107 protein-coding genes, 3 tRNA genes and 2 rRNA genes (1 of these 112 running past the window's edge) are annotated in these 115,343 nt (G+C 55.2%); 34 read left to right on the top strand and 78 right to left on the bottom strand.

Going from position 1 to position 115,343, the window contains the following annotated elements; translation table 11 throughout:
* Positions 1-132: the 3' end of a DUF3251 domain-containing protein gene (locus LJA86_RS00560; protein ID WP_045909789.1), read on the top strand. Its footprint begins 408 nt before the window's first position; the window shows 132 of its 540 coding nt (coding positions 409-540); its start codon lies beyond the left edge, outside the window; the stop codon is at positions 130-132.
* 270 nt (positions 133-402) lie between these two features.
* Positions 403-1,287, top strand: coding sequence for a nucleoside-specific channel-forming protein Tsx (locus tag LJA86_RS00555; RefSeq protein ID WP_031275068.1), 885 nt, complete (start codon positions 403-405; stop codon positions 1,285-1,287).
* Between the two features lie 110 nt (positions 1,288-1,397).
* Here the strand turns inward: LJA86_RS00555 and LJA86_RS00550 are convergent, their stop codons facing one another.
* The 7 genes from LJA86_RS00550 to queA form a co-directional block, all read right to left on the bottom strand.
* On the bottom strand, positions 1,398-2,078 hold the full coding sequence (locus tag LJA86_RS00550; protein WP_032646151.1) for a helix-turn-helix transcriptional regulator: 681 nt from the start codon (positions 2,076-2,078) through the stop codon (positions 1,398-1,400).
* Between the two features lie 14 nt (positions 2,079-2,092).
* A complete protein-coding gene (locus LJA86_RS00545) occupies positions 2,093-2,458 on the bottom strand; it encodes a VOC family protein (RefSeq protein ID WP_008503341.1) in 366 nt (121 codons plus the stop codon).
* Positions 2,459-2,600: 142 nt separating this feature from the next.
* Positions 2,601-3,572 (bottom strand): protein translocase subunit SecF, encoded by a 972-nt coding sequence (gene secF, locus LJA86_RS00540; protein WP_048225871.1) that lies wholly within the window; start codon positions 3,570-3,572, stop codon positions 2,601-2,603.
* 10 nt (positions 3,573-3,582) lie between these two features.
* The gene (gene secD, locus LJA86_RS00535) at positions 3,583-5,430 is read right to left on the bottom strand and encodes a protein translocase subunit SecD (RefSeq protein ID WP_072052285.1); all 1,848 of its coding nucleotides are present in this window, start codon (positions 5,428-5,430) and stop codon (positions 3,583-3,585) included.
* A gap of 27 nt (positions 5,431-5,457) precedes the next feature.
* A complete protein-coding gene (yajC, locus tag LJA86_RS00530) occupies positions 5,458-5,790 on the bottom strand; it encodes a preprotein translocase subunit YajC (RefSeq protein ID WP_003859109.1) in 333 nt (110 codons plus the stop codon).
* Between the two features lie 22 nt (positions 5,791-5,812).
* Entirely contained in the window at positions 5,813-6,940 is a 1,128-nt protein-coding gene (gene tgt, locus LJA86_RS00525; RefSeq protein WP_003859110.1) for a tRNA guanosine(34) transglycosylase Tgt, read from the bottom strand.
* Between the two features lie 53 nt (positions 6,941-6,993).
* Positions 6,994-8,064, bottom strand: a complete 1,071-nt coding sequence (gene queA / locus LJA86_RS00520; protein ID WP_048030078.1) for a tRNA preQ1(34) S-adenosylmethionine ribosyltransferase-isomerase QueA — start codon at positions 8,062-8,064, stop codon at positions 6,994-6,996.
* Positions 8,065-8,156: 92 nt separating this feature from the next.
* Between queA and acpH the strand changes: the two genes are divergently transcribed.
* Both acpH and LJA86_RS00510 read left to right on the top strand, forming a co-directional pair.
* Positions 8,157-8,738 (top strand): ACP phosphodiesterase, encoded by a 582-nt coding sequence (gene acpH / locus LJA86_RS00515; RefSeq protein ID WP_229225317.1) that lies wholly within the window; start codon positions 8,157-8,159, stop codon positions 8,736-8,738.
* 127 nt (positions 8,739-8,865) lie between these two features.
* Positions 8,866-9,468 carry a peroxiredoxin gene (locus LJA86_RS00510; RefSeq protein WP_008503347.1) on the top strand — a complete coding sequence of 201 codons (603 nt, stop codon included), beginning with the start codon at positions 8,866-8,868 and terminating at the stop codon, positions 9,466-9,468.
* Positions 9,469-9,510: 42 nt separating this feature from the next.
* Here LJA86_RS00510 and LJA86_RS00505 read toward each other — a convergent pair whose 3' ends face one another.
* The 7 genes from LJA86_RS00505 to phoB all read right to left on the bottom strand — a co-directional run bounded on the left by LJA86_RS00505 (position 9,511) and on the right by phoB (position 20,764).
* Positions 9,511-10,896, bottom strand: a complete 1,386-nt coding sequence (locus LJA86_RS00505) for a DUF3999 domain-containing protein (RefSeq protein WP_229225316.1) — start codon at positions 10,894-10,896, stop codon at positions 9,511-9,513.
* Positions 10,893-13,508, bottom strand: coding sequence for a DUF2339 domain-containing protein (locus tag LJA86_RS00500; RefSeq protein ID WP_229225315.1), 2,616 nt, complete (start codon positions 13,506-13,508; stop codon positions 10,893-10,895). The genes LJA86_RS00505 and LJA86_RS00500 overlap by 4 nt, the downstream gene beginning before the upstream one ends.
* Before the next feature lie 86 nt (positions 13,509-13,594).
* Entirely contained in the window at positions 13,595-15,412 is a 1,818-nt protein-coding gene (malZ, locus tag LJA86_RS00495) for a maltodextrin glucosidase (RefSeq protein WP_229225314.1), read from the bottom strand.
* Positions 15,413-15,574: 162 nt separating this feature from the next.
* On the bottom strand, positions 15,575-16,948 hold the full coding sequence (gene proY / locus LJA86_RS00490) for a proline-specific permease ProY (RefSeq protein ID WP_008503261.1): 1,374 nt from the start codon (positions 16,946-16,948) through the stop codon (positions 15,575-15,577).
* An 80-nt stretch (positions 16,949-17,028) separates the two neighbouring features.
* A complete protein-coding gene (brnQ, locus tag LJA86_RS00485; protein WP_045909798.1) occupies positions 17,029-18,348 on the bottom strand; it encodes a branched-chain amino acid transporter carrier protein BrnQ in 1,320 nt (439 codons plus the stop codon).
* Positions 18,349-18,757: 409 nt separating this feature from the next.
* Entirely contained in the window at positions 18,758-20,053 is a 1,296-nt protein-coding gene (phoR, locus tag LJA86_RS00480) for a phosphate regulon sensor histidine kinase PhoR (RefSeq protein WP_045909799.1), read from the bottom strand.
* Positions 20,054-20,074: 21 nt separating this feature from the next.
* The gene (phoB, locus tag LJA86_RS00475; protein WP_008503265.1) at positions 20,075-20,764 is read right to left on the bottom strand and encodes a phosphate response regulator transcription factor PhoB; all 690 of its coding nucleotides are present in this window, start codon (positions 20,762-20,764) and stop codon (positions 20,075-20,077) included.
* A gap of 187 nt (positions 20,765-20,951) precedes the next feature.
* On the opposite strand from phoB, the gene sbcD reads away from it, so the two are divergent.
* Together sbcD and sbcC are read left to right on the top strand one after the other, a co-directional pair.
* Positions 20,952-22,157 carry an exonuclease subunit SbcD gene (sbcD, locus tag LJA86_RS00470; protein WP_047745440.1) on the top strand — a complete coding sequence of 402 codons (1,206 nt, stop codon included), beginning with the start codon at positions 20,952-20,954 and terminating at the stop codon, positions 22,155-22,157.
* Positions 22,154-25,285 (top strand): exonuclease subunit SbcC, encoded by a 3,132-nt coding sequence (gene sbcC / locus LJA86_RS00465; protein WP_229225313.1) that lies wholly within the window; start codon positions 22,154-22,156, stop codon positions 25,283-25,285. Before sbcD ends, sbcC begins: the two co-directional genes overlap by 4 nt.
* Positions 25,286-25,395: 110 nt before the next feature.
* Here sbcC and mak read toward each other — a convergent pair whose 3' ends face one another.
* On the bottom strand, positions 25,396-26,301 hold the full coding sequence (mak, locus tag LJA86_RS00460) for a fructokinase (RefSeq protein WP_048225853.1): 906 nt from the start codon (positions 26,299-26,301) through the stop codon (positions 25,396-25,398).
* Positions 26,302-26,424: 123 nt separating this feature from the next.
* Between mak and rdgC the strand changes: the two genes are divergently transcribed.
* Positions 26,425-27,339 (top strand): recombination-associated protein RdgC, encoded by a 915-nt coding sequence (gene rdgC / locus LJA86_RS00455; protein ID WP_229225312.1) that lies wholly within the window; start codon positions 26,425-26,427, stop codon positions 27,337-27,339.
* 48 nt (positions 27,340-27,387) lie between these two features.
* Here the strand turns inward: rdgC and ppnP are convergent, their stop codons facing one another.
* From ppnP to LJA86_RS00430, 5 genes are all read right to left on the bottom strand, one after another.
* Positions 27,388-27,675, bottom strand: a complete 288-nt coding sequence (gene ppnP, locus LJA86_RS00450; RefSeq protein WP_008503270.1) for a pyrimidine/purine nucleoside phosphorylase — start codon at positions 27,673-27,675, stop codon at positions 27,388-27,390.
* 70 nt (positions 27,676-27,745) lie between these two features.
* Positions 27,746-28,423, bottom strand: a complete 678-nt coding sequence (locus LJA86_RS00445; RefSeq protein WP_045909804.1) for an AroM family protein — start codon at positions 28,421-28,423, stop codon at positions 27,746-27,748.
* Between the two features lie 237 nt (positions 28,424-28,660).
* The gene (gene yaiA, locus LJA86_RS00440) at positions 28,661-28,852 is read right to left on the bottom strand and encodes a protein YaiA (RefSeq protein WP_032661588.1); all 192 of its coding nucleotides are present in this window, start codon (positions 28,850-28,852) and stop codon (positions 28,661-28,663) included.
* A 44-nt stretch (positions 28,853-28,896) separates the two neighbouring features.
* Positions 28,897-29,421 (bottom strand): shikimate kinase AroL, encoded by a 525-nt coding sequence (aroL, locus tag LJA86_RS00435; RefSeq protein ID WP_229225309.1) that lies wholly within the window; start codon positions 29,419-29,421, stop codon positions 28,897-28,899.
* A 144-nt stretch (positions 29,422-29,565) separates the two neighbouring features.
* Complete coding sequence (locus LJA86_RS00430; RefSeq protein WP_010428006.1) at positions 29,566-30,024, bottom strand: YaiI/YqxD family protein; 459 nt, start codon at positions 30,022-30,024, stop codon at positions 29,566-29,568.
* 97 nt (positions 30,025-30,121) lie between these two features.
* Here LJA86_RS00430 and proC point away from each other — a divergent pair, with 97 nt between their 5' ends.
* On the top strand, positions 30,122-30,931 hold the full coding sequence (gene proC, locus LJA86_RS00425) for a pyrroline-5-carboxylate reductase (RefSeq protein ID WP_032656527.1): 810 nt from the start codon (positions 30,122-30,124) through the stop codon (positions 30,929-30,931).
* A gap of 16 nt (positions 30,932-30,947) precedes the next feature.
* On the opposite strand, the gene adrA is transcribed toward proC, so the two are convergent.
* The 6 genes from adrA to LJA86_RS00395 form a co-directional block, all read right to left on the bottom strand.
* Positions 30,948-32,051 (bottom strand): diguanylate cyclase AdrA, encoded by a 1,104-nt coding sequence (gene adrA / locus LJA86_RS00420; protein WP_045909806.1) that lies wholly within the window; start codon positions 32,049-32,051, stop codon positions 30,948-30,950.
* Between the two features lie 102 nt (positions 32,052-32,153).
* Positions 32,154-32,474 carry a phosphate starvation-inducible protein PsiF gene (gene psiF / locus LJA86_RS00415; protein ID WP_008503278.1) on the bottom strand — a complete coding sequence of 107 codons (321 nt, stop codon included), beginning with the start codon at positions 32,472-32,474 and terminating at the stop codon, positions 32,154-32,156.
* 90 nt (positions 32,475-32,564) lie between these two features.
* Positions 32,565-33,980 (bottom strand): alkaline phosphatase, encoded by a 1,416-nt coding sequence (phoA, locus tag LJA86_RS00410; RefSeq protein WP_229225307.1) that lies wholly within the window; start codon positions 33,978-33,980, stop codon positions 32,565-32,567.
* A 99-nt stretch (positions 33,981-34,079) separates the two neighbouring features.
* Complete coding sequence (gene iraP / locus LJA86_RS00405) at positions 34,080-34,340, bottom strand: anti-adapter protein IraP (protein ID WP_023293178.1); 261 nt, start codon at positions 34,338-34,340, stop codon at positions 34,080-34,082.
* Positions 34,341-34,549: 209 nt separating this feature from the next.
* Entirely contained in the window at positions 34,550-35,764 is a 1,215-nt protein-coding gene (locus LJA86_RS00400) for a multidrug efflux MFS transporter (RefSeq protein ID WP_048030063.1), read from the bottom strand.
* A gap of 168 nt (positions 35,765-35,932) precedes the next feature.
* Positions 35,933-36,616 (bottom strand): extensin family protein, encoded by a 684-nt coding sequence (locus LJA86_RS00395; protein ID WP_229225305.1) that lies wholly within the window; start codon positions 36,614-36,616, stop codon positions 35,933-35,935.
* A 103-nt stretch (positions 36,617-36,719) separates the two neighbouring features.
* Here LJA86_RS00395 and ddlA point away from each other — a divergent pair, with 103 nt between their 5' ends.
* Entirely contained in the window at positions 36,720-37,820 is a 1,101-nt protein-coding gene (gene ddlA, locus LJA86_RS00390; protein ID WP_229225303.1) for a D-alanine--D-alanine ligase, read from the top strand.
* Here ddlA and LJA86_RS00385 read toward each other — a convergent pair.
* Complete coding sequence (locus tag LJA86_RS00385; protein WP_032656524.1) at positions 37,817-38,053, bottom strand: DUF2754 domain-containing protein; 237 nt, start codon at positions 38,051-38,053, stop codon at positions 37,817-37,819. The two genes, ddlA and LJA86_RS00385, sit on opposite strands and share 4 nt — an antisense overlap.
* Positions 38,054-38,300: 247 nt before the next feature.
* Here LJA86_RS00385 and LJA86_RS00380 point away from each other — a divergent pair, with 247 nt between their 5' ends.
* Complete coding sequence (locus LJA86_RS00380) at positions 38,301-38,600, top strand: DUF2755 family protein (RefSeq protein WP_008503287.1); 300 nt, start codon at positions 38,301-38,303, stop codon at positions 38,598-38,600.
* On the opposite strand, the gene LJA86_RS00375 is transcribed toward LJA86_RS00380, so the two are convergent.
* The 3 genes from LJA86_RS00375 to LJA86_RS00365 form a co-directional block, all read right to left on the bottom strand.
* On the bottom strand, positions 38,597-39,694 hold the full coding sequence (locus tag LJA86_RS00375; RefSeq protein ID WP_032674238.1) for a DUF1615 domain-containing protein: 1,098 nt from the start codon (positions 39,692-39,694) through the stop codon (positions 38,597-38,599). The two genes, LJA86_RS00380 and LJA86_RS00375, sit on opposite strands and share 4 nt — an antisense overlap.
* 14 nt (positions 39,695-39,708) lie before the next feature.
* Positions 39,709-40,929 carry a peptide antibiotic transporter SbmA gene (gene sbmA, locus LJA86_RS00370; RefSeq protein WP_025912609.1) on the bottom strand — a complete coding sequence of 407 codons (1,221 nt, stop codon included), beginning with the start codon at positions 40,927-40,929 and terminating at the stop codon, positions 39,709-39,711.
* Positions 40,930-41,043: 114 nt separating this feature from the next.
* The gene (locus LJA86_RS00365) at positions 41,044-41,577 is read right to left on the bottom strand and encodes an isochorismatase family protein (RefSeq protein ID WP_069720216.1); all 534 of its coding nucleotides are present in this window, start codon (positions 41,575-41,577) and stop codon (positions 41,044-41,046) included.
* Positions 41,578-41,781: 204 nt separating this feature from the next.
* Here LJA86_RS00365 and ampH point away from each other — a divergent pair, with 204 nt between their 5' ends.
* A complete protein-coding gene (gene ampH / locus LJA86_RS00360; RefSeq protein ID WP_032638396.1) occupies positions 41,782-42,942 on the top strand; it encodes a D-alanyl-D-alanine-carboxypeptidase/endopeptidase AmpH in 1,161 nt (386 codons plus the stop codon).
* A 2-nt stretch (positions 42,943-42,944) separates the two neighbouring features.
* Here the strand turns inward: ampH and LJA86_RS00355 are convergent, their stop codons facing one another.
* Both LJA86_RS00355 and LJA86_RS00350 read right to left on the bottom strand, forming a co-directional pair.
* Positions 42,945-43,568 (bottom strand): helix-turn-helix domain-containing protein, encoded by a 624-nt coding sequence (locus tag LJA86_RS00355; RefSeq protein WP_045909814.1) that lies wholly within the window; start codon positions 43,566-43,568, stop codon positions 42,945-42,947.
* A 96-nt stretch (positions 43,569-43,664) separates the two neighbouring features.
* On the bottom strand, positions 43,665-46,439 hold the full coding sequence (locus LJA86_RS00350) for an autotransporter outer membrane beta-barrel domain-containing protein (RefSeq protein ID WP_229225302.1): 2,775 nt from the start codon (positions 46,437-46,439) through the stop codon (positions 43,665-43,667).
* A gap of 452 nt (positions 46,440-46,891) precedes the next feature.
* On the opposite strand from LJA86_RS00350, the gene hemB reads away from it, so the two are divergent.
* Entirely contained in the window at positions 46,892-47,866 is a 975-nt protein-coding gene (gene hemB / locus LJA86_RS00345) for a porphobilinogen synthase (RefSeq protein WP_045909816.1), read from the top strand.
* Positions 47,867-47,993: 127 nt separating this feature from the next.
* The gene (locus LJA86_RS00340; protein ID WP_229225301.1) at positions 47,994-49,694 is read left to right on the top strand and encodes a lysophospholipid acyltransferase family protein; all 1,701 of its coding nucleotides are present in this window, start codon (positions 47,994-47,996) and stop codon (positions 49,692-49,694) included.
* A 105-nt stretch (positions 49,695-49,799) separates the two neighbouring features.
* Here the strand turns inward: LJA86_RS00340 and tauD are convergent, their stop codons facing one another.
* The 6 genes from tauD to mmuP all read right to left on the bottom strand — a co-directional run bounded on the left by tauD (position 49,800) and on the right by mmuP (position 55,742).
* Entirely contained in the window at positions 49,800-50,648 is an 849-nt protein-coding gene (tauD, locus tag LJA86_RS00335; protein ID WP_045909818.1) for a taurine dioxygenase, read from the bottom strand.
* Positions 50,645-51,472 (bottom strand): taurine ABC transporter permease TauC, encoded by an 828-nt coding sequence (gene tauC / locus LJA86_RS00330; RefSeq protein ID WP_048225831.1) that lies wholly within the window; start codon positions 51,470-51,472, stop codon positions 50,645-50,647. The genes tauD and tauC overlap by 4 nt, the downstream gene beginning before the upstream one ends.
* On the bottom strand, positions 51,469-52,236 hold the full coding sequence (tauB, locus tag LJA86_RS00325; RefSeq protein WP_045909819.1) for a taurine ABC transporter ATP-binding subunit: 768 nt from the start codon (positions 52,234-52,236) through the stop codon (positions 51,469-51,471). Before tauB ends, tauC begins: the two co-directional genes overlap by 4 nt.
* 10 nt (positions 52,237-52,246) lie before the next feature.
* A complete protein-coding gene (gene tauA / locus LJA86_RS00320; protein ID WP_001018397.1) occupies positions 52,247-53,209 on the bottom strand; it encodes a taurine ABC transporter substrate-binding protein in 963 nt (320 codons plus the stop codon).
* A 213-nt stretch (positions 53,210-53,422) separates the two neighbouring features.
* Complete coding sequence (mmuM, locus tag LJA86_RS00315; protein WP_229225300.1) at positions 53,423-54,355, bottom strand: homocysteine S-methyltransferase; 933 nt, start codon at positions 54,353-54,355, stop codon at positions 53,423-53,425.
* Positions 54,342-55,742, bottom strand: coding sequence for an S-methylmethionine permease (mmuP, locus tag LJA86_RS00310; protein WP_008503244.1), 1,401 nt, complete (start codon positions 55,740-55,742; stop codon positions 54,342-54,344). The genes mmuM and mmuP overlap by 14 nt, the downstream gene beginning before the upstream one ends.
* A gap of 363 nt (positions 55,743-56,105) precedes the next feature.
* Here mmuP and LJA86_RS00305 point away from each other — a divergent pair, with 363 nt between their 5' ends.
* Entirely contained in the window at positions 56,106-57,215 is a 1,110-nt protein-coding gene (locus LJA86_RS00305; protein WP_229225299.1) for an AI-2E family transporter, read from the top strand.
* 119 nt (positions 57,216-57,334) lie between these two features.
* Positions 57,335-59,119, top strand: coding sequence for a diguanylate cyclase (locus tag LJA86_RS00300; RefSeq protein ID WP_063620906.1), 1,785 nt, complete (start codon positions 57,335-57,337; stop codon positions 59,117-59,119).
* A gap of 31 nt (positions 59,120-59,150) precedes the next feature.
* Here the strand turns inward: LJA86_RS00300 and LJA86_RS00295 are convergent, their stop codons facing one another.
* Together LJA86_RS00295 and LJA86_RS00290 are read right to left on the bottom strand one after the other, a co-directional pair.
* Positions 59,151-59,660, bottom strand: a complete 510-nt coding sequence (locus tag LJA86_RS00295; protein WP_025912602.1) for a hypothetical protein — start codon at positions 59,658-59,660, stop codon at positions 59,151-59,153.
* A 16-nt stretch (positions 59,661-59,676) separates the two neighbouring features.
* On the bottom strand, positions 59,677-60,576 hold the full coding sequence (locus tag LJA86_RS00290) for a LysR family transcriptional regulator (RefSeq protein WP_048225822.1): 900 nt from the start codon (positions 60,574-60,576) through the stop codon (positions 59,677-59,679).
* A 109-nt stretch (positions 60,577-60,685) separates the two neighbouring features.
* On the opposite strand from LJA86_RS00290, the gene LJA86_RS00285 reads away from it, so the two are divergent.
* The 9 genes from LJA86_RS00285 (at position 60,686) to LJA86_RS00245 (ending at position 69,057) form a co-directional block, all read left to right on the top strand.
* Positions 60,686-61,891: a major royal jelly family protein gene (locus LJA86_RS00285; RefSeq protein ID WP_229225297.1), complete on the top strand. Its 1,206-nt coding sequence runs from the start codon at positions 60,686-60,688 to the stop codon at positions 61,889-61,891.
* Positions 61,892-62,108: 217 nt separating this feature from the next.
* Entirely contained in the window at positions 62,109-62,720 is a 612-nt protein-coding gene (locus LJA86_RS00280; RefSeq protein WP_229225289.1) for a flavin reductase family protein, read from the top strand.
* A 162-nt stretch (positions 62,721-62,882) separates the two neighbouring features.
* Positions 62,883-63,956: a catalase family peroxidase gene (locus LJA86_RS00275; RefSeq protein ID WP_229225287.1), complete on the top strand. Its 1,074-nt coding sequence runs from the start codon at positions 62,883-62,885 to the stop codon at positions 63,954-63,956.
* Positions 63,953-64,540 (top strand): cytochrome b, encoded by a 588-nt coding sequence (locus LJA86_RS00270; RefSeq protein WP_229225286.1) that lies wholly within the window; start codon positions 63,953-63,955, stop codon positions 64,538-64,540. The genes LJA86_RS00275 and LJA86_RS00270 overlap by 4 nt, the downstream gene beginning before the upstream one ends.
* A gap of 36 nt (positions 64,541-64,576) precedes the next feature.
* On the top strand, positions 64,577-64,813 hold the full coding sequence (locus tag LJA86_RS00265) for a hypothetical protein (protein ID WP_229225285.1): 237 nt from the start codon (positions 64,577-64,579) through the stop codon (positions 64,811-64,813).
* Between the two features lie 127 nt (positions 64,814-64,940).
* The gene (locus LJA86_RS00260) at positions 64,941-65,435 is read left to right on the top strand and encodes a molybdopterin-dependent oxidoreductase (protein ID WP_048030045.1); all 495 of its coding nucleotides are present in this window, start codon (positions 64,941-64,943) and stop codon (positions 65,433-65,435) included.
* A gap of 17 nt (positions 65,436-65,452) precedes the next feature.
* Complete coding sequence (locus tag LJA86_RS00255) at positions 65,453-67,384, top strand: putative bifunctional diguanylate cyclase/phosphodiesterase (protein WP_196364962.1); 1,932 nt, start codon at positions 65,453-65,455, stop codon at positions 67,382-67,384.
* A 63-nt stretch (positions 67,385-67,447) separates the two neighbouring features.
* Positions 67,448-68,125: a type A chloramphenicol O-acetyltransferase gene (gene catA, locus LJA86_RS00250; protein ID WP_229225284.1), complete on the top strand. Its 678-nt coding sequence runs from the start codon at positions 67,448-67,450 to the stop codon at positions 68,123-68,125.
* A gap of 113 nt (positions 68,126-68,238) precedes the next feature.
* Complete coding sequence (locus LJA86_RS00245) at positions 68,239-69,057, top strand: DUF4225 domain-containing protein (protein WP_229225283.1); 819 nt, start codon at positions 68,239-68,241, stop codon at positions 69,055-69,057.
* A 5-nt stretch (positions 69,058-69,062) separates the two neighbouring features.
* On the opposite strand, the gene LJA86_RS00240 is transcribed toward LJA86_RS00245, so the two are convergent.
* Complete coding sequence (locus LJA86_RS00240) at positions 69,063-69,419, bottom strand: hypothetical protein (RefSeq protein ID WP_229225282.1); 357 nt, start codon at positions 69,417-69,419, stop codon at positions 69,063-69,065.
* A gap of 333 nt (positions 69,420-69,752) precedes the next feature.
* On the opposite strand from LJA86_RS00240, the gene LJA86_RS00235 reads away from it, so the two are divergent.
* On the top strand, positions 69,753-70,319 hold the full coding sequence (locus LJA86_RS00235) for a hypothetical protein (protein WP_229225281.1): 567 nt from the start codon (positions 69,753-69,755) through the stop codon (positions 70,317-70,319).
* 654 nt (positions 70,320-70,973) lie between these two features.
* Here LJA86_RS00235 and LJA86_RS00230 read toward each other — a convergent pair.
* The 7 genes from LJA86_RS00230 to proB form a co-directional block, all read right to left on the bottom strand.
* Positions 70,974-72,803, bottom strand: coding sequence for an ATP-binding protein (locus LJA86_RS00230; protein ID WP_229225280.1), 1,830 nt, complete (start codon positions 72,801-72,803; stop codon positions 70,974-70,976).
* Positions 72,787-73,260, bottom strand: a complete 474-nt coding sequence (locus LJA86_RS00225) for an ABC-three component system middle component 2 (RefSeq protein WP_021241709.1) — start codon at positions 73,258-73,260, stop codon at positions 72,787-72,789. Before LJA86_RS00225 ends, LJA86_RS00230 begins: the two co-directional genes overlap by 17 nt.
* The gene (locus LJA86_RS00220; protein WP_131380719.1) at positions 73,248-74,252 is read right to left on the bottom strand and encodes an ABC-three component system protein; all 1,005 of its coding nucleotides are present in this window, start codon (positions 74,250-74,252) and stop codon (positions 73,248-73,250) included. Before LJA86_RS00220 ends, LJA86_RS00225 begins: the two co-directional genes overlap by 13 nt.
* A gap of 22 nt (positions 74,253-74,274) precedes the next feature.
* On the bottom strand, positions 74,275-75,441 hold the full coding sequence (locus tag LJA86_RS00215) for a tyrosine-type recombinase/integrase (protein ID WP_229225279.1): 1,167 nt from the start codon (positions 75,439-75,441) through the stop codon (positions 74,275-74,277).
* 163 nt (positions 75,442-75,604) lie between these two features.
* Positions 75,605-75,680 (bottom strand) — tRNA-Thr (locus LJA86_RS00210).
* Positions 75,681-75,791: 111 nt separating this feature from the next.
* Positions 75,792-77,045, bottom strand: a complete 1,254-nt coding sequence (gene proA, locus LJA86_RS00205; RefSeq protein WP_032646979.1) for a glutamate-5-semialdehyde dehydrogenase — start codon at positions 77,043-77,045, stop codon at positions 75,792-75,794.
* A gap of 11 nt (positions 77,046-77,056) precedes the next feature.
* Positions 77,057-78,160, bottom strand: a complete 1,104-nt coding sequence (proB, locus tag LJA86_RS00200; RefSeq protein ID WP_008501877.1) for a glutamate 5-kinase — start codon at positions 78,158-78,160, stop codon at positions 77,057-77,059.
* Positions 78,161-78,464: 304 nt separating this feature from the next.
* Here proB and phoE point away from each other — a divergent pair, with 304 nt between their 5' ends.
* Complete coding sequence (gene phoE / locus LJA86_RS00195) at positions 78,465-79,517, top strand: phosphoporin PhoE (protein WP_008501878.1); 1,053 nt, start codon at positions 78,465-78,467, stop codon at positions 79,515-79,517.
* 136 nt (positions 79,518-79,653) lie between these two features.
* Here the strand turns inward: phoE and crl are convergent, their stop codons facing one another.
* From crl to gpt, 3 genes are all read right to left on the bottom strand, one after another.
* Complete coding sequence (gene crl, locus LJA86_RS00190; protein WP_045909842.1) at positions 79,654-80,055, bottom strand: sigma factor-binding protein Crl; 402 nt, start codon at positions 80,053-80,055, stop codon at positions 79,654-79,656.
* A 57-nt stretch (positions 80,056-80,112) separates the two neighbouring features.
* Positions 80,113-81,357 carry an esterase FrsA gene (gene frsA, locus LJA86_RS00185; protein ID WP_045909843.1) on the bottom strand — a complete coding sequence of 415 codons (1,245 nt, stop codon included), beginning with the start codon at positions 81,355-81,357 and terminating at the stop codon, positions 80,113-80,115.
* Between the two features lie 104 nt (positions 81,358-81,461).
* A complete protein-coding gene (gpt, locus tag LJA86_RS00180; RefSeq protein WP_003863205.1) occupies positions 81,462-81,920 on the bottom strand; it encodes a xanthine phosphoribosyltransferase in 459 nt (152 codons plus the stop codon).
* A 260-nt stretch (positions 81,921-82,180) separates the two neighbouring features.
* On the opposite strand from gpt, the gene pepD reads away from it, so the two are divergent.
* Positions 82,181-83,638, top strand: a complete 1,458-nt coding sequence (gene pepD, locus LJA86_RS00175) for a cytosol nonspecific dipeptidase (RefSeq protein ID WP_032646976.1) — start codon at positions 82,181-82,183, stop codon at positions 83,636-83,638.
* A gap of 76 nt (positions 83,639-83,714) precedes the next feature.
* On the opposite strand, the gene dinB is transcribed toward pepD, so the two are convergent.
* From dinB to LJA86_RS00135, 8 genes are all read right to left on the bottom strand, one after another.
* On the bottom strand, positions 83,715-84,773 hold the full coding sequence (gene dinB, locus LJA86_RS00170) for a DNA polymerase IV (RefSeq protein WP_048029970.1): 1,059 nt from the start codon (positions 84,771-84,773) through the stop codon (positions 83,715-83,717).
* Positions 84,774-84,881: 108 nt separating this feature from the next.
* Positions 84,882-85,085: a (Na+)-NQR maturation NqrM gene (gene nqrM / locus LJA86_RS00165; RefSeq protein WP_023615899.1), complete on the bottom strand. Its 204-nt coding sequence runs from the start codon at positions 85,083-85,085 to the stop codon at positions 84,882-84,884.
* A complete protein-coding gene (nqrF, locus tag LJA86_RS00160) occupies positions 85,085-86,308 on the bottom strand; it encodes an NADH:ubiquinone reductase (Na(+)-transporting) subunit F (RefSeq protein ID WP_196345832.1) in 1,224 nt (407 codons plus the stop codon). The genes nqrM and nqrF overlap by 1 nt, the downstream gene beginning before the upstream one ends.
* 10 nt (positions 86,309-86,318) lie before the next feature.
* A complete protein-coding gene (gene nqrE / locus LJA86_RS00155; protein WP_048029966.1) occupies positions 86,319-86,915 on the bottom strand; it encodes an NADH:ubiquinone reductase (Na(+)-transporting) subunit E in 597 nt (198 codons plus the stop codon).
* Positions 86,916-86,921: 6 nt separating this feature from the next.
* Positions 86,922-87,560, bottom strand: coding sequence for an NADH:ubiquinone reductase (Na(+)-transporting) subunit D (locus tag LJA86_RS00150; RefSeq protein WP_196345831.1), 639 nt, complete (start codon positions 87,558-87,560; stop codon positions 86,922-86,924).
* On the bottom strand, positions 87,553-88,347 hold the full coding sequence (locus LJA86_RS00145) for a Na(+)-translocating NADH-quinone reductase subunit C (protein WP_045909847.1): 795 nt from the start codon (positions 88,345-88,347) through the stop codon (positions 87,553-87,555). The genes LJA86_RS00150 and LJA86_RS00145 overlap by 8 nt, the downstream gene beginning before the upstream one ends.
* Complete coding sequence (locus LJA86_RS00140; protein ID WP_229225278.1) at positions 88,340-89,575, bottom strand: NADH:ubiquinone reductase (Na(+)-transporting) subunit B; 1,236 nt, start codon at positions 89,573-89,575, stop codon at positions 88,340-88,342. The genes LJA86_RS00145 and LJA86_RS00140 overlap by 8 nt, the downstream gene beginning before the upstream one ends.
* Before the next feature lie 3 nt (positions 89,576-89,578).
* Positions 89,579-90,922, bottom strand: coding sequence for a Na(+)-translocating NADH-quinone reductase subunit A (locus LJA86_RS00135; RefSeq protein ID WP_229225277.1), 1,344 nt, complete (start codon positions 90,920-90,922; stop codon positions 89,579-89,581).
* Between the two features lie 298 nt (positions 90,923-91,220).
* Between LJA86_RS00135 and dpaA the strand changes: the two genes are divergently transcribed.
* Entirely contained in the window at positions 91,221-91,961 is a 741-nt protein-coding gene (gene dpaA / locus LJA86_RS00130; RefSeq protein ID WP_167214374.1) for a peptidoglycan meso-diaminopimelic acid protein amidase, read from the top strand.
* On the opposite strand, the gene LJA86_RS00125 is transcribed toward dpaA, so the two are convergent.
* On the bottom strand, positions 91,932-92,699 hold the full coding sequence (locus LJA86_RS00125; RefSeq protein WP_008500262.1) for a class II glutamine amidotransferase: 768 nt from the start codon (positions 92,697-92,699) through the stop codon (positions 91,932-91,934). The two genes, dpaA and LJA86_RS00125, sit on opposite strands and share 30 nt — an antisense overlap.
* A gap of 57 nt (positions 92,700-92,756) precedes the next feature.
* Complete coding sequence (gene lpcA, locus LJA86_RS00120; RefSeq protein WP_021242877.1) at positions 92,757-93,335, bottom strand: D-sedoheptulose 7-phosphate isomerase; 579 nt, start codon at positions 93,333-93,335, stop codon at positions 92,757-92,759.
* Positions 93,336-93,574: 239 nt separating this feature from the next.
* Between lpcA and fadE the strand changes: the two genes are divergently transcribed.
* Both fadE and LJA86_RS00110 read left to right on the top strand, forming a co-directional pair.
* Positions 93,575-96,019, top strand: coding sequence for an acyl-CoA dehydrogenase FadE (gene fadE, locus LJA86_RS00115; RefSeq protein WP_045909851.1), 2,445 nt, complete (start codon positions 93,575-93,577; stop codon positions 96,017-96,019).
* Positions 96,020-96,127: 108 nt separating this feature from the next.
* The gene (locus tag LJA86_RS00110; RefSeq protein ID WP_196364971.1) at positions 96,128-96,898 is read left to right on the top strand and encodes an amidohydrolase; all 771 of its coding nucleotides are present in this window, start codon (positions 96,128-96,130) and stop codon (positions 96,896-96,898) included.
* Between the two features lie 57 nt (positions 96,899-96,955).
* Here LJA86_RS00110 and LJA86_RS00105 read toward each other — a convergent pair whose 3' ends face one another.
* The 9 genes from LJA86_RS00105 to dnaQ all read right to left on the bottom strand — a co-directional run bounded on the left by LJA86_RS00105 (position 96,956) and on the right by dnaQ (position 106,050).
* Positions 96,956-98,557, bottom strand: coding sequence for a gamma-glutamyltransferase family protein (locus tag LJA86_RS00105; protein ID WP_063620866.1), 1,602 nt, complete (start codon positions 98,555-98,557; stop codon positions 96,956-96,958).
* A gap of 9 nt (positions 98,558-98,566) precedes the next feature.
* Positions 98,567-99,442, bottom strand: coding sequence for an ABC transporter permease (locus LJA86_RS00100; protein ID WP_048225758.1), 876 nt, complete (start codon positions 99,440-99,442; stop codon positions 98,567-98,569).
* Between the two features lie 2 nt (positions 99,443-99,444).
* Positions 99,445-100,386: an ABC transporter permease gene (locus LJA86_RS00095; protein WP_008500268.1), complete on the bottom strand. Its 942-nt coding sequence runs from the start codon at positions 100,384-100,386 to the stop codon at positions 99,445-99,447.
* A gap of 18 nt (positions 100,387-100,404) precedes the next feature.
* On the bottom strand, positions 100,405-101,919 hold the full coding sequence (locus LJA86_RS00090; RefSeq protein ID WP_074167081.1) for an ABC transporter substrate-binding protein: 1,515 nt from the start codon (positions 101,917-101,919) through the stop codon (positions 100,405-100,407).
* Positions 101,920-101,921: 2 nt separating this feature from the next.
* A complete protein-coding gene (locus LJA86_RS00085; RefSeq protein WP_196364972.1) occupies positions 101,922-103,004 on the bottom strand; it encodes an ABC transporter ATP-binding protein in 1,083 nt (360 codons plus the stop codon).
* Entirely contained in the window at positions 103,001-104,014 is a 1,014-nt protein-coding gene (locus LJA86_RS00080) for an ABC transporter ATP-binding protein (RefSeq protein WP_111967260.1), read from the bottom strand. Before LJA86_RS00080 ends, LJA86_RS00085 begins: the two co-directional genes overlap by 4 nt.
* Complete coding sequence (locus LJA86_RS00075; RefSeq protein ID WP_045909857.1) at positions 104,011-104,730, bottom strand: FadR/GntR family transcriptional regulator; 720 nt, start codon at positions 104,728-104,730, stop codon at positions 104,011-104,013. The genes LJA86_RS00080 and LJA86_RS00075 overlap by 4 nt, the downstream gene beginning before the upstream one ends.
* Before the next feature lie 379 nt (positions 104,731-105,109).
* Positions 105,110-105,186 (bottom strand) — tRNA-Asp (locus tag LJA86_RS00070).
* Positions 105,187-105,318: 132 nt separating this feature from the next.
* Positions 105,319-106,050, bottom strand: coding sequence for a DNA polymerase III subunit epsilon (dnaQ, locus tag LJA86_RS00065; protein WP_048029949.1), 732 nt, complete (start codon positions 106,048-106,050; stop codon positions 105,319-105,321).
* Between the two features lie 64 nt (positions 106,051-106,114).
* Between dnaQ and rnhA the strand changes: the two genes are divergently transcribed.
* A complete protein-coding gene (gene rnhA / locus LJA86_RS00060) occupies positions 106,115-106,582 on the top strand; it encodes a ribonuclease HI (protein WP_008500276.1) in 468 nt (155 codons plus the stop codon).
* On the opposite strand, the gene LJA86_RS00055 is transcribed toward rnhA, so the two are convergent.
* Positions 106,583-107,299 carry a class I SAM-dependent methyltransferase gene (locus LJA86_RS00055; RefSeq protein WP_045909859.1) on the bottom strand — a complete coding sequence of 239 codons (717 nt, stop codon included), beginning with the start codon at positions 107,297-107,299 and terminating at the stop codon, positions 106,583-106,585.
* A 32-nt stretch (positions 107,300-107,331) separates the two neighbouring features.
* Here LJA86_RS00055 and gloB point away from each other — a divergent pair, with 32 nt between their 5' ends.
* The gene (gene gloB / locus LJA86_RS00050) at positions 107,332-108,090 is read left to right on the top strand and encodes a hydroxyacylglutathione hydrolase (RefSeq protein ID WP_196364973.1); all 759 of its coding nucleotides are present in this window, start codon (positions 107,332-107,334) and stop codon (positions 108,088-108,090) included.
* A 68-nt stretch (positions 108,091-108,158) separates the two neighbouring features.
* Positions 108,159-109,523 (top strand): murein transglycosylase D, encoded by a 1,365-nt coding sequence (mltD, locus tag LJA86_RS00045; RefSeq protein ID WP_045909861.1) that lies wholly within the window; start codon positions 108,159-108,161, stop codon positions 109,521-109,523.
* Between the two features lie 52 nt (positions 109,524-109,575).
* Here the strand turns inward: mltD and LJA86_RS00040 are convergent, their stop codons facing one another.
* The 3 genes from LJA86_RS00040 to LJA86_RS00030 form a co-directional block, all read right to left on the bottom strand.
* Positions 109,576-110,349, bottom strand: coding sequence for a class I SAM-dependent methyltransferase (locus LJA86_RS00040; protein ID WP_111967258.1), 774 nt, complete (start codon positions 110,347-110,349; stop codon positions 109,576-109,578).
* Between the two features lie 76 nt (positions 110,350-110,425).
* Complete coding sequence (locus LJA86_RS00035; RefSeq protein WP_025912579.1) at positions 110,426-111,226, bottom strand: endonuclease/exonuclease/phosphatase family protein; 801 nt, start codon at positions 111,224-111,226, stop codon at positions 110,426-110,428.
* Positions 111,227-111,362: 136 nt separating this feature from the next.
* Positions 111,363-112,538 (bottom strand): MFS transporter, encoded by a 1,176-nt coding sequence (locus LJA86_RS00030; RefSeq protein ID WP_126534496.1) that lies wholly within the window; start codon positions 112,536-112,538, stop codon positions 111,363-111,365.
* A 104-nt stretch (positions 112,539-112,642) separates the two neighbouring features.
* On the opposite strand from LJA86_RS00030, the gene yafC reads away from it, so the two are divergent.
* Positions 112,643-113,548, top strand: coding sequence for a DNA-binding transcriptional regulator YafC (gene yafC / locus LJA86_RS00025; RefSeq protein ID WP_196364974.1), 906 nt, complete (start codon positions 112,643-112,645; stop codon positions 113,546-113,548).
* Positions 113,549-113,577: 29 nt separating this feature from the next.
* Here yafC and dkgB read toward each other — a convergent pair whose 3' ends face one another.
* From dkgB to LJA86_RS00005, 4 genes are all read right to left on the bottom strand, one after another.
* Positions 113,578-114,381, bottom strand: coding sequence for a 2,5-didehydrogluconate reductase DkgB (gene dkgB / locus LJA86_RS00020; protein ID WP_024909445.1), 804 nt, complete (start codon positions 114,379-114,381; stop codon positions 113,578-113,580).
* A 160-nt stretch (positions 114,382-114,541) separates the two neighbouring features.
* Positions 114,542-114,618: transfer RNA gene (locus LJA86_RS00015), tRNA-Asp, on the bottom strand.
* A gap of 56 nt (positions 114,619-114,674) precedes the next feature.
* A 5S ribosomal RNA gene (gene rrf, locus LJA86_RS00010) occupies positions 114,675-114,790 on the bottom strand.
* 70 nt (positions 114,791-114,860) lie between these two features.
* Positions 114,861-115,343: ribosomal RNA gene (locus LJA86_RS00005) — 23S ribosomal RNA — on the bottom strand; the annotation flags it as partial.

Here is a 115,343-nt window from a genome sequence, read left to right as displayed (position 1 = left end):
AATCAACTCTTCACCGCCCCGGCCAGTGTTTTAGCACCAAGCGATGTGGATATCCCGCTTCAGTTAAGCGGTCTTACGCCGGAACAGTTAGGCTTTATCCGCATTCACGACATTCAACCCGCCGCGCACTAATCCCCTCCTTTTTAGCGGAGTGAAATGTCACTCCGCTAACATTTACATTTCGTATGGATTGGCAACATAAATGATTGCCGCTACAATCCCGGCCGTTTAAAGTACGCAAACGTGAACGCAATCGATTACGCGTGTGAGAGATATGTGAAACAACACATATTTTTGTGAGCAGGGATTCCTATAATAGGCACCGCAGAAACACGAAATATTTAGAAACGCAATTCGCGCATTTTTCACTCCCGGAAGGGAATTTCAATCAGTGGCATGATTATGAAAAAAACATTACTCGCAGCTGGTGCCGTGCTGGCACTGTCCTCTTCTTTCACTGTTAACGCAGCGGAAAACGACAAACCACAATACCTCTCCGACTGGTGGCACCAGAGCGTTAACGTGGTGGGCAGCTACCACACGCGTTTCGGACCACAGATTCGTAACGATACCTACCTGGAATATGAAGCCTTCGCCAAGAAAGACTGGTTTGATTTCTACGGTTACGTCGATCTGCCAGTGTTCTTTGGTGGTAACACCGATGCGAAAGGTATCTGGAACAACGGTTCTCCGCTGTTCATGGAAATCGAACCACGCTTCTCTATCGACAAGCTGACCGGTACCGATCTGAGCTTTGGGCCGTTCAAAGAGTGGTACTTCGCGAACAACTACATTTACGACATGGGTCGCAACGATTCTCAGGAACAAAGCACCTGGTATATGGGTCTGGGTACGGACATCGACACTGGCCTGCCAATGAGCCTGTCTCTGAACGTGTACGCTAAGTATCAGTGGCAGAACTACGGTGCCGCGAACGAAAACGAGTGGGATGGCTACCGTTTCAAAGTGAAATACTTTGTGCCAATTACCCAACTGTGGGGTGGCAACCTGAGCTATATCGGCTTCACCAACTTTGACTGGGGCTCAGACCTAGGTGACAACGACTTCCGCGACCTGAACGGTAAGAAAGCGCGTACCAATAACTCCATCGCCTCCAGCCATATTCTGGCGCTGAACTACGATCACTGGCACTACTCTGTTGTGGCACGTTACTGGCACAACGGTGGTCAGTGGAACGACGACGCCAGCCTGAACTTCGGCAACGGCGACTTCAGCGTGCGTTCTACCGGCTGGGGTGGTTACCTGGTTGTAGGTTACAACTTCTAATCTCATGGTTTTTGCCGGGTGGCGGCTTCGCCTTACCCGGCCTACAAAACCTGTAGGCCCGTGCAAGCGCAGCGCCGCCGGGCAAAAAAGCCAGCTCTTAAGCTGGCTTTTTACTGCCTCACCTTACGCAAAAAATCCGCCAAAGACCTGTCCGCACTCTCGCTAAACCGCCTTTCCGTAGTCACAATATTGAGGCATCTGTCGAGCCGGAAACAGCGATAGTCATCGCGCCGTTCACACCACGCGGCCAGCAGCCAGCGCTCTCCCCAGAAGAACAGCCCCAGCGGCTGAACCTCACGATTAGACAGCTGTCCTGCTTCATCACGGTAATGCAGTGCCAGCACCTGCTGGGCGGAAATTGCCTGATGAATCCTGTCAAAGTCGCTGCGGGAGTGGCTTTGCATGCAAAAATCCGGGGCGTAGATCCGCGTCTGCTCCGCCTTTCGACGACTCTCCTCGGGCAGAATCGCCAGCACCTTTTCCTGAGCCGACTCCAGCTCACGCGACAGCGATTCCCCACCCCAGGTTTTGAGCAGGCGAATCGCGACGATCAGCGCCTCAGACTCCTTATTTGTCAGCATCAGCGGCGGCAGGTCAAAGCCCGACATGAGGCGATATCCGCTCCCCGCTTCACCTTCCACCGGCACGCCGGAAAGCGACAGGTCGCGGATATCGCGATAGACCGTACGCTCGGACACGCCAAGCCGGTCCGCCAGATGCGCTGCCGTTGTCAGACGCCTGCCCCGCAGGATCTGCACAATCTGAAACAATCGGTCAGCGCGTCGGGTCATATCTTAGTCCGCTCTCAGGCAGGTTGATGGAGCCCGACGCGGTTACCCTCGCTGTCGGTAAACAAGGCGATAGTGCCAATGCCATGCGGCAGTTCCAGCGGACCAAACACGCACTCGCCGCCCGCAGAGGCGATGCGATCGAGCGTGGCCGCCAGATTGTCAGTATGCAGGTAAATAATAGCGCCCTGCAAAGACGGTGTAACGCCGTCAAATTTTGCCAGTGCGCCTCCGGTGGCGGGATCCTCATGCGGGAAAACGGCCAGCTCCGCGCAGTCCATTTTCTCGCGACGCAGCGCAAGCTGCATCACCGGCTCATAAAATTTGATGGCGCGATCCATATCCGAGACCGGAATTTCAAACCAGTTAATGACGCTTTTCATACATCCTCCTGCCTGTTGTTTGGGTTCAGAAGGAGTCTACGCCAGGGCTCCTGACAGCATACTGTCAGGAGTGTTTGTCAGAAGGAGATAAAAAAAATCCCGGTCAACCGACCGGGATTTCGATAACGCGCTAAACGTCGCCTTACGGCAGAATGGACGGCTGATCCGCCCCTTCTTTCTCGACTTTCTGCTGGAGCAGGTGCTCGCGCTTCATGCCGAGTTTCAGTGCCAGGGCGGACGCGACGTAGATAGACGATGCCGTACCGATGGTGACACCAATCAACATGGTCAGCGAGAAGCCTTCCAGTACCGGACCACCGAAGAGGAACAGCATCAGGATCACCATCAGGGTAGTACCGGAGGTGATCAAGGTACGGTGCAGCGTCTGGGTCAACGACACGTTAAAGATTTCGTACGGCGTACCGCGACGGATCTTACGGAAGTTTTCACGAATACGGTCAGATACCACGATACTGTCGTTCAGTGAGTAACCGATAACGGACATCAGGGATGCCACAATCGTCAGGTCAATCTCAATGTGGAACAGAGACAGTATGCCCATGGTGATCACCACGTCGTGCGCCAGGGCGATAACCACACCGGCCGCCAGTCGCCACTCAAAGCGGAAACCGACGTACACCAGGATGGAAATCAGCGCCACCAGCAGCGCCATCGCGCCGGTCTGCGCCAGGTCAGCACCCACGCTTGGGCCGACGAACTCAATACGCTTAACCGCTGCGTTCTGGCTGGTTGTTTCGTTAATCACGCTAACAACCTTACTGCCCAGCTCCTGGCTGCCGTTGGCATCGTGCACCGGCGGCATACGTACCATGATGTCGCGGCTGCTGCCGAAGTTCTGCAGCAGCGGCTCTTCAAAGCCCGCTTTCTGCAGCGATTCGCGCATCTGGTCCATATCGACCGGTTTTTCCAGGGAGATCTCGATGACCGTACCACCGGTGAAATCGAGACCCCAGTTAAAGCCTTTCACGCCCATAATGATGATGGACAGAATCAGCAGGAAACCTGAAATGCCGAAGGCCCAGTAGTCCCAGCGCATAAAGTCCCAGACTTTACGGCCGTGGTTCAATTGTTCAACAGTATATTCCTGTGCCACAACGCACTCCTCAGATAGACAGCTTTTTGACGCGCTTGCCGCCGTACAGCAGGTTCACGATGGCACGGGTGCCGACAATAGCGGTAAACATTGACGTTGCGACACCGATACCGGTTGTAATCGCAAAGCCTTTGATCGCGCCAGTACCCACTGCATACAGGATAAGAACCTTAATCAGTGTTGTTACGTTCGCATCGAAGATGGAGCTGAACGCGCCTTTATAACCTTCATCAATCGCCTGCTGAACAGAGCGACCGTTGCTCAACTCTTCTTTGATACGTTCGTTAATCAGTACGTTGGCGTCGACCGCCACCGCAAGGGTCAGAACGATACCCGCAATACCCGGCATGGTCAGCGTCGCCCCCGGCAGCAGGGACATAATGCCGATAATCAGCACCAGGTTCGCGATCAGCGCGGAGGTCGCAATCAGACCAAACTTCTTATAGAAGAAGATCATGAAGAGGATAGAGACCACCAGACCGGCCAGACACGCTTCCAGGCCCTGCTGGATGTTTTGCATCCCCAGCGTTGGACCAATGGTACGTTCTTCAACAATCTGAATTGGCGCAATCAGCGCACCGGCACGCAGCAGCAGAGAGAGCTGACGCGCTTCGTTCGGGTTGCTAATACCGGTAATACGGAAGCTGTTACCCAGACGAGACTGGATGTTGGCGATGTTAATCACCTCTTCCTCTTTCACCAGCACCGCACGACCATTCGCATCTTTCTTACCGCTGTCTTTGTACTCCACGAACAGGGTTGCCATCGGCTTGCCGATGTTGTCCTTGGTGAAGTTCGACATGATGTTACCACCCGCGCTATCAAGCGAGATGTTAACCTGCGGCTGGTTGTATTCGTCCTGGCTCGACGTGGAGTCGGTGATATGGTCACCGGTCAGAATCACGCGTTTGTACAGCACAACAGGCTGACCTTCACGAGTCTGTTTCACTTCGGAATCACCCGGAATACGGCCTGCTGCGGCAGCGGACTGATCGACGTTGGAATTGACCAGACGGAATTCCAGCGTGGCGGTCGCCCCCAGAATCTCTTTCGCACGCGCGGTATCCTGGATACCCGGCAGTTCAACCACGATACGGTCAGCACCCTGGCGCTGCACCAGCGGCTCAGCTACACCCAACTGGTTTACACGGTTACGCAGAATGTTGATGTTCTGCTGAACGGCATATTCACGCGCTTCTTTCAGACGCGCATCGGTCATCACCGCGCGCAGCTGGTTGCTGCCCTGCGAGGAGATCACCAGGTCACGGTGACGTTGGGTCAGGTAATCTACAGCCTGATCGCGCGCCGCGCTGTCGCGGAACGTGATGCTCATGCCGTAGTTATCTTCTTTACGCACGGTGGTGTAAGCGATGCCTTTATCACGCAGATCGCTGCGCAGGCTGTCGATATTCTGTTCCTGCAGCTTGCCGAGCGCGGTATCCATATCCACTTCCATCAGGAAGTGAACGCCGCCACGCAGGTCAAGACCGAGTTTCATTGGCTCTGCATTCATCGCAGCCAGCCAACGCGGGGTTGCAGGGGCAAGGTTAAGCGCCACGACGTATTTATCACCCAGCACGCCCATCAGCGCTTCACGTGCGCGGAGCTGCGTGTCGGTGGTGTCGAAGCGAGCAAGAATTGCACCCTCTTCCAGAGCCACAGACTTAGCGGTAATTTTTTCTTCTTGTAACGTTTTCTGGACCTGGATCAGCGTTTGCTCACTGGCGGCGACACCGCGCGCGCCAGTGATTTGAACAGCCGGATCCTCACCATACAGGTTGGGAAGCGCGTACAGCAGGCCGACGAGAATCACGACGACCAGCATGATGTACTTCCACAAAGGATAACGGTTTAACACGGCAGTTCCCTTTGGGAAAAGTTGGGATTACAGCGCCTTCATGGTGCCTTTCGGCAGAACGGCAGCTACGAAGTCACGTTTGATGACCACTTCAGTGGTGTCGTTCAGGGCGATAGCAATGTAGCCGTTTTCAGCCACTTTGGTTACGCGACCGACCAGACCACCGTTAGTCAGCACTTCATCGCCTTTCGCAATGGAGTTCATCAGGTTTTTGTGCTCTTTGGTGCGCTTCTGCTGTGGACGCAGGATCATGAAGTAGAAGATCAGACCGAACACAACCAGCATCAGAATCAGAGACATCGGGCTGCCCTGCGCTGGAGCACCTGTTGCCGCTACCGCATCAGAAATAAAAAAGCTCATTCAAATTCCCTCATTATTAAAATTAATCAACGTTCAACGGTGGAACATCCCGCCCCTGACGTTGGTAGAAATCGGTCACGAAGCTCTCTAATTTACCCTCTTCGATAGCCTTACGTAAACCAGCCATTAAGCGCTGATAATAACGAAGATTATGAATGGTATTGAGACGCGCGCCCAAAATCTCATTGCAACGATCGAGATGATGCAGGTACGCGCGAGAATAATTGCGACAGGTATAGCAATCGCACTCGGAATCGAGCGGGCTGGTGTCACTCTTATGCTTCGCGTTACGGATTTTCACCACGCCATCGGTAACGAACAAATGGCCGTTACGCGCGTTGCGGGTTGGCATGACGCAGTCGAACATATCAATGCCGCGGCGTACGCCTTCAACCAGATCTTCCGGTTTCCCCACGCCCATCAGGTATCGTGGTTTATCCGCCGGGATTTGCGGGCAGACATGTTCCAGAATACGGTGCATGTCTTCCTTCGGCTCACCCACAGCCAAACCGCCGACAGCGTAGCCATCAAAACCTATCTCTACCAGACCTTTAACCGAGATATCGCGTAAATCTTCGTAAACGCTGCCCTGGATAATGCCGAACAGCGCATTTTTGTTCTGCAGGGAGTCAAAACGGTCACGGCTTCGCTTCGCCCAGCGCAGAGACATCTCCATAGAACGCTTGGCGTAGTCCCAGTCGGCCGGATACGGCGTGCATTCGTCGAAGATCATCACGATGTCAGAGCCGAGATCGTACTGAATCTCCATTGATTTTTCGGGATCGAGGAAAATTGGATCGCCGTTGATCGGGTTACGGAAGTGAACGCCCTGCTCGGTGATCTTGCGGATATCGCCCAGGCTGAAGACCTGGAAACCGCCGGAGTCGGTCAGGATAGGGCCTTTCCACTGCATGAAGTCGTGCAGGTCGCCGTGGAGCTTCATGATCTCCTGACCCGGACGCAGCCAGAGGTGGAAGGTGTTGCCGAGGATAATCTGCGCGCCAGTGGCTTCAACTTCTTCCGGCGTCATCCCTTTTACGGTACCGTACGTGCCCACAGGCATAAACGCGGGGGTTTCCACCACGCCGCGATCAAACACCAGGCGACCGCGACGCGCGCGACCGTCGGTGGTATCGAGTTCAAATTTCATTTTTTCTCCGACGTCAGAAAAACAGTCCAACGTTGTAACACGGTGCCGCGGACTTATTCCCCGACACGCTCATTCAAAGCCTGCGGATTGTACGTGATAAACATCGCGTCACCGTAGCTAAAAAAGCGATATTTTTGTTCTACCGCAGACTTGTAGGCATTCATCGTATGCTGATAACCCGCGAATGCGGAGACCAGCATAATCAGCGTCGATTCAGGCAGATGGAAGTTGGTCACCAGCGCGTCAATCACCTTGTACTGGTAGCCCGGGTAGATAAAGATCTGCGTATCGCCAAAGAATGGCTCAATAAGATCGTTCTTCGCTGCCTGCGCGGCGCTCTCAAGTGAGCGCACAGACGTCGTACCGACCGCCACGACGCGGCTGCCGCGCGCTTTCGCCGCCAGCACTGCGTCCACCACGTCCTGAGGCACTTCAGCATACTCAGAGTGCATGATGTGATCTTCAATGCTGTCCACGCGCACCGGCTGGAAGGTACCCGCGCCGACGTGCAGCGTCACGAACGCCATCTCAATGCCTTTCGCGCGCAGTTTTTCCAGCAGCGGCTCATCAAAGTGCAGACCTGCCGTTGGGGCCGCGACCGCGCCAGGCTTCTGGCTGTAGACGGTCTGATACAGCTCGCGGTCGGCCTCTTCGTCCGGACGCTCAATATACGGCGGCAGCGGCATGTGGCCGATGGCGTTCAGGATATCAAGCACCGTGCGCTCGTCGTTAAACTCCACTTCGAAAAGCGCGTCGTGGCGCGCGGTCATGGTCGCCTTGATGCTCTCATCATCGCCCAGCAGCAGCTCCGCGCCCGGCTTCGGGGCTTTGGAGGCGCGAATATGTGCCAGAATACGTTTATCATCGAGCATACGTTCGACCAGCACTTCAATCTTGCCGCCACTGGCTTTACGGCCAAACAGGCGCGCCGGGATCACGCGGGTATTGTTAAAGACCAGCAGATCGCCAGGGTTGAGCTTGTCGAGCAAATCGGTGAAAGTACCGTGCGTCAGCTCGCCCGTTGGCCCATCCAGTGACAGTAAGCGACAGCTGCTGCGCTCAGGCATGGGATAGTGAGCAATCAGGGATTCAGGTAGTTCAAAGGAGAAATCGGCGACGCGCATGACGTATACTCGTGACTTAAAAACAGGCGGCATAGTCTAGTGCTCACACCCTTTTGCTGCAACAACTAGCCGCCCCCGGACAAATAAAACGCATGAATTTTCTCGCTCACCTGCATCTCGCGCACCTCGCTGACAGCTCCCTTTCGGGCAATTTGCTGGCCGATTTCGTACGCGGTAATCCCGCAGAAGACTACGCCCCTGAGGTTGTCGACGGGATTTTTATGCACCGCCGCATCGACGTGCTGACGGATAAACTGCCGGAAGTGACGGAAGCCAAAGCGTGGTTCCGCCCTGAAACGCGCCGCGTTGCGCCGATCACGCTCGACGTGATGTGGGATCACTTCCTGTCGCGCCACTGGGAGCAGCTGTCGCCGGAGCTACCCCTGCCCGAATTTGTGCGCTATGCCCACCAGCAGGTGTCGATCATTCTGCCCGACTCGCCGCCGCGCTTTGTCAATCTGAACAACTATCTGTGGTCGGAACGCTGGCTGGAGCGCTATAGCGAGATGGACTTCATCCAGAACGTGTTAAATGGGATGGCGAGCCGTCGCCCGCGACTGGACGCGCTGCGGGATTCCTGGTATGACCTGGATGAACATTACGATGCGCTGGAGACCCGATTCTGGCAATTCTATCCGCGCATGATGGCGCAGGCGAAAAACAAACAGCTCTGACAGAATTCGTATTGATAGGTAAAAGCTGGCGGAACGATTGTCACCACCTCTTTGTCTTATCCATGAACACTCTCTATACTGGCTCGCGTTGCGTTCCAAATAACCTTAGTATCTACAGGAGAATCATATGGTTCTGGTAACTCGTCCGGCTCCGGATTTTACAGCTGCAGCAGTTCTGGGCAACGGTGAAATCGTTGAAAACTTCAACTTCAAACAGCACACCAACGGTAAAGCGACCGTTCTGTTCTTCTGGCCAATGGACTTCACTTTCGTTTGCCCGTCTGAGCTGATCGCGTTCGACAAACGTTATGAAGAATTCCAGAAGCGTGGCGTAGAAGTGGTTGGCGTCTCCTTCGACTCTGAGTTTGTACACAACGCATGGCGTAACACCCCTGTCGACAAAGGCGGCATCGGTGCGGTGAAATACGCAATGGTTGCGGACATCAAACGCGAAATCCAGCAGGCTTACGGTATCGAACATCCGGACGCTGGCGTTGCGCTGCGCGGTTCCTTCCTGATCGACGCGAACGGCATCGTTCGTCACCAGGTTGTGAACGATCTGCCGCTGGGTCGTAACATCGACGAAATGCTGCGCATGGTTGACGCGCTGCAGTTCCACGAAGAGCACGGCGAAGTGTGCCCGGCTCAGTGGGAAAAAGGTAAAGAAGGTATGGCTGCTTCCCCAGACGGCGTGGCTAAATACCTGTCTGAGAACGTATCCAGCCTGTAATCGGCACGGTTTACGAGAAAGGCCCGCTTATGCGGGCCTTTTTTATGCCTTACGCTGCGTTTCCCGCCAGATGCGCCAGGCCATGCCCGCCAGCAGGAGCACGCCCGCAATCAGCACGCCCCACACCAGCAGGGCGTTCATCCAGCTCGCCCGATCGGCCGCAGAGGTGGCGGTCAGACGCCCCTCGCCGCCTAACGCAACGTCATCCACAATGTCGGCCTGCGGCAGGTTCGCCATTGCATAGGTCTTACGCAGGTCGGCGGGGATCAGCATGTCGGGCTCCACGCTGGCAGGCTTTGCGGCGCCGTTGCCCCAGGCAAGCACGTACGGCGCTTTCCCCTGCGCGTTGAACACCAGGTCATAGCGGTCGCGATGCCCCGTGACGCTCGGCAGGTATTCTGGCAGACGCGCATTCAGCGTCGTGATTTTCACGGCCTGCACCAGGCCCCCGCTAAGCGAAACCGGTCCGGACGTTTTTCCCTCCAGGCGATAAATCACCTCTTTTTTCAGGGGGTGCCATGCGTCTTTTTCCGTACTGCGCCACGCGATCTCCACGGGAAGGACACCATCACCGTTCAGCGAAATGCTGACAGCACTCAGCGGCTGCGGGCGCACCCAGCGCCACTGCGCTTCGCTTGTCGATAGCGGCTCCCCTTCTCCCTCAAGATTGATCTCTTCCGGGGCCGCCTGCGCAGGTGCGCTGATTGCGTTTACGCCGGTCAACGTTATCCCCTTGCTCTGCGTATTCAGCACCACCATGAGATAGCGATTCGCCTCGGGAGATAAAACCGTATCGGTATCGATCCGATCGAGTTTAAGGCGATCCTGACCGCTGGCGACGTCCAGCAGCGGCATATCTTCGCGCAGGGTATACCAGCGCTTAAGATCCTCGCTGTAATAGACCGACGCCGTTCCCTGCCAGGGCGACTGCGGGGTATTCCAGAGCAGCTGCAACTGGGATATGGCCAGCTCACCCGTCGTCTGCTCCGGCAAGGTCAGCAGGTAATGTTGTCCGGCTGCGGCGGCTTTTTGCCCCTCCAGCACAATCTCAACGCCGTTTCGGGAACGGAGCAGGATCTTATCGCTGTCACCGGCGTCTGAGCCAGCCGCGAGCGGCGAGGCGTCCAGCGGAAAGAGACGCAGCGCCGTGGAGTGCGCTGTGTCCTGCGGGCGCGTTGCGGCGATCAGGCTAAAGGGAACCGGCTCGCCCGACTGGTTAAAGACGCGAACATCATGCAGATCCGCTGACGTACTCTGCTCATAGACGGCAAGCGGCAGCATCACCCGATACCACCGGGAAGGAACGGACGTGTCGAGTGAACGACCAAAGGCATAGTCCCGGGGCGATTCCGCGGGTACCTCGTCGCAGAACGCCGGGCCGGAAAGCGCCAGCAGCGCGGTACACGCTACCGCTTTCATCCATTTCATTTTTCATCTCCTGTTTTTGGCGGTAGCGGCGAGAAATAGCCCACTATCAACACAAGTATCGCCACGCCGATAAACGCCACCGCGCGCGACAGACCGCCTCCGCCCGCGCTGTCCACCAGCATCAGCTTAACCATCACCACACCCAGCAGCGCGGCCCCGCAGAGCCACTCCTGCCGGGAAGCCTGACGGGTGGCATGGATCATGACCACCAGCGCGCTCAACATCCAGAACAGGGCAAAGCTGGTCTGGATAAGCCGCGAATCCCACAGCGATGCCATATTCCAGGCCACGTCGCCGTACCAGGCCAGGGCGCGCATCAGCGCACCGTTTAGCCACCAGAAGCCAAACGCCATGAGCGCGACGGCAGGCCACGGGCGCGCTTGCACAAGCCACGCCGGGTAGTAGCGATCCACCGCCCGATAAAAGACCACCAGACCCAGCAACGCGAACGCGGCACCTTCCTCAAGCGGGTTCACCAGCGGCAGCCAGGTCTGACGATAGACTACGCCGTCCTGGAAATTGGTCACCACCAGCAATACCAGCAGCGCCACGACTACGGGAATCGGTGCCAGGCAGGCGTAGAGCGCAGGCCACTCCCGGAACGGCCACACGCGACGCCGTACCGCAGCAGAGAGCGCCATAATCACCCCGCCGCCTGCAGCCATCGCCAGTCCGCTACCCCAGGCCGCCATGCCCCATGGCAGAGACCGGGCAAAGCAGTAAAGCTCGGCGGCCAGCGCCAGTAAAATCATCCAGAACAGCGACAGATGCAGCCCCCTCGCGATGCGCGGCAGGAGTCTTTCACCGTCGCGCCGCAACAGCATTAGCGCGGCAGGAAGCGCAACGCACCAGGCCAGGTTTGACCAGCCGGCGGAGACGATCTGCTGGTGCCAGAGCTGATAACCCACCATCAGCAGCATAACCGGCCAGAGCAGCCATTTGCTGGCGTCCAGCTCCCGCCACGCCAGACGAGCGGCCACCTGCCGCCAGCCCCAGACCGACGCCGCCGTCAGCGCCAGCACGCCCGCCAGAATCGGTAATTCCTTCGTCAATGCCAGCCGCGATGCGCCCAATAGCGCCACGAGCCAGAACAGCAGACCACCAGCCAGCAGCGCCCAGCTGACCGGCAGGAAGTGAGTCCGCCACAGCCAGGCCGCAGCCAGCCAGCAAAGGCTAAGGATGGCGAAGATAAGGAGCAGGCTCAGCGGCGTAACGCCGTTTGTTTGCGCCCACAGCGCGCTGCCGAGCGCCAGCACCAGCAGCGCCGTCCCGCTATAGCTCATCCGCCGCTGCTGCTGTTGCACGCCCAGCCAGAGGATACCCAGCCCCTCCAGCGCCCAGGCCATTGCCGTCCAGCGCGCCGACAGCGCCAGCGGAATGGCGAGTGTGGCAAACCCGCCGCCGATGGTCAGCGCCGCCATGACCAGCGGCCGTCCGAGGGAGGGATAGCGCCGCAGCGCGAGGTACGCAAGGGTGAGATAAAATGCGCCGTATCCCAGCGCGCTCAGCGCCGGGCCATATTCCCAGTGTCGGGTCATGCCGTACTGCATCCCGAAGCCGATCAGCGGCGGGGCAAACAGCAGCACACCATCAACGATCTGCTTCCCTTTCTCCTGCGCCCGCAGCGACAGCGCCACGCTCAACACGCCGAATATCAGCGTATTGGCAATCAGGAACAGCTGGCAGATCCAATAGTCTTCAGGCTGGTAGTCATTCAGCCCCCACAGGCCGCCCACGCCGAACGTGAACAGCAGCCCGAGCAGGTTCAGCTCGCGCCAGTGCTGCCAGATGCTGATAGCAAGAATGCCGATGGACAGCAGGAGGTAGAAAGAGAACAGCGCGACAAAGCTGCCGCCCCCGGTAGACAAGAGGAGCGGCGCAAGATAGCCGCCGAGGCTCGCCAGCATGGCAAGGCTCAGCGCCTTCTGCAGCACCGCCAGCCCGACGCTCGCCGCGCAAATCACCACCAGCAGCGCAAAAGCCAGCGTCATCGGCAACATTTGCCAGAGCCGGAAGGCGCCAAACACCGTCAGGTAGAGCACGCCGGTCGCCCCGCCCTGGAGGATCAACGCATAGACGCGCTGCCTGTGCCGCAGTCGCCACCCGACAGCCAGCAGAACAATGGCAAACAGCGCGGTTGCCACGAGGCGCAGCTCAAGCGGGAACAGGGAATGTTCGACGGTATAGCGCAGCAGGAAAGAGAGGCCGAGGAAGAGCAGCAGGATCCCCAGCTTCGCCAGCGGATTACCCTGCATGAACCAGCGCGCCAGCGACGTCAGGATGCCGCCAAAGGCTGAAGGCTGTTTTGCCACTGGCGCAGGAACCTGAGTGGGTTCTGCCACCGCAGCGGGAATATCGGGGCGCCAGGGGTCGACAGACGCGGGAGCGTCCTCCACCACCGGCGCGGTCATAGCCACCGGCGCGGCGGTCTGCACCGGCTCCGGCGCGTTCTCAGGCATGCCGCGCTGCTCAAGCGCCTCTATGCGCTGGCGTAGCCGGGCGATCTCCTGCTGCGCCGCCGTACTGCGATTAAACCCGATAACCGCAAGCACGGGCGCAACCAGCAGCGCAAAAACCAGGAATAAACAGCCAAGGATGTAAAGCTCGTCCATGTTTCCACCTTCACCGTAAACGATCTGTTAAGATTGACACAAATCGTTGCATTTGCGCCATCTTAAAAGGTGGAAACATTAGCGCATTAGCTGCCGAACCAGATCGTCGCGGATACCGCAGGCAGCGCCAGCACGCCGTCCTGTATCGTCGCCTTGCCCTCTTTGCTCTTCCACGCTGCCACCTTCAGCAGCGGTGAATCATCCAGCACCACTTCGCAGGCCTCGCCCCGGTTGATCGCCACCAGCACGCGCTGCTGGTTATAGACGCGAGCAAACACCACCACGTTATCGTGGGCGTACACCACCTGACAGCCGCCGTAGCGCAGGGCGAGACTCTGCTTACGCAACTTCGCCAGGCGCTGATACAGGCTGAACAGCACCTTGTCCTGTTTCTCCGGCGCCCACGGGAAGGTTTTGCGACAGAACGGATCGTTGTTGCCGTCCAGCCCCACCTCGTCTCCGTAGTAGATGCACGGTACGCCCGGCCAGGTGAAGAGCCAGGTCACCGCCAGCGGCAGACGCGCGACATCCTTGCCGAGCAGGGATTTAAAGCGCGCGGTGTCGTGGCTATCGAGCTGGTTAAACATCCGCAGCTGCTGCTGATGCGACAGACCGGCGCGGTAGTTCTCCATCCACGCCATGCAGGTTTCAGCGTCGATATGATTCGGATCGTAGGAGATATCGGTGTTGGCGAGGAATCCCCACAGCGGGAAGGTAAAGCCGCGATAGTTCATCGCCGCATCTTCCGCATCGTTCTGCAGCCACTGGCGCGCGTCGCCAAAGTGCTCGCCAAAGACGAACGCCTCCGGCTGGGCCGCTTTTGCCGAGCGCGTAATCCCGGCGACGTGCTGAAGGTTATTCCGCGCCCCGCCCGCTTCGCCGAGCATATGCACTACGTCCAGACGCCAGCCGTCCATATTCCACGGCGCCTTCAGCCAGTGGCGCACGATGCTGTCTTCCCCGCCGTAAATCTCGTTCACAAGCGTTGGCGACTGGAAATCCAGCTTCGGCAGGCTCGGGTAGCCCAGCCAGTCCAGCGCACGCCCCTCCTCATTAAAGCTATACCAGTCGCGCTGCGGCGAATCCGGGTTATGACATGCCCCGCCCATCGACTGGTTATGCCGATCAAACCACGCATGCGAATCTCCGCTGTGGTTGAACACGCCGTCCAGAATGAGGCGCATACCTGCGTTTTGGGTGTTCTTACGCAGGCGCAGCAGCGCCTCGTCACCGCCAAACTGCGCGTCAACGTGGCGATAATCTTCGGTATCGTATTTATGTACGCTCGGGGCCTTGAACACCGGGTTGAGATACAGCGCCGTCACGCCCAGTTTTTTCAGGTACGGCAGCTTTTCGCTGATGCCGTCGAGAGCGCCGCCGTAGAAAGTCGATCCGCCCGCCTGCGCGGTCAGCGGCTCATCCCACGCTTTTAGGATAATGTCATGGCCCGCGGCATGGTGGTAGTAGACCTTATCCTGGTCGGCAGTGCGTTTTTCGCTGCGCGCAAAACGGTCCGGGAAAATCTGGTAAAAGACCTGATCGTTAACCCACTGCGGGCCGTTATCCGGGTAATCCACAGCAAACTGCTCCAGCCGTGCGGGCGGGAAACGGCTAAACCCCTGCGGGGTAAACCACAGCTGACGGTTGTTCCACAAAAGCTTAAAGCTGTAGCGGCGGCGCGGCTGTCCGCTGTTCAGGTCGATATTCGCCCGCCAGGCGGTGATCCCCGGCTGCGGCTGGCTGCGCAGCTTGTGCATTTTCAACCCGGTCTCTTCGTTATCGATTTCGGCGCGGAGCGTCACGCGATCGGGCTGGTTTTCCCCCGCCAGCCAGAGCGTAATCACAAGGTTGTCTTTGTTTTGCTTAACAAATGGGGCAACCGGAAGGTGCCAGGCGTTTAACATCACGAATCCCCTCTGATGAAATTGACGTCACCTTGCCACAGGGTGGTTAAGGATAGCTCACCATGATGGGATTTATTGGGGGAGGAGGACGGGGGAGGAGGCATCAGTGCGGCCTGATGCCCTCACCCTAACCCTCTCCCACGGGGAGAGGGGAAAAGGATGTTACTGCGCTTCCGCCAGTTGACGGTCGCGGCGGCATTTAAACACCCAGCCCACCAGCAGCAGCACGATCCACGCGCAGCCCACGTAGAGCGAAATGCGGGTGTCCGGATGGTAGCCAATCAGGCCAATGATAAACACCAGGAAGATCAGCCCGACGACGGTGGTCGCAACGCCGCCCGGTACTTTGAACTTCAGCGCTTTCGCCTCATCCGGTGACAGGCGACGGCGGAAGGCAATCTGCGACAGCAGAATCATGATCCACACCCACACCGTTGCGAAGGTTGCCAGGGACGCAATCACCAGGAAGACGTTCTCCGGCATGATGTAGTTCAGGTAAACCGAGAACAGCAGCGCCACGGTCATCACCACGACGGTCACCCACGGCGTGCCGCGGCGTGAGGTTTTGGCGAACACCTTCGGCGCACTGCCCTGCTCCGCCATGCCGTGCAGCATACGGCCCACGCCAAAGACGTCGCTGTTGATCGCCGAAAGCGACGCGGTCAGCACCACAAAGTTGAGAATGCTGGCCGCAAACGCAATGCCCATATGCTGGAAGGTCAGGACAAACGGGCTACCGTTGGTGCCTACCTGGTTCCACGGGTAGATGGACATGATCACGAACAGCGTACCCACATAAAACACCAGAATACGCATCGGCACCGAGTTGATCGCGCGCGGAATGGATTTCTCCGGGTCTTTCGCTTCCCCGGCGGTGATACCGATAATCTCGATACCGCCGTAGGCGAACATCACCATCTGCAGCGACATCACCATCCCGAGCCAGCCGTTGCTGAAGAAGCCACCGTTGCTCCAGAGGTTGTGGATCCCGGTCGGCTGCCCGCCGTTGCCAATCCCCCAGATGATAATCCCGAAACCGGCCACAATCATGATGATGATGGTGGCGACCTTGAAGAAGGAGAACCAGAACTCCAGCTCGCCAAACACCTTCACGCTCATCAGGTTGACGGCGCAAATGATCAGCACCACGCTCAGCACCCAAATCCAGTGCGGTACCGCTGGGAACCAGACGCCCATGTAGATGCCAAATGCCGTCACGTCGGCAATCGCCACAATCAGGATTTCGAAGCAGTAGGTCCAGCCGGTGATAAACCCGGCCAGCGGGCCGAGGTTTTCCTGCGCGTAGCGGGAGAATGAGCTGGCGGAGGGGTTGTGAACCGACATTTCGCCGAGGGCGCGCATGATGATATACGCCGCCACGCCGCCGATGATGTATGCCAGCAGCACGCTGGGACCGGCCATTTTGATGGCATCTGCCGAGCCATAAAAAAGACCGGTGCCGATAGCCGAGCCCAGCGCCATAAAGCGGATGTGGCGCGTGCTCAATCCACGTTTAAGTTTGTTAGTGCTTTCCATTTAAATCTTGCCATTCAACACGAAAAAACAAAAAACCACGGGGCCTTAAGCCCCGTGGTTAAACAGTTTGTTGCCGTTGATTAATGGGCGTTCGATGCGACCTGACGCCCTGCGGCACGGTCCCAGATAATCGCCAGAACCAGCGCAACAACGGTAGGCATCAGCCAGGCCAGACCCTGCTCGGACAGCGGCAGACGCTGTGTCCAGGCTGGCAGAACTTCAGCGAACGCTGATGCTTTAATCCCGTCAAGGATACCAAAAATCAGGCTGATAAACATGGCTGGCGCAATAATTCGTGAGGAGTTGTTCCACCACGGGCGGGTGAAGCTCAGCACCACCAGCACGATGCACGGCGGATAAATCGCCGTCAGTACCGGAATAGAGACCTGAATCAGGTGGCTCAGACCGAGGTTGGACACCGCCATGGAGAAGATACCAAGGATAAACACCAGGGTACGGTAAGAGAGCGGCAGATACTGCGCAAAGAACTCAGCACAGGCGCAGGTCAGGCCAACGGCGGTAACCAGACAGGCCAGGAAGATGAGCGCCGCCAGCAGCATACTGCCCGCACCACCGAAGGTGTGCTGAACGTAGGCGTGCAGGATAGCCGCACCGTTGGCGTTCTGATCGACCAGCATGGCGCTATCGGAGCCCAGACGAAACAGCGCCAGATACAGCAGCGTCAGCCCTACGCCAGCCATCAGACCGGCCCAGATGGTATAGCGGGTCAGGAGACGCGCTTCGGTCACACCGCGGGAACGCGCGGCGTTAACGATAACGATACCAAACACCATCGCGCCCAGCGTATCCATCGTCAGGTAGCCGTTCACGAAGCCGTTAGAGAACGCGGCGTTTTTATAGGCGTCCATCGCGTCGCTAATCGGGCCGGCGGGCCAGACGATGGCCGCTACCGCCAGGACAATCAGCGCCACAATTTTCAGCGGAGCCAGGAAGTTACCCACGGTATCCAGCAGCTTGCCAGGATAGAGGGAAACCAGAATCACGATAGCGAAGTAGATCAGGCTGTAGATGAACAGCGGCATCGCGCCGTCACCGGTCAGGGGAGCAATCCCCACTTCGAAGGAAACGGTCGCGGTACGCGGGGTGGCAAACAGCGGCCCCACGGCCAGATAGCAGACGGTTGCCAGCAGAACGCCTGCCACTTTGCCGATCGGGGAGCTTAGGCTATCCACACCGCCACCGACTTTCGCCAGCGCGATGACGGTCAGCACCGGCAGACCCACGGCAGTAATCAGGAAACCAAACGCGGCGGTCCAGACGTGTTCACCCGCCTGTAAGCCAACCATTGGAGGGAAAATGATGTTGCCTGCGCCAACGAACAGCGCAAATGTCATAAAGCCCAGCGCGATGATGTCACGCGATTTTAAGTGATGGGTCATAAAACCTTACTGCCTGTGGATGTGGTGTTGAAAACATTGAGATTTTCGATATCCCTGACGGGACGATACAGCCGAAAATTTGCTCAATTTCAGCGGGAAATGCTCCCGTCCTGGCGTGGAGAAGAATAGTTTTTCGATTTACCACGCAAATACAGTCGGTCTGACAGTATCTGGGGCGCAATTTAAACGCTTATAACGTTTAAAGGCAAGGTGGGATCGTAAAACCAGAACAATATGCCAGCATGAAAATACACACCAGCACAATACGCTGTTTATAAGAAAAACCCATGGCTAATCATGCGAACAAAAAACAGCCAGCCGTATAAAATTCATCCGCGTTTCGCTTGACTGCAAAGCAAACGGGCCAGCGATGGCTGACCCGTGGAAAGGTAAAATGACACGCCCGCCGTCAGGCGATCTTTTTGGCAATTAATCGTTCCGGGATAACGAAGCTGAAGCGGGTTCCTTTGCCCAGGGTACTCTGAATATCGAGACGGCTTTCATGGTGGTTGACCGCGTGTTTCACAATCGCCAGCCCGAGGCCGCTTCCGCCCGTCTGGCGCGATCGCGCTTTATCCACACGGTAGAAGCGCTCGGTCAGACGCGGAATATGCTCCGGCGCAATCCCCGGCCCGTTGTCCTCCACGCTAAACTCGGCCCCCGTTGGGGTATGGTGCCAGCGCACCACGATATCCGTCCCCTCCGGCGTATGATTCACCGCGTTATACACCAGGTTGGAAATGGCGCTGCGCAGCTCATCTTCACTGCCCAGCACCTTCAGCGTATTGTCGACGTCAAAGGTCAGGTGATGCTTTTTGTGGCTTAACGTCTGCGCTTCACGCTCCACGACTCGCAGCATCATCGGGACATCAATGGTGTCATTCAGCGCGAGCGTTGGCGCCGCTTCAATCTTCGAGAGCGTCAGCAGCTGCTTCACCAGGCCTTCCATCCGGTGAGTTTGCTCGCGCATGGTGTGCAGCGCTTTTTCACGCGGCGCACCTTCCAGCGTTTGCTCCTGCATCATCTCCAGGTAGCCCTGCAGCACGGTCAACGGGGTTCGCAGTTCATGGCTGACGTTGGCGAAGAAGTTACGACGCGCCCCTTCCAGCTGGTGCATCTGGGTGACATCGCGCGCCACCATCAGCCACTGCTTATCGCTGTAGGGCATCACGCGGATCTCCAGATGGCGACCATTATTGAGCTTGAGATTGTGCGGACGGGTGAAATCACGCTTTTTCAGGTACAGCGTGAACTCGGGATAACGCAGAAGGTTGAGGATATTCTGTCCATTGTCATCCGGCCAGCGCAGGCCCAGCAGCTGCTGCGCCAGGCCGTTACACCAGAAGATCGTCCCTTCTTCGGTCGTCAGGATCACGGCATCCGGCAGCGACTCTGCACCGCTGCGAAAACGCTTAATCAGGCTTCCCAGCTCGCGGCGGCGCTTTTTATTACGCATCTGCATCTGATGCAGACCGTACAGCAGCGGCTCCCAGCTGCCGCTTCCCGGCGGCGGCGTCATGCTTCGGTCAACCCACAGCCACCAGGAGAGGCGCAGCAGGTTCCAGAAATGCCAGATGAGCAGCCCGGTGACCGACGCCAGCAGAAACCACGGCAGGTGTCCAAGAAAGGCCCCCAGAATGAAGGCCGGAATACAGCATAAGATCAGTTCAAAGACGAGCCTTTTCCATGACAGACGTTCCAGCACGCGTCACACTCCTGTCATTGTTCAGAAACGGGTAGAAAAACGATAACCCGTGCCGCGGACCGTCTGCACCATGCGATCGTGGCCGCTCAGTTCCAGTGCTTTTCGCAGGCGGCGGATATGTACGTCAACCGTCCGGTCTTCGACATACACGTTAGTTCCCCAGACGTTATTCAGCAACTGCTCGCGGCTGTACACGCGTTCCGGGTGGGTCATAAAGAAGTGCAGGAGTTTAAATTCGGTAGGCCCCATGTCGAGGGGATTTTCACCGGTCATCACGCGGTGAGAGGTAGGATCAAGGCTCAGCCCCTGCATTTCGATCACCTCTTCCACCGCCATCGGCGAAATACGGCGCATTACGGCTTTAATGCGGGCCACCAGCTCTTTGGGGGAGAACGGTTTGGTAATGTAATCGTCCGCGCCGGTCTCCAGACCACGCACGCGATCCTCTTCTTCTCCGCGCGCCGTGAGCATCACAACCGGTATATCGCGGGTCAACGCTTCACGCTTCAGGTGTTTGATAAACTGCAGTCCGGAGCCGCCGGGCAGCATCCAGTCCAGCAGAATCAGATCGGGCCAGGGTTCATTCAGCTGGTTCACTGCACTGTCATAATCTTCTGCTTCAACCGGCTGGAAGCCATTTTGTTCGAGCACGAAGCACACCATTTCACGAATTGGAGCTTCATCTTCTACGACCAGAATACGTCTCGCCATACTTTGCCCTGTCTTATCTTATTTACGTTACAAGTTTGTAATTCGGCGCCATTATGCGTCAGATTTATGACAGATTTATGAAAAACAGTACCACGTTAACGGGCAAACCGTTGTTTTATTACAGCGGTTATTTTCCCTTCTCTGAACGTTTATAATCCTGCTTTCTCTTTTTTGCCACGGATCAGCTATGCGCATACTTCACACCTCGGACTGGCATCTGGGTCAAAATTTTTACAGCAAAAGCCGTGCGGCTGAACATGAAGCGTTCCTGGGCTGGCTGCTGGAAACGGCCCGGACGCACGAGGTGGACGCGATTATTGTGGCGGGTGACATCTTTGATACCGGCTCGCCGCCGAGCTATGCGCGCGAGCTGTATAACCGCTTCGTGGTGAATCTGCAGCAAACCGGCTGTCATCTGGTGATCGTCGCCGGCAACCATGATTCCGTCGCAACGCTGAATGAATCCCGCGACATCCTGGCGTTTCTCAATACCACCGTCGTCGCCAGCGCCGGGCACGCCCCGCAGATCCTGAAAAAACGTGACGGGTCGCCCGGGGCGGTGCTGTGTCCGATACCGTTTTTACGTCCGCGCGACATCGTGCAAAGCCAGGCGGGGCTGTCGGGCGCGGAAAAGCAGCAACATTTATTGCAGGCCATCACCGACTATTACCACCAGCAGCACGCCGAAGCCTGTGCCCTGCGCGGTGACCAGTCGATTCCGGTGATTGCGACCGGGCACCTCACCACCGTCGGGGCCAGTAAAAGTGACGCCGTGCGTGACATCTATATCGGCACGCTGGATGCCTTTCCGGCGCAACACTTCCCGCCTGCCGACTACATTGCGCTCGGGCACATTCACCGGGCGCAGATCGTCGGCGGCTGCGAGCACATCCGCTACTGCGGCTCTCCCCTTTCGCTCAGCTTTGACGAAACGGGCAAAGCCAAATCCGTACATCTGGTGACCTTCTCCGACGGAAAACTCAGTGCCGTCGACACGCTGGAGGTGCCCGTAACTCAACCGCTGGCCGTGCTGAAAGGCGATCTCAATGCTATCACCGCCCAGCTGGAGCAGTGGCGCGGCGTCGAGCAAGATCCCCCCATCTGGCTGGACATCGAAATCACCACCGACGACTACCTGCACGATATGCAGCGAAAAATCCAGGCGCTGACCGAAGATTTGCCGGTTGAGGTCTTGCTGGTGCGCCGCAGTCGCGAGCAGCGCGAGAAAATCCTGTTAAGCGCTCAACGCGAAACGCTCAGTGAACTGGGGGTCGAAGAGGTGTTTGAACGCAGACTCTCGCAGGAGGAAATCGACGAGGCGAAGCGCGCAAGGCTCAGCGAACTGTTCAGCCATACCCTGCATGCGCTCAATGATGAGGAAGAAAACGCGTGAAAATTTTGAGCCTGCGACTGAAAAATCTTAACTCCCTCAAGGGCGAGTGGAAAATTGATTTTACCGCTGAGCCGTTTGCCAGCAACGGGCTGTTTGCCATCACCGGTGCGACCGGGGCAGGTAAAACCACCCTGCTCGACGCCATCTGTCTGGCGCTTTATCACGAAACGCCGCGCCTGAATAAGGTCTCCCAGGCGCAAAACGACCTGATGACGCGCGACACCGCCGAGTGCCTGGCGGAAGTGGAGTTCGAGGTAAAAGGCACCGCCTACCGCGCCTTCTGGAGCCAGAACCGCGCGCGCAACCAGCCGGACGGGAACCTTCAGGCGCCGCGCGTGGAGCTGGCGCGCTGCGAAGATGGCAAAATCCTTGCCGACAAAGTGACGGATAAGCTGGAGCAAACCGCCGCGCTCACCGGGCTGGACTACGGGCGCTTTACCCGCTCCATGCTGCTTTCTCAGGGGCAGTTTGCTGCCTTTCTCAACGCCAAACCGAGCGATCGCGCCGAGCTGCTGGAAGAGCTGACCGGCACCGAAATCTACGGTCAGATTTCCGCCATGGTGTTTGAGAAACACAAAGCCGCCCGCAGCGTGCTTGAAAAGTGCGAGGCGCAGGCGGCGGGCGTCGTGCTGTTGAGCGAAGAACAACAGCAGCAGTTACAGCAAAGTTTGCAGGCACTTACTGACGAAGAGAAAACCCTGCTGGAACAGCAGCAAAACCAACAGAAAGAGTTTCAGTGGCTTACGCGCCATGATGAGCTCGTGCGCGAGCAACAGCGCGTCACCGCAATGCAGCAGCAGGCGCAACAGGCGCTGACGGACGCTGCGCCTGAGCTGGCAAAACTGCAGCTTGCTCTCCCCGCCGCCCAGCTTCGGCCGCTTTGGGATCATCAGCAGGAGCAAACCGCGCGCCTGACGCAAACCCAGCAGCGAATTATCGAAGTAAATACTCGCTTACAGGCCAGAACCGCGCTGCGTTCGCGTATCCGCAATACCGCCCTGCGTGACCACGAGCAGCGACAGGCCGAACTGTCGGCGCTGGCGCAGTGGCTGGCGGAGCACGAGCGCTATCGTCTGTTAGGCCAGGAGATTGCAGGCTGGCGCGCCCAGTTCTCGCAGCTTAACCGCGATAAAACGCAGTTAGCCTCGCTTGCTGCGCGGATAGGTGAATTACGCAACAGGCTGGCTGCGATGCCGGAAAATGCGCTGACGCTGACGGCGGATGAGGTCAGCGCGGCCATGGAGCAGCAGTCCCGGTTACGCCCGCTGCGCCAGCAGCTGACGTCGCTGCATGCCCGCTATCAGCCGCTGCAAAAGCGCCTGCGCCAGAGCAGTGAAAGCGTGCAGAAGGCGCAGGCCGAACAAAGTAAGCTTAATGAAATACTGACGCTGCGCCGCCAGCAGTACAAAGAGAAAAACCAGCATTATCTCGATCTAAAAGCCCTGTGCGAAACCGAAGCAACAATTAAGAAGCTGGAGCATTACCGTTCCCAGCTTGAGGCGGGCAAACCCTGTCCGCTGTGCGGTTCCTGCGAACATCCGGCCGTTGAGCAATATCAGTCGCTTGAGCTGACGGATAACCAGCGCCGCCGTGATGCCCTGGAAAAAGAGGTCGCCGCCCTTAAAGAGGAAGGCCTGCTGGTGCTGGGACAGGTCAATGCCCTGACTCAACAGATCCAGCGCGAGACAGACGACGCGCAGACGCTTTCTCAGGAAGAGCAAGCGCTCACTAAAGAGTGGGTGGCGGCCTGCACGTCCCTGAACATTACCTTGAATATTCAGGACGATATCGCGCCATGGTTGAACGAACAGGAACTTTACGAGCGCCAGCTTTATCAGCTCAGTCAGCGTCTCACCCTGCAGAACCAGCTGAGCGAACAGGAAGCGCAGGAGCGGCAGTATCAGCAGCAGCTGGCGGCTACGCGGCAGGCGCTGGAGCATGCCCTGCTCGCGCTCTCACTTAACGCACCTGAAGAGGGTCAGGAAGCCGCCTGGCTTCAGGCCCGTGAAGCTGAATTCGCGCAGTGGCAGGAGAAACAAACGCAGCACGGCGTGCTTCAGGAACGTATAAACGCCCTGAAGCCACTGCTCGACGCGCTTCCGGCAACGAACAGCGAAGACGCCGAACCGGTTATCCCTGATAACTGGCGCGCCATCCACGACGAATGCGTGTCGCTGCAAAGCCAGCTGAGCGCGCAACAGCAGCAGGAAGCGCTGGAGCGAGAGCGCCTGCAGCAGTCGCAGACGCAGTTCACCGCGGCGCTCTCGGCGAGCTGCTTTGCCAACCAGGACGCCTTTCTTGCCGCCCTGCTGGATGATGATGCCATTCGCCACCTCGAACAGCGAAAGCAGTCGCTGGAAAACCAGATACAGCAGGCCGCGGCGCTGTGCGGGCAAGCGAACCAACAGCTACAGTCTCATCTGGCGCAGAGGCCGCAAGGGCTCAACGCCGATGTACCCACGCTGCAAAGCCAGCTGCAGCAGCTGGCGCAACAGCTGCGCGAGAACACCACGCATCAGGGCGAGATCCGCCAGCAGCTTAAGCAGGACAGCGATAACCGGCAGCACCAGCTGGCGTTGATGCAGCAAATTGAAGAGGCCGCGCGCCAGGCGGATGACTGGGGGTACCTGAACGCGCTGATCGGCTCCAGCACCGGCGACAAGTTCCGTAAGTTCGCCCAGGGGCTGACGCTGGACAATCTTGTCTGGCTTGCTAACCAGCAGCTTAACCGTCTGCACGGGCGTTATTTATTGCAGCGTAAGGCCAGCGACGCGCTGGAGCTGGAAGTGGTGGATACGTGGCAGGCGGATGCGGTCCGCGATACCCGCACCCTCTCCGGCGGCGAGAGCTTCCTGGTCAGCCTGGCGCTGGCGCTGGCGCTTTCCGACCTGGTAAGTCATAAAACGCGGATCGATTCGCTGTTCCTGGATGAAGGGTTCGGCACGCTCGACAGTGAGACGCTGGATACGGCGCTGGTTGCGCTCGACGCGCTGAACGCCACCGGGAAAACCATCGGCGTGATCAGCCACGTAGAGGCGATGAAAGAGCGTATTCCGGTGCAGATCAAAGTGAAGAAGATTAACGGGCTGGGGTATAGCAAGCTGGATAAAGAATTTGCCGTGCAGTAAAGGTCCACTCCACATGTAGGCCGGGTAAGGCGTAGCCGCCACCCGGCTTTTTTATTGTGGCTGCCTGAATTCGCCCGCTGGCGCTTCGCTTACCGGGCTTACAGAGCCGTTTATTCTGGCCACAGCCACGCCGCGCCGCGCACGCCGCTGGAGTCCCCGTGCAGCGCTTTGCGGATCGGGGTTTCACACTCGCCGCCGAAGACCCACTGCTTCACCAGGTTCGGCACCGTGGCGTACAGCCGATCGACGTTGCTCATGCCGCCGCCGAGCACTATCACGTCAGGATCGAGAATATTCACCACGTGGGCCAGCGATTTCGCCAGCCGCATTTCGTAGCGGCTAAGCGCCAGCTCCGCCACCGGGTCCTGCGCTTCGACCAGACGCATGATCTCGTTACCCTTGAGCGGCTGGCCGCTCAGGCGATGGTAGTCGGTCGCAAAACCAGTACCGGAGATAAACGTCTCAATACAGCCCTGTTTTCCGCAGTAGCATGGGACTTCAGTGCGGTATTTGAGTTCGTCTTCATCCATCCACGGCAGCGGGTTGTGTCCCCACTCGCCCGCCGTGCCGTTACCGCCGATATGGGCACGCCCGCCAAACGCCACGCCCGCGCCGCAGCCGGTACCGATGATCACCGCAAACACGGTCTGGGCACCGGCCGCCGCGCCGTCGATGGCCTCAGAGACGGCGAGGCAGTTAGCATCGTTGGCCAGACGCACTTCCCGGTTCAGGCGCGCGCTTAAATCTTTATCAAACGGCTGACCGTTGAGCCAGGTGGAGTTAGCATTTTTAACCACGCCGGTATACGGCGAGATCGACCCCGGGATCCCCATCCCGACGCTGCCGGTTTGTCCTGTGGCCTGCTCGGCCATCTCAACCAGCCTGGCAATGGTCTCGATCGTCTGGTGATAATCATCGCGCGGCGTAGGCAGACGGTGGCGGAACAGCTGTTCCCCCTGCTCGCTCAGTGCGATAACTTCTGTTTTGGTGCCGCCCAAATCAATGCCAATACGCACAAGACTCTCCTCATTATTTTGATTATCAACAGAGTAGAAGCACGCATCCCGATTAGCAATGCAAGCGATGCGACAATTCGTTATCATGCCCGCTGATTTAACGACAAGGCCGTGGAAATTATCATGCTGTGGTTCAAAAATTTGATGGTTTACCGTCTCAGCCGCGACGTTTCGCTGCGTGCAGAAGAGATGGAAAAACAGTTAGCCGCTTATACCTTTTCCCCTTGCGGTAGCCAGGATATGGCAAAAACCGGTTGGGTTCCGCCAATGGGTTCACAAAGCGATGCATTGACCCACGCCAGCAGCACGGGTCAAATCATCGTCTGCGCCCGTAAAGAAGAGAAGATTCTGCCCATGCCGGTGGTTAAGCAGGCGCTCGAGGCGAAAATTTTCAAGCTGGAAGCCGAGCAGGGCCGCAAGCTGAAAAAGACCGAAAAAGATTCGCTGAAAGACGAAGTGCTGCACTCTCTGCTGCCGCGCGCCTTCAGCCGCTTCAGCCAGACCATGATGTGGATCGACACCGTTAACGGGCTGATCATGGTGGACTGCGCCAGCGCCAAGAAAGCAGAAGATACGCTGGCCCTGCTGCGTAAGAGCATCGGCTCGTTACCGGTCGTTCCGCTGGCGCTGGAAACGCCAATTGAGTTAACGCTGACCGAATGGGTACGCAGCGGTGCTGCGGCACAGGGTTTCCAGATCCTTGATGAAGCCGAGCTGAAAGCCCTGCTGGAAGATGGCGGCGTGATCCGCGCGAAGAAGCAGGATCTGGTCAGCGACGAGATCGCCGTACACATTGAAGCGGGTAAAGTGGTCACCAAGCTGGCGCTCGACTGGCAGCAGCGCATCCAGTTCGTGATGTGCGACGACGGCTCCGTGAAGCGTCTGAAGTTCTGCGACGAGCTGCGCGATCAGAACGAAGATATCGACCGGGAAGATTACGCCCAGCGTTTTGACGCGGACTTCATCCTGATGACCGGCGAGCTGGCCGCGTTGATTCAGAATCTGGTGGAAGGTCTCGGCGGCGAAGCGCAGAGATAACGGGTAAAACGTAGGCCGGGTAAGCGTTAGCGCCACCCGGCTAATTTTTTATTTCAGGTAGCGGCACAGATAAGAGGTAGGCTCAGCCACCTGCAAATGAAATTCGCTGTGGCCAGGGACGTTGAAAACTTGCCCGGCAGCGTAAACTTTCCATTCCGTTTCACCTGGCAGCAGGACGTTCAGCGCGCCGCTGACCACCGTCATCTCTTCCGCTTCCGCCGTGCCAAAGGTGTATTCCCCTTCCGCCATTACGCCAACGCTGGCGCGGCCAGTGCTGCTGCTGGTAAAACCAATGGATTTCACTTTACCGGAAAAGTATTCGTTACTCTGAAGCATGAACTGGCCCTTATATTTTAGATAAAAATTCACTATAGGGGCCATGCTCATCACCTGTCACGCAAAATCATTACATGAGCAGTTCCGAGGCCAGGCGAGCCATCAGAACGTTGGATAACAGCACCGGCACATCCAGCGCTTTTTGTAGCAAATCACGATGATGCTGGTGGAAACCCAGGCAGTCCAGAATCAGGACATCGGCCCCTCTTTCCAGCAGTTCCTTCCCGGCAGCAATGAGTTTGGCCTCACTGTCCCAGAACGGATTGGCCAGCGCGTACAAGGGCACTTTTTCCAGCACGTGCCATTTTGCCTCCTGGTTATCCATGAGCTCCTCAATGGGGACAATCACCCCCACCTGATGACCATCCACGATGGAGGCCACCAGCGGCGGAATGATGCGCATCGGTTCCAGCAGAATCGCATTGCGCGCCATGAGCCCCTTAATGGGGGCCGTGCTCATCAGCAAAATAACGTCATAACCTTGATTATCGAGCACTTCTATTACACCCTGCAGCGAGCGCTCGATTTTCTGGCGTGAAACATGCGCCAGTTTACCGTCACTTAATAACGTCGCCAGGGGATCCTCCCCCGCCTCGACAGCGTAGTCCTCCATGACCTCTTCCCGACTCATCTTCCCCAGCAGGCTCAGATGCGTTATCTGTTGTTCAGATACATGCTCGGTTAAGAGCGGTAACACTTCGCTTACAGGGACCACACCAATGGTGAGGATCGCCAACGTTGCCTTCATCTTTATCGCCTTCCATTACTCCAACATCGTGCACACAGGTACAGGCTCACTACGCTGCACAGTTCATTTTTTCAACAAAACAGCACCAAGCGTAGCAGGTGATCCCGACATCGAAATGTAAAGATCGCCTGCCGATACCAGAGTTACTTGTAATAACTAAATATTAACTCCTGCTTAACTTTCACGATGAGTAAAAAGTGTGATTCAGGCACGATCCTGGAGCGTTTAGGAAAACATTCAGGTTTTGTCGGGATCTTCGTAGCGCCGTTTCGCATCCAGCGCTTCCTGTTCAGTCTCGTGTTCACTGATCAGCGAGTCCGGTTTTGGATGATCGGCACGCAGTTGATACCAGGTCACGGTATGACCCGTATGGCCTTTTTCAACGGTAACAATGCGCGCTTCACGCGGATAGGGAGGTCTGGTTGGCATAGCTCATCCTTTTTTTATGTCTGAGCTATAAGTATAGACGCCGCTTAGCTGGCACAAGCCAAACGCAGGGCGGTAATAATCTGAATCACAACGTCTTCGGGAGAGGCTGACGCATCCACCACGTGGTGAGCCGCTTCGCGGTATAACGCATCGCGTTCCGCCAGCACTTCACTCACCTCTTCGTTCAGCGGCCTGGAGGTTAGCGCAGGGCGTTGCCCCTCTTCCGGAAAGGCTTCCAGACGCCCAACCAGGGCCGACACCGGCGCGCTGAGGTAAATCACAATCCCCTTTTCGCGCATAAACTGACGATTACACTCCGCCAGAACAATGCCACCCCCGGTCGCAATCACCGCAGACGGGGTGATAACCGCTTTCAGCGTGGCCGTTTCGCGCGCGCGAAAGCTTTCCCATCCCTCTTGTTCAACAATCTCAGCGATGGTTTTTCCAGCCTCGGTTTGCAGCCAGTGGTCGGTATCCACAAACTGGCGATGACACACGCGTGCCAGCTCCAGGCCAACGGTGGTTTTCCCACAGCCGCGGGGGCCAACTAAAAAGATGGGTTGGGTCATAGCCAGGTGTTCCCCTTGATGCCGGATGGCTGAAGAGTGTAAAGAAATAATTGCAGAAGATGTTGCGATTACTTTACTGCAAAGCGGTACGGGATGACAACCCTGTGGAGGCCACACTGTACCACAAATTGACAATAATTATCATTACGCTGTACGGCGCTTCACTTCCAGCAGCCATTTATCCAGTTCGGCAGCAAACTGCTGGCGATCGCGCTGTGACAGGCTATCCGGCCCACCGGTCTGCACGCCGCTGGCCCGCATCGTATCCATAAAATCGCGCATAGTGAGCTTCTCGCGAATGGTCGACGGCGAGTATCGCTCTCCGCGCGGATTGAGCGCCGCCGCCCCTTTCTCCAGCACTTCGGCAGCCAGCGGAATATCCGCCGTGATCACCAGATCCTCCGCGCTGCACAGGCGGACAATTTCGTTATCCGCTACGTCAAACCCGGCCGGCACGCGTAAAGAGCGGATGAAGCGCGAAGGCGGTACGCGAATATTCTGGTTCGCCACCAGCGTCAGCGGCATCTGAACGCGCTCGGCGGCACGAAATAAAATCTCTTTAATCACATTCGGACACGCGTCCGCATCAACCCAAATCGCCATATTGTCTCCCCTTAATAACTCTGCCGACTATTGTCGCCTGCATTTCGTTGTTAAGCTATCAATCAGAGAAAACAACGCATAATGACGGAGAATCGTGATGGACAAGAAAATCGGGTTTATCGGCTGCGGTAACATGGGCAAAGCCATCCTGGGCGGTCTGATCGCCAGCGGGCAGGTGCTGCCGGGTCAGATTTGGGTCTATACCCCGTCACCGGACAAGGTCGCCGCGTTGCGCGATCAGTACGGGATCAACGCCGCCGAAAGCGCGCAGGAAGTGGCCCAGGTTGCCGATATCGTTTTTGGCGCCGTCAAGCCGAACATCATGATCAAAGTGCTGAGCGACATCACCTCCAGCCTGAATAAAGAGACGCTGGTGGTGTCGATTGCCGCGGGCGTCACGCTCGATCAGCTGGCGCGCGCGCTGGGCCACGACCGCAAAATCGTCCGTGCGATGCCAAACACCCCTTCACTGGTCAACGCCGGCATGACCTCCGTCACGCCTAACGCCCTGGTGACCTCAGAAGACGTGGCGGATGTACTGAACATTTTCCGCTGCTTCGGTGAAGCAGAAGTGATTGCCGAATCGATGATCCATCCGGTAGTCGGCGTCAGTGGTTCCGCGCCTGCGTATGTCTTCATGTTTTTAGAAGCGATGGCCGATGCCGCCGTGCTTGGCGGAATGCCGCGCGCCCAGGCGTATAAGTTCGCCGCGCAGGCCGTCATGGGCTCCGCCAAAATGGTGCTGGAGACCGGCAAACACCCGGGTGAGTTGAAAGATATGGTCTGCTCCCCTGGGGGTACCACCATCGAAGCAGTGCGGGTGCTGGAAGAGCGCGGATTCCGCTCGGCCGTCATTGAGGCCATGACAAAATGCATGGAAAAATCAGAGAAGCTGAGTAAATCCTGATCGTTTCAGTCGGGCGTCAGGCGGCCACTTCGGTGCGGCTGCGCCCGGCATTTTTCGCTCTGTACAGCGCCACGTCAGCCGCCTTTAACCATTCCCGATAATGTCCAAACTGCGGTCCCCAGGGGGCAACGCCTACGCTGATGCGCAGCGCCTCTTTTGGCGCGCACGGTAGCGACAGCGTTTCCAGCCGCTCATGCACCCGGGACATCACGGCGATCGCGCTTTCCGCCGCGGTCTGCGACATAATCACCGCAAACTCATCCCCGCCAAACCGGCCGATGGCATCACCTGACCGCACCGACATCTGGAGCTGGCGCGTAATGGCAATGATCGCCTCATCCCCCACAGCGTGCCCCCAGGTATCGTTGATATTTTTAAAGTGGTCGATATCAATCAGCAAAATCGTGGCGGTGCAGTGGTCACGGCGGCAATGCTCAAATTCATTTCGCAGCAGCATTTCCCAGTGGCGTCGATTAAAGACCCCGGTCATGCCGTCGCGGGTGCTCATCATTTCCAGCCGCTGCTTGTGCTCAGCAAGCCTGACGGCGGTGCGGTGGCTGAGCCAGGCAAACAGCATGGGATAAAGCACCAGCACCGGCAGCGTTAAGCCCCACTCCACCGGGTCGGGATTAAAGACGGCCACGCGGCCGACAAGCGGCAGCGTCACCAGCGCGGAGAGCAGGGTCAACAGGATCCCCGGAATAAACAGACGACAGCCCCCGGAGCCCATCATATTCATCCCTACCATCATCACCAGCGCCGCCGTGGGTAACGCGCTCATCCCCATCACGCCGATCCAGAGCCCGGCAATGATGGCATCGATCTTAAGATTGAATACTTCCTGCTGATGAGGTGATGCGGCCCGGCATGATAACTGCCAGGCGAAATGGGGCCAGACGAACGCCCAACCGACCAGTAAAAGCCACCAGCCTCCGGGTAAAAAATGGGTGACCAGCATTCCTGCAACCGGGAAAAACATCGCTGCCAGCCCCACGGCGCGCGCCAGCCGAACCCGCCGGGCAAACTGAATGCCGGCGCGGTGAGGGTCATCCTGAGAAAGGGTTAAATTCCACTCTTCCCGAATGCGCTTTTTGTTGTAATACGTTTCATCATTCATCATTTTTGGGAATATTCTGAAACATTTTCCCAAATTATAGAGAGGGGGTCTGCGGGGAAAGTATGAAATTTCGGGTGAGCCGCCGGAGCCGCTCACCCGTTCGAACTACACTTTTTTCTTCAGGCAGGCACTCATGAACTTGCTGCGGTCATCCCCTTTCAGAGACTGTTCGGTGGCCTTGGCATTACACTCGCGCATCTTTTGCTGCTGAGGCGTCAGGCTTTTTTCAGCTGGCTTCGAGGCGCCGTTTTTGAGGCAGTCGCTCATGTAGGTCTTGCGAGCATCGCCCTTCAGACTCTGAGACGTCGCCTGTTGATTACAGGTGGTCATACGCTGCTGCTGCGGCGTTAACGTTTTCTCTTCCGCGTTCGCCGAGGCGACCAGGAACAGGCCGGAGAGCAGAGTAACCAGTAATGTTGTTTTCATTGCACCATCCTTTTGTGAACATTCCCTGTAAGTCTGGTTCGTGACAGGAAAAAAACCACCCGGCAGATGTGATTTCCGCCGGGATTTTTATCATTTCAGACCCAGCGCCGCCTTCATGGTATAGAACAGATCCGTTTGATCCGTCAGGCCTACCACGTTTGCCGCGTGCGGGCCGTAGGCGGCAATGCGCAGCTGGGTGCCCGTGTGCTCCATGGACTCTTCTTCAGAGTTACCGTAGCTCATCACCATGACGGCACCATCTTTGGTGTTCAGCGCCTGCGTCAGGCCAGGGGCTTTGGTATCTGGCGGAATGATCTGGCTGGCGTGCGCGTGGTCCGCGGTGACGATCACCAGGGTGTTACCGTCTTTTTTCGCGAACGCGAGCGCCTTCTGCACCGCTTCGTCCAGATCGACGGTTTCGCCAATCTGACCGCACGGATTCGCCGCATGATCCTGCTTATCGATTGACGCGCCTTCTACCTGCAGGAAGAACCCTTTTTCGCTCTTGCTCAGCAGAGAGATCGCTTTATCGGTCATCGCCGCCAGCGTCGGTACGCTGTCCGTGCGTTTCAGGTTTGGCGTACAGGTCACCGCAGGCTTATCGATATTGCCGTGATACGAGGCTTTTGGACCTTCCCAGCGCACGGGCATGTTGCCGTCGGAGAACAGCCCCAACAGCGGCTTGTCCTGGTTCGCCTCGCTTATCGCCGCCAGAGCATTTGCGTCACTCACCAGCTGATAGCCGCGAGCCTGCGCCTGCTCGCGCAGCGTTTTGCCCTGCCATTCGCCCGCCGTCGCGGTTTCCGCGAAGGTTTTCGCGCCGCCGCCCAGCGTCACGTCAGGGCGTGCGTTCAGCAGTTGTTCCGTAATCGAGCCTTTCCCGCCTTTTTCCAGCGCATTTGTAGGGCATTTTTCGCTGGTCACTGACGGGCCGTAGCACTTACGCGAGGTGACGTGTGCCACCAGCGCCGCAGGCGTCGCATCCTGAAGTTCAGCGGTGGAGACGTTGCCGGTCGCCAGGCCCGCCGCTTTTGCCATCTCCAGAAGGGTTTGATGATCGTGTTCGTGAATATCCACGCCCAGCGCACCATTATAGGTTTTCACGCCGGTGGACCACGCCGTGGCAGAGGCCGCGGAATCCGTTACGTAATCCGGTTTACCGGTTTTTTTATCCAGCGCGTAGTGGGTATATTGTCCGGTCAGCGGTAAGGCATCGATACCTTTAAAAAAGCCGCCCGCTCCCTCGGCATAATTTCGCGCCGCCGTGATTTCGGAATCGCCCATACCATCGCCAATCAGCAGAATAATATTTTTTGCCGGCTTCTCATTCAGCGAAGCGCGAATAGCGGCCGTTTGATCTTCTGATAAACGGCGCGCGCCGCCAGGCTGGGTGATATCCCCTTTTGCCGCACGATTATCCAGCACGCTGGTTTGCGTCGTATCTGCATAAATGGCAGGGGTAATTAACAGGGGAAGTAATGCAATGAAAAGTGCGCTCTGTTTCAATTTATTTTCTCCATGTACAAATACATAAAAATAAAAACAGAGCGACTATAGGCATCCTGCATGACAATTCTATGACACGTCGTTACGTCCTGTGACGGTTTAGCTGCGCGGATGCCTTAACAGCTTCTTTACGTACTGGTGAAGCATCTCCGCATCCTCAACCGGTACCTGCGATTCAGGCCTGACGCTCTCCAGCGCGCCTTCCACGCTCTCAATCAACGCCTGCTGATCGGTTTTCGCCATTTGTCGCAGCAACGCGGTGACCACAATCTCAAGCGCTTCGACCTGAGCCACCAGCTCTTTTGACTCTTCTTCCTTTTGTGCCAGCTTGACCAGCAATTCAGCAATGAGGTTTTTCATCGTGCCAGTTCCTTTTCAGTTTTGTCTGACGTTATCACTCTGAATCCCTATTGCAAAGAGAAGAAATTAATTATGGTATGCAAAAGTGACACAGGAACGGAAATAAAGAGGTAGCGTCGTGAGCGAAACGTTTTTCTAAAAAAAGACGCCGCATTTTGTTATATAAAAATGCGGCTACCATAAGAATATATAATACATCCACTAAAGTGTTATCTCGCCGATTTGGCCTCTGCCATTTGTCTGCGGCGTCGCAGCGCAATAGCCAGCTGGATAATATTGATTAAAACAACAATCGCTGTCGCCGCAAATACCCAACGAAAACCGGCCATTGCGGAAACGGATGCACCAATAAGCGGACCGGCAACATTCCCCAGATACATAAATGACTGGTTATATCCAAAAATTCGCCCCGTCACCTGGTCGCTGGAATATTTGACCAGCAGGGTCTGTACCGCAGGCAACATGGCGCCGTCAGCAAAGCCGAGCAGAAATCGCAATATGCCAAGCTGAAGCGGAGAAGTGACAAACGACATCGCGAAGAAGAGCACCACCGCAAAGATCAGCGTCGCCATCAGGATGCGCGCCGTGCCGATCCTGTCCCCCAGTTTACCCAGACGCGGCGCGGAAATCAGGGCGGATACGCCCGGCACGGCGGCAATCATGCCGCTCAGAAAAGCGATATTCGTGCTCTCCGGCTCCATCGACTTGATAAACAGCGCCAGAATCGGACCGACCGAACCGTTGCAGAGCTGGATCACCATGGTGGTCACAAACAGGCTAATCATCAGCCCCGGATAAGGCAGAGAGGCGAAAACGGCCTTGCCGCTGAGGCGTTCAGATTTACTGATAACCGGGCGGCCCCCTTCTTTAATCAGAAAGAGCGTGACCAGAAAACTGACCACCAGCAGGATCGCGGTGATAATAAATACCGCGCGCAGCCCGACGTGGTCCGCCAGAAAGCCCCCCAGCAGCGGCCCGCCGATGACGCCGCTGATCTGTGCCGTGGAGAGCGTACTCAGCGCCCAGCCGCTACGCTCGCGCGGCACCTGAGAGGCGACCAGCGCCATGGCGTTTGGAATATACCCGGACGTCAACCCCATCACCGCCCGCAGGAAAAACAGCTGCCAGACGTTGGTGGCGAAGGCCTGCAGCAGAATGGCAATCGCCATCCCGAGCGAGGCGCGGAGCAGCATCAGTTTACGGCCTTTTCGATCTGCCAGGCTGCCCCACATCGGTGACACAATGGCGGAGACCAGAAACGTGACGCTGAACGTCAGACCGGACCACATGGAAAGCGCTTCATGCGAGGTCACCCCCAGCTGCGACACGTACAGCGGCAGGAACGGTAAAATCTGGCTGATGGCCAGCCCGGTAAAGAAGCAACCGAACCAGACCGAGATAAGATTAACTTTCCAGGATTCCATAACGAAATAGTCTTCATTTTTAGGCGAATTCGCCGACAGATTAGCAAGTTACGCGTGTCAACGTCGCACCAGAGATGCGGCCCGACAGACTTTGGTGTTTTATCTTCCCAGTCATCATATTTGTGAAATAAGTCACAATTCATCCATTTTCTGGCGGAATATTATGCTTTACCGGCAGAGGCCAAAACCGCGCATTCCCAGATGAAAATGGTTAGCATGCGCCGCGTTATACTCCGGTCCCAGGCCGTTCCCGTAGTAGCCACAGCTCGCCGCCAGCATGGCCTTCAGCCAGGGCTGCGTTGTTGTCGCCTTCCAGCCATTCAGCACCGTGACGCGTTCACCGTTCGCCAGACGAAAAGCGGCAATATCCAGCGCCTCCGCCGTGGCATGTTCACTGCGACGCGCGTCAGGGCGGTGATAAATATTGCGGCAGGCAAAGCTGCCAAGGTGGTCGATACGCGCGAGCTCGCTGCCCGTATAGCGTTTTGTCAGCGGCCGGGCCTGCTGGCTGATAAAGAGGGCTGAGCTGAGCGCCAGCGGGCAGCTGGCAAGAAAGCTGCTGTTCAGGCCGACAGGGCCGAAGTCACGCACGCGCACGACGTTGTTAAGGGGACACGCGCCGCCGCTGTCCGCTACCGGCTGGGTGCGGATGAGATCGCGTTGATTAGCCTGTAACAGCAGGCTCGCGCACGCCTGGGGAGTTAAACGCCGAAGCTTATACTGAGTGATTCGGCCTGGCGGATCGTCAAGCGTCAGCGGCGTGAAAGGGTTGTAGTAAGTCGGCAACCAGCGGTAACCCAGCGTTGCGATGGTCAAAATGATAAATCCGGTCAGCAGCGTTTTTCCTCTCACTCTCCCCCCTCAACATTCCCCAAAACATTATGGCAGAAGGCCGCGAAACCCGCTGGGCATCGTGGTATGTTATTGGCTTTTCGTCAGACTGGAAGAGAATGAGATGGCTAAGCAGCGCGTAGGTATTGTCTTTGGGGGAAAATCAGCGGAGCACGAAGTGTCATTGCAATCGGCTAAAAATATCGTTGATGCGATCGATAAAAGCCGTTTCGACGTGGTGCTGCTGGGCATTGATAAACAGGGCCAGTGGCACGTTAACGATGCCAGCCAGTATCTGCTCAATGCTCACGATCCGGCACACATCGCCCTAAATCCTTCAGAAGTGAGCGTCGCCACCGTACCCGGCGTCGTGAAGGGGCAGCTTATCGACGCCGGCAATGCGCAGGCTCTCGCCCAGATCGACGTCGTCTTCCCTATCGTTCACGGTACCCTGGGGGAAGATGGTTCCCTGCAGGGAATGCTGCGCATGGCCAACCTGCCGTTCGTCGGCTCGGATGTCCTCGGCTCTGCCGCCTGCATGGACAAAGACGTGACCAAACGCCTGCTGCGCGATGCCGGGCTGAATATTGCCCCGTTCGTTACGCTCACCCGCGCCAACCGCGACAAACACACCTTCGCGCAAATTAGCGAAGAGCTGGGTCTGCCGCTGTTTGTGAAGCCAGCAAACCAGGGCTCATCCGTGGGCGTCAGCAAAGTGACCAGCGAAGCTGAGTTCACACAAGCCGTCCGACTGGCGTTTGAGTTCGACCATAAAGTGGTGGTTGAGCAGGGCATCAAAGGCCGTGAAATTGAGTGCGCCGTGCTGGGCAACGATTTTCCACAGGCGAGCACCTGCGGCGAAGTGGTGTTAAACAGCGACTTCTACTCGTACGACACCAAATACATTGATGATAAAGGCGCGCAGGTTGTCGTGCCTGCGGATCTCGATCCGGCGGTTAACGATAAGATCCGGGCGATCGCCATTCGCGCTTATCAGACGCTCGGCTGCTGCGGCATGGCGCGCGTGGATGTGTTCCTGACGGCGGAAAACGAGGTGGTGATCAATGAAATTAACACGCTGCCGGGGTTCACTAACATCAGCATGTATCCGAAGCTGTGGCAGGCGAGCGGCCTGAGCTACCCGGAATTGATCACCCGCCTGATCGAACTCGCGCTGGAGCGTCACGCCGCCGACAGCGCGCTTAAAAGTTCCGTAAACGGTTAATCGGCGCCCTTCGCCGACTCTGCCTCATCCGCTGTCGTCTCTTCAGGACGGCGGCGGATAATCAACCCCGCCAGCCAGAAACTGATAACCCAGGTCACCAGCCCAACGGCATAGGTTTGCCAGCCTTTTGCCTCAAACCCCAGCAGGCCCACGACACCGTTAAGAATAAAGATCAGCCCGATAGCGAAGGCGTAGTAGTGCCAGTCACGGCGTAGTTTGGACGTGAGCTTCATAACAACTCCGGCAGGAAAAAAAGACATCCTCTCACAGTTTTACGACCAGGTCTGTGGCAGATACGGAAATTCTGAAACGCGACGCAATTTCACTTAAGTTAATAAATTGTGACGTGCTGCAGAAATCAACAATCCAGGAGGATTCCGTCGCGTAAATTACCACGATTCTGATATTGACAAATGCGATGACCTGTCAAACTCACCCTGTACGAAGCGTATTAACAGAGCGATTTATCCGGAGGTCATCATGGCTGACTTTACATTGTCGAAACCGATTTTTGGCGGAAAACCAAAAACCTCCACGGCGGGTAATATCGCGTATGCCCTGTTTGTCCTGTTCTGCTTCTGGGCTGGCTCGCAGCTGCTCAATATGCTGGTCCATGCGCCTGGCGTTTATGAACACCTGATGCAGGTGCAGGATAACGGACGCCCGCGAGTTGAGATTGGTTTTGGCGTCAGCACCCTTTTCGGCCTGATTCCCTTCCTCGCGGGATGTATGATTCTGGGCGTTGTGGCATTAGTGCTGCGCTTTCGCCGCCGCCGTTAAAGCCCCATACAGCGAGCCCGGCGATCGTCCACGCGTTTTGCGAACCACGCGGTGGTCAGGTTACGCGTGATCTTCGGGCTTTCCAGCTGAATACCCGGCAGGATAGCCCTCGGTAACGTTTTCCCGCTTTTCTGCTCTGCGAGCGCAAACACCTTCTTGTACAGATCCGTTTTCTCAAAGGCCAGGCTGTCGCCTTTCTCAAGCTGACGGCGAATGTCGCTGTTGCTCAAGCCAAGCGTTGTCGATAATTTCCGTACGGCAAGCTCGGTGCTTCCCGCCTCGCTGCTGCCGTAAGCGATGAGATCGCCGTCAAGCGCCAGCTTAACGCCGCTTGCGCGGCTGACCGCACTCTGGAATGCCGCATTACGGCTGGCATACCAGCCAGCGTTAAAGTCGGCAAAGCGATACAGCGGCTCATCGTAGTTCGCCGGGTAGTTCAACAGGTGATACGTGCCGAACCACAGTCCGCCGCGCAGGGAGAAGACCTCCTGGCGCACCGTACCGTCGATTTTCCACGGATAGCCGTCGGTGTGTTTCTCCGCGAACGCGATGCTTACCTGCATTGGGCCACCGGTATGGACCGGATTCAGTGAGCCAAACAGCTTCTGCCCCATTGGGACCATGCTGATGAAATCATCAAAGATGGCGCTAAGCTGTTTTTCGGTTTTCACCGTATCCAGCCGTTCGCTGTAGCTTTTGCCGTTCGGCGAGGTGATTTTAAGCGCGGTATGCACGAGGAACACCGGGATATGCATGGACTCCGCGCGGCGGTCGATCTCTTTCCAGGCGATTTTATTCAGCCCCGGCACAGCCGGATCTGACTGGTACATCGACTCCTGCTGTGCCACCGCCAGCACCGAACAGATGTTCTCCTCGGTCGGCGCGATCTTTTGGCTTTCAAAGGTTTTTGCCAGCGCGTCTGCCCACGCATTGCGATCTTTCACGCTGGCGGGCATTTTCTGCCGCACAACGCTCGCCACATCAACGGGCTTCTCGCCCTTTTTGAGCGGAGCGGCCCCCTTTTCGGCACAGCCTGCCAGCACAAAAGCGGCCAGAATGGTCAACGGTAACGCGCGCGGTACGGCAAAAGGCATAGCAACGTCCTGTATTAGCTAAATGTGTTAGTGACTTCCTGCAGGTCACGATCGTCCAACTCGCGTTCAAAGCTGCGCAGACGTTTGTAGATGGACATCAGTTCCACCAGCGTGGTCCAGGAGCTGATCAGGTACTGGAATGAACTTCTGACCTGATCGAAAACGTTAGTAATTTGGGTCATCAGTCCCAGGGTAATTGTCCCTGCAACAATTGACGGGAACAACAGGACTATTCCAAAAACAGTATCGGCCTGAAGATATAAAATACGAGCGATGTTGAAATACATGTAGTGGAAGTAGAGCTTAAAGTAGTTAAAACGGACGTTCTGAAATAACTCTTTTACCGTTGGTGGCGCAGCTCGTGATGGGTCATCCTCACCGTAAACAAGTTCTTTACGGTAAGCCGCTTCCACGCGCTGATTTTTAAATTGTAACCCAGGCAATTTGATCCCCACCACAGCAAGAAGCCCCGTTCCCATAAGAGACCAGACCAGTGCGGCAATAACCAAACCATAGGGTAAATGACCAACAATTGGAAGTTCAGGCACATGGGGTGAAAGTGCAATCAGAATCGGTAAAAAAGCGATAAGTTTCATCACAGCATTAAGCAAGCTGACCCCCATGTCCTCCAGCGTTGAGGCAAAACGCATGGTGTCTTCCTGCACACGCTGTGCAGCACCTTCGATGTGCCGCAGTCGTTGCCAATTTGCCATGTAATATTCGTTCATAGCTGTACGCCAACGGAAAACGTAATGGCTAACGAAGAAATTGTTCAGCACTGCCACTGTTACTGCAATCATGGCAATGCCGGTAAAACTAACGAGACTGGCATAGAGTTCACCAATCGGAACCTTATTCGGGGCGCTTAGCGCTTTTTGGATCAAATCGTAGAAGGGTGCATACCATGCATTAATTGCAACGCTCACTTCCACCATGAACCAGGTAACGAAAATGATCAGTGCAGATCCCAAAATCGACCAAAACTGCCAACGATGCGGAGAATACTTGAACCAGAAGAGTGCAAACAGCCCCACACATACCGTGTAGTAGGCATAAAATACGATAAAACTCAGCGACCAGAAGCGCGCTGCGCTAATCGGCACCTCGCCTGTCGCCCCCGTGATGCGCGTCAGCCATGCGCCGCCGCCCGCCTGCCAGAAAATGACAGCGATCAGTGCCCAAATAAATGCCGACAGGAAAAAAGGCCCCGGCTTTGGGAAAAAAGACTTAAACATAATGCTTCCTTCTTGTTGTTATGGCTGTTGCTGTGTACAACACGTCACCACACGAAAACCTGTCCGAGCCAGCCTCCCGGCTCCGGCAAAAAGGTCAGACCCGAGCGTTAATTATTAGTTCGCTTTCCAGTTTTCAAGAATTGTTTCGGTGCGTTTCACTGCGAGAGGATTCGCCGGCGCAATGAAGTTACGCCAGACGTCGTTGTGATGGTTAATCAGAATCTGTGCTTCAGCAGCCGGGCGGTTGGATGTGGTATGGGCATCTTCCGCCACGGTGATGTGATAACCCCGGCTAACGCCGTTCTTGATCGTCGCATCGACGCAGTAATCGGTGGCGCAGCCGCAGATGACAAACTCGCGAATGCCCTGCTCCCGCAGCAGCGTCTCAAGCCCGGTGTTATAGAAGGCATCACAGGCCGTTTTGGTCACGTAAAGCGCGTCAGCAGGCTGATGGAGTTCAGGCAGTAGCGCAAACCCTGCACTCCCCTCTTCCAGCCCCCCGGCCTCGGTGTGCTGTATAAAAATCACCGTGTCGGCTGCCTGCGTAAGCTGGTTGATCAGAGAGACACACTTTTCGCGCTGATGACGAGGGGTTTCAAACACCCCGTTCTGCATATCGACAACCATAACCACACGCTTTTCAGACATACCGTTCTCCGTAAGATTGAGTGACACTGGTGCCTATCATAAGCCCGATGTCACAAAATGGGAGATGGCTCGCAAGTAAATTGTTCATATTTACCCATGGTTACGTTTTTCTCGCTATCGTTATGCAATTCGGGGCATTGCACGGTACCGATTAGTAGTATAAATACCCATTACTTTCCTCATTCACTTCATGGATGCTTTTCGTTGAAACGTTGTCTGCTCTCTTTTGCCGCGCTGTGTGCGGTGAGCTTCTCTACCGCCCAGGCAGCCCAACCGCTGACGGCTCCCGTTTTAGCTTCAGATATTGCCGATCGCTACGCGAACCTTATCTATTACGGCAGCGGCGCGACCGGAATGGCGATGGTCGTCATCGACGGAAACCAGCGCGTATTCCGTAGCTTTGGCGAAACGCGCCCGGGAAATAACATTCACCCGCAGCTGGATTCCGTCATCCGCATCGCATCCTTAACCAAGCTCATGACCAGCGAAATGCTGGTGAAACTTCTCGACCAGGGCGTGGTGAAGCTCGACGATCCGCTCAGCAAATACGCGCCGCCAGGTGCCCGGGTCCCCACGTATCAGGGGACCCCGATCCGGCTTGTGAACCTTGCTACCCACACCAGCGCCCTGCCGCGTGAGCAGCCAGGCGGAGCGGCGCATCGTGACGTGTTTGTCTGGCCAACGCGCGACCAGCGCTGGAGCTATCTGAGTACCGCCACGCTGAAGGCGGCACCGGGCTCGCAGGCCTCTTATTCAAACCTGGCGTTCGACCTGCTGGCGGATGCCCTCTCAACGGCGGCTGGCAAACCCTACACGCAGCTGTTTGAAGAGCAGATCACCCGTCCGCTCGGCATGAAAGACACCACGTTTACCCCGTCCCCGGACCAGTGCCGTCGCCTGATGGTGGCCGAGAAAGGTGCCAGCCCCTGTAATAACACGCTGGCGGCCGTGGGCAGCGGCGGGGTTTACTCTACGCCTGGCGACATGATGCGCTGGATGCAGCAGTTCCTTTCCTCGGATTTCTACTCGCGCAGCAGCCAGGCCGATCGTATGCAGACCCTGATTTATCAGCGTACTCAGCTGCATCGGGTCATCGGGATGGACGTACCGGGTAAAGCCGATGCGCTCGGCATGGGCTGGGTCTATATGGCACCGAAAAATGGCCGTCCGGGTATTATTCAGAAAACCGGCGGCGGCGGCGGGTTCATCACCTATATGGCGATGATCCCCCAGTCAAACGTGGGCGCGTTTGTGGTGGTGACCCGCTCTCCGCATACGCGTTTCGTCAATATGAGTGACGGTATTAATAACCTGGTGGCAGAACTGAGCGCCAATAAAGCCCAGGTGCTTACCGCGTCCAACTGATATTAATATTCCGTGGGCAAGCGGTTGATGCTGACCAGCTTGCCCCGGCTCATATTGATATAGTTTCCCTGTCGCAGGGCGGCCAGAACTTCGGCAACAACAGAACGTGAAATGCGTGTGCTTTGCTGAATATGATTCATCACACCGATTTTTGAACGCAGCGTTTCATCCCACTCGGCCATATTTAACAGCATCGCGCGGATCTGGTGATAGGAGTTATTGCCCACCAGCTGCATATCGCGTTTTTCAAGAATGTAATTTATCCAGGATAACCAGCAGAAGGCCTCTTTCCACAGGGAATACTGCTGGATCTGTTGACGGGTAGTTTCCGTGGATAAATAAAAACCGGTGCAGGCCGTTTTAGCCATCACTCTGTATTCCTGAGAGTGATTAATGACCACCGTAGACAGCCCGAAAATAAAAGGTGCCGTCGCAATCCCCACCAGCAGCTCATCGGAAGGGCGATAGACCTCAATCACACCGGTTTGTAATACGATCGTGCGAGGCTCAATTGATTCGCCTGACGTAATTAATTGTTGAGGAGCACATGTAAAAGGGGTACTGGCTGCTATTAACCCCTGTTCGAGCCGGCGTAATTCAGAAAGTGGTTTCGCATTAACGTTCATGCAGACCTCAAGTCATCCGTATTTGTCGGTTCAATATTATTTTTATTGCTTCTGTAAAAAGCGGGGGAAGATAACCCCTCCCCCCGCTTTTATTCATTACCAGGTATATTTCACACCCAGGTTTGCGCCCCAGTTCTGGTCAACGTCACCGCCGCCCAGATAAGTGGCATCCGTGTAAGCGCTGAAGTTCTTCGTGAAGCTGAACTGGGTGCCCAGCCCAACACGAACAGCGGATCCTTTCACGCCGTTATCAATGCTGTCACCGTTAATATCGGCATTGTTATCGGCGTCGTCATAGACCCAGGCCAGTTTGAAGTAAGGCGTCAGAGCCTGATCGCCGCCGTAGTTGAAGGTATAACCCGTATCAACACCAAGTTCATAACGCAGGCTATCGTAAGATTGTCCATCAACGCGCATGTCATTGCTCAGACGATAGTCATCACCAGACTGGAACAGACCCGATACGGCTGCGTATGGGGTAACGTAGCCAGAGAGGTTTGGTTTCCAGTCATAGCCCAGCTTCAGCCCAAAACCAACAGCGTCACTGGTGGTATTGCCGTCAACATACTGGCCGTTGCTCATGTTAGCGGAAAGATCGCTGTTGAAGCGGGTGTAGCTCAGGGAGCTGTCGAGGAAGAGATCGTTCGTAAACTTCGCTGACGCGTAGATCATCGCCGTCTGGCTATCCTGATCGACCTGACCGGTACGATCGCTGATATCTCCCTTCGCGAAACCTGCCGCCCCACCGACGATCCACTTCGCGTTATTACCGTCAATCTGGGTATCCAGACCCACCATAATACCGCTCACGTCCTGATCGTAGCTGATAACGCCATTGTCACCGTCGAAATTGCCGCCGAAGTAGCTCACCCACGCTCCGCCATTATCCGCCAGGCCGTGACGGCTGTTGGTCAGACGCGCACCTACGGTATCCTGTTGCAGATTCCAGATATTGGTATTGGCTGAAGGAATGCTCAGCGCCATATTGGCGTAGTCGGTCAGCGCTTTCTGCTGGAGGACAACGGTGTCACCCTGCTGCTGCGCCTGGTAGGTATAGGCCCCTAAATCGGCTCTGTTTGCAGCAGTAAAGCTGGCTGCAGTATCCGCATTATTGTCATAGATGCGGACGATCTCTTTGTTTTTGTAATCAGCAACGGAACCCGCTCCGGTCGCGTCATCGATACGGACCTGATAGTTACCGGCGACGTCACCGTTGACCGCCAGATGGCCGTCAGAGTTAATGGCCACTACGCCGTAGTCATAATCAGCGCTGCGCTTATCGTTAGTGATATAGCGTGCGTTGTTCAGATCGCTGTTCAGCACGTAATCACGGCTGGCAACGTTCAGCACGCCGCCATCGGTCAGTACCATATTGTGCGTATCAACCTGACCCAGCCCCAGCGCCAGCTCTGCACCGTTATTCACGGTGATGGTGTTGGCATAGAGCTCGGCCGTTTCTTCCGTCAGTGACGCACGGCTATCGCTGTCCAGATACAGATGGTCGGTAGCCACGCCGCCGCTGTCGCCGATATTCAATGAGGACGCATTGGTCAGAGTGATGGCATCCGCCAGCAGGCCTGAGTTTTCAACGTTGACCTGAGACTGGTTGTTGACCGTCAGGGTGTCGATGTTAGACACCTTACGGGTATCCCACTCGGAGCCGTTGTCCAGCGCGATGTTAAACAGACCGCTCTGATACACCGCTTCGCCCGCAACATGTCCGTTGTCGTCATAGGTGGAGTCCGGCCAAATGCTGTTAGGGGACAGAGCGTTCCAGTCTACGTTGCTGTAGCCCTGGCCATACATCTGCGCCGTGCCGATAGCCACGACGCTGGACTGTGCTGCGCCGACCCATTTGCTGCCGTTGGTAAGCGTCACATCCAGCTTATCGGTGCCATCCCAGCCGTTGGTGGTTGGGTTATAGATGCCGTCTTCGGTGGTATCGGTTGCCGGATCGCCGTTCGGGTAGAAGTTGTTGTCGAAGGTGCTGGAGAACAGAATATCGCCAGTAACGGTGGAATGATCGAACGTGGCGGTGGTTTGCATCGCGTTATCAGACGCGCTGGCGGCCACAATCAGCGCCGCATCGTCTGCCGCTGTCGCGCTGGTTTCACCATAGTCGCTCGGCTTCGCGGTTTGACCGTAGAATCCGCTGGTACCTAAATCGCTGTACGCACCGGAAGTCAGTACCGAATCTTTCACCAGTAGCGTGTCGGTAAAGACGTTGCTGCTGTTGGCTACGCCTTCAACGCCGTCGTATGGCGTATTATCCAGCTCCTGGTACCCCTGCGTCAGGGTAATCCCCGCGACGTGAGAATTATTCTGGATAACAATATCCGATTCCACATCCAGGGTAATCGCATTACCCAGATCGTACGTATCCAGATAGTGTCTTTCCGTATTTTCCCCATTCACGACATCATACGCATAATGCTCGTACGTATCGTTAAGGGTAGAATTATCAACGGTCAGGCTAAAACGATCGTATTGCGTATGATGGGAGCCGTCAGCATCCACGCCATCAGCACACGTAGTGGTCATACACTCAGAAGTAATCATGCCGTTAATGGTGCTATTGGAAATACTCAACGCATTCGCCCGGCCATTGATGCCATCATCTAGGTAGTACGTTGAAATAACACCATTCACGGTGGCTTTATTAATCACGGGATAAATATCACCATCATGGATGGCATCCGAGTAATCCCAGTCGGCATAACCATAATACCAGGGGGTGGACGCTGTATTATCGTATCCGAAGGTATTATATGTCGTACCGGAAATATCCTTCGCATTGGCCTGAGAAGCGATAGCCAGGGTGCAGGCTAATGCAAGTTGAGATACAACGAGTTTCTTTTTCCATGTTTGCATTGGGTCATCCCTCCTCAGGGACGTAAGCAAGTTTGTCCATCAATGAATTTGCAATATTTAATTGCGGAGGGAATTATGCAGTTTCATTTCGAAAAGGTTCAATGAATGTTTCCATTAAGTCCGTATTCAGACAAAAACACATTCAGACCACAAACCATAAGGCGTCATAAAATAAATATTATAAAAACAGAATGTTAATACACGGCTAAACCAACCGGAAAAACACACCGAAAAATAATAAATCATTTTTAATTATGCTTTCATTTCCATATAGAAATAACACGAATATTTCATTCTCCTCTCAGCGTTATACTGACCTGCATTATATATTATTTATGACAGGCAAACTCACCTGCCGCATTTCACAAAAGCAAAATGCCCACTTTAGTAAAACACCCGTCTTCACTTTGATGTACACTAGCCCTCTTTGTTCCACAAACATCAGGCATACCATGACCGATTTAATTGCACGCCCACGCCGCCTGCGCAAGTCACCTGCACTGCGCGCTATGTTTGAAGAGACAACCCTGAGCTTAAACGATCTGGTGTTGCCGATTTTTGTTGAAGAAGAGATCGATGACTACAAGGCCATCGAAGCCATGCCGGGCGTCATGCGCATTCCGGAGAAATATCTGGCGCGTGAGATCGAACGTATCGCCAACGCGGGGATCCGCTCGGTGATGACCTTCGGCATCTCCCACCATACTGACGCGACCGGCAGCGACGCGTGGAAAGAAGATGGCCTCGTCGCCCGCATGTCTCGCATCTGCAAAGAAACCGTGCCGGAAATGGTGGTGATGTCCGACACCTGCTTCTGTGAATACACCTCGCACGGCCACTGCGGCGTGCTGTGCGATCACGGCGTGGATAACGATGCTACCCTGCTTAACCTCGGCAAGCAGGCTGTTGTCGCGGCCGCGGCAGGCGCAGATTTCATCGCACCTTCTGCCGCGATGGACGGACAGGTTCAGGCGATTCGTCAGGCCCTGGACGCGGCCGGTTTCACCGACACCGCCATCATGTCCTACTCCACCAAATTTGCCTCCTCCTTCTACGGCCCGTTCCGTGAAGCAGCCGGTACGGCGCTGAAAGGCGATCGTAAAACCTATCAGATGAACCCGCTGAACCGCCGAGAAGCGATTCGTGAATCCCTGCTCGATGAAGCCCAGGGCGCAGACTGCCTGATGGTAAAACCGGCTGGCGCGTACCTGGATATCCTGCGCGACATCCGCGAGCGCACCGAGCTGCCGCTGGGCGCTTATCAGGTGAGCGGTGAGTACGCGATGATCAAATTCGCCGCCCTGGCGGGTGCCATTGATGAAGAGAAAGTGATCCTGGAAAGCCTGGGGGCGATCAAACGCGCGGGCGCGGATCTGATCTTCAGCTACTTCGCGCTGGATCTGGCCGAGAAGAAAATTCTGCGTTAATCCGCTTTAGCGCCGGGTGGCGGCTTCGCCTTACCCGGCCTACGCTCTGCTCAAATCTTCACCCAACTGCAATACAACCGACATCTGCGCCTTCTACTGTCTTCGCAAGACGGCAGGAGGAGTGACCATGTTTAGCCTCGATAGCGTTCTCGACGATCTTTGGCCTCAGGCGAGGCCCGCACCCTGGCAAAAAAGTCTGTTAAAAAGACTGTTCTACGAAGATGAATTTCAGCAATTTGCCGCAGCCCACCGCCACCTGAAAGGCCTGGATATGGTGGAGCAGGTTCTGGAACACCTGGATATTCTCTGCACCGTTTCCGCCCGCGATCTCGAACAAATCCCCGAACATGGCCCGCTGGTCATCATTGCCAACCACCCGACGGGTACGCTGGACGGACTGGCGCTGCTGTATGCCGTCTCCCGCGTGCGGCGCGATGTTAAAGTCGTAACCAACCGGATGCTGACCCACCTTGAGCCCCTCAGTTCGCTGTTTATTCCGGTGGACAATATGGGCGGCAGGACGGCGAAAACGTCTCTGGTGCAGATGGAACAGCATCTGCAAAACGCGGGCGTGCTGATCTTCTTCCCGGCAGGCGAAGTGTCCCGCCCCACGCGCAAAGGCATTCGCGATAAAAAATGGCACTCCGGCTTTATCAAACTCGCCGGCAAGCTGCGCGCCCCGCTGCTGCCGGTGCATATTCAGGCGCATAACAGCCTGCTCTTTTATGCCAGCACGCTGGTCTCCCCGACGCTGTCGATGCTGCTGCTGATGCAGCAGATGTTCCGCCGCCGCCACAGCCAGCTGCCGATCAAAATCGGCCAGCAGATTGCGTGGCATCACTGGCACAGCGCTAACCTTTCGTCGCGTGAGATGGCCGAGCAGTGCCGTCAGCACGTGATGCGTCTTGGCAAGGGAGTGCCCGGCGTCTTTAAAACCCAGTGCGCCATTGCCCGTCCGGAAGACCGGGCCACCCTGAAACGCGCGCTCGCGCAGGCCGAATGTCTGGGCAAAACCAGCGACGGTAAAACCATCTATCTTTGGCAGCGAAACGGTCAGGAAGACGCCCCGCTGCTGCGCGAGCTGGGCCGCCTGCGCGAGATTGCCTTTCGCGCGGTGGAGGAAGGGAGCGGCAAACGTCGGGACACCGACAGCTACGACGATGATTATCTGCACCTGATCCTGTGGGATGAGGACGATCTGGAGATCGTCGGGGCGTATCGCTTTATGCCGACGGCCATGCAGATCGAAAAGCGCGGCGTTGAGGGGTTGTACAGCTATAGCCTGTTTCACTACGACGACAAAATGCAGGACGTGCTGGAGCACGGCATTGAGCTGGGGCGCAGCTTTATTCAGCCGCGCTACTGGGGGCGCCGCGGCCTGGACTATTTATGGTCCGGCATTGGCGCCTATCTGGCGCGTTATCCGCACTACCGCTACCTGTTTGGCCCGGTCTCGATTTCCGGTGGCTTACCGCCTGCCGCGCGGGATCTGCTGGTCGCCTTTTACCGCCTGTGGTTCCCGGCGACGCATCCGCTCGCCGCCTCGCGCCAGCCGTATCCCGCGTCCCTGCCGGACGTGCTGGCGCAGTTTGGCGGCGTGGATTACGTGGACGATCTGACGAAGCTGAAATCCCTGCTCGGCAATCTTGGCTGCGGCATTCCGCCGCTCTACAAGCAATATTCCGAGCTGTGCGAGCTCGGCGGCGTGCAGTTTATTGATTTTGGCAGCGACCCGGCGTTCAACAACTGCGTCGACGGGCTGGTGCTGGTGGATTTGTGTTACCTGAAGGCGAACCGCTATCAGCGGTATATTGAGGCGCACCTTTAAATGTGCGGTATTTTGTAGGCCGGGTAAGGCGTAGCCGCCACCCGGCAATTGTGCACCGTTTTCGCCGGGTGGCGCTGCGCTTACCCGGCCTACGGGAGCGACGGGTTAAGGACGATAAAACGGCTTATCGCCCAAAATCGTCGCCCGCTGCATAATCCGGCGCTGCGGCAGATAGTCCGCATTGGCATAATGCTGCGTTACGCGGTTATCCCAGATCGCCAGATCGTTCTCCTGCCAGCGCCAGCGCACCTGGAACTCCGGTTTGGTGATATGCGCAAACAGGAAACCTAACAGCGCCTCACTCTCTTTTTCCGTCACGTCCACGATGCGCGTCGTGAACCCTTCGTTCACAAACAGCGCCTGTTTGCCCGTCACCGGATGGGTCCGCACCACCGGGTGCAGCAGCGGAGGATGCTTCGCCACAGCCTCCTGCCAGCGCTGATGTTCCTCTTCCGTTTTACGGTACTTGTACTCCGGGAACGATTTTTTGAAGTCGTGCTCCGCCCGCAGCCCGCTCAGCAGCGTCCGAAGCGGCGCGGAGAGCGCCTCATACGCTGCAATCCCGCTGGCCCACAGCGTATCACCCCCCGTCTCCGGCAGCCGTTTCGCCGCCAGAATCGCCCCCGCAGGCGGTGTGTCGATAAAGGTCACATCGGTATGCCAGTTATCGTTATCCGGCGGGTTATCGTTGTGGGTGTCGAGGACGATAATCTCTTCCACCCCTTCCGCATGCGGATAGACCGGGTGGATATGCAGATCGCCAAAGCGCAGGGCCAGCGCGCGCTGCTGCTGCGGGGTGATCGCCTGCTCGCGCAGGAACACCACCTGATGGCGCAGCACCGCGTGGTACAGCTGCTCAAACTGGTTATCGCTCAGCGGACGGGTCACATCCAGGCCCGATACCTGTGCGCCAATGTACGGCCCCAGCGGGGTAATGGTCAGACGTTCACTCATTGTATTTCTCCATGCCAGGGCGTCAGACGGCGCTGTAACGCGCGCAGCCCCAGTTCTAATCCGAAGGCGATCGCGGCGATCACCGCGATCCCTGCCAGCACCACGTCAGTCGCCAGGAACTCTCCCGCCGACTGCACCATAAACCCAAGGCCGCGCGTGGCCGCAATCAGCTCCGCCGCCACCAGCGTGGACCAGCCCACGCCGAGGCCGATGCGCAGCCCGGTTAAAATCTCCGGCAGTGCGCCCGGTAAAATCACGAACAGCAGTACCTGCGTACGGCTGGCTCCCAGCGACTGCGCCGCGCGGATCCGCACCTGCTGGGCGCTCTTCACGCCCGCCAGCGCCGACATGGCCACCGGGGCAAAAATCGCCAGATAGATCAGCAGGATTTTTGACGTTTCACCGATGCCGAACCAGATCACCATCAGCGGCAGATAGGCCAGCGGCGGGACCGGACGATAAAGCTCAATCAGCGGGTCGAGGATGCCGCGCACCGTCGGGCTCAGCCCCATCGCAATCCCCACGGGAATGCCGATAATCACCGCCGCCAGCAGCGCCACCAGAATACGCGCCAGGCTGGCACCTAAGTGCTGCCAGAGCGTGGCATCCATAAAGCCCTGCGGCCCGGCGATGGTAATGAGTTTGGCCAGCACCTGTCCCGGCGGCGGCAGAAACAGCGGGCTGACCCACTGCAGGGCAGCAACTGCCCACCACACCGCCAGCAGTACCAGCAGCGTGCCGACGCTCAACGTGATTTGACGTGAGAAAGGCCAGCGCAGCGCCAGACGCGTGCGGCGCGTTTTTTCACTGAAGACGATGCTCATGAGAAAGCCTCCCGCTGTTCAAACACGCGGCTTAAAACGTACTCACGCTGTTCGATAAACAGCGGATCGGATTTGATGCTGCGCACGGGTTCCCCCGCGACGTAGCGGCGGGCGAATTCCAGCGGCAAGCGCTCCAGCACACGGCCCGGCCCCGGCGAGAGCAGCACCAGCTCGGTGGCCATAAATACCGCCTCTTCGATATCGTGGGTAATCAACAGCACCTGCTTGCCCGTCTCATGCCAGAGGCGCAACAGCAGGGTTTGCATCTGCTCGCGGGTGAAGGCGTCGAGCGCCCCGAACGGCTCGTCCAGCAGCAACAGCTGCGGATTCGCTGCCAGCGCGCGGGCAATCCCGACACGCTGTCGCTGGCCGCCGGAAAGCTGCCAGATATAGCGTTTTTCCGCGCCTTCCAGCCCCACTTTTTTCAGCATCGCCCGCGCCGTTTCCAGCCGCTGTTCACGATTGATGCCCGCAAGCTGCAGCCCAAACGCCACGTTTTCCTGCACGTTGCGCCACGGGAGCAGGCCTTCATTCTGGAAGACCACGCCGCGCTCGGCGCCGGGGCCTTCCACCTTTTTGCCTTCCAGCTGAATGGAGCCATGCTGATAAGGGACAAACCCGGCGATCAGATTCAGCAGCGTGGTTTTTCCGCATCCGGACGGACCCAGCACCACCAGCAGTTCACCGCTGTCCAGCGTCAGGTTGATCTCCTCCAGCGCGGGTTTGCCACCGTAATCAGCAGACAGATTTGTAATATTCAGCATGGCGGACTCCTTATTTCACAAAACGATCGGTCACGTACTGGCTGTAATCCGTCGCTACCGCGGGCACTTTGCCCTGCTCTTTCAGGAAGGTGGCGGTATCAACAATCGCTTTGTTTACCGGCCCGGTCAGCTGCTGCACCTGCTGCGCGGGGGTCAGATAGGTATTGCCCTTCACCAGCCCCGGCACGTCCGCTTCCGGCACGCCGCTCAGGCGGGAAAGTTTTTCCAGGTTGGCGGGCTGCTTCAGCCATTCATCCGGGTTACTGATGTACGGCTGCTGGGCGTCAATCGCGCTTTTCGCGAAGGCTTTCACCACCTCAGGATGTTTCTCGGCGAAGTCTTTACGCACGACCCACACGTCGAGTGTTGGCGCGCCCCACTGGCCCACTTTTTCGGAGTCGGTCAGCACGGTGCCGTCTTTTTCCAGTTCGTTCACGGCCGGTGCCCACACATAGGCCCCGTCAATGTCGCCGCGCTGCCAGGCCGCGATAATCGCTGGCGGCTGGAGGTTAATAATTTGTACCTGCCCCGGCTTGATGCCCCAGTGTTTGAGCGCCGCCAGCAGGCTGTAGTGGGTGGTGGAGATAAACGGCACGGCGATGCGTTTGCCGATCAGGTCTTCCGGTTTGGTGATGTTTTTCTTCACCACCAGCGCTTCAGAGTTACCGAGCTGCGAGGCGAGCAGGAACACCTCAATCGGCACCTGCTGGCTGGCCGCGACCGCCAGCGGGCTGGAGCCAATATTGCCGATCTGCACGTCGCCGGAGGCTAACGCACGCACCACGGACGCGCCGCTGTCGAACTTGCGCCAGTCAACTTTCGCGCCGCTCTCTTTGGCAAAGGTGTTATCCGCCTGCGCGACTTTCGCCGGTTCCGCAGAAGTTTGATACGCGACGGTGACGTCCACCGCCTGCGCCTGAAATGCCCACAGCGCCAGTGCGCCGAGTAGTGTGATTCGCGATGAAATTGCCATAGTACCTGCTCCCCTTGTTGTTATGAGGGCAGTATTTCCAACGCGGGAATTTTGATAAAGGAATAAAAATGAATCGCTCATAACGATTCGTTTTTAGATAAAAAGCGGGAAAGGATAGTTGGTTTTGTGCGTTTATTTATGCCGGGTGGCGCTGCGCTTACCCAGCCTACACATTGTGCTATCCCTAGGCCGGGTAAGGCGCAGCCAAAAAACTCAGCGCTTCGCGTTAAGCTCAGCAATATCCTTCGGCGTAGTGCGACAGCATCCGCCAATCAGCTTCGCGCCGGCGTCCAGCCACTGGGGCAGATACCCCGCCAGCGTCTCGCACGCTTCGCCGTGGTGGTGCCAGGTTTTGGTCACCGCATCATAATGCTCGCCCGAGTTCGGGTAGACCACCAGCGGCAGCGGCGTCAGGCTTTGCAGGTGCTTCAGTGCCGCCGTGGTGTTTTCCAGCGCGATACAGTTAATGCCCAGCGCGACGATATGCGGGGAGTCGGCCAGCGCGCTGACTACGTCACGCAGCGGCGTGCCGTCGCTCAGGTGTTCGCTGTCACGCAGGGTAAAGGAGAACCACGCCCGGGCGCGGGGATAGCCGGCCAGAAGGGCCGCCAGCGCCTTAATCTCGGCAAAAGACGGCAGCGTTTCGCAGGCCAGCAGGTCAGCGCCCGCATCCAGCAGCGCTTCCACGCGCGGGCGGTGGAAGTCGGTGAAGGCTTCCGCACTGCGCACGTAGTCGCCACGATACTCTGAGCCATCCGCCAGATAGGCACCATATGGTCCAACGGATCCCGCCACCAGCAGCGTGCCCGCATGTGGATTTTCAGCCAGATACGCTTCACGCGCCTTACGCGCCAGCTCCACGCTTCTGCCAATCAGCGCCCGGGACTGCGCCTCGTCCAGGCCGCGCGCCGCAAAACCCGCAGGCGTGGCCTGATAGCTGGCGGTGATCGCTACCTGCGCACCTGCGCGGTAATAATCAAGATGCACTTCGCGGATAAGCTCCGGGTTTTCCACCAGCACTTTGGCAGACCAGAGGCTGTCTGCCAGGTTACAGCCGCGCGCTTCCAGCTCCGTCGCCATCGCGCCATCCAGCACCACAAAAGGCTGCTTTTCAAGGAGGGCGGTAAGCGGATTATTCTGCGACATGTTCGGGCTCCTGCGATGTCATATTTCGGGTCAGATAGTAGGCACCATAGCACAGGGCGACAAACGGAATCCCGCAATAAAGGGCAATGCGCTGGCTTGGGTCAAACCACAGGCCGACACAAGCCACTACGCAGAGGATAAACCCGAGCACCGGTACCAGCGGATACCACGGCGCGCGGTACTGCAGTGCAGAGAGCGGTTGCCCGGACTGCAGATGGCGACGACGGAAAACGAAGTGCGACGCGCAAATGCTGATCCAGACGGCCACCACCGCAAAGCCAGAAATCGCCGAGAGCGCGACAAACACAGTGTCAGGCGCCACGACGCTTGAGAACAGCGCCAGCACGCCGCCGAGCATAGAAACCGACAGCGCCGTCAGCGGCACGCCGTTTTTGTTCACGCGGGCAAAGCAGCGCGGGAGCGTTTTCTCATTAGAGAGCGACCACAGCATGCGCCCGGAGGCGTACAGCCCGGAGTTCGCCGCCGAGAGGATCGCCGTCAGGATCACAAAGTTAAAGATATCCGCTGCGTAAGGAATACCGACCTTTTCAAACACCAGCACGAACGGGCTCTTTTCCACGCCAGCCTGCTGCATCGGGATCAGCGCCGCCAGCACAAACACGGTGCCGATAAAGAAGATGATCAGGCGCGCAATGGTGGTACGGATCGCGACCGGAATCACCTTGTGCGGATTTTCCGTTTCCCCTGCGGCAATACCGATAAGCTCGGTCCCGGAGAAGGCAAAGTTCACCGCCACCATGGTCATCAGGATCGGCAGGCCGCCGTGCGGGAACCAGCCCTCGGCGGTGATGTTGCTTAAGCCCGGCGCGGGGGAACCGTCCTGCATCGGGATAAAGCCAAAGACCGCCGCGCCGCCAAGAATAATGAAGGCAATGATGGTGATGACTTTCACCAGGGAGAACCAGAATTCACCTTCCGCAAAAAAGCGCGTTGAGATGACATTCAGGCCAAAAATCACCACGCAGAAGACCACGCACCAAGCCCATACGGGCACCTGCGGGAACCAGTACTGCATGCAGAACCCGGCGGCGGTAAAGCTTGACCCGAGCGCCACCGTCCAGGTGAGCCAGTAGAGCCACGCCACGGTATAGCCCGTCGCCGGGCCAAGATAACGCGCGGCATAGACGTGGAACGCGCCGGTTTCCGGCATCGCCACGGAGAGTTCGCCCAGACACTGCATCACCAGCCAGACCACCAGCGCGCCGATCAGATAGGCCAGCAGCGTGCCCGCCGCCCCGGTCGTGGAAATGATGTAGCCGGTATTGAAGAATAACCCTGTCCCAATCACGCCACCCAGCGAGAGCATAATCAGGTGGCGTGTTTTCATGGTGCGCTTAAGCTGCCCATTTTCTTGTTGTGTTTGCATATTACCTTCTATACGTATGGACATCTAAACATCCAAAGAAGGTGTGTTATACCGCGATTGTTAATAAAAAGCTAGATGACCAGACGCAAACGGGCGCGCCGCGCGCTGAGTCTGGGGTGGGTTGTGAGGATGACATAGAGAATCGGACGCCAGGCCATAAGCACCTCCGCAAGCAGATACTTACAGCATGGTGCGGGAAAAGGCGATCTTCGGTCAGTCGAAAGTGGTATCCGTAAAGCGCGAAGTCATACCGTAACACTGCCCGCAGGACGGGTAAGGCGCAGCCGCCACCCGGTGCAAGGTTGGTAATTCTCACAATCGGTTCTATAGTCGTCACAGTTTCTTAGTAACCAGGACTGACTGATGCGCTTTAACGGACTGACTAAAGGTTTCTTTATTTTCATTCTCGCCCTTGTGACCTGGGCCTTCTTCGACGTGCTGTCGCCCTACTTCTCCGCGATACTGTGGGCCGCCATTCTGACCGTTATCTTCAACCCGGTAAAAAACAAGCTGCGCGCCGCGCTGGGGGATCGCAACGGGCTGGCCTCGCTGTTGACCATCGGTATTATCTGCCTGATCGTCTTTATTCCGCTGATGGTGATCCTCTCCTCGCTCGCCATTGAGCTGAATGTGGTTTACACCAAACTGCAGGAGAACAACACCCAGTTCCCGGAAGTAGTGGCGAGCATCTTCAACCACCTGCCTGACTGGGCCAGCGGCTTCCTCGCGGATCACAACCTGACCAACGCGGCGCAGATCCAGAAAAAACTCTCCGATGTCGCCCTGCAGGGCGGACAGTATCTGGCGGGCAGCGCGTTCCTGATCGGCAAGGGGACGTTTGGCTTTGCGATTAGCTTCGGCATCATGCTGTATCTGCTGTTCTTCCTGCTGAAAGACGGCCCGTATCTGGTACGCCAGATCCTCGACTCCCTGCCCCTGTCCGATTTTGCCAAGCAGCATCTGTTCGCCAAATTCGTCGGCGTGTCACGCGCCACGGTAAAAGGGACGGCGGCGGTGGCCGTGGTTCAGGGCATCCTCGGCGGGATTGCGTTTGCTATTGTGGGTATTGACGGCAGCGTGCTCTGGGGCGCATTGATGGCGTTCCTCTCCCTCGTGCCCGCCATCGGCTCGGCGATTGTCTGGGTGCCCGCCGCTATCTTCCTCTTCGCCACGCACCAGATCTGGCAGGGGCTGTTTATTGTCGGCTTTTTCGTGATTATCGTCGGGCTGGTGGACAATATCCTGCGCCCGCTGCTGGTGGGGAAAGACACCAAAATGCCGGACTACCTGATTCTGATCTCCACCCTCGGCGGCATGGAGCTGTACGGCATTAACGGCTTTGTGATCGGGCCGCTCATCGCCGCGCTGTTTATCGCCTGCTGGAACCTCTTTTCCGGACGCGATCACGAAGGTAACGCCGAAGAGCTGGACGCGGATTTCATCGAAGAAGGAAAAAATCCTCCAGATTTGTAAGGATGTGACGATAAAGACCACACCAGGCGGCACTGTGCCGCCTTTTTTTTCGCCTTAAATCAGACGTTTTCTATAATTTGAAGAACGCCATCCTACTCATGTCGTAAAAGGATCATCTGGTGCGAATCGCGACGATAACAAACTGGGCCTATGGGGCCACGGTCTGCCTGACCATCGCCTCCGGCATCATCATGCTGATGGCGTCCAGTGCGGATACCCTCGAACGTCAGGCCGTTGAACAACGGCAGAAATTTGATCAGCTGACGGAAGATATCGAAACCGATATCTGGGCGCAGTCTGATTTAGCGCGGCTGTACGTCATTAAAAAAGATCCTCAGGTGCTCAAGGAATATAACCAGGCAGAAAACAGCCTGAAGCGCATCGAGCTTCGTCTGGAAAAGCTGCAGGATAACGGCGCATCGGATGAAGAACTGGCCCTGCTGCATGAAGGAATAAAGATCGTCGATGAGCTGCAGGACGAGCAGCAAACCGCCCTCGCCAGCCTGGAACGCGGTGAAGACGCCCAGGCCGTTGCCTTGCTCTATGGTCAGCCCTATGAGCAGGAGCTGGATCGCGCGCAGAATCAGATCGATCACTTTCGCCAGATACTCGACAAGCGCGTTATCGGCTCCGTAAAAGATGCGACAAAAAAATCGAAAGCGCTGCGTACCGCCTCTGAGCTGACGGTTGGCCTGACCGCCCTGCTGTTCCTGTTTGTGCTCGGCTTTATATTAAAGCGCCGCGTGCTACGCCCCGTGGTGCGCCTGAGCGACGTGGTGCACCGTCTGGCATCCCAGGATTACGCGGTTGAAACACCCAATTTCAACCAGATCGATGAGATAGGCGATATGGCTCAGGCCATTAGCATCTTCCGTGAAAACGGCCTGGCGCGGCAGCGTCTGGAAAAAGAGCGCGATGCCGACTGGGCCATCCGCGAGCTGCTGGCGCGCATGACCCAGCGGCTGCAGGGGTGTGAGAACTTTAACGATGTGATTAACGTGGCGGAGCTGTTTGCCCCCAATATCGCGCCGGGGATCGCGGGCCGGCTCTACGTCCTTGACCGCGAGCCGTGGCAGATGCGCTGCGTCGCGCAATGGCTTTCGCCGGTTGGTGAAGAGACGACGTTCCACCCGGACGAGTGCTGGGCCGTGCGTCGCGGGCAGAGTCACCCGCCGGTGAACGGCGAGCCGGATATTGCCTGTTATCATCTTCCGGCATCCCAGGCGGAAAGCGCGCTTTGCGTGCCGCTTATCGCTCAGGGTGAGGCCATTGGCCTGCTCTCCTTTCAGAATATCACGGCGGATAATGCCCCTTCCCGCGCGTATCTGGAGCTGATGGCCGAGGCGCTCGGGCTGGCGCTGGCCAACCAGCGTCTGCGCGACGCGTTGCTGGAAAAAGCGTTGTTTGACCCGCTCACCGGCCTGCGTAATCGTCATCATCTGGAAGATACCCTGCAAACCCAAACGGCACAGGCGATACGCACTGGCGTACCGTTAAGCTGCATGATGATTGATATCGATCACTTCAAGAGCATTAATGACCGTTTCGGCCATGAAGCGGGCGATCTGGTGATCAAAAGCGTGGCGTCAATTGTTCAGCGGGCCGCACATGACAACGGGTTGGCATTCCGCTACGGCGGCGAGGAGTTTCTGGTGCTGCTTTCCGGTGCCGATGAAGCAGAAGCGTACGCCTGCGCGCAGAAGATTTACACCGGCGTGCATGAGCTGTCGCTTCGCTACGGGCTGACCGAGATTGGGCCGGTGGACGTGTCGATTGGCATTGCCAGCTACCCACAACATGCCCAGACCGACAACCTGCTGCGCGCCGCGGATGTGGCGCTATACCGGGCAAAAGAGCTGGGACGCGCGCGGATTGTGAGTTTTGGGATGCTGGAGGCGGGCTGACGCTGATTCTCTCGCCCTGACTTTCCCCGATTCAGGCGCGCGTGATAGCCCAAAGCACGACAATCCCCAGGGCATTGCTCCGCTTTTCCACATACAGGGTGGTATCGGAATAAACGTTACCCTGCGGGTTACAGATGCGGATCTCTTTCTTTAATTCCGGCTCGTAGACTTCCGCACCCGAGCAGGTGTGGCGGGTACTGGACTCATACCGGTAAGGTTTGCTCCAGGCCGAATAGTCCCCCTCCAGCAGCCAGGCCGTTGTAAAGACCGCGAACATGGCAACCGGCAGGCTGCAAATAAAGAAGCCGAGGTAGATTTTTACCGCGTCAGCAAGGCGCTTACCTTTCAGTCTCCCCTTTCTGATGAAATAGACCATCGGCACCAGCGCCAGCAGCAAAGCCCCACAGGCAAGGTACTGCTCCCCGCGGATCGAAAGGTATGTCACGCGGTAAATGTTGACTGACCAGACCACAAAAGCCGATATCAGTGCTATCCCGCCCGCGATGAGAGGGATCCAAAAGGAAAAACGCGCTTTTTTCATGGTGGACTCGTCCTTGTCATTCTTGTCGGGTCAGAAGGTCAATCATTGCCCGGGTGGCTGCTGACTGACGTCGGTGCGGGGCAAACAGCACGGAGAAAGGTCGCGATCGTCCCCGAAGGTGCGGCAGCACCTCAACTAACTGGCCGCCCTGTATTCTGTCGCGGACGATAAATTCATAGCTTTGGCAGATCCCCATCCCCTGCTCCGCCAGCGAAACCACGCCGAGTACATCGTCTGATATTTCGATAGTTGAGCCCGGCATCCAGTCAATATCGCGCCCTTCGTCATGAAATACCCAGGGGGCGATACGCCCGGTGCGCGGCATGATAAACGGCAGGCACTGATGGCGCTGCAACTCTTCCAGCGTCTGAGGCTTTCCTCTCCGATGCAGGTAGTCCGGAGAGGCGACCAGAAGCAATGCCGCGTCTTCCAGCTTACGCGCCACAAGTCCACTGTCAGGCAACTGTCCCAGACGGATCGCCAGATCGAACCCCTCAGCGATCAGGTCAACGTTGCGATTGGTAATGTTCAGCTCCACCTGTACGCGTGGGTAGCGTTGATTATAGTGCGCCAGCAGCGGCGGCAGGCGGTAGTGGGCATAGGTGGTCGGGACACTCATTCTCACGCGACCGGTCAGATCGCCCTCCTGACCCCGGCCAACGCGTTCGGCGTCATCGAGCAGAGAAAACGCAGAACGCGCCTGCTCAAGATAGACGCGTCCGGCTTCAGTCAGCCCCACCCGGCGGGTCGTGCGCTGTAACAGTTGCCGTCCAAGACGCGCTTCCAGACGGGTGACCGCGCGGCTCAGTACCGAAGGGGTGGTTGAAAGGGCAACCGCTGCGGCAGTAAACGAGCCGTGCTCAACCACAGCAATGAAGACTTCTACGTCGCCGAGGTAATCGAATTTCCGGCTCATTTTGCTCTCTCAGGAACAAATGTTTTTCAATTTGGCTAATTTATCTCCCGTTGGGCGATGAGTAAAGTGGCCAGCATTCATCACCTGAACGCGCTACTGGAGCCTGTCAATGTTCAACCGCCCCCTTATTCTGCCCGCCATCGCAATGGCGGCGTTGTTCGCTTTCCCGAGTGTTGTCAACGCGGCGAACCACCCGCCTCTGGAGCGCTGGCGAAGCTATGCCGGTGTGAGCTGGGATACCGCTCAAGACGGGAAGATTCCTGCGACGTTTTCCGGTTCGGTCAATGCACCTATTGCAGGTATCCACTTTGATGCAATGGACCGGGCCTTTGTCAGCACGCCCCGGCTGGTTTCCGCCGCAGCACCCGCCACGTTAAGCATTCTGGATACGACGGCGCAGTCTGGCCCTGCCCGCCTGACGGCGTTTCCCTCCCGCGAGGGGAATGCGGTGAACACCGATCCGGCTCAGAGCCTGCGCAACGTGCTCGGTTTTTATATTGACCGTAAAAACGGCTGGCTATGGGCGCTGGACATGGGGTTTGTTGCAGGCGAAACAGAGTCCCCCGTGGGGGCGCAGAAACTGGTCGTACTGGATCTCCACTCTGGCCGTACCATCAAACGTATCGCCCTGGACAGCGTAGCGGACCGCAAGGCCAGCTTTCTTAATGATGTGGTGGTCGATGAGAACCGCCGTGTCGCCTATATCTCCGACAGCGGCTCGCGGAGTGCGCCTGAAAACCAGGTGGGACTAATTATCGTCGATTTCGCTACCGGTACAGCCCGGCGCGTGCTCGATCGTCATCCTGCGCTGCAGATTGAGCCAGGCGTAAACGTCGTCTCGCACGGGGTTGAAGTCTGGCCTGGTAAACCATTACTGATTGGTATCAATGGTATTGCGCTTTCACCCGATGCGGGCACGCTGTACTGGACGGTGACAACCGGCACGCACGCCTATGCGGTACCAACTGCGATACTGAGGCAGCCTGCGTCAACCAATGCGCAAATTGCCGGGCAGATCCGCGATCTGGGTCGCGTGGGGGGCAACACCGACGGAATGGTGACAGATGTAAAAGGTAACCTCTACATTACCGATGTCACACGCAATGGTATCGTCAGATACGATCCTGAAACCCATTCCATGTCGCTGATTGCGGCAAGCGAAGAGGTGCGCTGGCCAGACACGCCGGCAATCCGTCCGAACGGAGACCTGGTATTTACCTCGAGTCGCCTCAATGACCACTTCGCGGGAACCGTTAAACCGGGAGAAGAACGCTATGATTTGTGGCGCTTGCGTCTCGATGCTTTACAAAAATAAGGGCAAGTAAACCAGGAGACCTGCATATATGGGCTCATAATTTCACACGTTCTTATTTCCTTAAAGGCTGAACGTGATGTCTTCCCCCTGCTCAGAAAGAAGTGGTTAATATTGCGCTCCTGGAAATTCCGTGAGGCGCGTTTTACTTCGCGCTTCACCGAAGTAACGCACGTTTGCACAACGTAGACTGGGTCTCCTTTAATCAGAGGATGATAAAATGAAAACCCAGCAGGTCGATTTTTCTTCTTTATATTTTGGTACACCGGTCGCCATTATCTCCAGCCAAAATCCTGACGGTTCAACCAACCTGAGCCCGGTCTCCTCGTGGTGGATCCTTGACCGGAATATCGTGTTCGGGCTTGGCACCTCCGGAAAGTGTTATGAAAATATCACGGGTAACCCCGATATTGTTCTGAACATACCGGACAGCAGGCTCTGGCCGAATATTGAAGCTATCGCAAATAAAACGGGAAAAGCATCGCCACCGGAATGGAAGAAAAAAATGGGATATGTTTTTGAACAGGACAAGTTTAGCTGCGGAAATTTCCATAAGGAAAAGGCGGTGACGATTAACTCCTTGAGAATTAAAGAGTGTCCTGTACAAATAGAGGCTAAGGTTGGCGGGATAGCGCCCCTGACCGGTTCGCAGGAAAACCTGGTGTCCGTTGATGCCACGATAACCTGCGTCCACATATCTGAGGCATTATTAATTCATACTCAGAGAGGAGTAAAATTTAATGTGGAGAAATGGAACCCCCTCTATTATCTATTTCGCCACTATTTCTCGCTGGGTTACCGACTCGGTCACAACTTCCGCCACGATGAGTAACCCGGTCTTTTTTGCAGCGGAAAGGTTTAAACTTTTCGTGATATTCTTTCTTTACGCCCCTTAGTTCCTATACTCGAGCCATATTCGCCACTGTATTAACACCTGTCACGCGCAATTCATAGCGCATGACAGGTGAAGATATTTTGTTCTGGAAAAACGTCTATGTCGAAACTGGATTTGAGGTCCAAAAAAACCTGGGGCGCGCTGGCAGCGATCGCCGTTGTCGCCGGTACGCTGGCATCTGCTTTTGCATGGACGGCGGGCTGGCTTGGGTCACGCACGGTCAGCCAGGCACTGGTGGGTGAAACACCGAAACCCTTCCCACCGGGTTTTCGCCGCGCGCATGGAAAAGGCATCTGCTTTGCCGGCACCTTTACGCCAAACGGCTCGGCGGATTCCCTTTCAACCTCCCGCCTCTTCTCACAGCAGGAAGTGCCCGTAGTGGGTAGATTTTCTATTGGTACCGGCGATCCGCATGCCCCGGATAGTACGACCAAAACCCTGAGCATGGCGCTGCTGCTGAAGACAGATGACAAGCAACAATGGCGAATGGCGATGAACAACGAGCCTTTCTTCGCCACGCACAGCCCGGAAGGTTTTCTGGCCTTGCGAAAAGCCACGTCCGTTGATGCGTCCACCGGCAAACCGGATCCACAGCGTCTCAAAGACTTTTTGAAAGCGTACCCGGAGGCGGAGAAATACCTTAAATGGGCAGCACAAAAACCCGCGCCCGGCAGCTTCGCGGGCACGACGTTTTACAGCATTAACGCCTTTTACCTTGTGAACGCGCAGGGGGAACGTCAAGCCGTTCGCTGGATGATGCGTCCGCACGAGCCTTTCCTGTCGATAAGCGATGAGCAACGGCAGAAAGCCGATGACAACTTCCTGTTCGAAAACCTGCGTCAGCGCCTGGCGCAGAAGCCACTCTACTGGGATTACGTTTTGCAGCTCGCACAGCCGGGCGATCCGGTGGATGACCCTTCCCAGCCATGGCCGGACGATCGCAAAAAGATGGTGGCCGGTACGCTGGAAGTGACGCGGGTCGAAGCACAATCCACAGGCGCGTGCCGCGACGTTAACTTTGACCCTTCTGTCGTTCCTGCAGGCGTTGCGGTATCTGATGATCCCATCTTAAACGCCCGCTCCGCGGCCTACTCCCACTCTTTCAGCCGCCGTGAACGGGAAATCGGCTACGGCAAAGCCACCGAAGCCGTGCAAAAGCAGGAGGTAAAATGAGCTCAAATAAAGACAGGCGAGCGCACGCGCCGCAGCATTTCAATACCCTGGCGCGAAGCCTGCACTGGCTGATGGCGGTGATGATCCTTGCCATGCTGTTCATCGGTGCCGCGATGATGACGTCGTTACATCACCGGATTTGGCTAATCGACCTCCACCGGCCGCTGGGGATCGCCATTTTACTGCTGGCACTGGTTCGTCTGGTCAACCGGATCCTGAGCCGGACGCCCCCACTTCCTGCCGATTTGCCCGTCTGGCAGGTGCTTGCCGCAAAGGCATCACACTGGATGCTGTATGGGTTAATGCTGGCAATGCCGCTGCTGGGCTGGGCGCAGCTGTCGGCAGCGGGCCTGCCTATTGTCATGTTTGATGGCGTCAACCTGCCGGCAATTGTCCCGACCAGTCCGGCACTCTTTGCCTGGTGTCACGACGCCCATAGCCTTCTGGCAAAATTGCTTTTTGCCGTGGTGCTGGTCCATCTCTCCGCCGCACTCGTTCATGCGTGGATCTACCGGGACGCAGTGTTTGCCAGCATGGCGAAAGGGGGTAAGCCGGTGTCAGCCATCCGGGATGATCTGAAGTAAGGCAAGCGCCAGGGGACACGCACAATCAGAATGTTCGTGTCCTCGCTTATCGTCGCCATCCTGAAACAGCCACACAACCGGGGCGCGTATTTAGCCGCTAAATTCCGCGCGCCAAAAAGCCTTGGACACCCCACAATTATCGTGGAAGATAATATCTCTCAATTAAAACGATTATTTTTTAAACAGAAGAGCATTTATGCCCGCAATTTTAGCTTTTATCAAAAAGTTAAGCGTCGCTCGCGTATCAAACATCCTGACACCCGCAACACATAACTCATTGATTAAAATGGCTTTACATCAATAAAAACGATAAACCCCCCTACTCCCCAACAAAATATATCAACTCGTGTGATATCTAAATTATAATTCTTATACTTCTGTTAAAAAGGTGGAGGTCAAAATGCGATTAACCCTACTGCTGTTATGCTGTCTGGTACAAAGTGTAACCTGGGCTGGCGACCTGCCAAAACCAGTTGGTAAACCCATTTTAACGATTTACGGTAATATAGAAAATACCAACGAAAATGGAAAAGCAGTGTTTGATCTCGCCAGCCTTGAAAAACTCGGAGTAGTGAGTTTCGAGACGACCTCTCCCTGGTATAACGGTCGTACGAAGTTTGAGGGTGTCCCCATGAGCAAGCTCATGGATTATGTGGGTGCAAAAGGTACGAACGTGAATGTTATTGCGCTCAATGATTACTCAACCATCATCCCTCTCAGCGACTTTAAAAAATACAACGCCATCCTTGCCTTAAAGGTCAATGGCGAATATATGCGCATCCGCGATAAAGGCCCATCGTTCATTGTATACCCCTATGACAGTCTTCCTGAGTTGAATAATCAGATTTATTACTCACGATCAGCATGGCAGGTAAGCAAAATGAAGATTGAGTAGCCGTTCAGGAGAACATAATGAACAGGATACTGGTTGGTATCATTTTTTCTCTTTTTATCACGACAGGATATATTGCATACCTTGTTTATGATCGACAGCAGGAATTGCAAAAACTGACTCAATACACTGAGTCCTGGTCCGTGGCACAACTGGTATCAGAGTATTACCGTTTTGAATCATGGCTTGGTCTATACGCAACCGATACTGATGACGTTACGATAGACCAGGTCCGCATGCGCCTCGAAATTATGCTCAGTCAGGGCGATTTAATGAAGGGGGGCGATTTAGGTCGCTACATTGATAGCGATAAAACGCATCAGGAGCTCGCTTTACGCTTAGAAAAAATACTGGCCTATCTGGATAGTCATCTTGAAACAATGAGCCATCCGGAGTTACAGGCGTACCTGACAAATATGCATGAGCTCGACGCACCGCTCAGCCAACTGTCTGCAACGGCATTAACAAAAGATATTAACACGGTTAATGAATCCAACAACAAAATACAAATCCTGTATTATATTTATTCCGCACTTTCTTTGCTTCTGGTGATTTTAAGCTTTATTCTTGGCTTCTTAATGATCTACCAGAATAAAAACATTCTGAAAGCACACATGCAGGTTAAAAGCCTGGCAGATGAACTTCAAATATCAAAAGAAAAACTGCAAATTCAGAACTCGAAGCTGGAGTATGATGTTTATCATGACTCCCTCACCGGCATGAAAAACCGCCTTTTCTTCTGGGACGATCTCAATAAAATTAATCTTCAGGCAGATAAAAACCACGTCCCCGTCACCGTAATGTTATTTGATTTAGACCGCTTCAAAGAGGTCAACGATACCTATGGCCATGATACGGGAGATTTGCTGCTGAATCAGGTATCCCGACGGCTTACCTCGATGAGCAGCGCAACGGATACGTTTTACCGTTTGGGCGGCGATGAATTCGCCCTTCTCTCCAGCGGACTCACGGAAACCGCCGCTGTTTCGCGCGCCAAAGAAATCAGCGATCACATCAGCCAGCCCTATACGATTAATAACCAGCTGATAAAAATTGCCACCTGCGTGGGCATCGTTTTATCAGATAATGAACGACGCTCTGATTATCTTTACAAATTTGCCGACTTGGCCCTCTACGAAGCGAAAAAAGAAGGTTCGCAGCAGATCAAGGTCTTCCGGCAGTGGATGCTGCAAAGACTACAGGAAAGCAGAACCCTTGAACATGATATGGCTCTGGCGATCGATCACAATGAATTCGTTGTCTATTACCAGCCTATTGTTGATTCATTCAGCAATGAAATTTACGGCTATGAAGCGCTTATTCGCTGGATACACCCGGTGAAAGGGATACTCGCACCAGATTATTTTATTTCCGTCGCTGAAAAAACGGGAATGATCAATGAGATCGGCAAGTCAGTTCTTGAGATGGCCTGCCGGGAAGCGGTGTCCTGGGCGGTACCGGCCAGGATCTCGGTGAACGTCTCACCCGTTCAGTTAGGCACGAAATCGTTTACCACAATGGTGCAGTCCATCCTGAAAGAGACAGGGCTACCGGCCAACCGACTCGAGTTAGAGGTAACAGAGTCTTCACTCTTCAGTGACAGCAACATGCCGATCACCATTCTCAAAAAGCTCCGGGCGCTGGGTGTCAAAATTTCCATCGATGATTTCGGAACCGGATATTCCTCGCTCTCGCGACTGAGTGAACTTAATTTTGATAAAATTAAAATAGATAAATCCTTTGTGAATCCGATATCCACGCAGGATGATGCCCTTAATATCGTTAAGTTAATTACCGGCATGGCGAAGAGCCTCAACATGCGGGTCATTGCAGAGGGTGTTGAAACCGAAGCGCAGCTTGAACGTCTTCAGGCGCTTGGCTGCGATCTCGTGCAGGGATACCTGTTCGGAAAACCACAGGCTGAGATTGACAGGAAGATTAGATACGGTTGAAATGGTTGTCCGGTTTTTTCTGGCCCAAAATCACGTAGATGGTTGATAATCAAAGGTTAAACAATGAAAAAAACAGCCCCGGCCTATACGCCTGTTGATTTATCTCGTTGGCCAAGGAAGGAGCATTTTGAAGTCTTCCAGTCATTCGCTGAATGCACAATTAACCAAACCGTTCTGATCGACATTACCGCGCTGCGAAAACATATCAAAGCGGTGGGCTGGAAGTTTTACCCGACGATCATTTTTCTCCTTTCTAACATCATGAACCGGCATCCTGAGTTCCGTATGGCCATGAAGGACAATGAGCTTGTCATATGGAATGAAGTTCATCCCAGCTACACCATTTTCCACCCCGAAACGGAGACGTTTTCGTCATTGTGGAGCCACTATGACGGCAATATTCATCACTTCCAGAACACGTATGCAGAAGATACGGCCCGCTATGGCAATAACCTTTCCTACTGGCCTAAGGAAGAGTCCCGGGAAAATGTCTTTTTTGTCTCGTCTATTCCGTGGGTAACGTTTACGAACTTTACGATGAACATTGCGCATATGAAGAACTTCTTTTCGCCTATGTTCACGTTTGGGAAATACTACGAGCAGGATGGAAAAGTGCTGTTACCGCTCGCGGTGCAGGTGCATCATTCGGTGTGCGATGGCTTCCATGTGGCAAGGATGTTTAATGAGTTGCAGGAGATGTGTGATGGTTTGTCGGGGCTGTCAGAGGAGAGGAATGGCTAATGCACTAAAATATTTTGATAGGTAACTGGCAGCAAGAGATACTGTTATAACGGCTGTCCAAAATGCATGTGCTACCATATGTTCTCAGTTTTATTACGATTCGAGGGAAAGAATTGGATATCTATACAGATGGTAATCGCTTTTCTGGCTATTTCCTGACAATGGCCTCATTAGAAGTGAATCAACTAATGAATACAGCGCTCGCTGTATCGGGATTTCATATTAAAGATGCTCTGACACGCATGCGTTTTCAGGACAATGTGCGTGACTTTGGAAAATATCAACTGGCAACCATCAGGAATGGCGCGACGGAACAGGAATGTCAGCTGTGTATCCAGAATATTCGCGAGGAAAATAATAATCTGAAGATTCAGGACAGAATGCTCAGAACAGGTGAGTCTGTTCTCACGGCATCAGTCAGGATCTATGAAGAGAATGGTAAATACTTTGGTTATGCCATCGATTTTATCGGTGTAGTCATTTCCGGTTTGCAGGTTGCAGGCGGTATTGGAGTTATTGCCTCATCCGTTCCGGTCGGAAATATGCTTGGGATCATAGCTGGCGCAACGCTGGTACTTAATGGCGTATCTTCAGCAGCAGAGAGTGTCCAGAAGTTGGCGGGAAAGGCGTCACCCATCAATTTTATGCGTGATGGCTTTGAAGGTTCGGCAGAATTTCTGGGCTTTGACCGCAAAGTGGGTTTACTTGCTTATCAGATGGTAGATCTAAGTACGTCCTATTATGGCATGTTCAAACTCACTCTGAAGCCCGATGCCTGGCGTCTGTACCGTTATCTCGCCCCGGACTTCATGAGACAGGTAAACACCATGAGTCGGACGGCTCTGGCGATTAAGGGCGCCGGAGCAACGTTGAAAGGCGCCAAAATTGGGCACACTCTTTACCAGTTGCAGAGTAACGAAAGAACGCAGTGAGCCCGCTACCGGCCTTTCATAATCTTATGCGCTTTCCATGAAAGGCCTAGCGGTATGAGATACCAGACTGCAATAACGCCAAAAGCTGCAATAGGTAGGTAATATACCAGCATAGAGGGGGTATAAAAGACGGGAAGGAAAATCAGCGGTGCCAGGATAAGCATCAGACAAATCACTCCACCATAAAAACGCTTACTTAGATCATCCACTAATGTTGAAAGCGTTTCGCCAGCATTTTCATTCCTGCTCAATACCTCTTTCAGACGAGATAATTGCTTACGCGAAAAACCACTATCTAGTAGATCTTTTTCCGTCAGTTCACTGGCCACTTGCTCGCCTATCTTCATCATTGGTATGTTCATGCAAGAATACCTTTAAGATGAGCTTTTTTAAACACTAACCTTACTAACGAAATTCCTGAGATAGCCGGGCGGGTGAAGATAAACCAGCATTATCTGCAAGCTTATAGGCTTTCTTCCTTGATTTAACATCTTCTCTCTGGTGTACATTCAGCTTCAATGTGGGCATCACTCTCGACCTTACTCTGAATGCCCCAACTTATGCCGCATACAAAATAGCCCTCCAGAAGAAAACACTGACAAAAGGCTTTTCCTCCGGCTGCCAATCCCGGATTATCAACCTCTACCTAAAAACGGAGGCCCGGATGGAAGCCAGAGGGGCCGAAGAAGCAGCCATTGACAACCTCAGGGCTCTGCCGCCGGCATCAGATCGAAACTGAGCAGGCCAGCAAAGACAATCGGGCGCAGTTCAGGGAATTGCTTAACCAGAGCGGCGGCATCGTAACGCCGGAGATGAAAGCTCTTCGGGCTGAGTATCTGGAACAACAGGAAACAGCCACAGAACTGGCCGGGCAGATTACTGAAAAAGAAGAGCTGCTGCCGCTACTGGCTGACACGACCGCGCGTAAGGCAAACGCCTATGTGAACTGCCATCATGGCATCACTGAGGAGCGTATCGATGAGCTTTTACGAGACTTTTTTATTTTCCACGGTTCCGAATTGAGCAGCCAACTCTGGATGAAGTACAGGCAATTCGAGCGGAATAGCTCAGTGCATATACAGGGCATTATTGAAGGGACAAATGATGCAGATACGTTGTATCGTGAATTTATCCTGAATCTAATGCTGAAGTGGACGAATGAAATATTGCCGTTGAGATTCCGGGACGACGTGATGAGTCTGACCGGTTCAGCACCGGTATCAGGATCACATGACGCCAGAAAAAAAAGAAAGCTGTTCTGACCTGAACAGAAAAGCTCACTTAAGCCCGGCCAGTGCCGGGTTTTTTGATGTCTGTAGCCTGAGTGCATGTCTATACTGCATGAAATCGCATGACTTTATGCACTTGCATTTTTACTTCCCAGGCCAGATACGGCGCGGTTGAGAGCCTATCATGCACCTGCATGAAAACCACTCCATAAAGCGGGCAGGCGTGGCGGGGCTACGAGCGCGCACTGTGGGGTTAAATGGTGCCGAACGTACAAACCTCAAGAAGCAGGCTGGGTCAAGATAGGTGGAAATCACGCCTCTTTGGTGCGCTGTTGAAACGCAAGGCATGAGGGAGAAGAGTAGCAGGTCAGAGTAGAACGACGCGGTAGAAAGCATTACAGGCTTGATGATGCTTAGTGGGTAAATAATTTTGAAAAATTTACCGCTGAAGAGTGTGATCTACCTCTTCCGACGCGCTGAACCTGCCGTGGGTAGTCAGTCAAAAAAATCACATAAATCCATCATTTTTCCCCCAATTAAAGAATGCATCAAAATGGTGCATTGTTTTGCATGCACTCTCCCGTTCCTGTACTCCCTACCAGCGCCAGTTCCAGAGCAGCCTAAGTCCACCTTTGCACCAGCATTAAAAGCGCCTCCTTAAGCTAGCAGGCGCGCCAGAACAATAATTTAATTTATACTCTTTTTAGGAAAAACTCCCGTTGCACCATCAAAGTTAAGATCAATCAACTTTATGTCATCATTATTTTCTACAGTAAAGGATGGACCTTTATTTTCAATTAGTATGACCTGAATGGTTGAATTGGAATTTATTAAGTAACTATAAAATGCATCAGTTAAAGTTAAAGGGTTAACTTCTGATTTTTTAATTTCTCTTTTTTTATCGAAGTGTGTAACTAACGGACTATCTAACAGTACAAAGCCTGTCTGCGGATTTCCCTTTCTAGCTAAAACATCAGCAAGCGAAATCACAAAGCAAGCATATATAACAGCACGACTACCTTTACCAAATAAAGAACGTTCTTTTTCATTTATGATAAAGTCATACTTGTTTTCATCAAATTCCACTGAGTTATCGGTGCGCCCGTCGAATTTTATTGAATTGAGCACAAACCTTAACTGATTTATTACCTCATTTATTTCATCAACTTTCAGATCATCAAAATCATCAGAATTATAGACATCCAAGTCAAGATTATCCCCCTTGGATTCCAAAGCACTTATAATTTGATGCTTAGAATAGTCTGATAATAAGCATTCTTTATGCTCATATAATTCCTCTATCACTCTCCGGGAGTTCTTTAAATCAACATCATGTAAGCGTTCGTACTCTGGCATTTCCAAATTCAATAGGAACTCACTTTCTTTAATTGACAAATTAATGGATGACAACTCATCTTCGTTTGATTTGATTGACTTAAGCAACCCAGCCAGTTGGATGTTTATTTTTTCTGATTCGGCCATACATGAAGCGTAATAATCTTCATAATTTATCTCCGGCGAATGGTTTATTGTATGCCCGCAGTTATCGCACAACTCCTCAGCAAAATTCTCCAAGAAAAATGTCGCTTGCGATATAGAGTTAATTCGCTGAAGGTCGGAAAGATAGCAATCTTTGAGCATCTTGAATCGGTCAATAAGCATTGATATATAACTACTTTTCTTTTGCAATAATCCGATCTCATTTTTAATCTCATTAATAACCGTAACTTTATTCTCATAAAGCTCCAGAAAATTATCCACTTCTATTGCAGCATTTTCAATTTGCGTTTCAACTTTATGTAGCGCTTCATTAATCAATAAAAAGTTCAAATCTGGGAAAATTAGATCGCGGCTTAACCCATCTATTATATCTTTCACCTGTTGTTTCAAAAATACCTTTGCCTTTTTATTTGGCTTTTCCTCTCCGATTAAGGCATCATCCCTTTTAGTTAGTAAAAATTTAAATTCAGACTTGCTTTTTATTTGTTCAGCATATTGCTCAGAAAGTAACATTGATTTAGATGTTAATATCCTAATTTCATCTATAAAAAAGAAATCAAGTACATTACTTAAATTAAAATTCTGAACACCACCATTATTATTAATTCTTACCTGAGCTTTTTTGAAACCTAACTTGCTATAAAATATCGAATTAAAGCTATTCTTGGATTTTGCACTTTTTACAATTTTCTGAATAAATGTAGCAGGACTAATTGTATCTATTCCACCAGAATATAGTTTATACTCAGAGTTATCATGTAACCCTCTTTCAATAGAATATGAGCTTTCATTTATAGAAAACTCTATAAATGATGAGTCATAACCCTTAGCCTCATTTATACCTGCATTTTCAAGCTTATCACTACCTAAAAGGTATCGAATAAGATTAAATAAATACGTTTTCCCTGAATCTGAACCACCTGTGATAATCGTTAGTTTCGATCCAAATTCAATTAAAACATTATCAAGCATGGCACCCGTTATCAATATTTTCTTAATCTTAATGTATTGACTCATAGTATCCATCCTTATCCAAACATCCAAATTTTGATCCCACTAGCTTTTTCAACTCTGATTCATTTAAAGAACCAAATGTCTCTCTTGCAATGTTTATATTATGCCCCATTTTTGAAACATACTCATTCTGTACAGAATTTATGAACGAAAAAGTTTTATCAGTTACCGAGAACAAGATTCCATGCCTAGTATAATCCTCCTCTACTATTTTATATTTTTTCATTAAAACAAGCGCATCTGTGAATGTTTTCCTAGTAATTGCCAATTGGCTATCTCGCCTTGGAATTGCAGGATGCAAGCTACTCTGCTCAGGAATAAAATCACTTAAATTAAGGACAAGAAAATCTAGACATATTAACTTTTCAATGGTCAAACCATTCGGATTAAATGCCATAAGAATTTTGGCAAGTCTCAGCGAGATTTCTACTTGAGAATTGTACAATCTCAAATTTTCCATTGTAATTCACCATCGTTAATCATATGATGACAAATCCCTTTTTTATCTGGGGCTTCACATATTTTTGATAAAATGGAATGGGATATGGGAGTGAGAGAAGCTTGTTTTAAAATATCATTACACCTATCAAATGAGTTTCCATGAGTTTTATACAATTCAGTTTCGATAGAAGATGCAATATAACGCTTCAGAATTTTAAAATTATCTTCAACGAACGAGTCTCTTATATATCTACTTAGTGAGGATGCAAAATAGAAATCATCTCGACAACCCCTGAAATGATTGCTGAATGGCGCAATTAAATTTGTTAGGTCCATGTTTCCTACTGGTGAAACCTCGGAATAAACATCTAATAACTGCCCCACATAGACGGACTCAATCAATGGATCATATTCTGGTGTTGATTTAGGAAAGTCTCTAGCGTAAAACATTTCATTGAAATATTTAAAGTTTAGAGGGGTCTTTGTTATCTCACTTAAAATTATAGACAAAGGAAGCGAATGGAAAATATTAAAATTAAAATCATTTATATATTCAACCAAATCCTTAGTTAATGGAATTACCTTTGTAGATGTGATTTTATTGCTTATTGACTCATCCCAGACAGCTAAAATCTTTGCTTTTAATAAAGAAGAATCCCTTAATAATTCAGAAAATTTGGTGGATAGGTCTTTGGGAGAAACAAAAAAATATTTTTCAGGTATTGGATAATCACCGTTCTTAGTAAAATAAATGAGCTTCCCAAATTCATCGGCAACGTCAGAGAAACTAAGTCTTTTGGAGTAAAATTTACATTGATAGTTATGCCAGATGTATTCTTTACTATGCGGATCAGTTACAAATCCGACAATATCCCGACCTTTATCCCCCGCTCCCCCTAACCGTTCATTAGAAAAATATTCTCCAGCATGACATTCAATAAGCCAATCATGAATGAACTCCTCCCAAGTCGTATCATCCCAAGTCATAATTGTTGCCAGCGCTTTAGCCATATTTATGTACCCATCCTATAAACTAAATGCCTAACTGGGTCGCATACCATTGCATCATATCTCTGCGATCCTCTAAATATTGTGCATGGTTATACGTGCCACGGATTTTGTTCTTGTCTGTATGGGCTAACTGCATTTCAACCCAAGCAGTTGAATAGCCTTCTTCATGTAGTATCGTCGATAAGGTATGTCGAAACCCATGCCCCGTCACCTTCCTGCTATAACCAATTCGTTTGATGACTTGATTGATACTCGCTTCACTCATAGGCTTGTTCGGATCATTCCGCCCTGGAAAAACATAACGATAGTTCCCTGTCATGATCTTAAGTTCATTGAGTAAATCTAACGCCTGAGTAGACAATGGCACAAGATGCGGCCTGCGCATTTTCATCCTTTCAGCAGGAATTTCCCAAATAGCGTTATCCAGATCAAATTCTTGCCATAATGCCGCGCGTAATTCGATGGTTCTCACGCCCGTAATCATCAGTAATTTCGTTGCTATCTGGATAAGCTTACTCCCGGTGTAACTCTCTAAGGCACGCAGAAATTCGGGTATCTCATCAGCTTTTAGGAACGGGAAATGATTGGATTGGTGCACTTCGAGAGCGCTGGAAAGATCTGCCGCAGGATTGTACTCCGCTCTACCCGTTGCAATTGCGTAGCGAAACACTTCAGAGCAACGCTGACGCACTTTCCGCATTTTCTCCAACGCACCACGTTTCTCAATTTTACGCAGTACGTTCAGCAGCTCTAGCGGTTTAATCTCACTCACAGGCCTTGTTCCAACATAAGGAAAAATGTCGTTCTTAAACGCTTCCATGATGTCTGATGCATATCCTGCCGACCATTTAGCAGATTTAAGTTGATGCCACTCTCTGGCTATCTTTTCGAAGGCGTTCTCTGACTCTGCTTGCAGAGCCAGCTTTTGCTCTTTTCGAACATCACTAGGGTTCTTTCCTTCTGCCACAAGTTTTCGAGCTTCATCACGACGGGAACGAGCATCGGCAAGAGTGATCGTTGGGTAAACGCCAAGCGAGATCATCTTGGGTTTACCGGCATAGCGATAGCGGAACCGCCAGCTCTTGCTTCCATTAGGTTCTATAAGCAATGACAAGCCTTGCCCATCCCCAAGCGTATAGGGTTTATCTTCAGGCTTAGCGCGGCGAATCTGCATATCGTTTAAAGGCATGTGTATAGGAATCCATGACCGAACAGGAACATATACACAATCCTATACACATTCTTTATCGGATTCTACTGGATGGCTGCGGACGATGATGGACTAGAAAACGGTAAAATCGTTATAAATCAGGGTATTTATGGATGAATACGGACATTTGGGGAAGTTGAGATGGTGCCGATAATAGGAGTCGAACCTACGACCTTCGCATTACGAATGCGCTGCTCTACCAACTGAGCTATATCGGCCCTGAGAGGCCGGTTACGAGTGTAACCACGGGGCAAAAGGTTAGATCTATCCGGGTGATGCGTCAATGCCCTTTTGAATCAAACGGCTATTTTTGCATCACCCGTGATTATTTACGCACGAATCGTATCGTCGCCAAAGCCGATCCACTTGTACGTGGTCAGCGCTTCCAGTCCCATCGGACCGCGCGCGTGCAGTTTCTGCGTGCTGACCGCTACCTCAGCGCCGAGGCCGAACTGGCCGCCGTCGGTGAAGCGGGTGGAGGCATTCACATACACCGCAGAGGAATCCACTTCGTTCACGAAGCGATCCGCATTGCGCAGCGTACGCGTCAGGATGGCGTCAGAATGCTGCGTGCCATGCTCACGGATGTGCGCAATCGCGTCGTCAAGATCGCTCACGATTTTCACGTTCAGATCCAGTGAGAGGAACTCGTCGTCGTACTGCTCCGCGTTGACGGGAACGACGTTAGCCGGGCCATCCTGCAGAAGCGCGAGCGCACTGGCGTCAGCATGCAGCGTCACGCCGCTCTCTGCCATCTGTTTGCTCAGGGCCGGCAGGAAGGTATTCGCAATGTCCTGATGCACCAGCAGCGTTTCAACGGTGTTACAGGTGCTAGGACGCTGGGTCTTCGCGTTCACGATAATCTTCAGAGCAGGAGCAATCTCAGCGCTGTCGTCTACCACGATATGACACACGCCAATACCGCCGGTGATCACCGGAATCGTCGACTGCTCGCGGCACAGCTTGTGCAGGCCCGCGCCGCCGCGTGGGATCAGCATGTCGATGTATTTGTCCATGCGCAGCATTTCGTTGACCAGCGCGCGGTCCGGGCTCTCAATTGCCTGCACGGCACCCGCCGGTAAGCCACACTCTTCCAGCGCCTGCTGAATGACTTTCACCGTCGCGGCGTTGGTGCGCCATGTCTCTTTCCCACCGCGCAGAATAGCGGCGTTACCGGTTTTCAGGCACAGGGAGGCAACATCCACCGTCACGTTTGGACGGGCTTCATAAATAACGCCGATAACGCCGAGCGGCACGCGACGGCGCTCCAGGCGTAAACCGCTGTCCAGCAGCCCACCGTCAATCACCTGCCCTACCGGGTCGGCCAGATTGCAGACCTGACGAACATCGTCGGCGATGCCTTTCAGACGGGCCGGGGTCAACGCCAGACGGTCGAGCATCGCTTCGCTCAGACCGTTGCGACGCGCTTCCAGTAAATCCTGCTCGTTGGCGAGCAAAATTTCCTGGGACTGAGATTCCAGATAATCAGCGATTTTTTCCAGCACGCGGTTTTTCTCGCGGCTGGAAAGGAGCGCCAGTTTATAAGAGGCGGCCTTCGCGGCGGCGCCCATTTGTTCCAGCATGTTCTGGCTCCTTAACGAATAATCATGTCATCGCGATGCACGGCAACCGGGCCATATTCATAGCCCAGAATGGCGTCGATCTGCTGCGAATGGTGACCCGCGATGCGGCGCAGGGCATCGCTGTTATAGCGGCTTACGCCGTGGGCGATGTCGCGGCCTTCGAGGTTACGGATACGGATCACTTCACCACGGGAGAAGTTGCCTGTCACGCTTTTAATTCCTTTAGGAAGTAATGAACTTCCTCGTTCCAGAATCGCGGCAGTCGCCCCTTCATCAACGACGAGTTCGCCCGCAGGCGGCGCGCCAAATATCCAGCGCTTACGGTTTTCCAGCGGAGATTCCTGAGCGTGGAAGCGGGTGCCAACGGAGATGCCTTCCATCACGTCGCCAATCACGCCAGGGCGGCTGCCCGCGGCAATAATGGTGTCGATACCGGCGCGGCACGCCACGTCGGCGGCCTGCAGTTTGGTCCCCATCCCGCCCGTTCCGAGGCCGGACACGCTATCACCGGCGATGGCGCGCAGCGCATCGTCGATACCGTGAACGTCGGTAATCAGCTCGGCTTCCGGGTTGGAGCGCGGATCGGCGGTGAACAACCCCTGCTGATCGGTCAGAAGCAGTAATTTATCGGCGCCAGCCAGAATGGCGGCCAGCGCAGAGAGGTTATCGTTATCACCCACTTTGATTTCAGCGGTAGCAACGGCATCGTTCTCGTTAATGACCGGAACGATATTGTTGTCCAGCAGCGCGCGCAGGGTATCGCGGGCGTTCAGGAAGCGCTCTCTGTCTTCCATATCCGCACGCGTCAGCAGCATCTGCCCGACATGGATGCCATAGATAGAGAACAGCTGTTCCCAGAGTTGAATGAGTCGGCTTTGTCCCACGGCGGCCAGCAGCTGTTTGGAGGCGATCGTCGCGGGGAGTTCGGGGTAACCCAGGTGTTCACGCCCGGCGGCAATCGCCCCGGAGGTCACAATCACAATACGATGCCCTGCGGCATGTAACTGAGCGCACTGACGTACAAGCTCAACAATGTGGGCGCGATTTAGGCGGCGCGATCCGCCTGTTAAAACACTGGTACCGAGTTTTACCACCAGCGTCTGGCTGTCACTCATGATTCTCTGCCGTTCAACGATAAGGGAAAGTAATGTCGAACGAACGTTTTAGCAGGAGTCAGCCCCGTTGCCAACTGCCTTAGCACATCGCGAAACACTTTGTTGCGCGGGATCAGGAAGCGTAGCGGGAGAATTTGACACTTTTATTACCGAAATAATAAATCACAGTTTTTTAAAATTATTCTTAGTTTGTCATAAAAGTTTCATTCCAGAACGATAAAACCCTTCCTGTTTTTTCACGGGACTTAAGCATGAGCTTATCGTCCAGCGAATTTTTTAGCGCGTTTATAAGACAGGATCGAAAATGAAAAAGAGCACTCTGGCATTAATGGTTATGGGCGTAGTGGCTTCTGCATCCGTTCACGCAGCTGAAGTTTATAATAAAGATGGTAATAAGCTGGACGTGTACGGCAAAGTGAAAGCCATGCACTACATCAGCGATGATGCCACCAAAGACGGCGATCAGACTTACGTTCGTTTCGGTTTTAAAGGCGAAACCCAGATTAACGATCAGCTGACGGGCTATGGTCGTTGGGAATCTGAATTTGCGGGTAACAAAGCCGAGAGCGACTCCTCTCAGAAAACCCGTCTGGCGTTCGCGGGCCTGAAGCTGAAAAACTTTGGTTCTCTGGATTACGGTCGTAACCTGGGTGCCCTGTATGACGTTGAAGCATGGACCGACATGTTCCCTGAGTTCGGCGGCGACTCTTCCGCGCAGACCGATAACTTCATGACCAAGCGTGCGACCGGTCTTGCTACCTACCGTAACACCGACTTCTTCGGCGCGGTTGACGGCCTGGACATGACCCTGCAGTACCAGGGCAAAAACGAAAACCGTGACGCCAAGAAACAGAACGGTGACGGTTTTGGTACCTCTCTGAGCTATGACTTCGGCGGCAGCGATTTCGCCGTCAGCGGTGCTTACACTAACTCTGACCGCACCAATGCGCAGAACCTGCTGGCGCGTGGCCAGGGCCAGAAAGCCGAAGCCTGGGCTACCGGTCTGAAATATGACGCGAACGATATTTATCTGGCAGCGATGTATTCAGAAACCCGCAATATGACGCCAATTTCTGGCGGATTTGCTAATAAAGCACAGAACTTTGAAGTCGTCGCACAATATCAGTTCGATTTCGGTCTGCGTCCGTCCCTGGGTTATGTCCAGTCTAAAGGCAAAGATATCGAAGGTATTGGTGACGAAGATCTGGTGAAATATATTGACGTTGGCGCGACCTATTACTTCAACAAAAATATGTCCGCGTTTGTTGATTATAAAATCAACCAGATTGACGACGATAATAAACTGGGCGTGAGCAGCGATGATATCGTTGCTCTGGGTATGACCTACCAGTTCTAAGATTATCCGAATAAGAAAATCCCGGCAGATAAGCCGGGATTTTTTTTGCCCGGTGGCGCTGCGCTTACCGGGCCTACGGGGTAGTGCATTCTGTAGGCCGGGTAAGGCGAAGCCGCCACCCGGCGCTGTGACGCTATCAGGCAGTCAGCTTCACCGCTTCGCTGGAAAAGTCATCCGCTGGCTCGAACCTGAGATCAAGAGTCGCCAACAATGCGCGTGCCTTATCGTGGAACTCTTTCAGCGTGTATTCCAGGCGGTCAATCACTTCCTGATCTTTAATGGTGGTCGCCTGCCAGTTGCCGTCTTTATTAAACAGACCAAACTGGTAGCTATACGTAAAGCGTTTTTCCTCTGCTTCCATTTCCATCCACCAGCCCCAGAATTCACGTTTTTCGGGTGCAGGCTTCACGTTGACGCATACAGCCAGGCAGTCGAAAAAAAAGCGATTCTCTTCACACTGCTCTTCTCGAATATACGGGCCAAGAGCCATGAACTTCTTAATCAATCTACTTTTCGGGTGTCCACTCGGTAACGTCATTGCGATCTCCTTTTGTGAAGCCACTGTTTTACCAAACCAGCGAAATTTAGCAATCTATTAACACAATCTCTGAGCGATCCAGCGCGTAATCTCTTTCAGTGCTTTATCGAAATTCTGATAGACCGGGCTGAACGGCACCTCAAGCAGTTTGCCATCCGCAGATGACGACGTGATTAAGCGCGACTCTTCTTCCGGACTGAACGGATCGTTTTTCCAGAACCCCGACAGCATCGGCGTTGGGCAGCGGCGTCCCAGCAGCCCTTGCGTTTTTAACGAGTAGCGATTGAGCTCCACGCGCAGCGCTTCGTCTGATGCATCATGCATGCCAAGACGGCTGGCCAGCACATCAAGGTACATTTCAGGCACGCTCCCCTGGCGGGCGGGATCGCTGAGCAGGGCGTGAACGACCGGACCAAGACAAGCGACGGCTTTCAGGCGGGAGGATTCAAGGTAAGCCAGACGCACCGCGACGTTTGCGCCAAAGCGGAAGCCAAATGCCGCCACGCGGGTGTGGTCAACCCATGGAATGTTTTCCAGCGCTTTTAGCGCATGCTGGTGCAGCAGGCTGGAATCCTGAGTCAGTTTCCATTTGGAGGAGAAGCCAATTGAGGGCATATCCAGCGTCAGCATCGCGATCCCTTTTGGTGCGAAGTAGCGCTCATACAGGCTGTAATAGTCAATTTGCAGAGAGTCCAGCCCCCCGCACATGAGGACTGTCGGGAACGGACCTTCACCTTCAGGCATATGCAGGAACCCGGTAATGGATGACCCGCCCGGAATGGTAAACTCGAGTTCGCGCATCTGGCCCGGCAGGCGTTGAGCCGCCTCTTCGTAAGCGCGATTCGCCAGCGCCTGTGCCTGCTCAGCCAGCTCATCGCCTTTTAAATGCGGGTAGGCGGCAATGGCGTAGAGATTGGCCGCATGCAGCCAGTGCTTGCCGCTGCGCGTGGCATCCTCTTCCTGGGTGGCTTTTTGCTGCCAGAGCATCGCCTGTTTAGACCATTCGTAGATCCAGTTTCCCCCCCGGTACCCCACCACCGTATCATAGAGTTCGCTGTCGGTGCGCTCGGCTTCACTCATCACGATACGCGCCTGCACATCAAGGATTTCACGAGGATCGATACCGCGCCAGACCCACATCAGGCGGTTAATCATACGATACCAGTGGGGCACGTTTTTACCGTCTAACGCGGACTGGACGGCAGGCTGGGTCCCCGGATTAAAGCGACGCACCAGCGTCGACGTTTCAGGGTGTTTGAAACGGGGTTTGAAAAGTGTCTCGGTGAGATTCGCCTGCGTCATTGCGTTGCCTCCATGAATACGTCATATGAAGACTATTGTAACGCGTGGCAGGTCAAAAAGAACAACGCCCGGCATAGCCGGGCGTGTAAAGTTACGTACTGGTATTAACGGCCTGAAATCGGCGGTACGAAGACCACGCCCATATCCCATGGCTGTTCAATCCAGGTATCCTGCGGGATATCAATCACGTAATCGTCAACCAGCGGGCGACCAGCAGGTTTCGCGAAGATAGTGACGAAATGGGCTTTCGGATACATTTCACGGATAGCCACCGCGGTACCGCCGGTATCCACCAGGTCATCAATAACGATGAAGCCTTCACCGTCGCCTTCCGCGCGTTTCAGCACTTTCAGCTCACGCTGGTTATCATGGTCATAGCTGGAGATGCAGACGGTATCGACATGACGAATACCCAGCTCACGTGCCAGCAGCGCCCCCGGTACCAGACCGCCACGGCTGACGGCAATAATGCCTTTCCACTGTTCGGAAGGCATCAGACGCGCAGCCAGTTTGCGTGCGTGAATCTGCAACATGTCCCAGGTGACGACGTATTTTTCGCTCATGTGAAGTGTCCCAGCCTGTTTTTATACGGCTTAAAAAGTGTTCGAGGGGGAAATAGGTTGCGCGAGATTATAGAGATCTGACGCACTAAAAACCAGTGTTTAGCGCTCTCAGCCTGAGTTTTTACATGCTTTATGCTACCAGCCAGCAGAGAAAGTGGTATTCTCAGTTTCATCTCGCAAGCCTGACTTGTGGTAACTATTAACCTGCTAACCCTGTGACCTGCAACCCTGTTTGCAGCGCCTCGACAAGGAGACTTATCGTGTCTGAACTGTCTCAACTATCTCCGCAGCCGCTGTGGGATATTTTTGCCAAAATCTGCTCCATTCCACACCCTTCCTACCATGAAGAACAGCTTGCCGAACATATTATGGGCTGGGCGAAGGAAAAAGGCCTGCATGCGGAACGTGACCAGGTTGGCAACATTCTGATCCGCAAACCCGCCACCGCAGGCATGGAAAACCGTAAACCGGTTGTGCTGCAGGCGCACCTGGACATGGTGCCACAGAAGAACAACGACACCGTTCACGACTTCACCAAAGACCCGATCCAGCCGTACATCGACGGCGACTGGGTGAAAGCGCGCGGTACCACCCTGGGCGCGGATAACGGCATCGGTATGGCCTCTGCGCTGGCCGTGCTGGCTGACGACAGCGTTGAGCACGGTCCACTGGAAGTGCTGCTGACCATGACCGAAGAAGCGGGCATGGACGGGGCGTTCGGTCTGCAGGCGAACTGGCTGCAGGCGGATATCCTGATCAACACCGACTCCGAAGAAGAAGGTGAGATCTACATGGGCTGCGCGGGCGGAATTGATTTTATCTCTACCCTGCCGCTGTCACGCGAAGCGATCCCTGCCGGTTTCCAGACCTTCAAGCTGACGCTGAAAGGGCTGAAAGGCGGCCACTCCGGCGGTGATATTCATCTGGGTCTGGGCAACGCCAACAAGCTGCTGGCACGCTTCCTGGCAGGCCATGCGGCCGAGCTGGATCTGCGTCTGGTAGACTTCAACGGCGGTACCCTGCGCAACGCGATCCCACGCGAAGCCTTCGCCACAGTAGCAGTGCCAGCGGCAAAAGCCGACGAGCTGAAAAAACTCTCCACCGTGTACCTGGATATCCTGAAAAACGAACTGTCGGCGAAAGAGAAGAACCTGACCGTGGTGCTGGAATCCGTCTCCACGGATAAAGCCGCGCTGACCGCGAAGTCTCGTGACACCTTCGTTCAGCTGCTGAACGCGACGCCAAACGGCGTGATCCGCAACTCTGACGTGGCGAAAGGCGTGGTGGAGACCTCACTGAACGTGGGCGTGGTAACCATGAGCGACGACAGCGCGGAGATCATCTGCCTGATCCGTTCCCTTATCGACAGCGGTAAAGAGTATGTGGTGAGCATGCTGGAATCTCTGGGCACGCTGGCGGGCGCGAAAACCTCTGCCAAAGGCAGCTACCCGGGCTGGCAGCCGGATGCAAGCTCTCCGGTGATGGCGCTGGTGCGTGAAACCTATCAGCGTCTGTTCAACAGCACGCCGAACATTCAGGTGATCCACGCGGGTCTGGAATGCGGTCTGTTCAAGAAACCCTACCCGGACATGGACATGGTATCTATCGGGCCAACCATTACCGGTCCGCACTCGCCGGATGAGCAGGTTCATATCGAAAGCGTCGGTCACTACTGGACGCTGCTGACTGAACTGCTGAAAGCGATCCCAGTTAAGTAATACTCTCATCCCAGCCCTCTCCCACAGGGATAGGGTGAAAAACCCAGGCCCGGTAAGCGTAGCGCACCGGGCTTTTTTACAATCCCAATACCAGCTGTCGCTCTAACTGCGGATCCAGCAGCGTGACGTGCAATCCCACCAGCCTCACTCCTCGCCCACCTCGTCGCTCTTCCCATGCCTTTTTTGCCGTCGCGATAAGATCGTCTTTATTCAAACGCGGCCAGACATGTTCCTGCGTGGTCTGCTGGAAATCGTTGAATTTGAGCTTGATGCCCTGACGGGCGATGAGCAGGTCCGGTTTTACCTTGCTTAAGCGTCGCTCCAGCTCCGGGTAGAGCTGTTCCGTGATAATAGATTCGCACTCGGACCAGTCATGAATATCTTCAATGAGGGTACGCTCAACGCCGACGGATTTCCGCAGCCGTTCGCTGTTAACATCGCGATCGTCAATCCCCTGGCTGCGCTCCCACAGCACGCGGCCAAACTTCCCGAAGCGCTTAAGCAGCATCGCGAGATCGCTTCGCTGCACGTCTTCACAGGTGCGTAACCCCATGCTTTCCAGCTTTGCGGCGGAGACTTTTCCTACCCCGGGGATTTTGCCGAGCGGCAGCGTTTTTAAAAATGCAGGCACCTCTTCCGGCGTAATGACGTACTGACCGTTGGGCTTATTTAAATCCGAGGCGATTTTGGCAAGGAACTTAACGGGCGCCACACCCGCCGATGCCGTCAGATTCAGCTCGTTGAAAATCGTCTGGCGGATCTCCTGCGCCATCAGCGTGGCGGAGCCGTGGCAGTGCACACTGTCGGTCACATCCAGATAGGCTTCGTCCAGCGACAGCGGCTCTATCAGAGAGGTATAGCGGGAGAAAATTTCCCGAATATGAAGGGAAGCCTCTTTATAGGCGTCGAACCGCCCTGGCAGAAGCGTGAGATGAGGGCAAAGCTTTAAGGCCATCGCCGTCGGCATGGCGCTTCGCACGCCAAATTTGCGCGCAGGATAGTTGGCGGTGCTGATGACACCACGCTGAACGCGGCTGCCGCCAATGGCGATGGGAATATCCCGCAGCGCCGGGTTGTCACGCATCTCCACTGCGGCAAAAAAGCAGTCCATATCAACATGGATTATTTTGCGCATAGTAAGCCCTCACTCATCACTGGATAAGTATACAGTAAATAAATGAGGATTGAGAAGCAGATGTAAGAATGCCGGGTGGCGGCGTTGCCTTACCCGGCCTACAAAAACTTAAATAATGCGCTGCTGCTCGCGCGCCATGCGTTTTTTGCGGGCGTCGCACGGTTCCGGGCAGTCGCAGACCTTCTCCATACCAATGGAGGAAATACCGCCGCAGCTGCCCTGAATGCTTTTCCGCTTAACGATCCAGCCTAACGACATGCCGAAGATGACAAGCACAAAAACCACAAAGGTTGCCAGAAACGTCAGCATCATCAGCCTCCAAAGTCATCAAGCATGATGTTCTCATCTTCGACGCCGAGATCTTTCAGCATCTTAATCACGGCGGCGTTCATCATCGGCGGACCACACATATAGAACTCGCAGTCCTCGGGCGCCGGGTGCTGTTTGAGGTAGTTTTCATACAGCACGTTGTGGATGAACCCCGTATAGCCCGTCCAGTTATCTTCCGGCTGCGGATCGGAAAGCGCTACGTGGAAGGTAAAGTTCGGGTTTTCACGTGCCAGCTGTTCAAACTCGTCGTCGTAGAACATTTCGCGCAGCGAGCGCGCCCCGTACCAGAAGCTGATTTTACGCTTGCTGCCGAGCCGCTTGAGCTGGTCAAAAATGTGCGAGCGCATCGGGGCCATACCGGCACCGCCGCCGATAAAGACCATTTCCGCGTCGGTATCTTTCGCGAAGAACGCCCCGAACGGACCGGAGATGGTCACCTTATCTCCCGGCTTCAGGGACCAGATGTATGATGACATCACGCCCGGCGGCGCATCCGGCACATTCGGTGGCGGCGTGGCGATACGCACGTTGAGCATGATGATGCCCTTTTCTTCCGGGTAGTTGGCCATCGAGTAGGCGCGCAGCGTCGGCTCTTTAACCTCTGATACAAAGCGGAAGAGATTGAATTTGTCCCAGTCGGCGCGGTACGCCTCCGGAACGTCAAAGTCCGCATACGCCACGGTATGCTCAGGGCACTCAATCTGAATGTATCCGCCGGCGCGGAACGGGACATCTTCCCCTTCCGGTACGCGCAGCTTCAGCTCTTTGATAAAGGTAGCTTTGTTATCATTAGAGATAACTTCACATTCCCATTTTTTGACGCCGAAAATCTCTTCCGGCAGTTCAATCTTCATGTTCTGACGCACTGCGACCTGACAGGCCAGACGGCAGCCCTCTTTTGCCTCACGCTTAGTGATATGCGCCAGCTCGGTGGGCAGAATATCGCCACCGCCCTCTTTTACCGTCACGCGGCACTGCCCGCAGGAGCCGCCGCCGCCGCAGGCTGAGGAGACAAAAATACCGTTACCGGAGAGCGTGTTGAGCAGTTTATCTCCCGCAGGCGTGCGGATCTGATTCTGCGGATCGTCATTAATATCAATCACCACGTCGCCGGAATTCACCAGCTTCGCCCGCGCTGCCAGAATGAGTCCTGACAGCACCAGTACAATCAGCGTGAACATCACCACGCCAAGAATAATTTCCATCTGTTAGCCCTTATAGCTGCACACCGGAGAAGGACATAAAGCCCAGCGCCATCAGACCGGTGGTGATAAAGGTGATCCCTAAGCCACGTAGACCCGCAGGCACGTTGGCATATTTCATTTTCTCGCGGATCCCCGCCATGGTGACAATCGCCAGCATCCAGCCGACACCGGAGCCGAAACCGTACACTACGGATTCACTGAAGTTGTAATCACGCTGAACCATAAACGAGACGCCGCCGAAGATGGCGCAGTTCACCGCGATCAGCGGGAGGAAGATCCCCAGCGCGTTGTAGAGTGAAGGGAAGTACTTATCGAGGATCATCTCCAGGATTTGCACCAGCGCCGCGATCACCCCGATAAAAGTAATGAAGTTCAGGAAGCTGAGATCAACCCCTTCCACCAGCGCACCATCCCGCAGCACGAAGTTGTACACCAGATTGTTAATCGGAACCGAAAGCCCCAACACAACGGTGACCGCCACGCCCAGGCCAAATGCCGTGGAGACCTTTTTAGACACAGCAAGGAACGTACACATGCCGAGGAAAAACGCGAGCGCCATGTTTTCAACAAACACCGCGCGCACAAACAAACTCAGGTAATGAGCCATCGTCGGTTACTCCTTTTCCTGCTGTTCTGGTTTCAACGTACGAATCAGCCAGATCAACAAACCGATAATGAAAAATGCGCTAGGGGCCAGCAGGAACAGGCCGTTTGGCAGATACCATCCGCCGTTTTGCACCGTGTCCAGCACCGGGATGCCAAACAGCTTGCCGCTGCCAATCAGCTCTCGCAGGAACCCCACGGTCAGCAGGATCGCGCCGTAGCCGAGGCCGTTGCCGATACCGTCCATAAAGCTCGCCAGCGGCGGCATTTTCATGGCGTAGGCTTCCGCACGCCCCATGACGATACAGTTGGTGATAATCAGCCCGACAAACACCGAGAGCTGTTTGGAGGTTTCATAGGCGAAGGCGCGCAGCAGCTGATCGACCACGATCACCAGCGAGGCGATGATCGCCATCTGCACGATGATCCTCACACTGTTGGGAATGTGGTGGCGGATCATCGAGATAAACATGCTCGAAAACGCCGTAACCAGCGTGACGGCCAGCGTCATTACCACCGCCGTTTCCAGCTTGGTCGTCACCGCCAGGGCTGAACAGACGCCCAGCACCTGCAGCGTGATCGGGTTATTGGCGAGCAGTGGGCCAATGAGCACCTTTTTCACTTCTTTCAGTTCACCGGTATCAGCCATTGTTCAGCGCTCCTTCACGTACGTTTTTCAGGAAAGGACCAAAGCCCAGCTCGCCCATCCAGAAATCAAAACTGTGCTGCACGCCGTTTGAGGTGAGCGTGGCGCCGGAAAGCCCGTCGACCGCGTAGTCGTCACCGGGACGTGCCGCTCCTTTCATCACCTTCAGCGCAGGCAGGCCGTTATCGTCGAGCACTTTCTTGCCGACAAACTGTGCCCGCCAGTTCGGGTTTTCCACTTCGCCGCCCAGCCCCGGCGTTTCGCCCTGGTCATAATACGTAATGCCTTTAACGGTGCGGCCATCCGTATCAAGGGCCACAAAGGCATACATCATTGACCACAGACCGTTGCCGTAGACAGGAAGCACCACTTCCTGAATGCGTTTTTGGGGGTCACGCACCAGGTAAATTTCGGCGAGATTACTGCGGCGCTTAATCCCGGCGGGGTCTTGCGATGCCTCGAGCGTCAGGCTCATCTGCGGATCTTTCAGCGCCAGCGCCTGGTTGAAGGTTGCCGGGTCTTTATCCAGCAGCTGGCCGGTTTTTAAATCCACCAGACGCGCGGAAATTCGTTCGGCAAAGACGGCCGAAACCTCATCTGCGCTCATCCCCTCCTGCATCAGTCCGGCCACGGCCAGAATGTTGCGCTGTTTATCCAGGGCACGTTGCTCCTGCTGCAGGGGTTTTAACCCCACGGCAGAACCGGCCACGACAATGGAGCAGACCAGACAGAGCACCAGCACCACCAGCAGCGTTTTGCTGATGCTGTCGTTATTTTTGACTTCAGCCACGCGCCTTCCTCCGCTTGATGTTGGCCCGCACCACCAGGTAATCGAAGAGTGGCGCAAACAGATTGGCAAACAGAATCGCCAGCATCATCCCTTCCGGATACGCCGGGTTGACCACGCGGATCAGGACACACATCGCGCCAATGAGCACGCCATAGCTCCATTTACCTTTATCGGTAAACGAGGCCGAGACGGGGTCCGTCGCCATGAACATCATGCCGAACGCGAAGCCCCCCAGCACCAGATGCCAGTACCACGGCATAGAGAACATCGGGTTGGTGGTCGAACCGATAAGGTTGAACATCGTGGCGGTCAGCACCATGCCGATCATCACGCCTGCCACAATCCGCCAGGAGGCCACGCGCCCAAAGAGGATGATCGCCCCGCCAATCAAAATCATCAGCGTCGAGACTTCACCGATAGAGCCAGGAATGTTGCCAATAAAGGCATCAAACCAGGTCACGGGCTGACCCGTCGCGTTGTTCACCAGCGTTTCGCCGCCGTGTGCCGCCCACTGTGAAAGCGGCGTCGCACCGGAAAAACCGTCTGCCGCCGTCCAGACCAGATCGCCTGAGATTTGCGCCGGATAGGCAAAGAAGAGGAACGCTCGTCCCGCCAGCGCCGGGTTGAGGAAGTTCCGCCCGGTGCCGCCGAAAATTTCTTTAGCAATGACCACGCCAAAGCTGATGCCCAGCGCCGCCTGCCAGAGCGGTAAGGTTGGCGGGACAATCAGGGCAAACAGAATCGAGGTCACGAAGAAACCTTCGTTGATCTCATGTTTACGGATGATGGCGAACAGCACTTCCCAGAAGCCACCCACGATAAAGACCGTGAGGTAAATCGGCAGGAAGAACACCGCGCCCAGTGTCATCATGCTGATCCAGCCCGCCTCTGGCGCGAAGTTCACCCCTAAGGACTGGGCCAGGCGGTAGTGCCAGTCAGACTGAAGCACCTGCGCCAGCTGCTGCGCATCGTACATGTGGTGCAGCGCCGGAAGGGTCTGCAAACCGACGTTGTACATCCCCCAAAACATCGCCGGGAAGACTGCAAACCACACCAGAATCATCATCCGTTTAAGGTCGATGGCGTCACGAACGTGCGCCGCCCCCTTCGTCACCAGACCCGGCGTATAGAAAATGGTTGCCGTTGCTTCATACAGCGGGTAGTACTTTTTGAGCTTCCCTTCGGTAAAGTGCGGCTCCATTTTTTCAAAGAGGTGTTTTAAGCCCATCGGTTATCCTTCCTGCTCAATGCGGGTTAACACCTCGCGCAATACCGGTCCATATTCGTATTTTCCCGGACAGACATAGGTACAGAGCGCCAGATCTTCTTCGTCCAGTTCCAGGCAGCCCAGCGCCTGCGCGCTGTCGGTGTCACCGGCGAGCAGATCGCGCAACAGCATGGTCGGCAGAATATCCAGCGGCATGACGCGCTCGTAGTTGCCAATCGGGACCATGGCGCGCTCGCCACCGTGCGTAGTGGTCGAGAAGTTAAACAGCCTGTTACGCAGGAAGTGGCCCAGCGTGGTCCGGGTGACGGAGTATTTTTCCGCACCGGGCAGCACCCAGCCGAACAGCTCTTTGTCGCGTCCTTCCTGCACAATGCTGACCTGCAAATGGAAACGCCCCAGATAGGCGTGCGCCTGCATGGCATGGCGGCCACTGAGGACCGAACCGGAAATCAGTCGGTTTTCGCCCGCTTTGGTTTCGTCGGTCAGTAGTTCATTGATATCCGCGCCAATCAGCGTTTTCACCAGACGCGGGTTTACCGCCTGCGGCCCGCCGATGGCGATGACGCGTTCCGCGCACAGCTCTCCGGTGGTGAAGAGCTTCCCGATGGCGATGACGTCCTGATAATTAAGGTGCCAGACCTGTTTCGCCAGGCTTACCGGCTCAAGAAAGTGGATGTGCGTTCCAACCAGACCCGCCGGATGCGGGCCCGCAAACGCATTAAACGTGACCTGCCCCTGCGGATGTCCGCCGAGCTTGCCGCCGCCGGCCTGGCAAACGTGGACTTTCCCCGACGTCAGGCGGGTTAACACGGTCAGCCCGGCATCAAAGGCTTTGCGCTGCGCCAGGATAACCGGCTGCGGGTCCACGCTGAGCGGGTTGGTGTCCATTGCCGTGACAAAAATCGCGGCCGGTTCCGTGCCCGGCACAGGGGATTTGCTGAAGGGACGGGTACGAAGCGCGGTCCATAAACCGGATGCCAGAAGCTGAGCCTGAACAGCGTCACGGCTCAGCGACGCGAGGTCTGCGGCATCGTAATGGGCGAATTCACGCTGTTCGTTGCCTTCAATGCGGATAACCACCGACTGCAGAACGCGTCGTTCGCCACGGTTAATCGCCACAACGGTGCCACTTGCGGGGGCCGTGAACATCACGCCGGGATTTTTTTTGTCCTCAAAGAGCGCCTGTCCTGTGATCACGCGATCGCCTTCCTGTACCAGCATAGAAGGTCGCATTCCCAGGTAGTCGTCGCCCACAATGGCGACATGACGGACACGTGCGCCTGTCGAAACGTGCTGCGCGGGCACGCCTGCAATCGGCAGATCAAGTCCTTTTTTTATTTTAAACATGTGGTTAGCAGGTTTCCATGAACAACAATCCAGTGGCCGCGAAGTGTAACATTTTCCCCTTCTCGCGGGCAGGGAAACCGCCGTCGCGCGCGCCAAATTGCGAGCTAATGCGCAAAGTTCCTGGAGCCATCGCGATTTTGATGGTTTATAAAGTAAAACTAATTTGTAAACTCACCGCCCGGCTCTTGCGAAAATCTATAGCGGTGCTAATGTGAGCGCTCCTAACAGAATAATCTGATTTCGGGTCTCTTTTGCCGTCCTGGCAAGTTGGTCATGGTTTTATCAAGGAACTAGTAGTATGCGTAAAATCGCATTGTTCATTGCGATGCTTCTGATTCCGTGCATGTCGTTTGCCGGACTGCTCAGCAGTAATAGTTCAACGACGCCGGTCAGTAAGGAATATAAACAGCAGTTAATGGGATCGCCGGTTTATATTCAAATCTTCAAGGAAGAACGCACTCTCGATCTGTTTGTGAAGATGGGCGAGACATATCAGCTGCTTGATAGTTACAAAATTTGTAACTACTCCGGCGGACTGGGGCCAAAACAACGTCAGGGCGACTTCAAAAGTCCGGAAGGGTTCTACAACGTTCAGCGCAGCCAGCTCAAGCCTGACAGCCGCTTCTATAAAGCCATTAACATCGGCTTCCCGAATGCCTATGACCGTGCACACGGTTATGAAGGTAAATACCTGATGATCCACGGTGCCTGCGTGTCTATCGGCTGTTATGCGATGACTGATTCCGGCATTGATGAGATCTTCCAGTTCGTGACCGGCGCGCTGGTCTTTGGGCAGCCTAGCGTACAGGTCAGCATCTATCCGTTCCGCATGACGGACGCCAACATGGCACGTCACAAGTACTCATACTACGCGGATTTCTGGCAACAGCTTAAGCCGGGTTATGACTACTTTGAGCAGACCCACAAGCCACCGGTGGTCTCTATCGTAGATGGCCGTTACGTGGTCAGCAAACCGCTGAGCCACGAAGTCGTCCATCCACAGCTGGCGTCAAATTACACGGTCCCCGAGACAAAATAGCACCCACTCGCCTGGCATAATCTTTTGCCAGGTTTCGTTGCCCGTCAGCGGCTGCGTTGCAATAACAGTGACCACATCGTTCGGTGTGGTCTCCTTCTGAAAGTCTATCTCCACATCCTGATCCAGCAGCGTCGCCACGCCAAACGGCGCACGGCGGGTGATCCAGAACAGATTCGTCGAGCAGAACGCCATCACATAGCGGCCGTCAGAGAGCAGCATGTTGAACACGCCTTTTTCACGTAGCTCGGTCGCCAGCGTCGCGATGTATTTAAACACGGCAGCCATGTTGCCTGGCGTACGGGGATAGCGCTCCGTCAGCTTGTGCAGCAGCCAGCAGAAGGCTTTTTCGCTGTCGGTTTCGCCAACCGGGCGGAAATTGCCCGTTTCCAGCGACTTATAGCCCGTGAGTTGCCCATTATGCGCGTAGGTCCAGTTACGGCCCCACAGCTCGCGGGTAAACGGATGGGTATTTTCCAGCGCTACTTCGCCGCGGTTAGCCTGGCGAATGTGGGCGATCACCGAGCGGGACTTGATGGGATAGTCCTGCACCAGTTTGGCAATCGGTGAGTTAAAGCTGGGCTGTGGATCTTTGAACGTGCGACACCCTTTACCTTCGTAGAAGGTGATGCCCCAGCCGTCTTTATGCGGCCCGGTTCCTCCACCGCGCTGCACCAGCCCGGTGAAACTAAAGCAGATATCGGTTGGCACATTCGCGCTCATCCCGAGCAGTTCGCACATACATCACCTCCACAACAGCGGGGGCAGCGCCCCAATGGATATGCCCCCCGCGAAGTCTTACTTAGCCATCTCTTTTTCGATCAGCTGGATCAGGATGTGGATCACTTTGATGTGAATTTCCTGAATGCGGTCAGCATAACCGAAGTGCGGAACGCGAATTTCAACATCCGCCGTACCGTCCATCTTACCGCCATCTTTACCCGTCAGGGTGATGACTTTCATCCCTTTTTCACGCGCGGCGGCGATCGCTTTGATCACGTTACCGGAGTTGCCGGAGGTAGAAATCCCCAGCAGCACGTCGCCTTCACGGCCTACCGCTTCAACGTAGCGAGAGAAGATGTGGTCGTAACCGAAGTCGTTGCCTACGCAGGAGATGTGGCTCACGTCGGAAATCGCAATCGCCGGGTAGCCCGGGCGGTTTTCGCGATAGCGACCGGTCAGCTCTTCTGCGAAGTGCATCGCGTCACAGTGAGAGCCACCGTTACCGCAGGAGAGCACTTTGCCACCTGCTTTGAAGCTGTCGGCCAGCAGGACCGCAGCGCGCTGAATAGCGTGAATATTGGCATCATCTTTCAGAAAGTTAGCCAGCGTTTCCGCCGCTTCGTTCAGTTCGTTACGAATAAGATCCTGGTACATGAGGATAATCCTTCAGTATTGATGAAATAACACAGTGGAGTGTACCGGATAGCGGGAAAAGCGAGAAGCTAAAGCCATGCGAAACGTCCGGCGTTTTGCTTTTTCGTGCCGGGTAAAACGCGAACAATGTGAACCAGGTTGTAATTATTTTGTAAACACATTGCTAAAGGAAATAACATCAACTACAACCATATCATCACAAGTGGTCAGACCTCCTACAAGCAAGGGAGCTTTTCTTTATGATGATTTTGAGCATTCTCGCAACCGTTGTTCTGCTCGGTGTGTTGTTCTATCACCGCGTAAGTTTATTCCTGAGCAGCCTGATTCTTCTGGCCTGGACGGCTGCGCTTGGCGTCGCAGGTCTCTGGAATATCTGGCTTTTAGTCCCTCTTGCCATCATCCTTCTGCCGTTTAACTTTGCCCCGATGCGTAAATCAATGATCTCTGCACCGGTGTTCAAAGGCTTCCGCAAAGTGATGCCACCAATGTCGCGCACTGAAAAAGAGGCGATTGATGCGGGCACCACCTGGTGGGAAGGCGATCTGTTCCAGGGCAATCCGGACTGGAAAAAGCTGCATAACTACCCGCAGCCGCGTCTGACCGCGGAAGAACAGGCGTTTATTGACGGCCCGGTAGAAGAAGCCTGCCGTATGGCGAACGACTTTGCTATCACCCATGAAATGGCCGATCTGCCGCCAGAACTGTGGGCGTACCTGAAAGAGCATCGCTTCTTCGCGATGATCATTAAGAAAGAGTACGGCGGTCTGGAGTTCTCCGCTTACGCTCAGGCTCGCGTGCTGCAAAAGCTGGCAGGCGTTTCCGGGATCCTGGCAATTACCGTTGGCGTGCCTAACTCCTTAGGCCCGGGAGAACTGCTGCAGCATTACGGTACGGAAGAGCAAAAAGATCACTACCTGCCGCGTCTGGCACGCGGTCAGGAAATCCCTTGCTTCGCGCTGACCAGCCCGGAAGCAGGCTCCGATGCGGGCGCGATTCCGGATACCGGCGTGGTCTGCATGGGCGAGTGGCAGGGCGAGCAGGTGCTGGGCATGCGCCTGACCTGGAACAAGCGTTATATCACGCTGGCCCCTATCGCCACCGTGCTGGGTCTGGCCTTTAAGCTCTCTGATCCGGAAAGACTGCTGGGCGGCGAAGAAGATCTGGGCATTACCTGTGCGCTGATCCCAACCTCCACCCCAGGCGTCGAAATTGGTCGTCGTCACTTCCCGCTGAACGTGCCGTTCCAGAACGGTCCAACCCGCGGCCAGGATATCTTTGTGCCGATTGACTACATCATCGGTGGCCCGAAAATGGCCGGTCAGGGCTGGCGTATGCTGGTGGAATGTCTGTCGGTGGGCCGCGGTATTACCCTGCCGTCGAACTCAACCGGCGGTCTGAAGTCGGTGGCGATGGGGATTGGTGCCTACGCGCACATCCGCCGTCAGTTCAAAATCTCCATCGGCAAGATGGAAGGTATCGAAGAGCCACTGGCGCGTATCGCGGGCAACGCCTACGTGATGGACGCCGCCGCCACGCTGATTACCTACGGTATTATGCTGGGCGAAAAACCGGCCGTACTGTCCGCCATTGTGAAGTACCACTGTACCCACCGCGCGCAGCAGTCAATCATTGACGCGATGGATATTGCAGGCGGTAAAGGCATTATGCTCGGCGAAGGCAACTTCCTGGCGCGCGGCTATCAGGGCGCACCGATTGCCATCACCGTGGAAGGGGCAAACATCCTGACCCGCAGCATGATGATCTTCGGTCAGGGCGCAATTCGCTGCCATCCATACGTGCTGGAAGAGATGGCCGCTGCGCAGAACAACGACGTGGATGCCTTCGATAAGCTGCTGTTCAAACATATCGGTCACGTGGGCAGCAACAAGGTGCGCAGCTTCTGGCTGGGCCTGACGCGCGGCCTTACCAGCGCCACGCCGACCGGCGATGCAACTAAACGTTATTATCAGCATCTGAACCGTCTGAGCGCCAACCTGGCCCTGCTGTCTGACGTTTCCATGGCGGTGCTAGGCGGCAGCCTGAAGCGTCGCGAACGTATCTCTGCCCGTCTGGGCGATGTGCTGAGCCAGATCTTCCTGGCCTCTGCGGTCCTGAAACGTTACGACGATGAAGGCCGTCAGGAAGCGGATCTGCCGCTGGTGCACTGGGGCGTGCAGGATGCGTTGTATCAGGCTGAACAGGCGATTGACGATCTGCTGGCAAACTTCCCGAACCGCTTCGTGGCAGGCGCCCTGCGCGCAGTGATCTTCCCGACCGGTCGTCACCATCTGGCGCCGTCCGACAAGCTGGACCACAAAGTGGCGAAGATCCTGCAGGTTCCGAGCGCAACCCGCTCCCGCATCGGTCGCGGTCAGTATCTGGCGCCGACGCCGCATAACCCGGTGGGTCTGCTGGAAGAAGCGCTGCTGGACGTGATGGCCGCCGATCCGATTCACCAGAAGATCTGTAAACAGCTGGGCAAAAACCTGCCGTTTACCCGTCTGGACGAACTGGCAAAACAGGCGCTGGCCGGTGGCATTATCAGCAAAGATGAGGCTGCTCTGCTGGTGAAAGCCGAAGAGAGCCGTCTGCGCAGCATTAACGTGGATGATTTCGAACCGGATGAGCTGGCGACGCAGCCGGTAAAGCTGCCGGAGAAGCACCGCAAACCTGAAGCGGCATAACGCGTTTCGCTTATACAAACCCCGCCTCGCGCGGGGTTTTTTATTGCCACATTTTCTCGTTATGTCGTGCTACAGTGTCAAAAAGTGGTCGTTTGAGGAGTCTGAATTGTGCCTGGTCTGAAGATTTCTATTTTGCAGCAACCTTTAGTGTGGATGGATGGCCCCGCCAACCTGCGCCACTTTGATCGTCAACTGGAAGACATTACCGGGCGTGATGTGATTGTCCTGCCGGAAATGTTCACCACCGGCTTCGCCATGCAAGCGGCAAAACAGTCAATGCCTCAGGATGAGGTGGTCGCCTGGATGCACGCCAAAGCGCAGCAGACTAATGCGCTGATCGCCGGCAGCGCCGCCCTGCAGACCGAACGCGGGCCGGTGAACCGCTTCCTGCTGGTGGAGCCGGAAGGGAACGTGCATTTTTACGATAAACGCCACCTGTTCCGCATGGCGGATGAACATCATCACTATGAGGCCGGTAACGAGCGCGTGGTGTTCGAATGGCGCGGCTGGCGTATTCTGCCGCTGGTCTGCTACGACCTGCGTTTCCCGGTGTGGTCGCGTAACCGCAACGATTACGACCTGGCGCTGTATGTTGCCAACTGGCCTGCACCGCGCTCCCTGCACTGGCAATCGCTGCTGGTGGCGCGCGCGATTGAGAACCAGGCGTACGTGGTGGGCTGCAACCGCGTGGGGACGGACGGCAACGGGCATCACTATCGCGGCGACAGCCGGGTGGTGAATCCGCAGGGCGAGATCATCGCCACCGCCGAGCCGCATCAGGCGACGCGTATTGATGCCGAATTATCGTTAACGGCGCTGAAGGAGTACCGGGAGAAGTTTCCGGCGTGGCAGGATGCGGATCCTTTTAGCATTGAGTGAAAAAAAAGCCGGGTGGCGGCTACGCCTTACCCGGCCTACCAATGTTGCTCGCTTCTTTTAACTCACCAGCGCCTGCCCGTCCTTGCGGCTTTCCGTCGCGGCCACGTAGTGTCCTTCCGGCAGGCGGTAAATCACCTGCGCGCCACCGAAGTTGTAATCCTGAAGCGGATCTTCCACCACGATCTGATGTCCGCGCTCGCGCAGAGCGGCAATCGTGTTGCGATCGAACGTCGATTCAACGATCACCTCCCTGCCCTGCACCACGCGCCAGCGCGGAGCGTCGATTGCCGCCTGCGGGTTTTGCCCGTGCAGCATGATGCGCAGCGCCATCTGCATGTGCCCCTGCGCCTGCATCGGGCCGCCCATCACGCCAAAGGACATCAGCGGCTGGCCGTTGCCGTCCATCGCAAAGCCCGGAATGATGGTGTGGAACGGGCGCTTGCTGCCCGCCAGCGCGTTCGGGTGCTCAGGATCCAGCACAAATCCGCAGCCCCGGTTTTGCAGGCTGATCCCCGTATCCGGCACCACAATGCCTGAACCGAAGCCCATATAGTTGGACTGAATAAACGAGACCATCATCCCGCTGGCGTCCGCGGTGCTGATATAGACCGTGCCGCTCTGCGTCGGGGAACCGTAGACAAAATCAGACGCGCTGTCGTGGTTGATCAGCGCCGCACGCGACTTCAGATAATGGTCGCTCAGCAGCTCTTTTGCCGCGAACGCCATGTGCTCTTCGTCCGCCACGTAGCGGTCGAGATCCGCCAGCGCCAGCTTCATCGCCTCAATGGAGAGATGCAGAGACTGCACGGAATCCGGATGATGCTTCTCAATGCCGCACTGCTCAAGAATGCCGAGCGCGATCAGCGTGGCGATCCCCTGACCGTTAGGCGGGAGCTCCTGCACCGAACCGCCCGCGAAGTCGCGCGACAGCAGCTCTACCCAGTCCACGCGATGGTTGGCCAGATCCTCAGCCGTCAGGTGCGCGCCATGTTCTTTGGCGAAGGCGGCAATTTTCTGCGCCAGCTCGCCGCGGTAAAAGGCGTCGCCGTTGGTGCGGGCGATCAGCTCCAGCGAGTTTGCCTGCGCCGGGTTACGGAAGATCTCCCCCACGCGCGGGGCGCGGCCTTCCGGCGCGAAGCAGGCGCTGAAGCCCGGCTGATCTTTCAACTTGTGATAGCCGCGCTGCCAGAGATGCCCAATCAGCGGGGAGACCGGGAAACCGTTGCGCGCGTAGTCAATGGCGGGCTGCGCCAGGGTGGTCAGCGGCAGCGTGCCGAAGCGTTCCGCCAGGGCGACCCAGCCGGATACCGCGCCCGGCACGGTCACCGCGTCCCAGCCGATTTCCGGCACTGCGGTTTTTCCGGCAAACAGATCCGCATGCCAGCTCGCAGGCGAACGACCGGAGGCGTTCAGGCCGTGCAGCTTTTCACCGTCCCAGACGATGGCAAAGGCGTCGCTGCCGATCCCGTTGCCGGTCGGCTCAACCACCGTCAGCGCCATCGCGGTGGCAATGGCCGCATCCACGGCATTCCCGCCTAGCTGCAGCATCTTCATTCCCGCCTGCGCCGCCAGCGGCTGAGACGTTGCAACGGCGTTATGGCCCAGCATCGGCGGGCGTCGTGAATCGTAACCGGACGTAAAATCAAGCGCTTTGGTCATCATGACTCCTTAGTCATGGCGCGGATCGAGCGCATCGCGCAGCCCGTCGCCGAGTAAATTAAAGCCCTGCACGGCAAGGAAAATCGCCACGCCGGGGAAAATGGACATCCACGGGGCCTGCTCAAGAAAACCTTTGGCGGTGTTGAGCATAGAGCCCCAGGACGGATTGGGCGGCTGCTGTCCCAGCCCCAAGAACGACAGGCTGGCTTCAGCGATAATCGCCGAGGCAATGGCCAGCGTGGCCTGCACCAGGATCGGCGACATCACGTTGGGCAGGACGTACTTGATGATGATCCAGCGATCCGGCAGGCCAATCGCCCGCGCGCCGTCGATATACTCTTCGTTGCGAATGGCGATCACCTGCCCGCGCGTCAGGCGGGCGAAGATCGGCATCGCCGAAAGACCGATGGCGATCATCGCGTTGGTCAGGCTCGGGCCCAAAAATGCCCCCAGCGCGATCGCCATGATCAGGAACGGGCAGGCCAGCAGCGCCTCGATCACGCGCGAGATGACGCCGTCCCACATCTTCTGGAAGTAGCCCGCCACCAGCCCCAGCGGTACGCCGATAACCACGGCAATCACCACAGACATACAGCCCGCCATCAGCGAGGTGCGCGCCCCCCAGATAATACGGGACAGGATATCGCGCCCCAGCTCGTCGGTGCCGAACCAGTACATCGCCGACGGCGCTTTGCGCACCGCCAGGAAGTTGGCCTTGACCGGATCGAACGGGGCGATCCACGGCGCCAGCAGCGCCACCAGTACAAAGAAGCCCACCACCGCCGCGCCAATGACAGCACTTTTATTGCCGAGGAATTTCTTCAGCACCCGGTTTTGCGCTCGCGGCAGCGCAGGCACAACGGTTTGCGTCGTCAGTTCCGCCATGGTTAACCTCGCATTTTCGGGTTGATGAGGACGTAGAGCACGTCGGCCAGAAGGTTCAGCATCAGGAAACCAATCGCCACGATCAGCACCACGCCCTGCACCACCGCATAGTCACGGTTGAAAACCGAGTCGACGATCATCTTGCCAAAGCCCGGAATGGTGAAAACCTGCTCGGTCAGCACCGCACCGCCCAGCAGCTCGCCAAACAGCAGCGTGGTGAGGGTGATTACCGGCACCAGCGCGTTGCGAAACGCGTGCTTCAGGATCACCGCTTTCGGCAGCAGCCCTTTCGCCCGCGCGGTGCGGATGTAATCCGCTTTCAGCACGGCAATCATCGAGGCGCGGGTATGGCGCATCAGCGTTGCCGCGAGGCCCGTTCCGAGCACGGACGCGGGCAGCAGCAGCGTGCGCAGGTTCTGGAGCGGATCTTCACTGAACGGCACATAGCCGGACGCGGGGAGCCATTGCAGGTTCACCGAGAAGACCAGAATCAGCAGGATCCCCAGCCAGAAGTGCGGGATCGAGATCCCCGAGATCGCCACGAAGTTCGCCCCGTGATCGACCCAGCTGTTTTTGTTCACCGCCGCGAGGATCCCCATGCTGATGCCAAACACCAGCGCGATAATCATCGCCAGCAGCGACAGCTCCAGCGTCACCGGCAGTTTGCTGGCAATCAGCTGCGTCACCGGCTCGTGCGTGCGTAAGGAGACGCCCAGATCGCCCTGCAGCGCCCGCGTCAGCCAGTGGAAATACTGCACGGGGATCGGCGCATCGAGGTTCAGCTCCGCGCGCAGCTGAGCGATAACTGCCGGGTCGCGCTCCTCGCCGGCCATGGCGATCAGCGGGTCGCCGGGAAGCAGCTTTTGCAGCCCAAACACCATCATGCTCACCAGCAGTAGCGTCGGGACGGCCAGCAGCAGACGTTTGCAAATCAGTTCCAGCATGGGCTCTCCTCAGGACGGTTATTTCGCCAGCGTTAAGCCAGCCAGACGCACGATGCCGTCCGGGTACGGCTTAAAGCCCTGCACGCTTTTGTTCAGGCCAAAAATACGCGGCTCGAAGTAGAGGTAGGCAATCGGCATATCCGTTTGCAGCTGTTTCACCACCTTGTCGTACAGCGGCTGGCGCGCGGCCTGGTCAGTACTCTGGCGCGCCTGGGTCAGCCACTCATCAACCTGCGCATTGCTGTAGCGGCCGTCGTTCAGGGTGCCTTTGCTGTTGATAAAGCCGTAGATGCTGCCGTCCGGATCCGGGCGCCCCGACCAGCCGGAGAAGCTCAGCTGATAGTCCCCGCTCTGCTGGCGGTCCAGCAGCGTGGCGAATTCGGTCATCTGCAGGTTCAGGTTAAAGCCCGCCTCGGCGACCATCGCCTGCAGCACCTGCCCCACCTGCTGTGAGGTGGGGTTGTTCGGCACCAGCAGGTTGACGGTCAGCGGCGCGCTGACGCCAGCCGCTTTGAGCAGCGCTTTGGCCTTGTCGACGTCACGCGGCGGGACCGGCAGGTTGACGTGATACGGGCTGACCGTCGAAAACGCCTGGTTAGCTGGCGTATACAGTCCTTCAAAGACCACCTGGTTTAGCGCATCGCGGTCGATAGCCTGCGAGAAGGCCTCGCGCACGCGGGCATCTTTGAACGGGTCGTTGGCCGGCACCTTGCCGTTGTTGATGTTGAAGGTGATACCCTGATAGCCCAGGCCCGTTACCTTCGCCAGCGCCAGCTTGCTGTCGGCCTCGACGGTTTTCACGTCGCTGGCGGCAATCCCTTCGGTCAGATCGAGATCGCCCGCGCGCAGGTTTGCCAGACGCACGGAGGCATCCGGGATCGGCAGGTAGATAATTTTGTCGAAGTGGTAGGCGTCTTTGTTCCAGTAGTTGTCGAAGCGGGTCAGAACAATGCGGTCCTGAGATACGCGGCTGTCGAATTTATACGGGCCAGAACAAACGGGATGGGCAGCAAAGTCAGGCTTTTTCGCCGCCTCGGGGGCCATCATCGCGCCCGCGCGGTCGGTGAGCTGCATCAGCAGCGCGGCATCGGGGGTCTTCAGGTGCAGCGCAATCTGCATCGGGCCGGTGACCTCGACCGATTCAACGGAGGAGATCTCGCTTTTACGCAGGGAGCCTTTCAGGGTCAGGGCGCGGTCGAGGTTGTATTTTGCTGCAGCGGCATCGAATTTCTCACCGTCGTGGAAGGTCACGCCTTCGCGCAGATTGAGCGTCAGGGTTTTACCGTCGTCACTCCACGCCCAGTCTTTGGCCAGGCCGGGGACAACCTTCAGATTTTCATCCACGTCCACCAGCCTGTCGCACAGGGAGGCAAAGACGAAGCGGCCATAGTAGGTGCGCGCCAGGTGCGGGTCGAGCATGTCCGGATCTGCCCCCAGGCCAATACGCAGCACGCTTTCAGAATGGGCGGGCAGCGCCGCGCCAAGCAACATAACACTTCCCAGTACGGTCAAAAGAGAATTACGCATTGTCATTATCATGAGTTCCTTGAAGGAAGGGATGAGTGGGTGGCCGCGTGTTCAAACAGCGCGCGGCGGCGCAGAAAAGCGGCGGATGGCGGTGCGATCTGGATAACGCTGCGATCGCGGTTGATCTCCTGCCAGCGGTGGCAGGCAACCTGACGCCCGCCATCGAGCACCTGATTAATCGGCTCGACCTGGCGGCATTCGTCGGTAACGTACGGGCAGCGGGTGTGGAAACGACAGCCGGACGGCGGGCTGGCAGGGTTCGGTAAGTCCCCCTGCAGCAGCGGCGCGGCGCGTTCAGCGTCCGGCTGCATCTGCGGCGCCGAGGCGATCAGCGCCTGCGTATAAGGATGAAGCGGCGCGTCAAATATCTCATCCACGGTGGCGAGCTCGACGATTTGCCCGAGGTACATGACCGCCACGCGGTCGCTCATGTGGCGGATCACCGCCAGACCATGGGCGACAATCACCATTGTCAGCCCCAGCTGCTGCTTCAGGCTTTCCAGCAAATTGACCACCTGCGCCTGAACGGAGACGTCCAGCGCGGATACCGGCTCATCGCCCAGCAGCAGCTTCGGTCCCGAGGCCAGCGCGCGCGCAATGCCAATACGCTGGCGCTGCCCGCCGGAAAACTCGTGCGGGTAGCGACCGGCCCAGGCGGCGGGCAGGCCTACGGTTTTAAGCAACTCGGCAACGCGGTACTGGCGATCCGCTTTTTTCATGTTCTGATGCAGCCACAGCGGCTCGCCGACGATCTGCTCCACCGTCATGCGCGGGTTCAGGGAGGCGAAGGGATCCTGGAAGATGATCTGCAGCTCGCGGCGGAGCTGATTGAGCCGCGCCCCCGAGGCGTGGGTGATTTCTTCCCCCTGGTAAAACACGCGCCCTTCGCTGGCGGCCAGCAGGCGCAGCAGCAGGCGGCCAAGCGTGGATTTTCCGGAACCGGACTCGCCGACAATCGCCAGCGTTTCGCCCGGCATCACGGCAAGCGACACGCGATCGACTGCCGTCACAAACCGTGCTGGGGTAAAGAGTTTTTTCGGACCGGGGAACAGCTTGCTGAGGTCCCGAGCTTCAAGAATGGGCGTGGTCATGCGGTCTCTCCCAGGGCGATGTGGTGTTCGAGCGGCACGCGGAAGCAGGCAACCTGATGGCCCGCGCCGAGCGTGGCGAGCTGCGGTTTTTCATCATGGCAGCGCGCCTGCGCAAACGGACAGCGGGTGGCAAAACGACAGCCCTTCGGCATGGATTCCGGCAGAGGTACCGAACCGGGAATGGTGGAAAGCGGGCCTTTACGTGCGCCAAGGGAGGGAATCGACCCCATCAGGCCGATGGTGTACGGGTGCTGCGGATCGGCAAATATCGCCTCAACGCTTCCCTGCTCTACCACCTGTCCGGCATACATCACCGCCACCTGCTGCGCCACTTCGGCCACCACGCCTAAATCGTGGGTGATCATCAGCACCGCCGTGCCGGTCTCTTCTTTGAGGGCGTTGAGCAAGGCGAGGATTTGCGCCTGGATGGTGACGTCAAGCGCGGTGGTCGGTTCGTCGGCAATCAGCAATTTGGGATGGTTAATCAGCGCCATGGCAATCATCACGCGCTGGCGCATGCCGCCGGAAAGCTGATGAGGATAAGCCTTGAGACGCATCTCTGCCGCCGGGATCTGCACTTTCTCGAGGATCTGCAGCGCGACCTTCATCGCCTCTGCGCGCGAGACGTCCTGGTGTCGCATGACCGCTTCACTCAGCTGATCGCCCAGCGTAAACGCCGGATTGAGCGAGGTCATCGGCTCCTGGAAAATCATCGCCAGCTCGCTGCCGCGCAGATCGGCATATTCCCGCGGCGAGAGCTTGCGCAGATCGTGGCGGCGAAACTGCATCTCCCCGCTGACGATCCGTGCGCTGGCGGGCAGTAGCCCCATCAGCGCCAGTGAGGTGATACTTTTCCCGCAGCCGGACTCTCCCACCAGCGCCAGCGTTTCACCCGCCCTGACGGTCAATGAGATACCGTCAAGCACGCTAACCGGCGAGCCCGCGAACGTAACGTTGAGGTTTTGTACTTGCAGTACGGGCGTGGCGTCCTTAAAGGGGATTGTCGTCATGGCGTGAAGTCGTCCTCAAGGTGGATCGCCTGAATCAGGGCGGTTTGCAGGCTGAGCAGGTGTTCGCGCATGGCGGCCGCAGCTTCATTAGGCTGGCGATGGATAATCGCCGCCATGATCTTGTGATGGTGGTCGTTATAGCTATCGACACGTTCGGGCGTGCGGGCTAATTCGCGCAGATGCTGCCAGCCCGGTTCACGTCTGACGGCATCAATCGCATCAAACAGGCCGAGCATCAGACGGTTGCCCGCAGCCTCGGCAATTGCCCGGTGAAAGGCGCTATCCCAGAGTTCGTTGAGATCGCGGTCATCCGGGCTGACCTTATCGATGCGTTCCAGCATGCGCTGCATAAGCGCGAGGTTTTCCCTGGTGGCACGCAGTGCCGCAAGCCGGGCCAGGCCGGGTTCAAGCTGAAGACGAGCTTCCATCACTTCCAGCAGGTTGGTTTGCTGCACCAGTCCCTGAAGGGCCAGCGGTTCAACAGGTGCTGACGGGCCGATAAAGGTCCCTTTGCCCTGCTTACGCCAGATACGCCCCTCCTCTTCCAGTACGTCCAGCGCACGACGGACTTCACGTCGCCCTACGCCGAGAGTGTCCGACAGCTCACGTTCCGTGGGCAGCGGAATGCCTGGTGTTGACTCATGCTGGTTGATTAGCCCGCGCAACTGCTCAAGCGCGGTGCTGGAATTGGCCAGAAACCGTGACGGTTTTTCCATATTGGTTCGCTCGCTTTCATCATTGCTTTATTTTTATTAACGATAAGTTATTGATATAGAATGAAGCTTATCGTGCTAATGATTAAGCAATAACCAAACCAATACGTAATTGGTTCGCTATTTTTTTGGCAAGCGGGAGATAACCAAATGATTCTGCGTGAATTATTTTTACAGAAAGACACATTCTGAATGAGTTCTGAAGAGAGGCATGGTGGCAAAATGCACAACGATAGTGCAAATAACGCACTGCAACCGTGCAATTGTTAATTAATTGCACCATTGATATTAACTTTTTGTTAACGATAAGTGAGAGTATGGGATTACAGAACGCTGAAACGACGAAGGCCTGAATCATTTCTGATTCAGGCCTTCTGAATAGTGGCGGAACGGACGGGACTCGAACCCGCGACCCCCTGCGTGACAGGCAGGTATTCTAACCGACTGAACTACCGCTCCACTGTTCCCGTTTGGGGAACGAGGCGCATATTACGGTGCGCCTCCGATCTCGTCAACGCTTTTTCTCGCGTTTTGAATCGTTTGCTGCAAAAATCGCCCAAACGATGATTTTACAGGCATTCCGGCGTTTTTTCAGGCACGCCAGAGACAGCTGCCGCCCTTCTTCTGCACCAGATCAAGACGGGATTCGTGGTTAAGCAGCTCTTCATCACTGGCTAAAACAACCCGTAGTCGGCTTGCCTGACGGACAACACGCTGAATACCCGCTTCGCCCTGCGTCTGCTGAGACTCATTTTCCATACTGAACTTCATTGACGTCTGCCCGCCGGTCATCGTCAGATAGACATCGGCGAGGATCTGGGCATCGAGCAACGCCCCGTGGAGCGTTCGTTTGGTATTGTCTATCTCGTAGCGCGAACAAAGTGCATCCAGGCTGTTACGCTTGCCGGGGAACATCTTCCTCGCCAGCGCCAGACTGTCTGTTACCTTACAGAAGGTGTTCGTCTTCGGGATATCACGATTAAGCTTGCTGAATTCATAGTCCATAAAGCCGATATCGAACGAGGCGTTATGGATGACAAGCTCGGCGCCCTTGATGTATTCCAGGAACTCGTCAGCCACATCCGCAAACGTCGGCTTATCCAGCAAGAACTCATCGGCAATACCGTGAACGCCGAACGCTTCGGGATCCACCAGCCGATCGGGCTTGAGGTAGACGTGGAAGTTGTTCCCCGTAAGACGACGGTTCACCACTTCAACGGCGCCGATCTCGATGATCTTATGCCCTTCGTAGTGCGCGCCGATCTGGTTCATACCGGTGGTTTCGGTATCGAGGACGATCTGGCGAGTAATTGCAGTGCTCATAGCGGTCATTTATGTCAGACTTATCGTTTAACTGAACGTTTCAAATACAGGAAGTCTACCAGAGATGCGTAAACAGGTAGAAATTTTCACCGATGGATCTTGTCTCGGCAACCCAGGTCCCGGCGGCTACGGCGCGATTATGCGTTATCGCCAGCACGAAAAAACTTTTAGCGAAGGCTATTTTCTGACCACCAACAACCGGATGGAGCTCATGGCGGCCATTGTGGCGCTGGAGGCGTTAAAAGAACATTGTGACGTGGTGTTAAGTACCGACAGTCAGTACGTCCGCCAGGGAATTACCCAGTGGATCCATAACTGGAAAAAACGCGGCTGGAAGACGGCAGATAAGAAACCGGTCAAGAACGTCGATCTCTGGAAACGTCTTGATGCTGCGCTGGGCCAGCACCAGATTAAGTGGGAGTGGGTTAAAGGGCACGCCGGCCATCCGGAAAACGAACGCTGTGACGAGCTGGCGCGTGCGGCGGCCGCTAACCCTGCGCATGAGGACGCGGGCTATCAGCCTGAATCCTGATCACGGCTTTTTGTATTGCCGCGTGGCGCCAACGGTCTGACGGATTGGCGTTTTCGATTTGCTCTGCTTCATGGGATTAAGCGTAAGGGGAATGGTTCGCTTACGCGCGACGATAAACTGCATGCAGCCTAAGGCAGGCAAATGCGTGCTCAACAAGACGCCCCCCTGCCGCGCCCAGGGCAGCACCTGAAAACCGCCGTAACAGAGCACTTCGAAGTTCAGCAGTGACAGCCAGTCGAGCTGGCGCATCATGGTAAACATCCGGCTGTTGTAAGGCGGCGTCCGACGCAGCACCGGTACCAGCTTACGCAGGCCCATCAGGCTCAGCGGATTGAATCCGCTCAGTACCAGCCAGCCGTCATCAATCAGCACGCGATCGGCTTCGCGAAGCAGACGGTGCGGATCGCTGCACCAGGGTAACGTATGTGCGAGCAAACACGCATCAACGGATTTTTCCGCAAACGGCAGATGTAACGGGTCTGCTTTCACCTGTACCGGCGATCCGCCGAGAGAGACGTTGACCTGATGCGAGATAGCGCAGCTTTCGGTATTGATTTCCGCGCTGAGATTGCCAATCTTAAGCAGGTGAAAGCCATACATTTTCGCCAGCCAGGGCTTCAGCTGTTGCTCTAACGCTTCGCGATAGTATTCACCCCAGGGCAATTCCGCCCAACGTTCCGGTGCTGCGACAGTCTGAGGTATCCTTGCCGGTTTCATCAACACACCCGCCACGCTATTAGAGGTAATGTATGAATCTTATCAGTATTTCCGCTTTTGAGGACAATTACATCTGGGTTTTGGTGGACGATGAACGTCGATGCGTCATTGTCGATCCCGGAGAATCCGCCCCCGTACTGCGCGCAATAAAAGAGAACGGCTGGCAGCCGGAAGCCATTCTGTTGACGCATCATCATCACGATCATACGGGCGGCGTGCCTGAACTGCGCGCCCACTTTCCGCATGTTGTGGTTTACGGACCGGCAGAGGCACAAGATAAGGGACTCACGCAAGTAGTCGAAGAAGGCGAAAAAATCCTCATACGTGAGTGGGAGTTTTCCGTATTTGCTACACCGGGTCACACTTTGGGACATCTGTGTTTCTACAGTAAGCCTTATCTTTTTTGCGGCGACACGCTGTTCTCCGGAGGCTGCGGAAGACTGTTTGAAGGCACACCTGCACAAATGTATCAGTCTTTACAGAAGATTAACGCATTACCCGATGATACCGTTATTTGTTGCGCGCATGAGTATACATTAGGAAATATGAAGTTTTCCGTCAGCCTGTTGCCTGAGGATCGGGCGATTCAGGATTATTATCACAAAGTGAAGGAGTTACGTGCAAAAAACCAAAAAACACTCCCCGTAATTCTGAAAAACGAGCGCCAAATTAATTTATTTTTACGAACAGATGATATTGATTTAATTAATAAAATTAACCAAGAAACAAATTTGCAACAACCAGAACAGCGATTTGCATGGTTAAGGTCAAAGAAAGATAACTTCAGATAATTGCGGGTTGCCTTTTCAAAATTTCGCCGTTATCATCGCTCGTCTTTTAAGCAACTATTGACACACACATGAAGGCAAAAGCGATATTACTCGCCTCTGTCCTGCTTGTAGGTTGCCAGTCCCAGAACGGCAGCAACGTACAACAGCACGCACAGAGCCTTTCTGCAGCTGGTCAAGGGGAAGCAGGGAAGTTTACAAGTTCGGCGCGCTGGATGGACGATGGAACATCTTTCGCGCAGGATCAAGACTTGTGGACCTCTATTGGCGACGAGCTAAAGATGGGAATTCCGGAAAATACCCGGATTCGCGAACAGAAACAGAAGTATTTAAGTAATAAGAGCTATCTCCACGATGTAACGTTACGGGCAGAGCCGTATATGTACTGGATAGCCGGGCAAGTTAAGAAACGTAACATGCCTATGGAGCTGGTACTCCTACCCATAGTGGAGAGCGCTTTTGACCCACACGCGACGTCTGGCGCCAATGCCGCAGGCATTTGGCAGATCATTCCGAGCACCGGGCGAAACTATGGTCTGAAACAGACCCGCAACTATGATGCGCGTCGCGATGTTGTCGCTTCAACGACAGCCGCTCTCGACATGATGCAACGTCTGAACAAGATGTTTGACGGCGACTGGCTGTTAACGGTCGCAGCGTACAATAGCGGCGAAGGTCGTGTACTGAAGGCAATGAAAGCGAATAAAGCACGGGGTAAATCCACCGATTTTTGGTCGCTCTCACTGCCACAGGAAACAAAGATTTACGTACCGAAAATGCTGGCACTGAGCGATATTCTCAAGAACAGCAAGCGTTACGGTGTGCAACTGCCAACACCAGACGAAAGTCGTGCACTGGCGCGTGTTCGCCTCAGCAATCCGGTTGATATTCAACAGGTTGCTGATATGACGGGTATGTCGGTAAGTAAACTGAAAACCTTTAATGCTGGCGTTAAAGGCTCAACCCTGGGGGCGAGTGGTCCGCAGTATGTTATGGTTCCGCAGAAACATGCTGAGCAGTTACGTGAGTCTTTAGCTTCGGGTGAAATCGCTGCCGTTCAGTCAACGCTGATCGCGGATGCCTCACCCGTCAACAGCCGCAGTTATAAGGTTCGTTCAGGTGATACGCTTTCAGGCATTGCATCACGTCTTGGCGTGAGCGCAAAAGATCTCCAGCAGTGGAACAATCTGCGCGGATCGGGCTTGAAAGTGGGTCAGAATCTGACGGTTGGCGCAGGTAGCAGTGCGCAGCGTCTTGCCAACAACAGCGATAGCATTACCTATCGCGTGCGTAAGGGTGATTCGCTGTCCAGTATCGCAAAACGTCACGGCGTGAACATCAAAGATGTGATGCGCTGGAACAATGATACTGACAATCTGAAACCGGGCGACCAGCTGACGCTGTTTGTGAAGAACAGCGCGACGCCAGACTCCTGATAACACGACCGAAAGATAAAAAGGCACCGATTCCCCTCGGTGCCTTTTTTGTTTATCCCGCTTTTTGCGCTTCCGCCATGATGGTATCGCTGGTAAATGAACCATCGTCCTGCAGTTCAAAGTACGCCTTCACCTCTGCGGACGCACTCTCCTGATACAGCCTGATTGCCTGACTTAACGCTTCCGGGGTGCGCATACGCGCAATCCACGAGCTAAACTCCAGCGGCAAACGGTCTGTGATTAACGAGCGTGTAATCAGTCCCGCTTCCGTGATAAGCGATAACCACTCTCCGCTGGCGTAGTTTTGCACATGCGAGGTGTCGCGCAGCGCTTCCACCGTTTGCAGCCAGATATTGCGCACCGGATGTCCAGGCGACATCACATCCATAATAATGAGGATGCCACCCGGCTTCAGAACGCGTTTGACTTCGCGTAATGCCTGGCCAACATCATGCCAGTGGTGCGCGGAATAACGGCTGATCACCACCTCAAACGAGGCATCATCAAAAGGTAAGGATTCGGCATAGCCCTGACGCGTATCAATGTTGTCCAGCCCCTTCGCTTTGGCCGCTTCAGCAACCACCTCCAGCATCTGGCTGGATAAGTCATATGCGGTAACCTGCGCCACCTGCTGCGCAGCCGTGAAGCTGGCATGCCCTGCCCCGCAGCCTAAATCCAGCACGTGCGCCTGCGGAAATGCCGACAGGCGCTCACCGAGACGCACCAGATCGCGGCCTGAAGCGTGTACGGCGCTGCTCAGATACGCATTTGCCTGCGAACCAAACTGTTTTTCTACGTTGTCATGATGGGAGTGTGTTGTTGTCATCGTACTGTCCTTTGTGGGTTAAAAATAAAAGGGCAGCACCTGCACAGGCCTGCCCCACGGCAGACCTGACACACCATTATTTATCAGGTTTGCCGGGACTGAATTCGACGAGTAGAGGGTTATGATCGGAGGCGCGCGTCACCAGCACGGAGGCATCGTGCACGCTCAACCCACGATAGAAGACAAAGTCGAGAGGACGACCAAAGGCTTTTTTGCGCTGGTCATCGCTAAAACGAACTTCACGCAGCGACATTTCGCGCGCAAAGCGATACAGCGCATTCATGCGCGGACGGCTCCAGGCATTGAAATCGCCGGCCATAATGATGGGCCCGCTGTGATGCGCTATCTGATCGCCAATCGGAAGTAACTGCTTACTGTACACATCCACGCCCAGGCTGAAGTTCACCGCGTGGATATTCACGACCATCAGCATACGGGTATCCGGCAGCGGATAGACCGTCACCAGCGCCGATTTCGCCAGGCGCAGAATAGGCTCTCGTTCGCGCAGTGGACAACAATAGACGGGATGTGCCGCTGAAAGCGTCATCACGCCCGAGGGGTGCTGAGGCAGAACAAAGGCGGGTACCTGGTCGGCGGCAAGATAGTGAGTGGTAGCAAACCGAACGAGCTCAGGCGTGGTTTGAGCCTCCTGGAGCAGAACCAGATGGGCATCTTTGCCAAAATTCTTGAGGACCGATAACCACTCCGCACGCTGCTGCTTAAAGATATTCCACACCAGTACACGGATTTTTTCATCGCTGCTTAACGGTGTGCCGGCGGGTAATGCCTGGCTTATGCTCGCAAATGACCCCGGAGGCAAGATCCTCTCCGCGGGCATTCCGGCTACATAACGCATGGCATAGGTATTTTTTCGCACTTTTGGAAACAGCCTCTGTAACATGAACCAGTCCGGAAAACGGACTGGTTCTAATGTTATAGGGACTTTAGGTCACACTTTCAACGCAATTTCTGAGAAACCGCTTTCCAGTTTTGTAAGCAAGCGCTTACTGATGTTAACCCAGCGCGACGCGAGCGGGTTTATCAAGACGTCCGCTCAGACCAATCAACAGGAAAGCGACCAGGACAATGACCGCGCCAATCCATGGCGTCTGGGTTAATCCGACGTGTTCAACGGTTTGCCCACCAATGATGGAGCCCAGCGCGATACCAATATTAAAAGCGGCAATATTCAGGCCGGAAGCCACATCCACCGCATTGGGCGTATAAAGCTCGGCTTTCTGTACAACGTAGACCTGAAGCCCGGGCACATTACCAAAGGCGAAGATCCCCATGACCAGCACGGTGACCAGCGCGGCGTACTGTAGCGAAGCCGTGAACTGGAAAATCATCAACAGAACGACCAGCGCGGCGAAGATGAATTTCAGCGCCGGTACCGCACCATGCTTATCCGCAAGCTTGCCGCCCCAGATATTGCCAATCGCAACGGAAATACCGTATCCCAGCAAAATCCAGCTCACGGCATTGGGGGAGAAACCTGCCAGGTCCTGCATCATCGGTGCAAGGAAAGTGAAGGCGGTGAATACGCCGCCATAGCCCAGCGCCGTAACCGCGTAGATGAGCAGCAAACGCGGATGCGTGAGCACCTTCAGCTGATCGCTCAGGCTGGCGCTGGCCCGGCCAGGAATATTCGACGGCACCAGCAGCAGGCTGGTCACCAGGGCAATGACGCCCAGTAAGGAGACGGCCAGGAACGTTTCACGCCAGCCGAAGTGTTGTCCGATAAACGTCCCCAATGGTACGCCCGTGACGAGTGCAACGGTCAGCCCACCGAACATGATCGCAATGGCGGAGGCCGCTTTCTCTTTTGGTACCAGGCTGGTTGCAATAGTGGAACCAATCGAGAAGAACACCCCGTGTGCAAGGCCGGTCAACAGACGAGCGATGACCAGCGTGGTGTAGTCCGGCGCCTGCCAGGCCAGCACGTTGCCGGCGGTGAACAGCACCATTAATGCAACTAACAGCTGCTTACGCGGAAAGCGTCCGGTCAGGGCCGTCAGCACGGGGGCACCGACGGCAACACCCAGGGCATAGATGGACACCAGCAATCCGGCGGAGGGCAATGAGATCGCAAGCTGGTTAGCAATGGTGGGAACCAGTCCCACGATAACAAATTCGGTCGTGCCAATTGCAAAGGCACTGATCGTCAGGGCAAGAAGCGCCAGTGGCATAAAATACTCCGTATCATCAGGATTAAGATGACAGGCAGTATGCGCCAGTGCTTAAATAACAAAAATGGTCAAAATATCAATAGAATTTTGCGGGTGGTGCAACAATGAAAGCAACGTCAGAAGAGCTGACAATCTTTGTCGCCGTCGTCGAAAGCGGCAGCTTTAGCCGCGCGGCCGAACAGCTGGGACAGGCTAACTCAGCCATTAGCCGCTCGGTTAAAAAGCTGGAGATGAAGCTTGGGGTGAGCCTGCTTAACCGAACGACGCGGCAACTGAGCCTGACGGAAGAAGGAGAGCGTTATTTTCGCCGCGTGCAGTCGGTACTGCAGGAGATGGCCGCAGCCGAGACCGAGATTATGGAAACCCGCAGCACGCCGCGTGGGTTACTGCGCATTGATGCGGCCACGCCGGTTGTGCTTCACTTTCTGATGCCGCTGATTAAACCTTTCCGCGAACGTTATCCGGAGATGACGCTCTCTCTGGTCTCCTCAGAGACGTTTATCAACCTCATCGAGCGAAAGGTAGATGTGGCTATCCGGGCGGGAACGCTGACCGATTCAAGCTTGCGTGCCCGCCCTCTGTTTGCCAGCTACCGAAAAATTATCGCGTCGCCACAGTATATTGCTGAACATGGTAAACCGGAGACGGTTGAAGAACTGAAGCAGCATCTGTGCCTGGGCTTTACGGAGCCGGTATCGCTGAACACCTGGCCTGTCGCCTGCCATGATGGGCAACTTCATGAAATTACAAGCGGATTGTCGTCTAACAGCGGGGAAACGCTGAAGCAGCTGTGCCTCGAAGGCAATGGTATCGCCTGCCTGTCAGACTATATGATCGATAAGGAGATTGCGCGGGGTGAACTGGTGGAATTGATGGCCGATAAACGCCTGCCGGTCGAAATGCCTTTTAGCGCGGTGTACTACAGTGACAGAGCGGTGAGTACGCGCATTCGTGCCTTTATTGATTTTCTGAGTGAACATATAAAAACAGCTCCCGAAGGAGCTGTGTGAGGGTTCAGGTTACAGAGGGTGGGTCAAACTTAATCCCAGTGAGGGGCTAAGCCTTCCGGGCTGACCAGGCGATCGTTGCACTCCAGGGCTGCGATCGCTTTTTTATCGTCAGCATCCAGGTGAAGATCCGTTGCTAACAGGTTGCTCGCCAGGTTTTCACGTTTAGTTGAAGATGGGATCACGGCATAACCTTCACCCATTGCCCATGCCAGAATAACCTGCGCGGCAGTCGCGTTATGTTTCTCAGCGATACGCGTAATCACTTCATCTTTCAGCGCTTTACCATAGGCCAGCGTCATGTATGAGGTGATGTGGATCCCGTGCTGTTTTGCCCAGTCCACGACTTTGCGGTTCTGCAGGTAAGGAGACAGTTCAATCTGGTTGGTCGCAATATTTTCTGCACCTACAGCCGCAATGGCTTTTTCCATCAGCGGGATCGTGAAGTTGGAGATCCCAATTTCGCGGGTTAAGCCCTGCTTTTTCGCTTCCAGCAGCGCCTGCATGAATTCTTCCACGGAGACGGCATCGTTTGGTGATGGCCAGTGGATCAGCGTCAGATCGACGTAGTCAGTACGCAGTTTTTTCAGGCTTTCTTTCAGGCTTGGGATCAGCTTGTCTTTGCTGAGATTCTCAATCCAGATTTTCGTGGTAATGAACAGCTCATTACGCGGTACACCGCTCTCTTCGAGAGCTTGTCCAACGGCAGCTTCGTTTTCATAGATCTGCGCCGTATCAACTGCGCGATAGCCCAGTTCGAGTGCGGTTTTAACTGATGCGATAACAACGTCGTCTTTCAGGCGGAAAGTGCCCAGACCAAATGCAGGGAGAGTCATAATTTTCCTCAATCGTTATGTTCGTAAACTGAGGACGATTATCGCTGGCGGTGTTATAGAGAAAAAGATCGTAAAACGCAGAGGATTTTTGCTGATTTCGCAATAATTAGACGTCAGATATGAAAAAAGCCCTGAGCGTTAGCTCAGGGCTTTTAATAAGTGGCGGAACGGACGGGACTCGAACCCGCGACCCCCTGCGTGACAGGCAGGTATTCTAACCGACTGAACTACCGCTCCACCGAAGACTGCTTGTAACCACCGGATTAATGCACCGGCTTACTACTTAATTTGATGCCTGGCAGTTCCCTACTCTCACATGGGGAGACCCCACACTACCATCGGCGCTACGGCGTTTCACTTCTGAGTTCGGCATGGGGTCAGGTGGGACCACCGCGCTAAAGCCGCCAGGCAAATTCTGTTTAATCTGTATCAGGCTGAAAATCGTGTCTGTCTCTTCGCCAAAACATCTTCGGCGTTGTAAGGTTAAGCCTCACGGTTCATTAGTATCGGTTAGCTCAACGCATCGCTGCGCTTACACACCCGACCTATCAACGTCGTCGTCTTCAACGTTCCTTCAGGACTCTCAGGGAGTCAGGGAGAACTCATCTCGGGGCAAGTTTCGTGCTTAGATGCTTTCAGCACTTATCTTTTCCGCATTTAGCTACCGGGCAGTGCCATTGGCATGACAACCCGAACACCAGTGATGCGTCCACTCCGGTCCTCTCGTACTAGGAGCAGCCCCCCTCAATTCTCCAGCGCCCACGGCAGATAGGGACCGAACTGTCTCACGACGTTCTAAACCCAGCTCGCGTACCACTTTAAATGGCGAACAGCCATACCCTTGGGACCTACTTCAGCCCCAGGATGTGATGAGCCGACATCGAGGTGCCAAACACCGCCGTCGATATGAACTCTTGGGCGGTATCAGCCTGTTATCCCCGGAGTACCTTTTATCCGTTGAG

This window comes from Enterobacter sp. TCD1-1 (genome assembly GCF_020567405.1).
Lineage (GTDB): Bacteria > Pseudomonadota > Gammaproteobacteria > Enterobacterales > Enterobacteriaceae > Enterobacter > Enterobacter quasiroggenkampii.
This window is presented reverse-complemented; position numbering and strand designations above follow the sequence as displayed.

Coding starts and splice junctions, on each gene's coding strand:
- LJA86_RS00555 (WP_031275068.1), top strand. CDS start 403: ATGAAAAAAACATTACTCGCAGCTGGTGCCGTGCTGGCACTGTCCTCT.
- LJA86_RS00550 (WP_032646151.1), bottom strand. CDS start 2,078: ATGACCCGACGCGCTGACCGATTGTTTCAGATTGTGCAGATCCTGCGG.
- LJA86_RS00545 (WP_008503341.1), bottom strand. CDS start 2,458: ATGAAAAGCGTCATTAACTGGTTTGAAATTCCGGTCTCGGATATGGAT.
- yajC (WP_003859109.1), bottom strand. CDS start 5,790: ATGAGCTTTTTTATTTCTGATGCGGTAGCGGCAACAGGTGCTCCAGCG.
- tgt (WP_003859110.1), bottom strand. CDS start 6,940: ATGAAATTTGAACTCGATACCACCGACGGTCGCGCGCGTCGCGGTCGC.
- queA (WP_048030078.1), bottom strand. CDS start 8,064: ATGCGCGTCGCCGATTTCTCCTTTGAACTACCTGAATCCCTGATTGCT.
- acpH (WP_229225317.1), top strand. CDS start 8,157: ATGAATTTTCTCGCTCACCTGCATCTCGCGCACCTCGCTGACAGCTCC.
- LJA86_RS00510 (WP_008503347.1), top strand. CDS start 8,866: ATGGTTCTGGTAACTCGTCCGGCTCCGGATTTTACAGCTGCAGCAGTT.
- LJA86_RS00505 (WP_229225316.1), bottom strand. CDS start 10,896: ATGAAATGGATGAAAGCGGTAGCGTGTACCGCGCTGCTGGCGCTTTCC.
- LJA86_RS00500 (WP_229225315.1), bottom strand. CDS start 13,508: ATGGACGAGCTTTACATCCTTGGCTGTTTATTCCTGGTTTTTGCGCTG.
- malZ (WP_229225314.1), bottom strand. CDS start 15,412: ATGTTAAACGCCTGGCACCTTCCGGTTGCCCCATTTGTTAAGCAAAAC.
- proY (WP_008503261.1), bottom strand. CDS start 16,948: ATGGAAAGCACTAACAAACTTAAACGTGGATTGAGCACGCGCCACATC.
- brnQ (WP_045909798.1), bottom strand. CDS start 18,348: ATGACCCATCACTTAAAATCGCGTGACATCATCGCGCTGGGCTTTATG.
- phoB (WP_008503265.1), bottom strand. CDS start 20,764: ATGGCGAGACGTATTCTGGTCGTAGAAGATGAAGCTCCAATTCGTGAA.
- sbcD (WP_047745440.1), top strand. CDS start 20,952: ATGCGCATACTTCACACCTCGGACTGGCATCTGGGTCAAAATTTTTAC.
- rdgC (WP_229225312.1), top strand. CDS start 26,425: ATGCTGTGGTTCAAAAATTTGATGGTTTACCGTCTCAGCCGCGACGTT.
- ppnP (WP_008503270.1), bottom strand. CDS start 27,675: ATGCTTCAGAGTAACGAATACTTTTCCGGTAAAGTGAAATCCATTGGT.
- LJA86_RS00445 (WP_045909804.1), bottom strand. CDS start 28,423: ATGAAGGCAACGTTGGCGATCCTCACCATTGGTGTGGTCCCTGTAAGC.
- yaiA (WP_032661588.1), bottom strand. CDS start 28,852: ATGCCAACCAGACCTCCCTATCCGCGTGAAGCGCGCATTGTTACCGTT.
- aroL (WP_229225309.1), bottom strand. CDS start 29,421: ATGACCCAACCCATCTTTTTAGTTGGCCCCCGCGGCTGTGGGAAAACC.
- LJA86_RS00430 (WP_010428006.1), bottom strand. CDS start 30,024: ATGGCGATTTGGGTTGATGCGGACGCGTGTCCGAATGTGATTAAAGAG.
- proC (WP_032656527.1), top strand. CDS start 30,122: ATGGACAAGAAAATCGGGTTTATCGGCTGCGGTAACATGGGCAAAGCC.
- adrA (WP_045909806.1), bottom strand. CDS start 32,051: ATGATGAATGATGAAACGTATTACAACAAAAAGCGCATTCGGGAAGAG.
- psiF (WP_008503278.1), bottom strand. CDS start 32,474: ATGAAAACAACATTACTGGTTACTCTGCTCTCCGGCCTGTTCCTGGTC.
- iraP (WP_023293178.1), bottom strand. CDS start 34,340: ATGAAAAACCTCATTGCTGAATTGCTGGTCAAGCTGGCACAAAAGGAA.
- LJA86_RS00400 (WP_048030063.1), bottom strand. CDS start 35,764: ATGGAATCCTGGAAAGTTAATCTTATCTCGGTCTGGTTCGGTTGCTTC.
- ddlA (WP_229225303.1), top strand. CDS start 36,720: ATGGCTAAGCAGCGCGTAGGTATTGTCTTTGGGGGAAAATCAGCGGAG.
- LJA86_RS00385 (WP_032656524.1), bottom strand. CDS start 38,053: ATGAAGCTCACGTCCAAACTACGCCGTGACTGGCACTACTACGCCTTC.
- LJA86_RS00380 (WP_008503287.1), top strand. CDS start 38,301: ATGGCTGACTTTACATTGTCGAAACCGATTTTTGGCGGAAAACCAAAA.
- LJA86_RS00375 (WP_032674238.1), bottom strand. CDS start 39,694: ATGCCTTTTGCCGTACCGCGCGCGTTACCGTTGACCATTCTGGCCGCT.
- sbmA (WP_025912609.1), bottom strand. CDS start 40,929: ATGTTTAAGTCTTTTTTCCCAAAGCCGGGGCCTTTTTTCCTGTCGGCA.
- LJA86_RS00365 (WP_069720216.1), bottom strand. CDS start 41,577: ATGTCTGAAAAGCGTGTGGTTATGGTTGTCGATATGCAGAACGGGGTG.
- LJA86_RS00355 (WP_045909814.1), bottom strand. CDS start 43,568: ATGAACGTTAATGCGAAACCACTTTCTGAATTACGCCGGCTCGAACAG.
- LJA86_RS00350 (WP_229225302.1), bottom strand. CDS start 46,439: ATGCAAACATGGAAAAAGAAACTCGTTGTATCTCAACTTGCATTAGCC.
- hemB (WP_045909816.1), top strand. CDS start 46,892: ATGACCGATTTAATTGCACGCCCACGCCGCCTGCGCAAGTCACCTGCA.
- LJA86_RS00340 (WP_229225301.1), top strand. CDS start 47,994: ATGTTTAGCCTCGATAGCGTTCTCGACGATCTTTGGCCTCAGGCGAGG.
- tauD (WP_045909818.1), bottom strand. CDS start 50,648: ATGAGTGAACGTCTGACCATTACCCCGCTGGGGCCGTACATTGGCGCA.
- tauC (WP_048225831.1), bottom strand. CDS start 51,472: ATGAGCATCGTCTTCAGTGAAAAAACGCGCCGCACGCGTCTGGCGCTG.
- tauB (WP_045909819.1), bottom strand. CDS start 52,236: ATGCTGAATATTACAAATCTGTCTGCTGATTACGGTGGCAAACCCGCG.
- tauA (WP_001018397.1), bottom strand. CDS start 53,209: ATGGCAATTTCATCGCGAATCACACTACTCGGCGCACTGGCGCTGTGG.
- mmuM (WP_229225300.1), bottom strand. CDS start 54,355: ATGTCGCAGAATAATCCGCTTACCGCCCTCCTTGAAAAGCAGCCTTTT.
- mmuP (WP_008503244.1), bottom strand. CDS start 55,742: ATGCAAACACAACAAGAAAATGGGCAGCTTAAGCGCACCATGAAAACA.
- LJA86_RS00305 (WP_229225299.1), top strand. CDS start 56,106: ATGCGCTTTAACGGACTGACTAAAGGTTTCTTTATTTTCATTCTCGCC.
- LJA86_RS00295 (WP_025912602.1), bottom strand. CDS start 59,660: ATGAAAAAAGCGCGTTTTTCCTTTTGGATCCCTCTCATCGCGGGCGGG.
- LJA86_RS00290 (WP_048225822.1), bottom strand. CDS start 60,576: ATGAGCCGGAAATTCGATTACCTCGGCGACGTAGAAGTCTTCATTGCT.
- LJA86_RS00285 (WP_229225297.1), top strand. CDS start 60,686: ATGTTCAACCGCCCCCTTATTCTGCCCGCCATCGCAATGGCGGCGTTG.
- LJA86_RS00280 (WP_229225289.1), top strand. CDS start 62,109: ATGAAAACCCAGCAGGTCGATTTTTCTTCTTTATATTTTGGTACACCG.
- LJA86_RS00275 (WP_229225287.1), top strand. CDS start 62,883: ATGTCGAAACTGGATTTGAGGTCCAAAAAAACCTGGGGCGCGCTGGCA.
- LJA86_RS00270 (WP_229225286.1), top strand. CDS start 63,953: ATGAGCTCAAATAAAGACAGGCGAGCGCACGCGCCGCAGCATTTCAAT.
- LJA86_RS00260 (WP_048030045.1), top strand. CDS start 64,941: ATGCGATTAACCCTACTGCTGTTATGCTGTCTGGTACAAAGTGTAACC.
- LJA86_RS00255 (WP_196364962.1), top strand. CDS start 65,453: ATGAACAGGATACTGGTTGGTATCATTTTTTCTCTTTTTATCACGACA.
- catA (WP_229225284.1), top strand. CDS start 67,448: ATGAAAAAAACAGCCCCGGCCTATACGCCTGTTGATTTATCTCGTTGG.
- LJA86_RS00240 (WP_229225282.1), bottom strand. CDS start 69,419: ATGAACATACCAATGATGAAGATAGGCGAGCAAGTGGCCAGTGAACTG.
- LJA86_RS00230 (WP_229225280.1), bottom strand. CDS start 72,803: ATGAGTCAATACATTAAGATTAAGAAAATATTGATAACGGGTGCCATG.
- LJA86_RS00225 (WP_021241709.1), bottom strand. CDS start 73,260: ATGGAAAATTTGAGATTGTACAATTCTCAAGTAGAAATCTCGCTGAGA.
- LJA86_RS00220 (WP_131380719.1), bottom strand. CDS start 74,252: ATGGCTAAAGCGCTGGCAACAATTATGACTTGGGATGATACGACTTGG.
- LJA86_RS00215 (WP_229225279.1), bottom strand. CDS start 75,441: ATGCCTTTAAACGATATGCAGATTCGCCGCGCTAAGCCTGAAGATAAA.
- proA (WP_032646979.1), bottom strand. CDS start 77,045: ATGCTGGAACAAATGGGCGCCGCCGCGAAGGCCGCCTCTTATAAACTG.
- proB (WP_008501877.1), bottom strand. CDS start 78,160: ATGAGTGACAGCCAGACGCTGGTGGTAAAACTCGGTACCAGTGTTTTA.
- phoE (WP_008501878.1), top strand. CDS start 78,465: ATGAAAAAGAGCACTCTGGCATTAATGGTTATGGGCGTAGTGGCTTCT.
- crl (WP_045909842.1), bottom strand. CDS start 80,055: ATGACGTTACCGAGTGGACACCCGAAAAGTAGATTGATTAAGAAGTTC.
- frsA (WP_045909843.1), bottom strand. CDS start 81,357: ATGACGCAGGCGAATCTCACCGAGACACTTTTCAAACCCCGTTTCAAA.
- gpt (WP_003863205.1), bottom strand. CDS start 81,920: ATGAGCGAAAAATACGTCGTCACCTGGGACATGTTGCAGATTCACGCA.
- dinB (WP_048029970.1), bottom strand. CDS start 84,773: ATGCGCAAAATAATCCATGTTGATATGGACTGCTTTTTTGCCGCAGTG.
- nqrM (WP_023615899.1), bottom strand. CDS start 85,085: ATGATGCTGACGTTTCTGGCAACCTTTGTGGTTTTTGTGCTTGTCATC.
- nqrF (WP_196345832.1), bottom strand. CDS start 86,308: ATGGAAATTATTCTTGGCGTGGTGATGTTCACGCTGATTGTACTGGTG.
- nqrE (WP_048029966.1), bottom strand. CDS start 86,915: ATGGCTCATTACCTGAGTTTGTTTGTGCGCGCGGTGTTTGTTGAAAAC.
- LJA86_RS00150 (WP_196345831.1), bottom strand. CDS start 87,560: ATGGCTGATACCGGTGAACTGAAAGAAGTGAAAAAGGTGCTCATTGGC.
- LJA86_RS00140 (WP_229225278.1), bottom strand. CDS start 89,575: ATGGGCTTAAAACACCTCTTTGAAAAAATGGAGCCGCACTTTACCGAA.
- LJA86_RS00135 (WP_229225277.1), bottom strand. CDS start 90,922: ATGTTTAAAATAAAAAAAGGACTTGATCTGCCGATTGCAGGCGTGCCC.
- dpaA (WP_167214374.1), top strand. CDS start 91,221: ATGCGTAAAATCGCATTGTTCATTGCGATGCTTCTGATTCCGTGCATG.
- LJA86_RS00125 (WP_008500262.1), bottom strand. CDS start 92,699: ATGTGCGAACTGCTCGGGATGAGCGCGAATGTGCCAACCGATATCTGC.
- lpcA (WP_021242877.1), bottom strand. CDS start 93,335: ATGTACCAGGATCTTATTCGTAACGAACTGAACGAAGCGGCGGAAACG.
- fadE (WP_045909851.1), top strand. CDS start 93,575: ATGATGATTTTGAGCATTCTCGCAACCGTTGTTCTGCTCGGTGTGTTG.
- LJA86_RS00105 (WP_063620866.1), bottom strand. CDS start 98,557: ATGACCAAAGCGCTTGATTTTACGTCCGGTTACGATTCACGACGCCCG.
- LJA86_RS00100 (WP_048225758.1), bottom strand. CDS start 99,442: ATGGCGGAACTGACGACGCAAACCGTTGTGCCTGCGCTGCCGCGAGCG.
- LJA86_RS00095 (WP_008500268.1), bottom strand. CDS start 100,386: ATGCTGGAACTGATTTGCAAACGTCTGCTGCTGGCCGTCCCGACGCTA.
- LJA86_RS00090 (WP_074167081.1), bottom strand. CDS start 101,919: ATGACAATGCGTAATTCTCTTTTGACCGTACTGGGAAGTGTTATGTTG.
- LJA86_RS00085 (WP_196364972.1), bottom strand. CDS start 103,004: ATGACCACGCCCATTCTTGAAGCTCGGGACCTCAGCAAGCTGTTCCCC.
- LJA86_RS00080 (WP_111967260.1), bottom strand. CDS start 104,014: ATGACGACAATCCCCTTTAAGGACGCCACGCCCGTACTGCAAGTACAA.
- LJA86_RS00075 (WP_045909857.1), bottom strand. CDS start 104,730: ATGGAAAAACCGTCACGGTTTCTGGCCAATTCCAGCACCGCGCTTGAG.
- dnaQ (WP_048029949.1), bottom strand. CDS start 106,050: ATGAGCACTGCAATTACTCGCCAGATCGTCCTCGATACCGAAACCACC.
- rnhA (WP_008500276.1), top strand. CDS start 106,115: ATGCGTAAACAGGTAGAAATTTTCACCGATGGATCTTGTCTCGGCAAC.
- LJA86_RS00055 (WP_045909859.1), bottom strand. CDS start 107,299: ATGAAACCGGCAAGGATACCTCAGACTGTCGCAGCACCGGAACGTTGG.
- gloB (WP_196364973.1), top strand. CDS start 107,332: ATGAATCTTATCAGTATTTCCGCTTTTGAGGACAATTACATCTGGGTT.
- mltD (WP_045909861.1), top strand. CDS start 108,159: ATGAAGGCAAAAGCGATATTACTCGCCTCTGTCCTGCTTGTAGGTTGC.
- LJA86_RS00040 (WP_111967258.1), bottom strand. CDS start 110,349: ATGACAACAACACACTCCCATCATGACAACGTAGAAAAACAGTTTGGT.
- LJA86_RS00030 (WP_126534496.1), bottom strand. CDS start 112,538: ATGCCACTGGCGCTTCTTGCCCTGACGATCAGTGCCTTTGCAATTGGC.
- yafC (WP_196364974.1), top strand. CDS start 112,643: ATGAAAGCAACGTCAGAAGAGCTGACAATCTTTGTCGCCGTCGTCGAA.
- dkgB (WP_024909445.1), bottom strand. CDS start 114,381: ATGACTCTCCCTGCATTTGGTCTGGGCACTTTCCGCCTGAAAGACGAC.